The organism is Hymenobacter sp. IS2118 (assembly GCF_000715495.1).
In the GTDB taxonomy this organism is placed as follows: Bacteria; Bacteroidota; Bacteroidia; order Cytophagales; family Hymenobacteraceae; genus Hymenobacter.
In genome coordinates this window covers 1-115,343 of record NZ_JNLX01000148.1, presented here as the reverse complement: position 1 = coordinate 115,343, position 115,343 = coordinate 1, and the positions used below count along the sequence as shown (strand labels likewise).

The 115,343-nt window shown below is 61.6% G+C and carries 97 protein-coding genes and 2 pseudogenes (1 of these 99 running past the window's edge); 54 read left to right on the top strand and 45 right to left on the bottom strand.

From position 1 onward, the window contains the following. The 5 genes and pseudogenes from GM79_RS14750 to rimP all read right to left on the bottom strand — a co-directional run. On the bottom strand, nucleotides 1-514 hold part of the coding region annotated (locus GM79_RS14750) for an IS4 family transposase (RefSeq protein ID WP_035562703.1) (this coding region is incomplete at its 3' end). Its footprint begins 581 nt before the window's first position; 514 of 1,095 annotated nt are visible. Between the two features lie 143 nt (nucleotides 515-657). Next, nucleotides 658-3,516: a 7TM diverse intracellular signaling domain-containing protein gene (locus GM79_RS23200; protein ID WP_161787186.1), complete on the bottom strand. Its 2,859-nt coding sequence runs from the start codon at nucleotides 3,514-3,516 to the stop codon at nucleotides 658-660. A gap of 191 nt (nucleotides 3,517-3,707) precedes the next feature. Continuing rightward, nucleotides 3,708-6,782 carry a translation initiation factor IF-2 gene (gene infB / locus GM79_RS14740; protein WP_035565207.1) on the bottom strand — a complete coding sequence of 1,025 codons (3,075 nt, stop codon included), beginning with the start codon at nucleotides 6,780-6,782 and terminating at the stop codon, nucleotides 3,708-3,710. Nucleotides 6,783-7,141: 359 nt separating this feature from the next. Next, nucleotides 7,142-8,374: pseudogene (gene nusA / locus GM79_RS14735) on the bottom strand (transcription termination factor NusA); the annotation flags it as partial. A gap of 149 nt (nucleotides 8,375-8,523) precedes the next feature. Next, the gene (rimP, locus tag GM79_RS14730; RefSeq protein WP_235184076.1) at nucleotides 8,524-8,994 is read right to left on the bottom strand and encodes a ribosome maturation factor RimP; all 471 of its coding nucleotides are present in this window, start codon (nucleotides 8,992-8,994) and stop codon (nucleotides 8,524-8,526) included. 316 nt (nucleotides 8,995-9,310) lie between these two features. On the opposite strand from rimP, the gene GM79_RS14725 reads away from it, so the two are divergent. The 3 genes from GM79_RS14725 (at nucleotide 9,311) to GM79_RS14715 (ending at nucleotide 11,665) form a co-directional block, all read left to right on the top strand. Then, nucleotides 9,311-9,826 carry a DUF2911 domain-containing protein gene (locus GM79_RS14725; RefSeq protein WP_235184075.1) on the top strand — a complete coding sequence of 172 codons (516 nt, stop codon included), beginning with the start codon at nucleotides 9,311-9,313 and terminating at the stop codon, nucleotides 9,824-9,826. Between the two features lie 177 nt (nucleotides 9,827-10,003). After that, nucleotides 10,004-11,053 (top strand): selenide, water dikinase SelD, encoded by a 1,050-nt coding sequence (gene selD, locus GM79_RS14720; RefSeq protein ID WP_035565203.1) that lies wholly within the window; start codon nucleotides 10,004-10,006, stop codon nucleotides 11,051-11,053. 18 nt (nucleotides 11,054-11,071) lie between these two features. Then, nucleotides 11,072-11,665 carry a hypothetical protein gene (locus GM79_RS14715; protein WP_035565200.1) on the top strand — a complete coding sequence of 198 codons (594 nt, stop codon included), beginning with the start codon at nucleotides 11,072-11,074 and terminating at the stop codon, nucleotides 11,663-11,665. A gap of 8 nt (nucleotides 11,666-11,673) precedes the next feature. On the opposite strand, the gene GM79_RS14710 is transcribed toward GM79_RS14715, so the two are convergent. The 6 genes from GM79_RS14710 to GM79_RS14685 form a co-directional block, all read right to left on the bottom strand. Continuing rightward, the gene (locus tag GM79_RS14710; protein WP_035565198.1) at nucleotides 11,674-13,092 is read right to left on the bottom strand and encodes a hypothetical protein; all 1,419 of its coding nucleotides are present in this window, start codon (nucleotides 13,090-13,092) and stop codon (nucleotides 11,674-11,676) included. 92 nt (nucleotides 13,093-13,184) lie between these two features. After that, nucleotides 13,185-13,961, bottom strand: a complete 777-nt coding sequence (locus tag GM79_RS14705) for an outer membrane beta-barrel protein (RefSeq protein WP_035565196.1) — start codon at nucleotides 13,959-13,961, stop codon at nucleotides 13,185-13,187. Nucleotides 13,962-14,022: 61 nt separating this feature from the next. Further along, the gene (locus GM79_RS14700; protein ID WP_035565195.1) at nucleotides 14,023-14,757 is read right to left on the bottom strand and encodes a hypothetical protein; all 735 of its coding nucleotides are present in this window, start codon (nucleotides 14,755-14,757) and stop codon (nucleotides 14,023-14,025) included. A gap of 28 nt (nucleotides 14,758-14,785) precedes the next feature. Beyond that, the gene (locus tag GM79_RS14695; RefSeq protein WP_152560009.1) at nucleotides 14,786-15,721 is read right to left on the bottom strand and encodes a hypothetical protein; all 936 of its coding nucleotides are present in this window, start codon (nucleotides 15,719-15,721) and stop codon (nucleotides 14,786-14,788) included. Further along, nucleotides 15,718-16,470, bottom strand: a complete 753-nt coding sequence (locus GM79_RS14690) for a hypothetical protein (protein ID WP_035565189.1) — start codon at nucleotides 16,468-16,470, stop codon at nucleotides 15,718-15,720. The genes GM79_RS14695 and GM79_RS14690 overlap by 4 nt, the downstream gene beginning before the upstream one ends. After that, complete coding sequence (locus tag GM79_RS14685) at nucleotides 16,467-17,009, bottom strand: RNA polymerase sigma factor (protein WP_035565186.1); 543 nt, start codon at nucleotides 17,007-17,009, stop codon at nucleotides 16,467-16,469. The genes GM79_RS14690 and GM79_RS14685 overlap by 4 nt, the downstream gene beginning before the upstream one ends. Nucleotides 17,010-17,196: 187 nt before the next feature. Between GM79_RS14685 and GM79_RS14680 the strand changes: the two genes are divergently transcribed. From GM79_RS14680 to GM79_RS23190, 12 genes are all read left to right on the top strand, one after another. After that, entirely contained in the window at nucleotides 17,197-17,619 is a 423-nt protein-coding gene (locus tag GM79_RS14680) for a ribosome-binding factor A (protein WP_035565183.1), read from the top strand. A gap of 139 nt (nucleotides 17,620-17,758) precedes the next feature. Beyond that, complete coding sequence (locus tag GM79_RS14675) at nucleotides 17,759-18,568, top strand: class I SAM-dependent methyltransferase (protein WP_035565181.1); 810 nt, start codon at nucleotides 17,759-17,761, stop codon at nucleotides 18,566-18,568. Nucleotides 18,569-18,626: 58 nt separating this feature from the next. Continuing rightward, nucleotides 18,627-19,268: a hypothetical protein gene (locus tag GM79_RS14670; RefSeq protein ID WP_035565168.1), complete on the top strand. Its 642-nt coding sequence runs from the start codon at nucleotides 18,627-18,629 to the stop codon at nucleotides 19,266-19,268. Nucleotides 19,269-19,280: 12 nt separating this feature from the next. Beyond that, nucleotides 19,281-20,513: an ABC transporter permease gene (locus GM79_RS14665; RefSeq protein WP_035565165.1), complete on the top strand. Its 1,233-nt coding sequence runs from the start codon at nucleotides 19,281-19,283 to the stop codon at nucleotides 20,511-20,513. A 120-nt stretch (nucleotides 20,514-20,633) separates the two neighbouring features. Then, nucleotides 20,634-23,612, top strand: a complete 2,979-nt coding sequence (locus GM79_RS14660) for an SNF2-related protein (RefSeq protein WP_035565163.1) — start codon at nucleotides 20,634-20,636, stop codon at nucleotides 23,610-23,612. A gap of 210 nt (nucleotides 23,613-23,822) precedes the next feature. Beyond that, on the top strand, nucleotides 23,823-25,805 hold the full coding sequence (locus tag GM79_RS23195; protein ID WP_051718924.1) for an OmpA family protein: 1,983 nt from the start codon (nucleotides 23,823-23,825) through the stop codon (nucleotides 25,803-25,805). Between the two features lie 58 nt (nucleotides 25,806-25,863). After that, the gene (locus GM79_RS14650) at nucleotides 25,864-26,307 is read left to right on the top strand and encodes an SRPBCC family protein (RefSeq protein ID WP_035565161.1); all 444 of its coding nucleotides are present in this window, start codon (nucleotides 25,864-25,866) and stop codon (nucleotides 26,305-26,307) included. A gap of 243 nt (nucleotides 26,308-26,550) precedes the next feature. Then, a complete protein-coding gene (locus GM79_RS14645; RefSeq protein ID WP_152560010.1) occupies nucleotides 26,551-27,747 on the top strand; it encodes a class I SAM-dependent rRNA methyltransferase in 1,197 nt (398 codons plus the stop codon). Nucleotides 27,748-27,909: 162 nt separating this feature from the next. After that, on the top strand, nucleotides 27,910-28,830 hold the full coding sequence (gene ctlX / locus GM79_RS14640) for a citrulline utilization hydrolase CtlX (protein WP_035565158.1): 921 nt from the start codon (nucleotides 27,910-27,912) through the stop codon (nucleotides 28,828-28,830). 43 nt (nucleotides 28,831-28,873) lie between these two features. After that, nucleotides 28,874-30,376: a 1-hydroxycarotenoid 3,4-desaturase CrtD gene (crtD, locus tag GM79_RS14635; protein ID WP_235184074.1), complete on the top strand. Its 1,503-nt coding sequence runs from the start codon at nucleotides 28,874-28,876 to the stop codon at nucleotides 30,374-30,376. A 64-nt stretch (nucleotides 30,377-30,440) separates the two neighbouring features. Next, nucleotides 30,441-31,100: a carotenoid biosynthesis protein gene (locus GM79_RS14630; RefSeq protein WP_035565155.1), complete on the top strand. Its 660-nt coding sequence runs from the start codon at nucleotides 30,441-30,443 to the stop codon at nucleotides 31,098-31,100. 91 nt (nucleotides 31,101-31,191) lie between these two features. After that, the gene (locus GM79_RS23190; protein WP_152560008.1) at nucleotides 31,192-31,809 is read left to right on the top strand and encodes a hypothetical protein; all 618 of its coding nucleotides are present in this window, start codon (nucleotides 31,192-31,194) and stop codon (nucleotides 31,807-31,809) included. Nucleotides 31,810-31,936: 127 nt separating this feature from the next. Here the strand turns inward: GM79_RS23190 and GM79_RS14620 are convergent, their stop codons facing one another. The 3 genes from GM79_RS14620 to GM79_RS14610 all read right to left on the bottom strand — a co-directional run bounded on the left by GM79_RS14620 (nucleotide 31,937) and on the right by GM79_RS14610 (nucleotide 34,604). Continuing rightward, complete coding sequence (locus GM79_RS14620; protein ID WP_035565152.1) at nucleotides 31,937-32,206, bottom strand: hypothetical protein; 270 nt, start codon at nucleotides 32,204-32,206, stop codon at nucleotides 31,937-31,939. 409 nt (nucleotides 32,207-32,615) lie between these two features. Beyond that, nucleotides 32,616-34,085: a hypothetical protein gene (locus GM79_RS14615; RefSeq protein WP_035565151.1), complete on the bottom strand. Its 1,470-nt coding sequence runs from the start codon at nucleotides 34,083-34,085 to the stop codon at nucleotides 32,616-32,618. An 87-nt stretch (nucleotides 34,086-34,172) separates the two neighbouring features. Beyond that, nucleotides 34,173-34,604, bottom strand: a complete 432-nt coding sequence (locus GM79_RS14610) for a hypothetical protein (protein ID WP_035565150.1) — start codon at nucleotides 34,602-34,604, stop codon at nucleotides 34,173-34,175. A 129-nt stretch (nucleotides 34,605-34,733) separates the two neighbouring features. Between GM79_RS14610 and GM79_RS14605 the strand changes: the two are divergent. Continuing rightward, nucleotides 34,734-35,057: pseudogene (locus GM79_RS14605) on the top strand (aldehyde dehydrogenase family protein); the annotation flags it as partial. 129 nt (nucleotides 35,058-35,186) lie between these two features. Here GM79_RS14605 and GM79_RS14600 read toward each other — a convergent pair. The 4 genes from GM79_RS14600 to glyA all read right to left on the bottom strand — a co-directional run bounded on the left by GM79_RS14600 (nucleotide 35,187) and on the right by glyA (nucleotide 40,028). Then, entirely contained in the window at nucleotides 35,187-37,175 is a 1,989-nt protein-coding gene (locus GM79_RS14600) for a sensor histidine kinase (RefSeq protein WP_161787185.1), read from the bottom strand. 128 nt (nucleotides 37,176-37,303) lie between these two features. Then, nucleotides 37,304-37,732, bottom strand: a complete 429-nt coding sequence (rpiB, locus tag GM79_RS14595) for a ribose 5-phosphate isomerase B (RefSeq protein ID WP_035565141.1) — start codon at nucleotides 37,730-37,732, stop codon at nucleotides 37,304-37,306. Between the two features lie 50 nt (nucleotides 37,733-37,782). Next, nucleotides 37,783-38,628, bottom strand: coding sequence for a twin-arginine translocase subunit TatC (gene tatC, locus GM79_RS14590; protein ID WP_235184073.1), 846 nt, complete (start codon nucleotides 38,626-38,628; stop codon nucleotides 37,783-37,785). Between the two features lie 107 nt (nucleotides 38,629-38,735). Further along, a complete protein-coding gene (glyA, locus tag GM79_RS14585; RefSeq protein ID WP_035565136.1) occupies nucleotides 38,736-40,028 on the bottom strand; it encodes a serine hydroxymethyltransferase in 1,293 nt (430 codons plus the stop codon). A 150-nt stretch (nucleotides 40,029-40,178) separates the two neighbouring features. Here glyA and GM79_RS14580 point away from each other — a divergent pair, with 150 nt between their 5' ends. After that, complete coding sequence (locus GM79_RS14580) at nucleotides 40,179-40,667, top strand: hypothetical protein (RefSeq protein ID WP_035565134.1); 489 nt, start codon at nucleotides 40,179-40,181, stop codon at nucleotides 40,665-40,667. After that, the gene (locus GM79_RS14575) at nucleotides 40,664-41,473 is read left to right on the top strand and encodes a hypothetical protein (RefSeq protein WP_035565131.1); all 810 of its coding nucleotides are present in this window, start codon (nucleotides 40,664-40,666) and stop codon (nucleotides 41,471-41,473) included. Before GM79_RS14580 ends, GM79_RS14575 begins: the two co-directional genes overlap by 4 nt. Nucleotides 41,474-41,522: 49 nt before the next feature. Here the strand turns inward: GM79_RS14575 and GM79_RS14570 are convergent, their stop codons facing one another. The 3 genes from GM79_RS14570 to GM79_RS14560 all read right to left on the bottom strand — a co-directional run bounded on the left by GM79_RS14570 (nucleotide 41,523) and on the right by GM79_RS14560 (nucleotide 43,104). Beyond that, complete coding sequence (locus GM79_RS14570) at nucleotides 41,523-42,221, bottom strand: metallophosphoesterase family protein (RefSeq protein WP_035565225.1); 699 nt, start codon at nucleotides 42,219-42,221, stop codon at nucleotides 41,523-41,525. Nucleotides 42,222-42,311: 90 nt separating this feature from the next. Next, nucleotides 42,312-42,530: a hypothetical protein gene (locus GM79_RS14565; protein WP_035565129.1), complete on the bottom strand. Its 219-nt coding sequence runs from the start codon at nucleotides 42,528-42,530 to the stop codon at nucleotides 42,312-42,314. Between the two features lie 76 nt (nucleotides 42,531-42,606). Continuing rightward, on the bottom strand, nucleotides 42,607-43,104 hold the full coding sequence (locus GM79_RS14560; RefSeq protein ID WP_035565127.1) for a hypothetical protein: 498 nt from the start codon (nucleotides 43,102-43,104) through the stop codon (nucleotides 42,607-42,609). Nucleotides 43,105-43,197: 93 nt separating this feature from the next. Between GM79_RS14560 and GM79_RS14555 the strand changes: the two genes are divergently transcribed. The 6 genes from GM79_RS14555 to GM79_RS14530 all read left to right on the top strand — a co-directional run bounded on the left by GM79_RS14555 (nucleotide 43,198) and on the right by GM79_RS14530 (nucleotide 47,557). Beyond that, a complete protein-coding gene (locus GM79_RS14555) occupies nucleotides 43,198-43,500 on the top strand; it encodes a 4a-hydroxytetrahydrobiopterin dehydratase (RefSeq protein WP_262489458.1) in 303 nt (100 codons plus the stop codon). A gap of 21 nt (nucleotides 43,501-43,521) precedes the next feature. Next, nucleotides 43,522-44,292: a 16S rRNA (cytidine(1402)-2'-O)-methyltransferase gene (gene rsmI, locus GM79_RS14550; protein ID WP_035565122.1), complete on the top strand. Its 771-nt coding sequence runs from the start codon at nucleotides 43,522-43,524 to the stop codon at nucleotides 44,290-44,292. Continuing rightward, nucleotides 44,273-45,973, top strand: coding sequence for an apolipoprotein N-acyltransferase (lnt, locus tag GM79_RS14545; protein WP_035565119.1), 1,701 nt, complete (start codon nucleotides 44,273-44,275; stop codon nucleotides 45,971-45,973). The genes rsmI and lnt overlap by 20 nt, the downstream gene beginning before the upstream one ends. Before the next feature lie 53 nt (nucleotides 45,974-46,026). Next, entirely contained in the window at nucleotides 46,027-46,830 is an 804-nt protein-coding gene (locus GM79_RS14540; protein WP_035565117.1) for an inositol monophosphatase family protein, read from the top strand. 39 nt (nucleotides 46,831-46,869) lie between these two features. Then, the gene (locus GM79_RS25810; protein WP_035565115.1) at nucleotides 46,870-47,091 is read left to right on the top strand and encodes a hypothetical protein; all 222 of its coding nucleotides are present in this window, start codon (nucleotides 46,870-46,872) and stop codon (nucleotides 47,089-47,091) included. A 124-nt stretch (nucleotides 47,092-47,215) separates the two neighbouring features. After that, nucleotides 47,216-47,557 (top strand): hypothetical protein, encoded by a 342-nt coding sequence (locus tag GM79_RS14530; RefSeq protein WP_035565114.1) that lies wholly within the window; start codon nucleotides 47,216-47,218, stop codon nucleotides 47,555-47,557. Between the two features lie 224 nt (nucleotides 47,558-47,781). Here GM79_RS14530 and GM79_RS14525 read toward each other — a convergent pair whose 3' ends face one another. The 3 genes from GM79_RS14525 to radA all read right to left on the bottom strand — a co-directional run bounded on the left by GM79_RS14525 (nucleotide 47,782) and on the right by radA (nucleotide 52,415). Next, nucleotides 47,782-48,801: an SPASM domain-containing protein gene (locus GM79_RS14525; protein ID WP_035565113.1), complete on the bottom strand. Its 1,020-nt coding sequence runs from the start codon at nucleotides 48,799-48,801 to the stop codon at nucleotides 47,782-47,784. 119 nt (nucleotides 48,802-48,920) lie between these two features. Further along, nucleotides 48,921-50,777, bottom strand: coding sequence for a TlpA family protein disulfide reductase (locus GM79_RS14520; protein WP_035565111.1), 1,857 nt, complete (start codon nucleotides 50,775-50,777; stop codon nucleotides 48,921-48,923). A 240-nt stretch (nucleotides 50,778-51,017) separates the two neighbouring features. Beyond that, complete coding sequence (gene radA / locus GM79_RS14515; protein ID WP_035565109.1) at nucleotides 51,018-52,415, bottom strand: DNA repair protein RadA; 1,398 nt, start codon at nucleotides 52,413-52,415, stop codon at nucleotides 51,018-51,020. A gap of 272 nt (nucleotides 52,416-52,687) precedes the next feature. Here radA and GM79_RS14510 point away from each other — a divergent pair, with 272 nt between their 5' ends. Both GM79_RS14510 and GM79_RS14505 read left to right on the top strand, forming a co-directional pair. Continuing rightward, nucleotides 52,688-54,097, top strand: a complete 1,410-nt coding sequence (locus GM79_RS14510) for a sensor histidine kinase (RefSeq protein WP_035565107.1) — start codon at nucleotides 52,688-52,690, stop codon at nucleotides 54,095-54,097. Between the two features lie 146 nt (nucleotides 54,098-54,243). Beyond that, nucleotides 54,244-55,908 (top strand): FAD-dependent oxidoreductase, encoded by a 1,665-nt coding sequence (locus GM79_RS14505; RefSeq protein ID WP_035565106.1) that lies wholly within the window; start codon nucleotides 54,244-54,246, stop codon nucleotides 55,906-55,908. A gap of 100 nt (nucleotides 55,909-56,008) precedes the next feature. Here the strand turns inward: GM79_RS14505 and rfbA are convergent, their stop codons facing one another. From rfbA to GM79_RS14475, 6 genes are all read right to left on the bottom strand, one after another. Further along, on the bottom strand, nucleotides 56,009-56,887 hold the full coding sequence (gene rfbA, locus GM79_RS14500; RefSeq protein WP_035565104.1) for a glucose-1-phosphate thymidylyltransferase RfbA: 879 nt from the start codon (nucleotides 56,885-56,887) through the stop codon (nucleotides 56,009-56,011). A gap of 139 nt (nucleotides 56,888-57,026) precedes the next feature. Next, nucleotides 57,027-58,034 carry an SDR family oxidoreductase gene (locus GM79_RS14495; protein ID WP_035565102.1) on the bottom strand — a complete coding sequence of 336 codons (1,008 nt, stop codon included), beginning with the start codon at nucleotides 58,032-58,034 and terminating at the stop codon, nucleotides 57,027-57,029. 107 nt (nucleotides 58,035-58,141) lie between these two features. Continuing rightward, the gene (gene rfbB, locus GM79_RS14490) at nucleotides 58,142-59,194 is read right to left on the bottom strand and encodes a dTDP-glucose 4,6-dehydratase (protein WP_035565100.1); all 1,053 of its coding nucleotides are present in this window, start codon (nucleotides 59,192-59,194) and stop codon (nucleotides 58,142-58,144) included. An 85-nt stretch (nucleotides 59,195-59,279) separates the two neighbouring features. Then, nucleotides 59,280-60,293: a UDP-glucose 4-epimerase GalE gene (gene galE / locus GM79_RS14485; RefSeq protein ID WP_035565099.1), complete on the bottom strand. Its 1,014-nt coding sequence runs from the start codon at nucleotides 60,291-60,293 to the stop codon at nucleotides 59,280-59,282. Nucleotides 60,294-60,393: 100 nt separating this feature from the next. Beyond that, nucleotides 60,394-61,689: a nucleotide sugar dehydrogenase gene (locus GM79_RS14480; protein WP_035565097.1), complete on the bottom strand. Its 1,296-nt coding sequence runs from the start codon at nucleotides 61,687-61,689 to the stop codon at nucleotides 60,394-60,396. A 36-nt stretch (nucleotides 61,690-61,725) separates the two neighbouring features. Further along, entirely contained in the window at nucleotides 61,726-62,340 is a 615-nt protein-coding gene (locus GM79_RS14475; RefSeq protein ID WP_035565095.1) for an acyltransferase, read from the bottom strand. Between the two features lie 92 nt (nucleotides 62,341-62,432). On the opposite strand from GM79_RS14475, the gene GM79_RS23185 reads away from it, so the two are divergent. After that, nucleotides 62,433-62,624, top strand: coding sequence for a hypothetical protein (locus GM79_RS23185; RefSeq protein ID WP_051718921.1), 192 nt, complete (start codon nucleotides 62,433-62,435; stop codon nucleotides 62,622-62,624). A 16-nt stretch (nucleotides 62,625-62,640) separates the two neighbouring features. Continuing rightward, nucleotides 62,641-62,922 (top strand): Uma2 family endonuclease, encoded by a 282-nt coding sequence (locus tag GM79_RS23180; protein ID WP_051718920.1) that lies wholly within the window; start codon nucleotides 62,641-62,643, stop codon nucleotides 62,920-62,922. Between the two features lie 339 nt (nucleotides 62,923-63,261). Here GM79_RS23180 and GM79_RS14465 read toward each other — a convergent pair whose 3' ends face one another. The 4 genes from GM79_RS14465 to GM79_RS14450 form a co-directional block, all read right to left on the bottom strand. Continuing rightward, nucleotides 63,262-64,704 carry an aldehyde dehydrogenase gene (locus tag GM79_RS14465; RefSeq protein WP_035565093.1) on the bottom strand — a complete coding sequence of 481 codons (1,443 nt, stop codon included), beginning with the start codon at nucleotides 64,702-64,704 and terminating at the stop codon, nucleotides 63,262-63,264. Nucleotides 64,705-64,821: 117 nt separating this feature from the next. Then, nucleotides 64,822-65,790, bottom strand: coding sequence for a glycosyltransferase family 2 protein (locus GM79_RS14460; RefSeq protein WP_235184072.1), 969 nt, complete (start codon nucleotides 65,788-65,790; stop codon nucleotides 64,822-64,824). A 19-nt stretch (nucleotides 65,791-65,809) separates the two neighbouring features. Continuing rightward, nucleotides 65,810-66,568 carry a class I SAM-dependent methyltransferase gene (locus GM79_RS14455; RefSeq protein WP_051718919.1) on the bottom strand — a complete coding sequence of 253 codons (759 nt, stop codon included), beginning with the start codon at nucleotides 66,566-66,568 and terminating at the stop codon, nucleotides 65,810-65,812. A 106-nt stretch (nucleotides 66,569-66,674) separates the two neighbouring features. Continuing rightward, nucleotides 66,675-69,002: a hypothetical protein gene (locus GM79_RS14450; protein ID WP_152560007.1), complete on the bottom strand. Its 2,328-nt coding sequence runs from the start codon at nucleotides 69,000-69,002 to the stop codon at nucleotides 66,675-66,677. Nucleotides 69,003-69,262: 260 nt separating this feature from the next. Between GM79_RS14450 and GM79_RS14445 the strand changes: the two genes are divergently transcribed. The 3 genes from GM79_RS14445 to GM79_RS14435 all read left to right on the top strand — a co-directional run bounded on the left by GM79_RS14445 (nucleotide 69,263) and on the right by GM79_RS14435 (nucleotide 72,842). After that, complete coding sequence (locus GM79_RS14445; RefSeq protein ID WP_081867780.1) at nucleotides 69,263-70,621, top strand: family 16 glycosylhydrolase; 1,359 nt, start codon at nucleotides 69,263-69,265, stop codon at nucleotides 70,619-70,621. 215 nt (nucleotides 70,622-70,836) lie between these two features. Further along, nucleotides 70,837-71,409, top strand: a complete 573-nt coding sequence (locus GM79_RS14440; RefSeq protein ID WP_035565084.1) for a carbohydrate binding domain-containing protein — start codon at nucleotides 70,837-70,839, stop codon at nucleotides 71,407-71,409. Nucleotides 71,410-71,576: 167 nt separating this feature from the next. Next, entirely contained in the window at nucleotides 71,577-72,842 is a 1,266-nt protein-coding gene (locus GM79_RS14435) for a hypothetical protein (protein ID WP_152560006.1), read from the top strand. Between the two features lie 150 nt (nucleotides 72,843-72,992). Here GM79_RS14435 and GM79_RS14430 read toward each other — a convergent pair whose 3' ends face one another. Together GM79_RS14430 and GM79_RS14425 are read right to left on the bottom strand one after the other, a co-directional pair. After that, complete coding sequence (locus GM79_RS14430) at nucleotides 72,993-73,718, bottom strand: glycosyltransferase family 2 protein (protein ID WP_035565078.1); 726 nt, start codon at nucleotides 73,716-73,718, stop codon at nucleotides 72,993-72,995. A 78-nt stretch (nucleotides 73,719-73,796) separates the two neighbouring features. Next, a complete protein-coding gene (locus tag GM79_RS14425; protein ID WP_035565077.1) occupies nucleotides 73,797-74,594 on the bottom strand; it encodes an SDR family oxidoreductase in 798 nt (265 codons plus the stop codon). A 164-nt stretch (nucleotides 74,595-74,758) separates the two neighbouring features. Here GM79_RS14425 and GM79_RS14420 point away from each other — a divergent pair, with 164 nt between their 5' ends. From GM79_RS14420 to GM79_RS14390, 7 genes are all read left to right on the top strand, one after another. Beyond that, a complete protein-coding gene (locus GM79_RS14420; RefSeq protein WP_035565074.1) occupies nucleotides 74,759-75,277 on the top strand; it encodes a 3-hydroxyanthranilate 3,4-dioxygenase in 519 nt (172 codons plus the stop codon). A 106-nt stretch (nucleotides 75,278-75,383) separates the two neighbouring features. Continuing rightward, nucleotides 75,384-76,394, top strand: coding sequence for an amidohydrolase family protein (locus tag GM79_RS14415; RefSeq protein ID WP_035565071.1), 1,011 nt, complete (start codon nucleotides 75,384-75,386; stop codon nucleotides 76,392-76,394). Between the two features lie 66 nt (nucleotides 76,395-76,460). Next, nucleotides 76,461-77,006 (top strand): hypothetical protein, encoded by a 546-nt coding sequence (locus GM79_RS14410; RefSeq protein ID WP_035565069.1) that lies wholly within the window; start codon nucleotides 76,461-76,463, stop codon nucleotides 77,004-77,006. Nucleotides 77,007-77,051: 45 nt separating this feature from the next. Continuing rightward, on the top strand, nucleotides 77,052-78,347 hold the full coding sequence (locus GM79_RS14405; RefSeq protein ID WP_152560005.1) for a hypothetical protein: 1,296 nt from the start codon (nucleotides 77,052-77,054) through the stop codon (nucleotides 78,345-78,347). A 46-nt stretch (nucleotides 78,348-78,393) separates the two neighbouring features. Then, nucleotides 78,394-79,665 carry a kynureninase gene (gene kynU, locus GM79_RS14400; protein WP_035565064.1) on the top strand — a complete coding sequence of 424 codons (1,272 nt, stop codon included), beginning with the start codon at nucleotides 78,394-78,396 and terminating at the stop codon, nucleotides 79,663-79,665. A gap of 66 nt (nucleotides 79,666-79,731) precedes the next feature. Continuing rightward, nucleotides 79,732-80,421, top strand: a complete 690-nt coding sequence (locus GM79_RS14395; protein WP_035565061.1) for a hypothetical protein — start codon at nucleotides 79,732-79,734, stop codon at nucleotides 80,419-80,421. A gap of 41 nt (nucleotides 80,422-80,462) precedes the next feature. Next, complete coding sequence (locus tag GM79_RS14390; protein ID WP_035565058.1) at nucleotides 80,463-81,050, top strand: alpha-ketoglutarate-dependent dioxygenase AlkB family protein; 588 nt, start codon at nucleotides 80,463-80,465, stop codon at nucleotides 81,048-81,050. Nucleotides 81,051-81,280: 230 nt separating this feature from the next. Here GM79_RS14390 and GM79_RS14385 read toward each other — a convergent pair whose 3' ends face one another. Then, entirely contained in the window at nucleotides 81,281-84,025 is a 2,745-nt protein-coding gene (locus GM79_RS14385) for a TonB-dependent receptor (RefSeq protein ID WP_035565055.1), read from the bottom strand. Nucleotides 84,026-84,140: 115 nt separating this feature from the next. Continuing rightward, nucleotides 84,141-84,398 carry a hypothetical protein gene (locus GM79_RS14380; protein WP_035565053.1) on the bottom strand — a complete coding sequence of 86 codons (258 nt, stop codon included), beginning with the start codon at nucleotides 84,396-84,398 and terminating at the stop codon, nucleotides 84,141-84,143. 213 nt (nucleotides 84,399-84,611) lie between these two features. Between GM79_RS14380 and GM79_RS14375 the strand changes: the two genes are divergently transcribed. Beyond that, on the top strand, nucleotides 84,612-85,997 hold the full coding sequence (locus tag GM79_RS14375) for an FAD-dependent oxidoreductase (protein WP_035565051.1): 1,386 nt from the start codon (nucleotides 84,612-84,614) through the stop codon (nucleotides 85,995-85,997). A 74-nt stretch (nucleotides 85,998-86,071) separates the two neighbouring features. Here the strand turns inward: GM79_RS14375 and GM79_RS14370 are convergent, their stop codons facing one another. Beyond that, on the bottom strand, nucleotides 86,072-86,494 hold the full coding sequence (locus GM79_RS14370; protein ID WP_035565049.1) for a hypothetical protein: 423 nt from the start codon (nucleotides 86,492-86,494) through the stop codon (nucleotides 86,072-86,074). Between the two features lie 200 nt (nucleotides 86,495-86,694). Here GM79_RS14370 and GM79_RS14365 point away from each other — a divergent pair, with 200 nt between their 5' ends. From GM79_RS14365 to polA, 6 genes are all read left to right on the top strand, one after another. After that, a complete protein-coding gene (locus GM79_RS14365) occupies nucleotides 86,695-87,396 on the top strand; it encodes a LytR/AlgR family response regulator transcription factor (protein WP_051718918.1) in 702 nt (233 codons plus the stop codon). A 57-nt stretch (nucleotides 87,397-87,453) separates the two neighbouring features. Beyond that, nucleotides 87,454-88,206: a hypothetical protein gene (locus GM79_RS14360; RefSeq protein WP_035565047.1), complete on the top strand. Its 753-nt coding sequence runs from the start codon at nucleotides 87,454-87,456 to the stop codon at nucleotides 88,204-88,206. Between the two features lie 49 nt (nucleotides 88,207-88,255). Then, the gene (locus tag GM79_RS14355) at nucleotides 88,256-91,030 is read left to right on the top strand and encodes a TonB-dependent receptor (protein ID WP_035565045.1); all 2,775 of its coding nucleotides are present in this window, start codon (nucleotides 88,256-88,258) and stop codon (nucleotides 91,028-91,030) included. Further along, complete coding sequence (locus GM79_RS14350) at nucleotides 91,031-92,188, top strand: DUF4249 domain-containing protein (protein ID WP_035565042.1); 1,158 nt, start codon at nucleotides 91,031-91,033, stop codon at nucleotides 92,186-92,188. An 11-nt stretch (nucleotides 92,189-92,199) separates the two neighbouring features. Further along, entirely contained in the window at nucleotides 92,200-94,632 is a 2,433-nt protein-coding gene (locus GM79_RS14345) for a hypothetical protein (RefSeq protein WP_051718917.1), read from the top strand. 119 nt (nucleotides 94,633-94,751) lie between these two features. After that, nucleotides 94,752-97,634 (top strand): DNA polymerase I, encoded by a 2,883-nt coding sequence (gene polA, locus GM79_RS14340; RefSeq protein ID WP_035565040.1) that lies wholly within the window; start codon nucleotides 94,752-94,754, stop codon nucleotides 97,632-97,634. A 135-nt stretch (nucleotides 97,635-97,769) separates the two neighbouring features. On the opposite strand, the gene GM79_RS26265 is transcribed toward polA, so the two are convergent. Next, nucleotides 97,770-97,901, bottom strand: coding sequence for a hypothetical protein (locus tag GM79_RS26265; RefSeq protein ID WP_262489457.1), 132 nt, complete (start codon nucleotides 97,899-97,901; stop codon nucleotides 97,770-97,772). A gap of 150 nt (nucleotides 97,902-98,051) precedes the next feature. Here GM79_RS26265 and GM79_RS14335 point away from each other — a divergent pair, with 150 nt between their 5' ends. From GM79_RS14335 to GM79_RS14325, 3 genes are all read left to right on the top strand, one after another. Further along, entirely contained in the window at nucleotides 98,052-101,378 is a 3,327-nt protein-coding gene (locus GM79_RS14335; RefSeq protein ID WP_035565038.1) for a S41 family peptidase, read from the top strand. Between the two features lie 234 nt (nucleotides 101,379-101,612). After that, on the top strand, nucleotides 101,613-102,035 hold the full coding sequence (locus GM79_RS14330) for a membrane protein (RefSeq protein ID WP_035565037.1): 423 nt from the start codon (nucleotides 101,613-101,615) through the stop codon (nucleotides 102,033-102,035). A 13-nt stretch (nucleotides 102,036-102,048) separates the two neighbouring features. After that, nucleotides 102,049-102,528, top strand: coding sequence for a DinB family protein (locus GM79_RS14325; protein WP_035565034.1), 480 nt, complete (start codon nucleotides 102,049-102,051; stop codon nucleotides 102,526-102,528). A gap of 41 nt (nucleotides 102,529-102,569) precedes the next feature. Here the strand turns inward: GM79_RS14325 and GM79_RS14320 are convergent, their stop codons facing one another. Together GM79_RS14320 and GM79_RS14315 are read right to left on the bottom strand one after the other, a co-directional pair. Further along, a complete protein-coding gene (locus tag GM79_RS14320) occupies nucleotides 102,570-102,959 on the bottom strand; it encodes a hypothetical protein (protein ID WP_035565031.1) in 390 nt (129 codons plus the stop codon). Between the two features lie 148 nt (nucleotides 102,960-103,107). Next, nucleotides 103,108-103,395 (bottom strand): hypothetical protein, encoded by a 288-nt coding sequence (locus GM79_RS14315; RefSeq protein ID WP_152560004.1) that lies wholly within the window; start codon nucleotides 103,393-103,395, stop codon nucleotides 103,108-103,110. Between the two features lie 163 nt (nucleotides 103,396-103,558). On the opposite strand from GM79_RS14315, the gene GM79_RS14310 reads away from it, so the two are divergent. Next, the gene (locus GM79_RS14310) at nucleotides 103,559-105,163 is read left to right on the top strand and encodes a carboxylesterase family protein (protein ID WP_035565028.1); all 1,605 of its coding nucleotides are present in this window, start codon (nucleotides 103,559-103,561) and stop codon (nucleotides 105,161-105,163) included. Nucleotides 105,164-105,282: 119 nt separating this feature from the next. On the opposite strand, the gene GM79_RS14305 is transcribed toward GM79_RS14310, so the two are convergent. Next, nucleotides 105,283-107,409 (bottom strand): sigma-54-dependent Fis family transcriptional regulator, encoded by a 2,127-nt coding sequence (locus GM79_RS14305; protein WP_035565027.1) that lies wholly within the window; start codon nucleotides 107,407-107,409, stop codon nucleotides 105,283-105,285. A gap of 234 nt (nucleotides 107,410-107,643) precedes the next feature. Here GM79_RS14305 and GM79_RS14300 point away from each other — a divergent pair, with 234 nt between their 5' ends. The 4 genes from GM79_RS14300 to GM79_RS14285 all read left to right on the top strand — a co-directional run bounded on the left by GM79_RS14300 (nucleotide 107,644) and on the right by GM79_RS14285 (nucleotide 112,651). Continuing rightward, complete coding sequence (locus GM79_RS14300; RefSeq protein WP_152560003.1) at nucleotides 107,644-108,978, top strand: TolC family protein; 1,335 nt, start codon at nucleotides 107,644-107,646, stop codon at nucleotides 108,976-108,978. Nucleotides 108,979-109,198: 220 nt separating this feature from the next. Next, a complete protein-coding gene (locus GM79_RS14295; protein WP_051718915.1) occupies nucleotides 109,199-109,660 on the top strand; it encodes a universal stress protein in 462 nt (153 codons plus the stop codon). Nucleotides 109,661-109,723: 63 nt separating this feature from the next. Continuing rightward, the gene (locus GM79_RS14290; protein WP_051718914.1) at nucleotides 109,724-110,839 is read left to right on the top strand and encodes an HlyD family secretion protein; all 1,116 of its coding nucleotides are present in this window, start codon (nucleotides 109,724-109,726) and stop codon (nucleotides 110,837-110,839) included. Nucleotides 110,840-111,079: 240 nt separating this feature from the next. Next, on the top strand, nucleotides 111,080-112,651 hold the full coding sequence (locus GM79_RS14285; protein ID WP_035565025.1) for a DHA2 family efflux MFS transporter permease subunit: 1,572 nt from the start codon (nucleotides 111,080-111,082) through the stop codon (nucleotides 112,649-112,651). An 18-nt stretch (nucleotides 112,652-112,669) separates the two neighbouring features. Here the strand turns inward: GM79_RS14285 and GM79_RS14280 are convergent, their stop codons facing one another. Together GM79_RS14280 and GM79_RS14275 are read right to left on the bottom strand one after the other, a co-directional pair. Continuing rightward, the gene (locus GM79_RS14280; protein WP_161787184.1) at nucleotides 112,670-113,365 is read right to left on the bottom strand and encodes a DUF3575 domain-containing protein; all 696 of its coding nucleotides are present in this window, start codon (nucleotides 113,363-113,365) and stop codon (nucleotides 112,670-112,672) included. A gap of 141 nt (nucleotides 113,366-113,506) precedes the next feature. Next, nucleotides 113,507-114,523: a hypothetical protein gene (locus GM79_RS14275; protein WP_235184071.1), complete on the bottom strand. Its 1,017-nt coding sequence runs from the start codon at nucleotides 114,521-114,523 to the stop codon at nucleotides 113,507-113,509. A gap of 292 nt (nucleotides 114,524-114,815) precedes the next feature. Here GM79_RS14275 and GM79_RS14270 point away from each other — a divergent pair. After that, on the top strand, nucleotides 114,816-115,343 hold a 528-nt coding region (locus GM79_RS14270), incomplete at its 3' end, for a cytochrome-c peroxidase (protein WP_200875614.1).

Genomic DNA, 115,343 nt, shown 5'->3' with positions numbered 1-115,343 from the left:
TAAGCCAGACATGGCCCACAAACTCCCGGTCCCCCACCACCAGCCCGATGCGGTCGCGGCCCAGCACCTGTACGCAGATTTTGAGCAGGGCAATACGGTCGGCCGCACTGGAGTTCCCGCTGCGGTTGTCGAGCAGTTCCCAATAGAGCGGCAGTTGAAAGTCGCCTCGGCCTACGGTCACGAGCAGGATATTGACCTGGCAGCGGCCGAAGTCCCATTCGGTGCGGTCCAGGCACAGGCGCAGTTTGCCCGTGGCGGGCAGCAAGCGCAGCAGCAGGTGGGCCAGCACCAGATAATTCAGGTCCACCTGCCGAAAAAAGTCCTGAATGCGGGTTTCATTCGAAGCGATTTTCACCGCGTCATTCAGGTGCTGGGCTACCTCGCAAAATTGGACGTTGCGGCTTTTGAGCAGGGCGATAACAAACTGGCTGACAAACTTTTGCCGGGACAGATGGGGCACTAGCTGGACGCGACGCAAAAGCGTCGTAATTTTGGCAATGAGGCTTGGCTTCACGGGGCAGGACGGACAATGGTGTGTAGGAACCCCAAAGGTCGGACTGCCCCGTTTTTATGCCCTAAAGTTTAGTAGGGTAGAGTGTGATTTTTTATACGTCGCCTTTCTTCAGTGACACCCCGTATGCGCCCCCAAAAATTGCGCTAAGCGCCCTTCGTCGCGTAGGCCGAGGGCGCCTGCCCGAACTCCTCGCGGAAGCAGCGGGCGAAGTGAGAGAGGTTGCCGAAGCCGGTGGCGTAGGCCACGTCGGCTACGCTACCGGCGTGGCTGGCCAGCAGCTGGGCAGCCCGGCGCAGGCGCAGCGTGCGCACAAATTCGGCCGTCGACTGGTCGGTCAGCGCCTTCAGCTTGCGGTGCAGGTGCATGCGGCTCAGCGCCATTTCGGCGGCAAAATCCTCCACGCTGAATTCGGCCTCGGCCAGGTGGTTTTCCACCACCGCCAGCGCCCGGTTCAGGAACTGCTCGTCGGCCGAGGTAATGCTGATGTCGCGCGGCTGCAGGGTTACCTCGCGGCCGAAACGCTGCCGCAGCTGCTGCCGGCCCGCAATCAGGTTGCGCACCCGCGCCAGCAGCTCGGCCGGCCGGAAGGGCTTGGTGAGGTAGTCGTCGGCGCCGTGCTCGAAACCGCGCAGCCGGCTGGCCTCGTTGGTGAGGGCCGTGAGCACCACCACCGGAATGTGGCTGGTGCGCTCGTCGGTTTTCAGACGGCGGCACAGCTCCAGGCCATCCATGCCGGGCATCATCAGGTCGCTCAGCACCAGGTCGGGCAGGGCGGCCTGGGCGCGGGCCAGGCCCTGTTCGCCATCGGCGGCCAGCAGCAGGCGGTAGTTGGCCTGCAGGCATTGGCGCAGGTAGTCGCGCAGGTCGGCATTGTCGTCCACGATGAGCACCAGCGGGCGTGGGTCGGCTTCGGCCGGGCCATCGGCCACAGGCATTTCGTGGGCTTCGGCCACCAGCTCGTCGGTCATAGCGTCCAGCCAGCGGGCGGAAGCTTCGTCCGCTGCATCCAGCGCAGGACCGATATCATGGCCCGCTAAATGCGCCGTGCCCAACGCGAGGCTTACGACAAAAGTGCTGCCCTCGCCCACCGTGCTACGGGCCGTGGCCGTGCCGCCGTGCAGAGCCGCAAGCTCGCGCACCAGCGCCAGGCCCACGCCCGAGCCGCCGCGCTGCCGGGTGCGCCCCGCATCGGCCTGGTGGAAACGCTCGAACACCCGCAGCAGCTCCTCTGGGGCAATACCAATGCCGGTGTCGCGCACTGTTACCGTGGCGTAGCCGGCGACGTAGCGCACCGCCACCCCCACCCGGCCGCCAGGCGGGGTAAATTTCAGTGCATTGCTAAGTAGGTTATAGAGAATCTGTTCCAGCTTGTCGGCGTCGGCGTACAACGGGGCTTCTGTGGGCAGCGGCTCGGCGGTGCTTAAGTCCAACACCACATGCCGGTCCTGGGCCAGCGGCGCGAAGGCGTCCACGGTGGCGCGCACGGTGCGGGCCAGGTCGGTGGGCGCGGCCATCAGGGTCATGCTGCCGGCTTCGAGGCGGGCAATATCGAGCAGCTGGGTGATGAGGTGCAGCAGGCGGCGGGCGTTGCGGTGCATGGGAGCCACTTCGGGGCGCGGGGCCGGCTCAGTTAGCATCTGTTCCAGGGGGCTGATAATAAGCGTGAGGGGCGTGCGCAGCTCGTGACTGATATTAGTAAAAAAACGGGTTTTTACTTCATCCAGCTCCTGGAGGTGGTCGGTGGTAGCCAGGCTGGCTTGCAGCTCATCGTAGGCTTGGCGCAAGTCGTGGTTGGCTCGGCTTTGCACTTCCTCTTTCTCGCGGGCCACGGCCAGGGCTTCGGCCTGGGCCAGCGCCTTTTCGCGCCGGGCCAGGTTGATGCGGTCGGCCAGGCCCAGCGAAATCAGGATGACTTCCAGCGCCGAGGCGATGCGCACGCCATTCTCCGTCCAAAAACTGACCGGCACTACCCCCAGGCTGCGCAGAAAGTACAGCACGATGGCACTCATCAGCAGCACCCAGCCGGCCAGGTAGTAGCGGGCCGGCCGAAAGCCCGCCCGCAGCACCGCCACGCCCACCGTGAGCAGTACGGCCACGGTACTCAGCGGCAAAAAGTAGCTGAAGAAGCCGGCCAACCGGCCCAGGCCGTCTATCAGAATGAGTAGCACCAGCAGCGGGGCCAGCTCCATCACCACCCGCAAGGCCCCATCGAGCCGGGGCACCAGCCGGGCCGTTTCCAGAAAGGCCCGCGCCGTGAGAATGCTAAAAATGCAGGTGAGCGCCATCAACGTCACTTCAATCAGGTCGCGCAGCGGTGCTAGCGCGGGCAGCAGCGTATCGTAGCCCATCAGCACCAGCTGCAAAGCCCCGAAGCTGCCCACAAACAGCACGTAATAGAGGTAGCTGCGGTCGCGCACCGAGAAAAACAGCAGCAGGTTGTAGAACAGCAGCGCCAGCAGGGTAGCGAAATAGAACGCCGCCCCCACGTCGTTCAGCCGCACGCTTTGCCGCAGGTGGTCTTTTTCAATAATGCTGAACTGCATCAGCCCCGCGCGGGTATGCACGTACAGCGTAACGGGGCGGCCCGCCGGCAGCGGCAGCCGAATATTGTAGCGCCGGTCGGGCACCACATGCGTTCTGGCAAATAGGAAGGTGTCGCGCACCTGCTCCAAGGGCCGAACCTGGCCATCTTCGCCCACCAAAAAAGCGTCATAAGCCTGGTCCGACCGCAACAGCCAGCTGGTATTGGGTCCGGCCAGGTTACGCAGCTCGCAGCGGAGCCACACGTCCACGTTGCTGCCGGGCACGGTAGGCACATCTCGCGGGCTCGGCCGGAAGCGGTTGGCCCACTCCAGACGGCGCACCTGGGCCAGCGTCAGCTCTTTGTTGGCGTCGCCGCGCGGCACGGCCAGAATACTGCAATAACGGCCCAGCTGGTAGTTGCAGGCCGTATCGCGCAAAGCCAACGGGCCCGTTGCCACGGCCGGCAGTGACCACAACAAGCAGCAAATCAGAAGCCCTGACAGTAAAATATGCCGCATAAGCACAAGCAAAGCAGCGCCATTCTATGCGCCCGTAAATCTATTTAATACAAGTCTATATATTGAACAAGTTATAATTGTTTGGCAGAAACAAAAAAACCACCCCGACAGTCGGAGTGGTTTTCGTTGTTTGAGGCAGCAGCACCCTGTACTTACAGGGTACGCTTGATTTCTTTCTCCTCGAAGCCCTCAATGTTGTCGCCTTCCTGCAACTCGTTGAAGTTCTTGATGGAGATACCGCACTCGTAGCCTTGGCGAACTTCGTTCACGTCGTCTTTGAAGCGCTTGAGGTCCTGGATTTCGCCGGTGTGCAGCACAATACCGTTGCGCACCACCCGCACGCGGGTCTTGCGTTGGAACTGGCCTTCCGTCACCATACAGCCGGCAATAGAGCCCACTTTGGTGATGTTGAACACCATCCGGACTTCGGCGTTGGCCGTCACCACTTCCTGCACCGTTGGGGCCAGCATGCCTTCCATGGCATCCTTCACCTCGTTGATGGCATTGTAAATGATGCTATACAGGCGGATGTCAATCTGCTCGTGCTCGGCCAGCTTGCGGGCACTCTGCGAGGGCCGCACCTGGAAACCAATGATAATGGCGTCGGAAGCCGAGGCCAGCAGCACGTCGCTTTCCGAGATAGCGCCCACCCCTTTCGAGAGGATGTTCACCTTCACTTCCGGCGTACTCAGCTTCAGCAGCGAGTCGGAGAGTGCTTCCACCGAACCGTCCACGTCGCCTTTCACCAGAATATTGAGCTCCTTAAACGAACCGATAGCCAAACGGCGGCCGATTTCGTCCAGCGTAATGTGCTTCTTGGTCCGGATGGTCTGCTCGCGGGCCAGTTGCAGGCGCTGGGTGGCGGTTTCGCGGGCTTCGCGCTCCGTCTCCATCACCTGGATGCGGTCGCCGGCCTGGGGGGCCCCGGTCAGGCCGAGCACCTGCACCGGCGTAGCGGGCGGCGCGGTTTTCATTTTCTTGCCGCGGTGGTCGGTCATGGCCTTCACACGGCCAAAGTGCGGGCCAGCGAGGATGATGTCGCCCACGTTCAGCGTACCGGTTTGCACCAGCACGGTGGTTACGTAGCCACGGCCTTTGTCCAGCGAGGCTTCGATTACGGTACCAATGGCGCCGCGGTCGGGGTTGGCTTTCAGGTCGAGCAATTCGGCTTCCAGCAACACCTTTTCCAGCAACTCCTCAATACCAATGCCCGATTTGGCCGAAACCTCCTGGCTCTGGTACTTGCCACCCCATTCTTCCACCAGAATGTTAATCTGAGAAAGCTCCTCACGGATTTTCTCGGGATTGGCCGACTGCTTGTCAATCTTGTTGAGGGCGATGATAATCGGTACGCCCGCCGCTTGCGCGTGGTTGATGGCTTCCTTCGTCTGCGGCATCACCGAGTCGTCGGCAGCTACCACGATGATGGCGATGTCCGTCACCTTGGCACCACGGGCACGCATGGCCGTAAAGGCTTCGTGACCTGGCGTGTCAAGGAACGTAATGGGCTGGCCCGATTTGGTCCGCACCTCGTAGGCACCAATGTGCTGCGTGATGCCGCCGGCCTCGCCCTTGGCCACACTCGCGTCGCGGATGTAGTCAAGCAGCGACGTCTTACCATGGTCGACGTGGCCCATGATGGTCACAATCGGAGCGCGGTGCTTCAGGTCGGCTTCGTCGTCGCCGGCATCGATGCTGATTTCTTCCTCTTCTTTCGACAGGAATTCCACATCAAAGCCGAATTCGTCGGCAATCACGGTAATAGCTTCAGCATCGAGGCGCTGGTTGATGGACACGAACATGCCCATGCCCAAACACACCTTAATTACCTCGTTCACGTTCACGTCCATCAGCGAGGCCAGGTCGTGCGCCGAAATGAATTCGGTGAGCTTCAGCGTTTTGGCATCCAGCTCGTTCTGCGCGCGCAGGGCCTCGCGGTCCTCTGCCAGCATGCTGCGCTTGTCGCGACGGTACTTGGCGCGGTTGGCTTGGCCGGTGGCTTTGTTGCCGCCGAGCTTGGCCAGCGTGGCCTTAATCTGCTCCTGAATCTGCTTTTCAGCCTGCTCAGGGGTGAGGGCAGGCGCGTTAACCTTGGGAGCCGACTGACCAGGACGCTGACCAGGACCGCCGGGGCGCTGGCCGGGGCCACCACCGGGGCGGTTGCCCTGGTAGCCGCCACCCTGGCCGGGAGCACCCGCCGGGCGGTTGCCCTGGTAGCCAGGGCTGGGCGGCGAGGTAGTGCTGCCGGGAGGGCCAGGCAAGCGCGTGCGCTTCTTCTGGCCCGGACCACCAGCGGGCAACCCCCGCTTGCTCACATCCGACGAGGCAATGGGCCGAGGGCCGCGGCCACCCGGACCACGACGGTCGTTATTAATAGATGACAAATCGATTTTGCCGAGTACCGTGAGGCCCTTCAGCGTGTCCGACTTGGCTACAATGGTGCTGGTATCTTCGGGCGTACCACTATCGGCAGGCGCAGCAGCAACAGCAGGTGCGGCCGGAGCAGCAGCCTGCACAATCGGAGCGGGTGCGACCGGTGCAGGAGCAACTACTGGTGCAGCAGGCGCTGCTTCGGCTTTTGCCACTGGCGTAGCTGCCGGAGCGGCTGGCACAGGGGCCGGGGCCGGAGCAGCGGGCACTTCCGCTTTAGGAGCAGGCGCTGCTGCCACCGGAGCGGGGGCAGCTGAAGCCACCGGAGCAGGAGCTGGTACCGTGGCCGGCGTTTCCGCAGGCTTGGGCTTGGGTGCCACTACCCGACCGCGGCTGTCCAGCTCAATTTTGCCCATTACCTTAAGACCTGGAGCGGCTGGCGCAACGGGAGCTGGTGCGGGGGCAGGAGCTGGTGCAACGGCTACGGGAGCCGCCGGAGCTACTGGGGTTGGAGCGGGCGCGGGGGTTGGTGCCGCAGCCACAGGGGCAGCGGGCGCAGCCGGCTTGGGAGTAGGAGCAGCTGCCGGCACCGAACGCGGAGCCGGGGCAGCAGGCTTGGGAGCCGCGTCAAGGTCACTCTGGCGCTTGTCCTGAATGACCTTTTGAGCCTCCTGCCGGTCATGGGCATAGGCCGCGAATTCCTTCTCAAGCGAGGCCACTTGCTCACCAGTGAGCTTGGTGGTGGGCTTGTTCTCTACTTGTATACCTTTCTTGGCCAGGGCTTCAACCACCCTGTCCATTCCAATATTCAGGTCTTTGGCCGCCTGTTGTAGCCGTTTCGGGGTTGCTTCCGCCATTCTATCTGTTACTCGCGTACGATACGCTTCTAAGTGCAAAGGTATTACATTAAATCTTGCCAGCAGGGCGTAAACCGCGCCAACTGACACGATTTGTTACCTCTGCCGTACCGGCCGCGCGGCCGTCATTGGGCTGGCTCGGCGGGAGAGCTTGCGCCCGCATCCTCAGTAGTTGCTTTGGGTTCTTCGGTCATTTCAGCCTCCAAAGGGGTATGTTCGGGGGTAGTCTCGGCTTCGGAAGCATGCGTAACGGCTGCTTCTTCGTCCTTTTCGTCGGTTTTTGCCTCGGGGGCAGCATCTCCGGCAGCGCGCTTTTTAGCGGCATCCAGCGAGCTTTCGTCGAGGTCTTCGTCGTCGGCAAATTCCTGGCGAATAACGCGGTACACGTCGTCCACCATTTCTTCTTCCAGCTCCGTGCGACGCACAATGTCATCTTTCTTCACGGCCAGTACGGCACGGCCGGTGTCCAAACCGATTTTCTTCAGCTCGGCCAGTACCCAGGGCTCGATTTCGTCCTGGAACTCGTCCAAGGAAATATCCTCCTCATAGTCAATAGCTTCGCGGAATACGTCGATTTCCATGCCCACCAACCGGCTCGCCAGCTTAATGTTGGCACCGCCGCGGCCAATGGCCAGGCTCACCTGGTCGGGCTTCATGAACACCGAAACCCGGCCGCTCTCCTGGTTTATCTTCATAGAACCCACTTTGGCCGGCGATAGTGCCCGCGCAATATAGAGTTCTAAGTTATCGGTGTAGTTGATGATGTCGATGTTCTCATTCTCCAGCTCGCGCACCACCGGATGGATGCGGCTGCCCTTCATGCCCACGCAGGCGCCCACGGGGTCGATGCGCTCGTCGTAGCTTTCTACGGCCACTTTGGCGCGCTCGCCGGGCTCGCGCACCACGTTTTTGATGACGATGAGGCCGTCGTAAATCTCGGGCACTTCCAGTTCGAACAAGCGCTCTAGGAAGGCCGGGGCAGCGCGGGAAAGAATGATTTTCGGCGTGCCGTTAATCACCTCTACGCGGTGCACGACGGCGCGCACGGTGTCGCCCTTGCGGAACCGGTCCTTGGGGATTTGCTCGCCCTTGGGCATCACCAGTTCGTTGTCGTCCTTGTCCATGATAAGGGCCTCGCGGCTCCACACCTGGTAGACTTCCCCGGTCACGATTTCGCCGACCTGGTCTTTGTATTTCTGGTAAAGGTTATCGCGCTCCAGGTCCTTCACGCGCTGAATCAGCGTTTGGCGGGCCATGAGCACGGCGCGGCGGCCGAAATCCTCCAGCTTCACGCCTTCGGCTACGGACTCACCCACTTCGAAATCGGGCTCGATTTTCTGCGCGTCGGTGAGGGTGATTTTGTCGTGGTCCCAGATGTCCTCCGAGTTATCGTCCACGATTTCGCGGTTGCGCCAGATTTCCAGGTCGCCGTTATCGGGGTTGATGATAACGTCGAAATTTTCGTCCTGGTCGTACTTTTTGCGAATCATCGTGCGAAACACGTCGTCCAGGATGCTCATCATCGTGGGCCGGTCAATGTTTTTGCTCCGGGCAAATTCGCCGAAGGATTCGATTAGTTCGTGGCTATTCATAAATCGCTGATTGACGCTGATTAGGCTGATTTCGCTGATTTCTTGTTGTTTTTACCTTTTCAAAAACCCTTAATTTCTACTGTATTTTGCCCACTTTGCTTATTCAGAACAAAATCAATGAAATCAGCAGAATTAACGCAAATCAGCGATTATTTAAAGGAGATAACCACCTTGGCTTCCTGGATATCCGCGAAGGGATAGAAGGCGGCGGGCAGGGTGGTTTTCTTGGTTTTTTGTTTGATGACTTCCTCAATTTCCACGCCTTCTGCGGTGGCGGCGGTGAGGACGCCGGTTTTCTCGGTGCCGTCGGCCAGTTTCAGGGCCAGGGAACGGCCGATGTGCCGGGTGTACTGGCGCGGGTCGGTGAGGGGCTGGTCGGCGCCGGGGCTGGTGACTTCCAAAGAATAGGCAGAATCCTCGCCGTAGTGCTCGTCGATGCGACGGGCCAGGCGGCGGCTGATGGTGGCGCAGGCCTGAATGGCCAGGCCATTGGGGCCGTCGAGGGTGACGGTCACCTTCGGCAGCACCGAATCGGAAAGGGTGAGGCCCACGAGGAACAGCTCCTCTTCGCCGATGGCGTCCTGGAGCATTTCCAGCAGTAGGGTACGGTCGAAATGCATGGCTATGGAAAAAAGCGGGCAAAAAAAGAGGGGACTGCGCGTCCCCTCTTTGCTAAAGCGAATACCAACTTCGGGTGCAAAGATACGACAAGGGGCGGCGGAATGCAATACGAGCCCGTGGGTGGGCGAAGCACGCCCCGTTCGCCCTGGCCGTTCAGCTTGGGAACAGGGCTACGGCGCAACTCCTGCTACAAATTATTGACTTTGAAACCACAAGCCCTTCAGCGGGGTTTCACGGCGCGGGCAGCAAAGGCGGTTCGCTATTCACTTTCGACAAACCACAAGTCAAATGCAAACCCTTCAACTACTTCGCCACGTGGCGTTCGGACTGGCCACGGTGCTGACCACCAGCACTGCTTATGCGCAAACGGAGGCCCCAAAGGCTAAGCCAAGCCCGGCAGCCACCGCCAGCGGCAAAATCGGCAGCGCCGACGTGACGGTGAACTACAGCAGCCCGGCGGTGAAAGGCCGCACCATTTTTGGCGGTTTGGAGCCCTACGACAAAGTATGGCGCGCCGGGGCCAACGAGGCCACCACGGTGGAATTCAGCAAGCCCGTAATAGTGGAAGGCAAGGCCCTGCCCGCCGGCAAGTACAGTTTCTTCGTGATTCCGACTGCTGCAAAGCAGTGGACAGTTATTTTCAACAAAGAGCCGAACCAGTGGGGCGCCTACAAGTACGACCAGAAGCTGGACGCCCTGCGCGTAATGGTAACGCCCCGCAAACCCGCGGCCATGGCCGAGCGGCTGGTGTATGAAGTGACACCCAAGGGCTTGGTGTTGCGCTGGGAAAACGTGGAAGTACCCGTGATGGTGACCAGCAAGGCGTCGTAGGTACGGCTCTTGTCCTTCTGACTGGGAGAGGAATCCACACCGCGGCACTTTTGCCCGGTTGGGGTTCCTCTCTTTGCATTTTGGGCGAACTCAGGTAGCCAATCCGGCGACTCCAAAACTCTTTGCGGACTTTTGTAGTCTGCAACCGGCGGCCTAGCGCCTTCTTTTCTCTTCGATATGACACCCACCACCGAATACAAACTCACCCAATACAGCCACGGCGCGGGTTGCGGCTGCAAAATTGCCCCGGCCGTGCTCGACCAGATGCTGCACACCACCATTGCGCAGCCTCAATACCCCAACCTGCTGGTGGGCAACGCTAGCCGCGACGATGCGGCCGTGTACGACATTGGCGGGGGCCAGGCGGTGATTTCAACCACCGACTTTTTCATGCCCATCGTGGACGATGCCTACGACTTTGGGCGCATCGCCTCAGCCAATGCCATTTCGGATGTGTATGCGATGGGTGGGCGGCCGCTGCTGGCCATTGCCGTGCTGGGCTGGCCCGTGGACAAGCTGCCGCCCGAAGTAGCCGCCCGCGTGCTGGAAGGCGCCCGCAGCATCTGCGCCGAGGCTGGCATTCCGCTGGCCGGCGGCCACAGCATCGATTCGCCGGAACCCATTTTCGGCCTGGCCGTGACGGGCATGGTGAACATCGTGGACCTGAAGCAGAACGACACAGCCACGGCCGGCTCGGAGCTGTTCCTGACCAAGCCGCTGGGCGTGGGTATTCTGACTACGGCTCAGAAAAAAGGCATTTTGCGGGAAGAAGACGCGGCCATTGCCCCGGCCCAGATGATGCAGCTCAACAAGATTGGGGCGGAGCTGAGCAAGCTGGACGCGGTGACGGCCCTGACCGACGTGACGGGTTTTGGCCTGTTGGGACACCTTTCCGAAGTGTGCGAAGGCAGCGGCCTGACGGCAGAAATCGAGTTTTCGAAGGTGCCCCGCATCGCGGCGGCTGATGACTACCTGAAGCAGGGCAGCGTGCCCGGCGGCACCGGCCGCAACTGGGCCAGCTACGGCCACAAGGTGGGCCCCATCAGCGACGAACAGCGGGCCTGGCTCTGCGACCCGCAGACTTCCGGCGGCTTGCTGGTGTGCGTGGCGCCCGAGGGCCGCGCGGCGGTGCTGGAGGTGTTTGACAAGCACGGGCTGGCGCTGGGAAGCTTTGGCCACCTGCGGGCCCGCACCGAAGGCGAAGCCTGGGTGCAGGTAGGCGCATAGCCTGGACGCTGTAAGTTGATGAAATTCGCTTTTCTGAAGCCGCTGCTGGAAATAGCGGTGGTGCTGCTGGTGGTATTGGGCGCGTTGCGATGGGTGACGGGGCTGTTTTCGAAACGCACCGCCGTCTATCAGCTCACGGTGGCCCGGCAGGTGCGCTTGCTGTTTTGGCCGCTGCTGGCCTTCGGGGCGGGGCTGAGCGTGCTACCGGCCGTGTTGCTGGGCGGCCCTCAAACCACGATGTATGAATGGCTGCTGGCCGGCGGCTTCTTCCTGTTTACGCTGGTGCTGAGCGGGCCGGCGCTGCTGCTGTTTCTGCGCTACTGGACGCTGAACCATGCCACGGCACTGATTTTCAACGCCGAAGAAAATCTATTTGAGGTGTATGAGGCCGGCCAACGCGTGGCCTTCGAGCGCCGCGACTTAGCCCAGGTAGAACGGGTGACGTGCAGTGCGCGCCGCACCTTCTGGGCCCGCTACGATTACCTGCGCCTGCATCTGGCCGACGGGCGCAGCGTAGTGCTCACCTCGCTACTGGCTGATTTGGACCCGGTGACCGTTTTCTTGCGCAACCTGCCCACAAACCAGCACACCAAAACGTGGTGCTGGGTGTGAAATCCGCGCTATTTCTCCTCCTGCCGGCGGTAGAGGCCAGGCGTGCCTGTGGGTTGATAGGACGCGAATATGCCGGGCAGCAGCCGCTGGAGGCGCGGCACAATGGCCACTTGGTCGAGCAGGTAAGCCGGGGGCGTGGGGCCCATGCGCTGGCTTATCCGCACCACGGCCGCGTATTCATCCAAATGGCCGAAATCGACCTGGGAAAGGGCCCAGTCCAGGTAGGGCGTGGCGGGGCGGTTATGGAAATAGGCACGGTCGTCCTGGCCCAGGATGAGTAGGGTCTGATTGCGCAGGGCAGCGTAGCGCGGGTCGGGCTGCAGGCCGAAGCGACTTTCGGCGGGCATGCGTAGCAGGGCTTCGAGGCGAGGCACGTGGGCCCGGTAGCGCAGCACCACCGCCGCGTTCAGAATCAGCAGCAGCCCCAGCTCCAGCACCCAGGCGTGCTGGTAGCGCTGCCACAAAAACAGGCTGAAATACGCCAGCGGCGGCAGCGTGAGCACCAGTACGCCCGGCGCCGCGCCTTGCTCTACGGCGGCCGTGGCGCTGGCCACGGCCAGCCATACCAGCATCATTTGCCGGAATTTTACCTGAAAAACCAACCCCAGCGACGTGCCCAAAGACCGTAGCAGGCCCAGTAGCAGCACCAGGCCAGGCACTACCAACAGCCGCAGCTGCAAGCCCGCCGGCAGGCCGCTGGCAATCAAGTCGGTAAGGCCCGGCTGCAAATGAAACTGCATGAAGCCCGACAGGGCTCCGGTATAGAAGAAAAAAGTGGCCAGCAGCGCATAGGGAAAGAAAAACCCGCATAGCAGCAGCAGGGAACTGCGAAAGGAATTGGCCGCGAAGATGACCACGGCAAACAGCCCGACTAGCACAAACAAGCTCAGCGGCAGGTAGCACAGCGCGCCCACGCCAATCAACGACCCGGCCCGAAACAGGCGGCGGTTGTCGTAATCTTCGCGGGCCGTGGGCAGCAAGGCACTCAGGGCAAACACGATGAAGGTGTGCCCCAGCAGCAGCGGCGACAAAGTATCCAGGTCGGTACTGATGCTGCCCACCAGCAGGTACGTGAGCGCGGCCACGTAGCCACGCTCAGGATGCACATCGTAGCGGTTAAAAACCAGATTCAAGCGCAGGGCCTGCACCCCCAGCAACGTCAACGCAAACACCCGATAGAGCCATACCGGGCGTGCCACTACGGCGTCGAGGATGGCGAAGGTGGCGGCGGCCATAGGCGCGGTGCCATCAAAAAGGTCGCGGTAGGGCAGCGCGCCGCCGTGCAGCCGCTCGCCCACCAGCAGCGCCCGCAGCTCGGCGGCCGTCACGGGCAGGCCCAACCAGAGCAGCGGCAGCCGCAGGGCCAGCATCAGCAGCACCAGGGCCAGAAGCTGCGCGAGAAAAGAGCTTTTGAAAAAGCGAAGCAAGACGGGAGGGATTAGGAATGCAAAGTTGCATGACAAAGCCGCTGTTCCGCCCGCCCGCGTGCTTGTCCCTTTTCCCGCCGCTTACCGGAGCGTTAGCCGCGGCGGCTGTCGAAGAGCAGAAAGCCGAGGTTGAAAATCACCTGGCTGGTGCTCTGCCGATAGCCGTAGCGCTGGTTGTCCAGCGAAAAGGCTTTGGTGTAAGGCGTGAGGCTGTGCTCGAACCGGGCGTTCAGGTCGAGACGCCAGAGCTTGACGCCGATGCCGGCCTGGGCGGCCAGCTGCACCCGCTCCACGCTGGCATCCAGGCTAGCGGCCAGCTCTCCGGAGCGCGTGTCGGGACTGCTATAGCGCTCGCGCAGATTGAAGAGCACCACGGGCCCGGCCAGCAGGTAGGCATTTTGCCCGAAGCGCCAGCCAGCCAGCGGGGCCACATCCAGACGCCGCATCCAGTGGCTGTAAGTAGATACGTTGTCGTCGAACTGAGAGTCGGGAAACTGACGAAAGCCGACGGTAATGGACGAACCCAGCCCGGACGCATACGCCAGTTCGGGCTGCACGAAAAAGCGCCCGGCGCCCACTCCTACCCGCGCGTAAGCACTGAACCGGTTACCCGTGTCATCCAACCGCGAGCCGTCGGTATTGGTACGCAGCGTGAACTCGGCCGCGCTGATGCGGGCTTGGCGCACCCAGGTTTGGTTCACGGTGAAACTGGCGGCTACGCCCACGGCCTCCAGGCGCTGGGCCACGGCGCCGCCACCGCCAAACAGTGCCAGCACGAGTACAAGGGCGGCGGTTTGGCCCGCGAAAAAACAGCCACGCCCCAGCCGGGCCGGCCGCTGCGATGCATTATTGGAGAAAAATTTTGACATGGATTGAGAATGAAAATCAGGTTATGAATCAATTTATACTGTGGGGTTCAAGCCAATTCATTCAGCGCCCCAGCGCCAGCCCGATGCGCAAGAGCACCACGATGTGCACTACTGTGAAGCGCGGGCTTTCCAGGTTGGGCACCCGGTTGGTCAGCTGCAAGGGTACCCCCACGTTGGCGTCAACGAAGCCGTAACGGCCCAGCCGGCGCTGCAAGCCGTAGAGCACGGCCGCGTTGAGGCGCATGGCGGGCCCGCCCTGGGCGTAGCTGAAATAGGGCGTTTCCTGGGTGCGCCGGCCCCAGCCGCTGCCCAGGGCCAGCGAGAAGTAATTGGCCGAAAAGTCCCGTTGGCTTTTGCCCTTGCGCAGGCGGCGGCCAATGTTGTAGTAGTAGCGGCCGGCCAGCTGCGAACGCACCGCCAAGCCGCTGCCAAGCAAGCCCGTAGCCGGCGCCCGAAACCGGATAAACTCCGGGCTCACCTCCCCCATCACCGTCCAGGCCGGCCCCAGCTTGCGCTCGTAAATGGCGTGGATGCCCACGCGCCGATAGTCGGGGTCGCGCTTGCCGGCAGCGGCGGTGATGAAGTTGAAATCGTTGAGGCCCAGCTTCCACAGGCTGTTTTCTTCTACCCGCAGCCGCAGACTGTTTTTTGAGGTGACTGAATCAGCCACCACTTCTTCGCCGTAGCTCACCCGCGACGAGTCGGGCAGGGTCTGACCCACCGCCGGGGTCAGGCCCGCTAAACTCAGCAGCCCGGCAACCGCAAAAACCGATAGTCTTTTTATAATCAGCAACATATACGAATGCCAAAGCAGGTAGTGAAAACTATGGCTGCGCCAAAAGCGGCAGGGCCTGCAGCGTGAGGGGCGCAAACGTGGTGTAGGCGCGAATGAGGGGCAGGCGCGGCCGATTGGTCACGCTCAGGACTTTGCGGCCCAGGGTTTGGGTTTGGGCGGCGCTCAGCGCGGCGGGCAGCACCAGCGCCCCGTGCGTATTGCCCAGGTTGTAGTTGTAGCGGTCGAGCCGCGCCACGCCAATCGTGATTTCGCTGCGCTCGGCTTCGATGTATAGGCTTTTCAACTCCTCGCTCGGCTCAATGCGCACGCTGCCGTAGGTGTTGCGAATGGTGTAGGTGCCACCCGCCTGGGTGAGCTGAATGGCCGATTTGTCGGCCTCGCACGAGAACGTGAGGTTGGTGTCGTGCCCGGTCAGGTCGGCGTATTTGGCCTTCACCACCAGCGTTCCGCGCAGCTGGCTCAGCACAATTGGGCCAAACTCCTGGGTGAGCACCTGCGGGCCGCTAAGCCCCGTTAAGGTACTGTGGCCGTAGGCGTTGTGCAGCTCCACGGCCACGCCCGCCGGCACCCACAGCGTGTATTCGGCCCGCAGGTCGCTACGCAGCGCCGGCGCGCCGGCAGCCAGCGTGAAGTAGTTGGCCACGTCTATGGTGCGGCCACGCGCGGCAAATCGGTAGTGGGCCGCCGACAGCTCCTGTTCTGCCACCGCCCGCTCGGGGTGCTTGGCAATGAGGCGCATCACGAGGCGCACGGTGGGCTGGTCCCAGCCCTGCACCCGCACGGTGGCGGTTTCGGCACGAATCCGCACCTGCCCGTTGGCCGGGCACGCCAGCTGCTGCTCGATGATGCGCGTGACCACCTGCACGGTGCGCTGGGCGTGCGCGGCCGGCACCAGCCCCAGCACCAAAGCCAGCGCCGGCCAGCAGCCGACCAATCGGCACAGAAATAAATTATTGAACATCATGATATTAACAGACGAATAAGTTCGCGGGTGACGGTGGCTTTGCGGGCGGTTACCCGCACCTGATGCCGGACGATTTCGGGACGGTTGCCGTAGCGTTGGGTATCACGCAGCAGCCCGGCCTCTTCGGTTTCCAGCTCGTCGAGCTGGTCGCGCAAGAGCTGGAACTCGCTCGACTGGCACACCGCCGGCAGCGTCGAACACTTGCCGTCGATGAAGGCCCGACCTTCGGCTTCGAGCGGGTCGGGAGCGGGAAAGGCCGGGCCAGGTACCGGTTCCGCCAGTATTTCCTGGCTGTAGGCCACCGTGTCGCGGAGGCCACCGGGCACCGGGGCCGGACGCTGCCACCACACCAGGCCCACCAGCAGCAGCAGGCTGGCGGCTAGTGCCAGCAGGCGGCGCGAAGCCGGCCACAAAGTCCGCACCTTAGCGCGTTTTTCAGCCCGGTGTACAGTTTTTAGGGGAATCAAAAAAGAAGAATCGACCGTCAGATTTTTAATTTTTAATTCTTCATTTTTAATTCTATCCATGGTGGCCGGCGCATCGAGGCGCGCGGCAATGGCGTTCCACAGGGCGTCGTCGGGAGCGTGGGCGGGCAGGGCGGGCCAGGCCGGCTGAATGCCATTTTCAGCATCCAACTGATTCATAATAAGCGGCCACAATTCGAAATCAGGCTCGTGATTGGGGAGGGCGGCCAGGGCCCGGCACAGGTTTGGCCGGCCGGATTCGGGGAGTTCGGGCAGGTTGCTCATGCGTAGAGGTATTGAAGCTTGATTTTGAGTTGCTGCTTGGCAAAGTGCAGCTGCGATTTGCTGGTGCCTTCCGAAATACCGAGCAGCTCGGCCACTTCGCGGTGGGCGTAGCCTTCCACCTCCACCAGGCAAAACACGCTGCGGTAGCCGGCTGGCAGCTCGCCAATGGCTTTATCGAGCGCCTCACCCGTGAGGCCATCGTGCCAGGCCACCTGGGGCTCGGCATGGCGCAGGGGGTCATATACTTCCATCTGGTTTTCGCGGCGCAGCTGCCGCAGGGCCTGCCGCACCACGATGGTGCGAATCCAGGCGCCGAGCGTGGACTCGCGCCGGAACGCGGCCAGCTGCCGAAACACTTGCACGAAGGCTTCCTGCAAGGCATCATGCGCCAGGTCCCGGTCGCGCAGAATTCGGAAGGCACTGGAATACATGGCGGTTTTGTAGCGTTGGTAAAGCTGGTACTGAGCCGCGCGCTCCTGGGCCAGGCAGCCAGCCAGCAGCAGGTCGTCGGAAGCCGTGGCGGAGGGTAGGTCGGGCACTATCTATCTGGATTTGCCGCAAAGTGGCGGCCGGGGCGCGAAAGGTTGGTTGGGCGGGGAAATATTTTTTTCAGGGAATTAGCGGCGGGCTTGGGCGGCAAAATTTGCCGCCCCGAGTTTCGGCTGGCAACCCGCGCAACTACCCAGTCGGCAGCATATCCCACCAATCGTACCTTTGCTCCTTATTATGGAAAGCAAACGACAACAAAAAATGGCCAGCCTGCTGCAACAGGAGCTGGCCCAGGTGCTACAGCGCGACTTACCGCACCTTTTCGGCGGCGGTATGGCCCCAAGCATCAGCCTGGTGAAGGTGACGCCCGACCTAGGCCAGGCCCGCGTATACCTAAGCCTGCTGCTGGGCAACGACGCCAACGAGCGGCTCGAAATCGTGCGCGACAACGCCAAGGCCATCCGCCAGGCGCTGGCCAAGCGCATCCGCCAAACGGCCCGCGTGGTGCCCGAGCTCATCTTCTTTCACGATGACAGCGCCGCCTACGCCGCCCACATGGACCAGATACTAGGCACGCTCGACATTCCGGCCGCCCCCCAGGACGAGCCCAGCGCCGACGAGGAAAAACCCGCCCGCCCGCGCCTGTTTAACAATGAGTAACTGAGTGAGAGACTGACTGAGTGAAGAGCGGCGGGGTAAATGAATGACGTTTAAATACCACTCCTCATTTTCACTCCGCCGCTCTTCTCAAGTCATTCCGTCGCTCTTCACTCAGTCACTCCCTCACTCAGTTACTCTTTTGTACTACGACCCGATTAAGAAGACGCTCGGCCAGGTTTTTAACCGTACGCCGTGGCTGCGCCGCCTGTTTTACCACCTGCTCGATTTGCTGTTGCTGCGCACCTGGCACGTGCATCGGGAGCTGCGTCGCTGGGCCAAAGGCCGCACCCAGGAGCCGCTGAATATCCTCGACGCGGGCTCCGGCTACGGGCAGTACACCTACTGGCTGAGTGGGCTGAGCGCCAAGTGGAACATTCTGGCCGTGGACGTGAAGGACGACCAAGTGGCCGATTCCAACCGGTTTTTCCGGCAAATCGGCCGGCGCAACGTGCAGTTTGCGGTGCAGGACCTGGTGCTTTATCAGGAGCCCAATTCCTTCGATTTGGCCTTGTCGGTTGATGTGATGGAGCACATTCTGGAAGATGTGGAGGTATTCCGCAACATCCACGCTTCGCTGAAGGACGGCGGCATGCTGCTCATTTCCACGCCCAGCGACCAAGGCGGTTCCGACGTGCACGACGACGGCGAAACCAGCTTCATCGAAGAGCACGTGCGCGACGGCTACAACATCCGCGAAATCCAGCAGAAGCTTAGCACGGCCGGTTTCGAGCGCATCGAGGCCCGCTACGCCTACGGCGAGCCCGGCCAGATTTCGTGGCGCCTGAGCATGAAGTATCCGATTCTGATGCTCGGCAAGTCGCGCCTGTTTTTCCTGGTGCTGCCGTTCTACTACCTGCTCACGTTTCCGTTCTGCCTGCTGCTGAACTGGCTCGACGCCCGCACCGTACACGACTCGGGCACCGGCCTCATTGTGAAGGCTTGGAAGTAGAAATGGCTTTTCCGGGCCCGGCAGCGTACCTTGCCCAACCAAGCATCCCTTTTGCCCTGTGGCTGAAAACTCCGACATTATTCGCCTCACCGAGCTGCTCATCGGCCGGCAAGACCAGCAGCAGCAGCAGCTTGAGCTGCTGGCGGCCCGGCTCGACCGCACCGATGAAGTGCTGGTCCATCAGGTGCGGCAAACCGATTTATTGGTCGCCCAAGCGGCCAAAACCGACGAGTTGCTGGCCCGGCAACAGCAGCAAACCGAGCTGCTGACCAATCGGCTCGACCGCACCGATGAAGTGCTAGCCCGGCAGCAACAGCAAACCGAATTGCTAGTGGCCCAAGCCGCCAAAACCGACGCCGTAGTGGAAGTTTTTGGCCAGGTGCAGCAGAAACTGATTAATCAGTTGGAATTAATCTACGCCGAGCAGCAGCGCTTCAATCAAAAACAAGAAGGCGTCAATCAAATACAAGGAGGATACAATGAGCGCCAAGAGAAATTCAATGAGCGCCAAGAGAAATTCAATGAGCGTCAGGATAAATCCAACGAGCGCCAGGACCAGTTCAATATCATCTTTCTGGATGAGTTGCGGGGCGTTAAAAAAGAGTTGAAACATCTGGTTGACGTGGTGATAACGCGCCACGAGGAACGGCTCAAACGCCTGGAAGATTTCATGGACGGCTTTCTGCGGAAGGCTGGTTAACTGCTGCTGTTTTTGAACGTTCCTCTCCTCATTGCCCGGCGCTATTTCCGTTCCAAGAACAAGCGCAACATCATCACCATCATCTCCAACATTTCGATGATTGGGGTGGCGGTGGGCACGGCTGCGCTCATTATCGTGCTCTCGGTGTTCAACGGGCTGGAAGACCTGGTGCGCACGCTCTACGGCAAATCGGACCCGAATCTGGTTATTTCCGCTACCAAAGGCAAAGCTTTTGACGTGGACCGCACCTTTCTGATGAAGCTGGAACGGACGCCTGGCGTGGCCCTGGTCACCGAGGTGATTGAGGACAACGCCCTGCTGCAATACCACGACCGCCAAATGGTGGTGAAACTGCGCGGCCTGAGCGACAACTACTTCGGTCAGAGCCAGATTGACGCCAATATTAAAGAAGGCGACCACCGCCTGCGCCGCGACAGCCTGGAGGTGGCCCTCATTGGCGCCGGGGTGCAGCACGAGCTCAGCATCACGCTCAACAACCGCCTCTCGCCCATGCGCCTGCTGTATCCGCGCAACACGCCGGGCAAAAAAACGCTCAGCATGAACCCTGAGAGTGCTTTTAATGAGCAAAATCTGATTGCTGGGGGCGTTTTTCTCATCGAGCAGCATGTCGACGACAGCTACATTTTCGTGCCCATCAGCTTTGCCCAGCGCCTGCTGGGCTACACCACGCGCCGCACGGCGCTGTACGTGAAAGTGGGCGCCAGCTTCGAAATCGAACAGGTAAAAACGCAGCTGCGCGAGCAATTGGGGGCGGGCTTCAAGGTGCAGGATTCGGACGAGCAGCACGTCAGCCTGTTCAAGGCCATTAAGGTGGAAAAGCTGTTCGTATTCATCACCTTCACCCTCATTCTGCTCATTGCCTCGCTCAATATTTTCTTCTCCCTGTCGATGCTGGTCATCGACAAGCAAAAAGACATTTCGGTGCTGCTGGCCATGGGCGCCAACCAAAAAATGGTGCGTAACACCTTTTTACTGGTGGGCGCCATCGTGGCGTTTGTGGGAGCCGCGGTGGGGCTGGTGGTGGGCGTGTCGCTGTGCTGGCTCCAACAATACTTTGGCTTTGTGAGCATGGGCATGGCCACCAGTGTGGTGGATGCTTACCCGGTAAAAATGCAGCTCTCAGACCTGATTTTTACCTGCGCTTCTATCATCATTATCACCTTGGCTGTCAGCATTCGCCCGGCATTGAATGCGAGCAAGCTGGACCTGCGCGAAAATCTGTAATTCCGCCAGGCATTCCCTGGTGCCCGGTGCCGGAAAAATCAGACCCGTCTTGTGGCTGCAAAGCGCCACCGTGCCCGTTTCCACTTTCGGCCCTACCTTGCGCTTTACGCGTGTCCGGCCATGAAAGTATCAACCTCAGAACCGTTTCAGATTGTTTACTCGCTCTTCGAGCACGAGTTCCTCGGCCATTTGTTCGCGGCCTACGTGGTGCAGCTGGGTCCCAGGGGCCAGCTGACGCTGCTGCACCAGACGGTTTCGGGCAAAAACGCGCACGAGTTCGCGGAGGGCCTCGACCAGACCGACTTTGAGCTGGTGGAGCTCTGCGACCAGATGCAGCAGGAGGCGGTGGTCAAGGAATTCTGGCCCCGCAAGATTGCCACGGCCGAATTCTTCCTGAAAACCTACAACGCCGAAAAAGGCGATAAGCCGCTCCAGGAAGTTATTGCCCGGCACGTGCAGACGCGCATGGCCGCGCTGCTGGCCCGGCTGGCGGGCAAGCGCGTGTTCATCATGGGCCGCGACGGCGAGCCGACGTGGAAAGAAATTGGCCTGGCGCCGGCCAAGGCGTCCATCCTCTTCCACTTCCGGCGCAACGAGGAAGGCACTCACTACTTCCCCACCATTCAGTACCAGAATCAGCGCCTCGACTTTCAGTACAAGGATGCGCTGCTGGTGTGTTTGCAGCCGGCCTGGCTGCTGCTGGGCGACTTGCTTTATTCTTTCCGCACTGAGGTGGACGGGCGAAAGCTGTTGCCGTTTCTGAAGAAAAAATTTATTGTGGTGCCCCGCAACGTGGAAGAAAGCTACTTCCAGAAGTTCGTGGCGCCGCTCATGGAATCGTTTGAGGTGCACGCCCGTGGGTTCGATATTCGGTCGGAGCGCTACGTGGCGCGGCCGCGGCTCACCTTCAGCGATGCCCTGCCGGCGGCGCCTGCGCCCGAAGCGCCCGTGCGCCCGCCCGGCCCACCGCGCCGGGGCCGCATTCCGCTGCCCAAGCCCGTGGCTTTAGTGCTCGCAGGCAGCGACGCCGGGCAGATTCACTTTGAGCTAAGTTTCCGCTACGGCCCGCACCTCATGCCGCTGGGCACCGACAAACCGGTGAGCGTACGGCTGGAAAAAACGGCCGACAGCTACGTGTTTCACCGCCTGCTGCGCAACCCCGAACAGGAGCAGGCCACCGTAGCCGAGCTGCGGGAACGCCTGCTGACGGTAGAAAACGGCCAGGCCATTTTGCCCAAAAGCGAAGCCTTCAAGTGGCTGCACGACCACACCACGGCCCTGGCCGAGCTGGGCTACACCGTGGAAGCGGCCGCAACGGCTACCAAGAGCTACTTCATCGGCCCCACCAGCGTGCACGTGGGCATTCAGGAAGCCGGCGACTGGTTTGACGTGCGCGGCACGGTGCGCTTTGGCGACATTGAGGTGCCGTTTATCCGGCTGCGCGGGCACATTCTGCAACGGCGGCGCGAGTTTAAGCTGCCCAACGGCCAGATTGCCATCATTCCCGAAGAGTGGTTTACGGACTACCTGGAGTTGTTTGCCTTCGGCGAAGAGACGGAGGACGGCCTCAACCTGCGCCGCCACCACCTGGCGTTAGTGGCCGATTTGCAGAGCAACGAGCTGGCCACCGTGCGCATGGGCCGCAAGCTGGCCAAGCTGCGCGACTTTGCCGAGGTAGAAGACCAGCCGCTGCCCGCCGGCTTTCTGGGCGAGCTGCGGCCCTACCAAAAAGCGGGCTACAACTGGCTGCGTTTCGTGCAGGACTACCATTTCGGGGGCTGCCTGGCCGACGACATGGGCCTGGGCAAAACCGTTATGACGCTGACCATGCTGCTCCAGCGCCGCGAAAGCGGCGAGGCAAAAGGCGCGGCCTCGCTGTTGGTTTTGCCTACTTCACTGGTTTTCAATTGGCTGAATGAGGCGCAGAAATTCACTCCCGACCTGCGCCTCCTGGCCTACACGGGCACCTACCGCGACAAAAACCCCGACCAGTTTGCCGATTACGACGTGGTGCTGACCAGCTACGGCATCGTGCGCCTGGACACCGAGCTGCTGGCCAGCTACAAGTTCGATTACGTGATTCTGGACGAGTCGCAGGCCATCAAAAACCCGTCTTCCACTACCTCGCAGGCCGTGCGGCAGCTGCACTCCAAGCACCGCCTTATTCTCACGGGCACGCCCGTGGAAAACAGCACCATGGACCTGTGGTCGCAGATGTCGTTTATTAATCCCGGCCTGCTGGGCACGCAGGCTTTTTTCCGCAAGGAATTCCTCAAGCCCATTGAAAAGCACCAGGACGAAGGCCGCACGCGGCGCCTGCACGCTCTCATTAAACCCTTTATTCTACGGCGACACAAAGCCCAGGTAGCCAAAGAATTGCCCGCCAAAACCGAGCAGCTCAGCTACTGCACCATGACGGAGGAGCAGGCCCACGCCTACGAGGAGACCAAGAGCTTTTACCGCAACAAAATCCTGCGCAACCTCGACGAGAATGGCCCGGCCAGCACCCAGTTTCTGCTGCTCCAGGGCCTGACCCGGCTGCGCCAGATTGCCAACCACCCGCGCCTGGCCGACGAAACCTACGCCCACGATTCGGGCAAGCTGCGTGAGATATTGCGCATGATTCGCAACGTGGTGGCAGAAGGCCACAAGGTGCTGGTTTTTAGCCAGTTCGTGCAACATTTATCCTTGGTGCGCGCGGGCCTCGACGAGCGCCAGATGCCGTATGCCTACCTCGACGGGGCCACCCGCGACCGACCCGCCGAGGTGGCCCGCTTCCAGAACAACGAGGACCTGAAGGTTTTTCTCATCAGCCTGAAGGCCGGTGGCGTGGGCCTCAACCTCACCGCGGCCGACTACGTTTTCATCCTCGACCCGTGGTGGAACCCGGCCGTGGAAGCGCAGGCCGTGGACCGGGCCCATCGCATTGGGCAGCAGCGGCCGGTGTTCACCTACAAGTTCATCACCCAGGGCACGGTGGAGGAGAAAATTCTGGCCTTGCAGCGCCGCAAGCTGGCCTTGGTGAGCGAGCTGATTGCCACCGACGAAGCCGTTATCAAGCACCTTACCAGGGCCGACATTGAAGAATTGCTGGGCTAGGTGAGTAATGCGTCATCAGCTTTTGCTACTGGCTGTTAGCCTTTTTTGAAATTCATCAACTCTTTTTTTGCCTGTCCACCAACTATTCGGGCGCCTTTTCCCGTTTGAACGGACGTGTTCTTTTATTATTTACCTGCTAGCCGGTTGCTTCATCCAAACTCAGTTGCTGTTTCACCCAAACCGTTGTTGCGAACGTCTGGGCGGCTGCTAATGAAGGTTTTTCTGGCGCTGGCGTTTCTGGTTTGCGTTTTCCCGGCCGTCCTGCGTGCCCAACCGGAGCAGGCCGCCCCGGTGGTCTACGCTGATGCCTCGGGACGCTACCAACTCACTCATCCCCGTAGCTGGCAGCTGCGCAAACGGGTAGGCGGGGCCGAAGCCACGTTCTATGCCGGGCCAGCAACCCCAGCTGCGCCCGCCATCGTCACGCTGACTTCACAAATGCTGTCGGCGCAGCTCAAAGACCTGAAGCTTACCGCTTATGGTGGGCTGGATTCTATCTGGCTTAGCATTCAACGGATGCCAAGGGCGCAGGTGCTACGCCTGGAGCAGCAGGATTTTGGCACCCACGAAGAGGTGCGCTACGAGTACAGCTACCTGTCCGCGCCCACGGCTTCGGCCCGAACTCACGTACTGGGGCGGCGCATCTGGCGCGGTGGCTATCAGTTTCAGCTGGAGTACCGCGGCGAAGTGGCGCAGGACAGTGCCCTTTTTGCCGAGGGTCGGGAACTGGTCGGTTCGTTTTCGTTTACCGAAAAATCGTGGTCCAGCCGCCGCTACACCGCGCAGATGTGCGACGATAAACTGTACGGCATCGCGGCCATCCGCTACCACAACGACAACTGGGAAGACGACTGCCGCACTATTCACGAGTTTGCCCGCAGCGACCTAACCGAGGCGCCGGTGGTGCACCGGCAGGTGCTGCCCTTCCAGTCGTACGCGCTGGCCAAGGGCTTCGACAACTGCCTCTATTCCGTCACCAAAGCCCCCACCGACGCCCCGGAGCTGGTGTACCGCTACGACCCGGCCACCCGCAAGGGCGGCTATACCACTTGGCGGCTGCCGCCCCAGGGCCCCGATAACGTCTGGATTTCGGCGGCAACCGACGATAAGGGCGACTTATTCTTCATGACTTCCGATGCCAACCGGCTGATAAAAGTGAGCCCCGCCACGGGGCTGGTCACGCCCGTTTGGTACGTCGACCCCATGAAAAAAGCGCCTTTCTACCCGGACATTGCTTTTTCGGGTGCCGGCACGCACGGCAACTTCTGTCTGGACGACGCCAATACGATGTACCTGGTTTACAGTACCAATGGCTCCCTGCTTAAAGTTGATTTGAAAACCCAACGGCCCATTCCTACGGTGATGCCGCTCGAAGGCCTGCCAACAAAAGGCGGCTACAGCGACCTGCTGATGCAAAACGACCGCGCGGGCCGCCGCCGCCTCTACCTGGCCGGTCCCAAATCGGTGTACGAAGTAGACCTGGCCCGGAAGCGCGCTACCTTCGTGCGCAAAGGCACCTACACGGATTTGGCCGGCTGCAACCTCTTCCGCATCATCCCGCGGCCCGCCCCGGCACCCCCACCACCGGCCACCGCCGTGTGGCGCGGCCGGGTACTCAACGCCGCCACCTACCAGCCGCTGCCGCAGGCGCAGCTGCGCCTGGGCCTTAGCGGGTTTGGCAAAGTAGTGCGCCTGAGCCCGGATGGCACTTTTTCGTACACCGCCAAACCGGGAACGGGACATAGCTACCGCGCCCAGCTCACGGGCTACATCGCGGCCGACAGCACCTGGACGGCCGCCCCCGGCGCAATGGTACGGGACATTCTGCTTCAGCCGCTGGCCATTGGCGCCACCGTTCCGCTCGATAACGTACAGTTTGAGCAGGGCCGGGCTGTATTGCTGCCCACATCTTTTTCGGCGTTGGATAAGCTGGTGGGCCTGCTAACCGAAAACCCCCGCATGACCATTGAGTTGCGCGGCCACACCGACAACGTGGGGCCGCCGGACAAGAATGTGGCCCTCAGCGAGCAGCGCGTAGGCACGGTGAAGGAGTACCTGGCGGGCCACGGCATTGGCGAAACCCGCATCAGCGGCGTCGGTTTGGGAGGCGCTGAGCCCGCCGCCAGCAACGCCCAGGAGTACACCCGCAAGCTCAACCGCCGGGTCGAATTTCGCATTACCGGCCTGCAGTAGCCCGCCCCGGACCGGCGCACCGAACAAAGCCCGGCTGCGGCCGTTGTGCTGAATACTTATGCACGTCACCCTTCGTACCGCCGTAGCCCAGCCGCCCGCTCAGGTAATGGCCGGCTTCACCCGTGAGCTTTTTGTGGCCCTGGCGCCGCCGTTCCCCCGGCTGCGGGTGTTGCGTTTTGATGGCTGCCGCACCGACGACCGGGTCGAGATTGAGCTGGATACGCTGGTGAAGCGCCTGCCTTGGACCTCGCTCATCACCGACCACGGCACCTTGCCCGATGGCACCCACTTCTTCGTGGACGAAGGCAAAACCCTGCCCCCGCCCCTGCGTTTCTGGCGCCACCGCCACCTGCTGGAGCCCGGCCCGAACGGCACCTGCGTGATAGTGGACGCTCTGGAGTACCGCACAGCCTCGCCCCTGCTCGACGCCCTGCTGTATCCGGCCATGTGGGCCCAGTTTGCCTGGCGCAAGCCCATTTACCGGCGCTGGTTTAGGGTGTAGTTATCAGCTGTTGATGCTGATAATTCATCAGGACTTACGCACGGTAGCTGAACGAGTGTTTCCCGCAGAGATTCGCAGAGTGGAACGTTAGACCTCTGCTAACCTCTGCGGTTTTACCTCTGCGACCTCTGCGGGAAAGGCGGTTACCGAAAAGCACTGCACAAGTCCTGTTCATACTAATAACCGACCACTAACAACCCGCAACAGTATCGCACAGCGGACGCCGTACCTTTGTGGCCTATGCTGAACCCCGCCACCATCGTCCTCAAAAACGGAAAAGACCACTCCCTGCGCCGCCGCCACCCGTGGGTATTCTCGGGCGCCATTGCCCGCGTGAAGGGCGACACCCACGAGGGCGACCCCGTGCGCGTGGAAGCCATCGACGGCGAACTGCTAGGCGTGGGCCACTTTTCGGGCGGTGGCTCCATTGCCGTGCGCATGCTGGATTTTGGCGAAAACAGCGCCTTGCCTTCGCCGGATTTTTGGGAGAAAAAACTGAGAAACGCCTACCAGCTGCGCCAGCGCCTGGGCCTCACCGGCACGGCCGACACCAACGTGTTTCGGCTGGTGCACGCGGAGGGCGACGGCCTGCCGGGCCTGATTATCGACGTGTACGGCGACGTGGCCGTGGTGCAGGCCCACAGCGTGGGCATGTACCGGGCCCGCCCCGAAATTGCCGCCGCCCTGCAAGTGGTATTCGGTGAGAAGCTGCGGGCCATCTACGACAAGAGCGCCGAAACTGTACCCGGCAATGCCGTGCCCGACGCTAAAAATGGCTACCTCCTGGGCGAAAGCACCGGCACGGAACACCTGGTGATGGAAAACGGCCATCAGTTTGCCGTGGATTGGGAGACGGGCCAGAAAACCGGCTTCTTCATTGACCAGCGCGACAACCGCGCCCTGCTGGCCCGCTACTCGCCCGGCCGCAAGGTGCTTAACACCTTCTGCTACACGGGCGGCTTCTCGGTGTATGCCCTGGAGGCCGGCGCCGAATTGGTGCACTCCGTGGATTCGAGCAAGAAAGCCATTGCCCTCACCGAGCGCAACGCCGAGCTCTCGCACCACGCCGACCGCCACGCCGCCTACCCCGACGACGTGCTGGGCTTCCTCAAAAACCACTCGGCACAGTACGACTTGCTGGTGCTCGACCCGCCCGCTTTTGCCAAGCACATGGGCGCCCGCCACGCCGCCCTCATGGGCTACAAGCGCCTGAACATGGCCGGTATTGCCCACCTGGCACCCGGCGGGCTGCTGTTCACCTTCTCGTGCTCGCAAGTGGTGAGCCCCGAGCTGTTTGAAGGCGCCGTGCTGGCCGCCGCCATTGAGGCGGGCCGTCCGGCGCGCATTTTGCACCGCCTCACCCAGCCGGCCGACCACCCGGTGAGCCTGTTCCACCCCGAAGGCGCTTACCTGAAAGGGCTGGTGCTGGCGGTGGAGTAGTGCATAAGCGGCTTTTAGCAAGCGAAAAAACATCCAGAACGTCATGCTGAGCTTGTCGAAGCATCTCTACCGCAATAGTAAAATTGATTACTTATTCAGTAGAGATGCTTCGACAAGCTCAGCATGACCGTTTTACGAATCCCTGAACAACTTCTCTCGTTTATGCCTCTTGCCAACACGGTGCTGATGGTGCGCCCCGCCAGCTTTGGTTTCAACGCTGAAACCGCGGCGTCAAACCATTACCAGCAACATTTGGCCGCGGCCGACCTTACCGCGCAGGTGCTGGCCGAATTTGATGCGGCGGTGGCAACTTTGCGCGGCCGGGGCGTGCGGGTCCAGGTTTTCGACGATGAGCCGGTGCCGGCCAAGCCCGACGCGGTGTTTCCTAACAATTGGTTTTCGACCCATGCCGACGGCCGGCTGCTGCTCTACCCGATGTGTGCGCCCAACCGCCGCGCCGAGCGCCAACCCGACCTTATAGCGGCGCTGGCGCGTGAATTTGAGGTGCGCGAAGTTGTTGATTTATCGGGAAATGAGCTGGAAAATCGGTTTCTGGAAGGCACGGGCAGCATCATTTTCGACCACGAGCACCGGGTGGCCTACGCAGGCCTGTCGCCGCGCACCGACGCAGATTTGTTTGAGCAGGTGGCGCAGCAATTGGGCTACCGGCCGGTAGCTTTTCGGGCCACCGACGCACGGGGGCAGGAAATTTACCACACCAACGTGATGATGTGCGTGGGGCCGGGCGTGGCTGTGGTATGCCTCGACAGCATTGCCGATGCCGCCGAACGGGCCGCCGTGGTGGCGTCGCTCACCGCCACCGGCCACGAAATAGTGGACATCTCGCAGGAGCAGGTGGGCCAGTTTGCGGGCAATATGCTGGCCCTGGCGCCTGCTACTGGCGGGCAGCCCCTGCTGGTGCTGTCGCAGCAGGCCCACGATGCTCTCACCCCAAATCAGCGCCAGACGCTGGAGCGCCACGCCGCGCTGGTGCCGCTGGCCATCCCTACTATTGAGACGGTGGGTGGCGGCAGCGCCCGCTGCATGCTGGCGGAGGTATTCCTGCCAACTAAACCCGCTTGAACGGGGTTGTCAACCGACTACCGCTTCATTCCCTCGTTTGCCCGTGTTTCGTAAAAAGGAAAAAACAACGTCTTTGCGCCAGCCCGTGGCCGTTATCGGGGCGGGTATTGCCGGGCTGGCTACGGCCGTGCGACTGGCCGTTACCGGGCGGCCCGTCACAGTATTTGAGGCCAGCGGCACGTTCGGGGGCAAGATGCACCAGTTCAGTTTGCCGGGCGAATACCGGTTCGATGCGGGGCCGTCGCTGTTTACGCTGCCGCAGCTGGTGGACGATATTTTCCGGCTGGCGGGCCGCGAACCCAGTGACTACTTCCGCTACGAGCGGCTGGACCCCATCACCAACTACTTTTTTGCCGATGGCACCCGGCTCACGGCCTGGTCCGATGGCCAGAAATTTGCCGCTGAGGTGGAGGAAAAGCTGGGGACGCCCGCAGCGGCGGTCACGCAGTTTCTGGGCCGCAGCCATAAGGCCTATGATGCCACCGCGGGCACGTTTCTACATAAGTCGCTGCACAAAGCCAGCACCTACCTCAGCCCCGAAACGCTGAAAGCGGTGGCCGCGCTGCCCAGCCTGGGCCTGCTGGGCACCATGCACCAACGCCACGCTCAGGCCTTCACCGACCCGCGCCTCGTGCAGCTCTTCGACCGCTACGCCACCTACAACGGCTCGGACCCGTACCAGGCGCCGGCCACGTTGAGCATGATTCCGCACCTGGAGCACGGCATTGGCGCGTTTTACCCGGAGGGCGGCATTTATGCCATTGCCAGCAGCTTGGCGCGCCTGGCTGAGGAGTTCGGGGTGAAGTTCCGGTACAACGAGCCGGTGGAGGAAATAGTAGTTGCCGAAGGCCGCGTGACCGGCGTGCGCACAGCGCAGGACGTGTACGATTTTGGCCAAGTAGTGAGCAACATGGACGTGGTGCCCACCTACCGCCGCCTGCTGCCGCGCGAGCCCGCACCTGAGCGCACGCTCAGCCAGCCGCGGTCGTCCTCGGCGCTGATTTTTTACTGGGGTATCGCCCGCGAGTTTCCGGAGCTGGACCTGCACAACATCTTTTTCTCGGCGGACTACCAGCGCGAGTTCCAGGCCATTTTTCAAGACAAGACCGTGGCCGACGACGTGACGGTGTACGTGAACATCACCTCCAAAAAGACGCCCGCCGACGCCCCCGCCGGCCACGAAAACTGGTTTGTAATGGTGAACGTGCCCCACGACCAGGGCCAGGACTGGGACGCCCTCACCGCCAAAACCCGGGCCGTGGTGCTGCGCAAGCTCAGCCAAGCCCTGGGCACTGACCTGGCGCCGCTCATTGCCGCCGAAAAGGTGTGGACGCCGCCCGGCATTGCTGCCGACACCTCCTCGTTTGGCGGGGCGCTCTACGGCAGCTCGTCCAACAACGCGCTGGCGGCGTTCCTGCGGCACCCCAATTTTTCGGGGCGGCTCGAAGGGCTGTACTTTTGCGGCGGCTCGGTGCACCCCGGTGGCGGCATTCCGCTCTGCCTGCTGTCAGCCAAAATCGTTTCTTCGCTTATTAATGAGGCCTGAGCATGGGCAATAAAAAGCGGCTGCTGGGCTGCTTGCTGCTGTTTTTTGCTCCTCATTCCTTCTTATGGTTGATTATACCGAGCCGTTACCGGCCGCCAATACCCGCCGGCTGCGCGTGGCCCAAGGGCTGATATTGCTGTTTCACATCACCGGGTTTGTGGGATTGGCCTTCACCGATAATCCGGAGTTTTACCTGCGCTTCACGCCGCTCACGCTGCTGCTCACGGCGGGGCTGCTGTTTGCGTTGCAGAAGGACCGGGGCTTTAGCTTCTGGGGTTTTGGCCTCTCGGTGGCCCTGCTGGGCTTTGCGGCCGAAGTGATTGGGGTCCGAACGGGCTGGTTTTTCGGGCATTACTACTACGGCGCTACCATGGGCTACAAAGTGCTGGAAGTTCCCCTGGCCATTGGTCTCAACTGGCTGGTGCTGACGTGCGTATGCGGCACGCTGGCGCGCTACCTGCCACTATCCGAGCTGCCGCGCACGCTGGTGGCCGCGCTGCTCATGGTGGGCCTCGACGCATGCATTGAGCCCGTGGCCAGCACCTACGACTTCTGGTACTGGACGGCCGACGTTATTCCGTTCCAGAACTTCCGGGACTGGTTTATTCTGTCCTGTTTAATGCAAATGCTATTCAATCGAGCTAGTTTCAGCAAAAAAAATCCCCTGGCTCCACTTGTGTACCTGACCCAATTGCTGTTTTTTTTCTTCCTGGGCACGCTGTAGCAGGTGCTTACCGGGTAGTTTCGCAGCTTTATCCCTTGGGCCGAACTTCCGGGGTTGTTGCTCCGTTAGGCCAAAAAATTCCTTTGCGCCTATGCCCCTCGCTACCCCTGTTGCTGTTATTTCATTAGAGCCAGCCCTGCCCGTGTTTTATACGCACGGGCTGCGCACGGCACCCGATGCGCTGCTGGCGCAAGCCCTGGGCCTTACCGTGGCGGCCCTGAACCAACAGTACCCCGACCGGGCAAACCTGGTGCACGGAACCATACAGGCCGATATGGAGCGCCAGAAGCGGGAGCACATCGCGCTGTACGCGCAATACTCCACGGCCGTAGAGCGGCTTTATGGCCTGCTGCAGCTGGGGCTGCGCGATTTGACGACCATTCCCGGAAATTTTTATGCCGACCTGCAAACCGATTTTCCCAACAGTTGGGAAGCGGTTCTCGACCACCTTACCACGTATTCGTCGCCGCAGCTTCAACAGCTGCTCAACGATGGAATTCGCAACCGACTCTTCCGCTCCGACATCAACATCAACCTGGTAACCAAAATACTGATTGAGCAGCTCAACATGATGCTCAACCCGCAGGTATTTCCATCGGAGCGCTACAACATGGGAGAGGTATTCCGCAGCATTTTCCTGTACTATATCCGCGGCATTTGCACTGACGATGGCGCCCGCATCGCGGCCGAGCATTTTTCCCGTTTGTAATTGTTGCCAGATGTCAGACAGTCGCCAAGCTCGCCTTGTCTAAATTTATATCAAAAAGCCCTCCCGGCGTGCGTTTCCTGATGGGGAAGCACACGCCGGGAGGGCTTTTTACAAGACCGGTATTAGCTTACGAGACTTGGAGGCCCCCAAAGGCCTGCGGCTCCCGCGCCACGTGGTCTACGATGCGGCCAATGGCTTGGCCCAGAGTAGCATCGCCAGCCACGTAGTCCTGCAGGTGATGGAAAACGGCGCGGTCGAGCGGATTGGTTTTGGTGGCCAAAAAGGCAACGGCGCAATCGGCCACGTACTCACGACGGGCCCAGGCCGCGCGCTGTTCGGGGCCGAGGCCGGAAGGTTGAGGCGAGAAATAAGGAGAAGGCACAGCGGAGGAATTCAAGCGTTGAAGAACAGTTGGAAGAGCGGAGCGTGGTTTGAGGGGCCATTGGTTAGTTGGCCAAAACACTGCAAACCTTGGGTTTACACCGGCTAGAAGCGCTTGCCCAACAATTGGCAGCACGGCCTCCCAGCCACTAGCGCAACCGCTGGTTGGCCATTGCGAAAACCGCGCCAGAAAGCGCATCAAGCGGTGAGCAATAAGCTACAGGCCGCAAGCTTTCCTTCTGATTATCAATTGCGTGCCAGCCATTCAATGTGCTCCTACTTTTGCACCACTGCTTAAGGGCGACAAAACCGGGCGCGGGCGCTTAAAAAAGGCACCATTATCTGACGACGCAATAGCGCCAAGCACTTTGGCAAAACGCCGCGCTACCACCCTGCCTAACGCTTTTCGGCATTCGCAACATCCGCTATGGCAGCAGCAGCGGCGCTTTCATATTCAGGTGGCCTTGTTTTTCAAGTTGCTTGGCGGCGGCGGCTACTTGGGCGGGGTCATGGGTATTTACCAGAATGAGGGGGCCGGTTGGGCCGTTGATGCTGAGCAGGAAGCTGCGCTCGGGCCGGAGGCGCTGGCGGCGCAGGGCGGGCAGGTGCTGGCGCAGGTAGCGCAACGTGGCTTTGTGCTCGCGCGTAACCAGAATAACCGGTAGCACCTCGCCGCTCAGGGCGCGGCCCAGGGCTTTTTCCGAATTCAGAATGGGCGACGATGAATACGTGAACGTGCTTCTAAACCGGTCGCGGAACGGCCGCACGGTGGCCTGAAAGTCCTCGGCATCGGTCCAGTAGAGCACATTACGGAAGAGGTTGCCGTAGTCGGTGGCGGCCTGCGGAAATGTTTGGTCGAAGAGGCCAATGGCCTGGCTCACGAAAAGGCTATCGATAGACTGGCCGCGCTCCACGTAGCCCGTCATCAGCGGGTAAATGGCCCTGGCGTAGCGGTTGATGTAGTCGTCGTGGTACCACTCGCCGGTTTCAGGTTGGCCAGTTTGCCGGGCGTAAATCCACTCGCCGGCTACCGTGGCCAGGGCTTCTTCCATCAGGTTGTAGGCCGAGCGGGCATTGGGCGAGGCGTGGCGCAGGTACCAGCCTTCGAGCTGCTGCTGCAAGCCCCGACGCTGCTGTACCGACAAAGTATGGCTCATTTCATGAAAAACCACGGCCGTGCCGTCCACAAAGGCACGCGAAACGGGGTGGCAGTCGAGCAACACCAGGTTGCCGGTGGCGGTGGCGTGGTTGGTAAAAATCTTCCCATCCTTGCTCTGCTTCCCATCGAGCTGCGGGTTGAGCAATACGCGGTAGGGCAGCTCATCGGGCCAGACACTGCCGTAGAAAGTGCGCAGCTGCCCGAATTTTTGCATCAGCTGACTGTTGGCCAAGAACTTGGCGTAGTCCGTACGCAGCCGGTCCAGCTCGGCGGCGTGGGGCTGCCAGGCCAGCGTGTCGAAGGCGGGCGTGAAATAGCGGTACACGCTATCGAGGCTCAGCAGCACCTCGTTGGGTAGCAGGCCCACGGTGCGGCGCTGCAGGTCGGCCAGGCTCTGGGCGTCGGCGCTGGCGGCCAGATAGGCGGGCTCGGTGGAGCCCGCGCCGCCCATCCGGCCGGCGGGGTAGCCGTCGCGGTCAAAATTGGCTTCGTAGTCCAGGCCCTGGTAACGACGCAGCCAGCGCTTGGCCTCGGGCGTATTGAAGCGGCTGGCCTCGAAGGCCCGGCGGCTACCCCGGTAGCTGCCGCTACCACCGGCCAGGGTTTGCACGAACCGCACCAGGCTGTGCGTGCGGTTCACTTCGACGGTGACGGCCGGGCCGGCGCTGGCCGGCGACGCCTGAGCCCAAAGTGACGGGCTCGTTAGCAGGAAAATACTGAACAGCAGTTGTTTCATACCGCTAAAAGTAGCGGCGAAAGACCGTTTCCAAACCGGGACAGGGCTTTTTGTGTCGAGCGGGCCGCCGGCAATCAAGAATAACGGCTACCGCGCCAGCAGCCAGCCCAGCAGCCCGGCCCGCGCCGTCCAGGCCAGCGTCCGAAACCAGTTGGTGCGGATGAGGCCATCAATGGCAATGTAGTCGTAGCCAGCCGCCAGGCGGTTGTGAAACGGCACGGAAATGAAGAACGTGACGGCCCACACCAGCACCACCAGGCCCAGGCTCCACCAGCCGGCGCCGGCGGGCAAGGCCCCACGCCCAGCCAAGGCCAGCCAGACGGCCAGGACCAGCTCGGCCACCATGGGCGCCAGCACTACGTAGCTCATGCGCCGGGTGTGGGCGGCATGGAAAGCCTCCCACGCCGCCTTGGGCACCTGCCCAAAGCTGGGGTAATGCACCACCTGCACCGTCCAGATGAGGCCAGTGAGGTAGGCGGCGGCGGCGAAATTCAAGAGTAGCAGAAGGCGTAGCGACATCGAGGAGAAAATAATTATGGCTCCAACATACGGCTTCTTTGCTTCAGTTGCTGGCGCGCGTCTCCGACGCGTTGCCCGCTGGTTTCGCGTCTGTGACGCGCAGGGCCAACGAGACCAGACGGGGGCCAACGCATTGCGGCGGTGGAGAAATTCACGCGCCTCATCGTGGCTCGGAAACCGGAAATCGTGCTGCTGCTGCTGTGGGAAATCGGCAAGTCGGCGGCCGATTCGGAGAAGAAATTCGACCGCACCGTGGCCTACATTCACAACACGATTGATGCCCTCAAAAACCTGGACCGCGACTCGTCGCGCTTCACTATTGAGGAAGGCATTATTGGCCAGATTTGGCGCTCGCCGTTAGGCGTGGTGCTCTGCATGGACCCATTCAACTACCCGCTGAACGAGAAGTTCTGCGTGCTGATTCCGGCTCTCGTTATGGGCAACACTGTAATAACATTGTGGAGAGCCAGGAAAGCAGCTTCCTGAGCACGCGCTTCATTCTGTAGCCGCGGTATCGCAGTATTGAAAAGGCCACTCCGTATTGCCGGAGCGGCCTTTTTACTGGTCGCTGAATCGTTTTTTTTAGGCCAACGGGCTTTCTACGGATTCGGCCACGGGAGCCTCTCGCGCTTTTTCCAGGGCAGCGGGCAGGCTGACGGTGACGTTGGTGCCCGCGCCCGGCCGGCTTTGGATAACCAGCGTGCCCCCGTGCCGGTGCACGAAAGCCCGGCACAGCGCCAGGCCCAGGCCCAACCCAGTGGCCTGGGGCGAGGCAATGGGGGCAGGCAGCGCGGGACCACTCATGAGCGCGGCTACTGCGGCGGCGCTCATACCGGGTCCTGTGTCGGTGCAGCTTAGCAGTACCATCTGGGGGTTGTCGGGGTCGGGAGCGGCCTCCAGGTGCACGCGCCCTTCGGCTGGCATAAACTTCAGCGCGTTGCCCACCAGGTTGCGCAGAATGGTGCGGGCCATGTTGCGGTCGGCCAGCAGGCACAGCCCGGCGGGGGCCGACGCCGTGAGGTGCTGCCAGCTGGCGGCCGCCGTGGTCTGGTACAGCCCCTGGCACTCGCTAAAAAGCTCGGCAACCTGTAAGGGTACGGGCCGGCAATCCAGCTCCCCGGTTTGGCTCACGGCCCAGTTCAGTACGTTGTCGAGCAGGTGGTTGAGGCTATCGGCAGCCTGGCGTACCAGTGCCGGTAAACGCGCCAAGCCGGCTTGGTTGTTTTGGGCAATGTAGGAATCGATAAGGCTAGTGACGCCTGCAAAGGCCGTGACGGGACCACGCAGGTCGTGGGCCACTATGGCGTACAGCTTGTCCTTAAATTCGGCCACGCTGCGCAGCTCAGCCGACGCCTGTTCCAACGCCTGGTGGTTGGCCGCCAGCGCGGCGCGGCTGCGACGCAAATTGCGGTACAGATATACCGAAACAAGCAGACCAACAGTCAGAATAGCTACCACGCCTACCAGGAGCCGGTTGCGCCAGGCCTGCTCCCGCTGCTCTTCGGTCAGCTGGCGCAAGCGGAGCGCCCGCTCCTGTGCTTCGTAGTTAACCTGCGCTGAGGCCAGGGCTTGCATGGTCTGCCGGCTGTTCAGCGTATCGTTCAGAGCCACATAGCGTTGGTTCCACTCGTAGGCCTGCTGGTAGCGCGCTTGGTCGGCCGCTTCGGCGGCTAAAATGGCGTAGGCATCGAGAGCCCGCTCCAGGTAGTCGCTTTGCCGAGCCAGCCGCAGGGCTTCGCGGGTGGCCGCGTCGGTGCGCTCCGGCTGGCCCGTCTCGATGTAGTACATCGCAAACATTATCAGCTGATTGACCTGGCTGCGCACGGCATTTTGCCGGCTGCTGATGGCCAGCGCCTGGGTAAGCAGCCGCTTGGTCCGGCCCAGATTGCCCACCTGGAGCTGGTAAGTGGCCAGGCTGGAGAGGTAGTTGGACTGGGCCGTGGAGTCGCCATCGCGCCGGGCCAGCGCCAGGGCAAGCGAATCGAAATGCATGGCCTGCCGGTACTGCTGACGGAAGAAAAACAGGCTGCCCACATTGCCCAGCAGCCGCATGCGGGTCCGGGACCGTACGCCCGGCTGCGACATTAGCTCCAGGCCCTGGCGGTAGTGCTGCCAGGCCGTAACCGAATCCCGCCGCTCGTGGTAGATGCCGCCCTGAGCCGTATGGGCCCGCGTGAGGGCGTCGGCATTCTGCAGGCGGTGGGCCAGCATTTGGGCTTCCGTGAGTAGCGTAAGGGCTTCCGGGCCATTGGACAGGTTGGCGTAGCAGCTAGCCAGGCGGAGCAGGCTGTGCAAAAGCACCGGGGCTTGTTGGTTGGGAGGCAGCGTGCGGGCCAGCGACACGGCCGCCTCACCGTAGGGCAGGGCCTGTGCGGGCCGGGCGCTGTACAACGCGGTGCACATGGCGGTCAGGAGCCGGACGCGTGTGGTGTCGGGGAGCGGCGTAGCCAGCTGTTGGCGCAAAGCCACGGTATCGCCGGAAGTTGGGGGCGCGGCCATTGCCTGCCCCACTGCCGCCAGCAGCAACACCAGGGCCATGAGCCCCTTACTGAAGAAAACGAGTCTACTCACGGATAGCGGCATTGTGCTAGCCAAAGATAGTCGTTATGCCGTCTATTTCCCGCTTTAGTACTATTTCAAGTAAAAGAGTCCAGTCCGCACCGTTTGCGCATTTTCAACACACTCAAACACCCTGTATATCAGCAACTTATTTTCGATACGCGGTTTTGGTGTCTTCCGCCTTCAAAATCCGTTTTGAGAAAGGTTAAGGCAATTTCCTGGGCTTGCGCCTCGCTCACGTAACGGGCCGGCACGCACAGCACGTTGGCGTCGTTGTGCTGCCGGGCCAGGCTGGCCAGCTCGGGCAGCCATGCAATGGCCGCCCGCACGCCGGCGTGCTTGTTGGCCGTGATGCAAACCCCATTGGCGGAGCCGCAGAGCAGAATCCCCTTGGTGAATTCCCCCGCTTCTACGGCGGCCGACAAGGGGTGGGCTACGTCCGGGTAATCCATCGACTCGGCCGAAAAAGTGCCAAAGTCCTTTACTTCGTAGCCTTGGCCACTCAACCAGGTACGCAGCATTTCCTTATGCGAAAAACCGGCGTGGTCGGAACCGAGAGCAATTTTCATGGGATGACAGATAAAGGTGGAGGGCCGGCGAGTCCTGGTAAACTCCGGGGTTATTTGGCGTTGCTGAGCTCGCTGTTCAGGCGGTCTACGGCGCTGCGGCGCACAGAACGGGCAATGCTGATGCTTAGCTCATAAAGCAGCAGGATGGGAATGGTCACAATAATCTGCGACGAAATATCGGGCGGGGTAATAATGGCCGCGAGAACCAGAATAACCACAATAGCGTGCTTGCGGTACATCTGCATGATTTCGGGCGTGATGAGCCCGGCTTTGGCCAGGAAAAACACCACCATCGGCAGCTCAAATACAAAGGCGCAGGAGAGCGTCATGGTCGTGAGCGTGGAGATGTAGCTCTGCATATCAATCTGGTTCTCGATGGTGGCATCCACCGTGTACGAGGCCAGGAAGTTGATGCTCAGCGGCGCGGCCACGTAATAACCGAACAACAGCCCCAGAATAAATAGGATGGACACGAAGAACACGGCCCCCTGCGAGTTCTTCCGCTCGTGCGGGTACAGGCCGGGTTTCACGAAGCGCCATATTTCCCAGAACAGGTACGGAAACGCCAGCACGATGCCCACCACAAACGAAGTGCTGATGTGCATGGACAGCTGCCCGCTCATTTCGCGGTTCTGAATCACGAAGTTGACGCTGTTCTCGCAGGGCTCGGTCGACCCAAACCACTTGCCCAGCTTGCAGAACATCTCGTAGGTCCAGAAGTCGTTGCGCGAAGGGCCCAGAATCAAATCGTGGAATAGAAAGTCTTTAGCAAAAAAGGCCCCGGTGGCAAATACCACCACCGAAATAGCCGCCCGGATAACGTGCCAGCGCAGCGCTTCCAGGTGGTCGATGAAGGACATTTCGTGCTGGTCGCCCGATGAAGATTGTGGTTGCACAGAAAGGAATTAGTGAATGAGTGAATGAGCAAATGGGCGAATGGGTGAATGGGCAAATGGGCCAGAGGACCATTCACCCATTCACCCATTCAGCTATTCACCCATTGTTAAGCGAAAAGCGGGTAGTCCTGCAGCCAGTTGTTCACTTGCTGCCGCACCTGCCCAATGCGGGTGTCGTTGTCGTGGTGGGTCAGGGTTTCGTCAATCAGCTCCACGATGCGGCCCATGTCGGCTTCGTCCAGCCCGCGGGTAGTTACGGCCGCCGAGCCAATGCGGATGCCGCTGGTCACGAACGGCGACTTATCGTCGAAGGGCACCATGTTCTTGTTGATGGTGATATCGGCCCGCACCAGCGTGTTTTCGGCCAGCTTGCCGCTGACACCCTTCGAGCGCAGGTCAATCAGCATCAAATGGTTGTCGGTGCCGCCAGAAATAATATCGTAGCCCAGGCCCACAAAAGCCGAAGCCAATGCCTGCGCATTGCGCGCGACTTGCTGGGTGTAGGTTTTAAAATCGGCGTGCAGCGCCTCGCCAAACGCCACGGCCTTGGCGGCGATGACGTGCTCCAGCGGCCCGCCCTGGGTGCCGGGAAAAACAGCACCGTCGAGCACGGCCGACATCTGGCGGATTTCGCCTTTCGGAGTTTTCAGGCCGAATGGGTTTTCAAAGTCCTGGCCCAGCATGATGAGGCCGCCGCGGGGGCCGCGCAGGGTTTTGTGGGTGGTGGTGGTCACAATGTGGCAGTGCTCGAACGGCGAATTCAGCAAACCCGTGGCGATGAGGGCCGACGGGTGCGAAATATCGGCCAGCAGCAGGGCGCCCACTTCGTCGGCAGCTTCGCGCAGGGCGGCGTAGTTCCAGTCGCGGGAGTAGGCCGAGGCCCCGCAGATTATCATTTTGGGGCGCTCACGGCGGGCCGTTTCCTTCACCTTTTCCCAATCGATGAGGCCGGTTTCGCGCTCCACGCCATAAAAGCTGGGCACGAAGTACTTGCCCGAAAAGTTCACCGGCGAGCCGTGCGTGAGGTGGCCGCCGTGGCTCAGGTCGAACCCCAGGATTTTGTCGCCGGGCTTGAGGCAGGCCAGGAACACGGCCGCGTTGGCCTGGGCGCCGGAGTGGGGCTGCACGTTAGCCCAGGCCACGCCAAACAGCTCCTTCACGCGGTCGATGGCCAATTGCTCCACCTGGTCCACGATTTCGCAGCCGCCGTAATAGCGCTTGCCGGGCAGGCCCTCGGCATACTTGTTGGTGAGCACGGAACCCTGAGCGGCCATCACCTGCTCCGAAACATAGTTTTCGGAAGCAATGAGTTCGAGGCCGTGGGTTTGGCGGGTTTTCTCCTGCGCGATGAGGTCGAAAACGGCGGTATCGAGGAGGCGGGCGGGGGCGGCTGTTTGCATAAGTCCAAAGGTAACAGGCGAGGCGGGTTAGTAGATTTGAAAAATACGAGTTTAGCCCCGGTAAAATGCGCCACATTATCCGTCGCCTCATTCCCGCGTCCTCTCCTAACTGTTTCGGTTGTTACTTGCCAGCGTCTTTGCTTTTCCACCATGTCCGCGCCCCTCGCCGAAACCCTCACCCAGCTACGCGTCGGCAATCAGAAGTTTCTGATTGACTTTTACCAAAGCAGCCGACTTCTATTTGCTCGCTGGGCCCAACGCCAGTACCAGCTGGCCGCGCCACAGGCCCACAGGCTACTGCAAGACACGCTGCTGGATTTTTACGACCAAGTGGCCGACGGTCGCCTCACCCTGCTGCCCGCCGACCTGCGGGCCCACGTCTACGGCATGGCCCGGCAGCGGCTGGCCGCGCACGTGCCCGCGCACCAGCCCCTGCCCGCCGCCGAGGCCAGCCGCCGCCAGCGACTGCTGGCTCAGTTCAACCAGCTCGGCACCGATTGCCAGCAAGTGCTGACTTACTTTTACTTCCGGGCTTACAACTTCGAGAAGATGGGTGGCAAAATGGGTTTTCCCAACGCCACTGTGGCCCGCCGCCAAAAAGGAATCTGTCTGCGCAAACTTTACGAGCTGTTGAAATGAGTCCCCTGACTCCCTCTACCGACCTGCGGCCCTACTTCGACGAGCTGGAACGCTTTGCCGACGGCCAGATGTCGCTGGCCGAGCAGGAAGCTTTCGAGCTGCGACTGGAAGCCGAAGAGCCCCTGGCCGACGCCTACGCCGCCTACGAGCAGCTAACCGCCGACCTGCGCTGGGCAGCAGGGCACGACACCCTGCGCCTGCGCCTGCAAGCCCTCGACGAACGCATGAACGAGCGCGGCCAGGCGCTGGCCAAAACCAAGCTCCTGGAAAAAGTCCGGCAACGGCGCTGGATGATTTTAGGCAGTTTGGGCGTGTTTTTACTACTAGGTGCGGTCGTAGCGGCCTGGTACTTCAGCCGCCCCAACACCGCCGTCATCGCCCACGATTGGGAAGACTACTACCAACCCGACCCCGGCCCGACCGTGACGCCTAACCTGCTGCGCAAGCGGCCGTTTCTCAGCAAAACCCTCAAAGAATATCAGGCGGGCCATTATTCAACGGCTTTGCACTCGCTCGACCGCGTCCCCGTGAGAGTAGGGTCCGACACGGTGCGCTACGTGCACGGCCTTATTCTGCTGCGCCAGAACCAAGGCGACGCCGCCCAGGTGTACCTGCGCCTGGTGGGTGCCCGCGACAGCACCACCGAACTGGCCCACCGCGCCCGCTACCACCTGGGCATGGCCCACTGGCAGGCCAAGGAAACGCGCGAAGCCCTGGTGCAGCTACGCATCGTAGCCGCCGATTCTTTAAGTCCCTACCGCGCGCTGGCCCGGCACATCGTGGCGTCCGGCGCCCTCAAAGAATAGGAGATTTGAAGTGGCTAACAGCGGTTGCGAACTAAAATCGCGCCCGCCCCTAGCGCTTGCCGATGGCGTAGCCCGGCTCCCGGTTGGCCACCGTGGTCAGCTCCCAGGTGTCGAGGTTGAGGGCCGTGAGGTGGGCCAGCTCGGAATTGTGGCGGTATACGCAGCCGGTATCGAGGCCGAGGGCGCCGGGGTGGGTGGCAGCCCTGGCGCACACCTGCGCCGTGGGCGTGGGCACATGGCCGTGTAGCAGGCGCCGCCCGTCCAGCCGCGAGGCGTCGAAAACAAACTTCTTGGTATTGAGCATGGCGTGATGGTCGCGGCGCATTTCGGCGGCGGGCAGCGCGAAATCATAGCCGGCGTGCACGAGCACGAAATCGGGCAGCTCAATCTCATAAGGCAGCGCCGCCAGCCACTCCAGGTAGCGCGCCGGAATGTCGGACAGGCGGGCCACGCCGAAGCTGCGCAGCGTGGGCAGCCGGCCGCGGGGCCCCAGCCAGTCCCAGCGCCAGCGATGGCGGGCGGCGTCGAGCAGGGCCTGGTCGTGGTTGCCGCGCAGGCAGTGCACCTGGTAGCCGCTGGCTTGCAGATGCATCAGGTAGTCGAGCACGCCACGACTATCAGGGCCCTTGTTCACGTAGTCGCCCAGCAGGTACAGCACGTCGGCAGTAGTCAGGCGCAGCGCCTCTTCCACGAGGTAGCGGAAGGTGTGCAGGCAGCCGTGCAGGTCGGTAGTGGCGAAGCGGCGCACGGTGAAAACTATTGGGGTCGAAAAAAACAAAATCACGCTGAGCAATGCTGAGCGTGATTTTGTTTTCAAATCTAAAGCGCAAACGGTGAGCTAGTGCCCGCCGCCGTAGGCCGGCTTGTCGATTTCGGGCTTGTCGAGGTTGCGGTTCGGGTCGAGGATGCCCGCATCGAGGGCGGCCTGCTCGAGGCGCTCCTGGGTTTCGGCGTCGCGCGCGTTCACGGTCAAATCGCCGGTGCCCTTGGGCAGGCCCTCGCCGGTGGGAGCACCTTTATTTTCGCTGGATTGCTGGTTGCTGTTATCAGACGACATAGTGGAGAAGTGAAAATGTGGAAAGAAAGGATTGATTTTGTGCTGCGGTAGCCGGGGAGGGTAGGCCCAGTGCTTGCTATTGGTCGATGGCCGTATCGGTGGCGTCGGGGTCGTTCAGCTCGGCATTGGTATCGGTGCCGGTGATGGGTGGCAGGGGGCGGGGCTCCATCTGGCCCATGCCCACGCGGGAATTCGGGTTGCGCATTTCATCGAGGCCGGGGCGGCGGTCGTGCGCATCAAGCTCATCTACCGGGCCCACGGGGCGCAGGGCGGCCTCGTCTTCGTCGTCGGGACCATCCTGGTTGGGACCATTGGGGCGGCCTTCGTCTGAGGTACGCATGTTGTCTTTGGGGTGGCCCACCTGGTCGGCGTCGGAATTCACGCTCACGGCCGTAATTCCGTCCTCGCTATCAGTGCCAAAGCCCTGCTTGCCGTCGCGGTTGCCAAAGCCCCCGCGGGCAGCTTCATTCTTGGGCGGGTCGGCGTTGGGAATGTGATGGCCGGCCTCCATTTCTTCATTAGTGGTGTCATCGTTGATGACACGAACGGGGCGATTATTGGGGTCGATGGCCATTGCTTTTGTGTATGAGGGTATGGGGGGTGTGAGGGCGGGAGGGACTAAGCGAGCACGGCCCTTAAAAGGTGTACTTTAGTTCCTGCCTTTGGGTTGTGCCTTTTCCTACCCTCCCACCCCCATACCCTAAAAAACCCTCCTATGTGGACCGAAACCGATAATAGCCTGCGCCGCCACTTCCGCTTCGCGGATTTCAAAACCGCTTTCGCCTTTCTCACCGAAGTGGCCGCCGAGGCCGAGCGGCTCGACCATCACCCGTGGTTCAGCAACGAATACAATACGGTTGAATTTCGCCTCCGCAGCCACGACGCCGGCAATGCCGTGACCAAGCGCGACCACCAGCTCGCCGCCGCCATCGATGCCGTGGCAGCACGGCACGCCCCGGAATCCGCGTAGCGCAGTCCCTACCTTTGCGCCATGCCCAATACGGTCCTTTACCTCGTGCCCACGCCCATCGGCAATCTGGAAGACATTACCCTGCGGGCCATCCGCATACTGGGCGAAGTGGGCACGGTGCTCTGCGAAGACACCCGCACGAGCGGCCGCCTCATGCAGCACTTGGGCATCAAAAAGCCGCTCCTCTCCTACCACCTGCACAACGAGCACCAGCAGGTGCCCCGTCTGCTGGAACGCCTGGCCAAGGGCGAAACAATGGCGCTGATTTCAGACGCCGGCACGCCCGGAATTTCCGACCCTGGTTTTTTGCTGGTGCGCGAGTGCCTGGCGCAGGGCCTGGGTGTGGAGTGCCTGCCGGGACCCACGGCGTTTGTGCCGGCGCTGCTCAAGTCCGGTTTTGGGGCCGAGCGGTTCACGTTTGAAGGATTTTTGCCAGTGAAAAAAGGCCGGCAAACGCGCCTGAAAGAGCTGGCTTCGGAAACCCGGACCATGATTTTTTACGAGTCGCCGCACCGCATCGTGAAAACGCTGGGGCAGCTGGCCGAGGTGCTGGGCCCGGACCGGCCCGCGTCCGTGAGCCGCGAATTGACTAAGCTATTTGAAGAAACTGTAACCGGGACGCTGGCCAGCCTGGAGGCTGATTTTGCCGCCCGTCCCACTATCAAAGGAGAAATTGTCGTTGTCGTCGAAGGAAACCTTACCCCGCCCCCTCGCGAGCCCCGCCCCGGCCGCGCAGACCGCTACCGCCGCGACGACGACGATGTCGATGTCGATGTCGAGAACGAAGACTAGCCGGCCGTGGCCGGCCTTGCTGGCCGTGCTGGGCGCCCTGCTGCTGTGGGGTGGCTGGGCGCCGTGGCCCACGGCCTGGCTGGTGCCGCTGCTATTCATCGGCTGGGTGCCCTACCTGCTGCTGGAGCGCCAGCTCACGCTGCAGGGCGCCCGCAAACGGCGCGTATTTGCCCACACTTACCTGTTTTTGGTGCTTTGGAACGCTCTCACTACGTGGTGGGTAAGTTACGCCGAGCTTACGGCCGGCATTGCCGCTGTGGTGCTCAACGCCCTGCTCATGTGCCTGCCGCTCATGGCCTTCCGCCAAACCAAAAAGCGGCTGGGCAACCGCATCGGCTACCTCTCGCTGCCGGTGTTCTGGATTGCCTTTGAGCAGCTGCACCTTACCTGGGACCTCACCTGGCCCTGGCTCACGCTCGGCAACGGCTTTGCCGCCGCGCCGCAGTGGGTGCAGTGGTACGAGTACACCGGTTTTCTGGGCGGCTCGGTGTGGGTGTGGGCGGTGAACCTGTTGTTTTTCGCGATTCTAATTAAAAACTATGAATTAAAAATTAAAAATAACTTCCCAGCAATTGCTGCTGACTCAAGGCGCGGCATCACATCTGCGGGGTCATTTTCAATCTTTAATTTTCAATTTTTAATTCCCTGCCTGGCGGTGCTACTGCCCATCGCGCTATCGTACCTCATTGGCGCTACGTACCAGGAAAAAGGCCCCACGGCCGAAGTCGTGGTGGTGCAGCCCAACCTCGACCCGTACGCGGAGAAGTTCGAAGGCGGGGCCAAATTCGTGCCCTACGACGAGCAGCTCACCCGCCTGCTGGACCTGACCGAGCAAAAGCTTACGCCCCAAACGCGCCTCGTGCTCTGGCCCGAAACCGCGCTTGAGGAGTCGTACTGGCAGAATAATATTGACAGCAACTACAAGATTCTCCGCATTCGGGAGTGGCTGCGGCGGCATCCCGGCGTGGCCCTGCTCACGGGCATCACCACCATCGATTCTTACCCCAGCAAGGAGGCGGCCAGCGAAACCGCCCGCTACCGCGACGACCTGGGCTACTACGACATCTTCAATACCGGTGCTTATTTCGCCACGGCGGCCGCGCCCATTGCCTTCTACCACAAGTCGCGGCTCGTGCCCGGCGTGGAAAAAATTCCGCCGCTCCTGGCCTCCATTGTCTCCCACATCGACCTTGGCGGCACGGTGGGCAGCGTGGGCAGCCAGCCCGAACGCACCGTGTACCCCGCCCACCCCTCGGCCCCGGCCCTGCGCCTGGCGCCCATCATCTGCTACGAATCCATTTACGGGGACTTTGTGAGTAAATACGCCCAAAACGGCGCCACGCTGCTCGGCGTCATCACCAACGATGCGTGGTGGCACGACTCGCCCGGCTACCGGCAGCTATTCAGCTACGGGGTGCTGCGCTGCATCGAAACCCGCCGCGACCTCGCCCGCTCGGCCAACACGGGTTTCACCGGCTTCATCAACCAAAAAGGCGAAGTCACGCAGCGCGAGCCGGCCTGGGTGCCCACTGCCAGCCGCAGCACCGTGCACCTGAACGATGAGCTGACGTTCTACGTCCGCTTCGGCGAACTGATTGGCCGGGGCACGCAGCTTCTGGCCGTGCTGCTTTTGCTGATTGCGGTGGTGCAGGGCTGGCGCAACAAGCAGCTCGCGCGCTAAAAATCAGGCTCCTATGCTTCATTGAGGCTGGGCGTTTTCGTTAATTTCAACTTATGCTCCCCGATTTCGCTCAACTTTCCCTGGCCTTGGCGGCCCTGTGCCGCACCGCGGCCGAGTTCATTCGCCAGGAAGCCACGACCTTTGACCGCGCCAAAGTGGAGCACAAGGGCCTGCACGATTTGGTGAGCTACGTGGACCAGGAAACTGAGCGCCGCCTCGTGGCCGGCCTGCGGGCGCTGCTACCCGAAGCCGGCTTCATCACCGAAGAAGGTACCGCCGGCCCTGATACCCACAGCGAGGAATTTACCTGGATAATTGACCCACTCGACGGCACCACCAACTTCGTGCACGGCCTGCCGGTGTACGCCATCAGCGTGGCGCTGCTGCACCGTAAGGAGCTGGTGGTGGGCGTGGTGCACGAAGTGAACCGTGACGAAAGCTTCCGGGCCGTACGCGGCGGCGGTGCGTTTTGCAACGAGCAGCCCATCCGCGTCACCGACGTTTTAACCCTCGGCGGCGGCCTTGTGGCCACTGGTTTTCCCTACAAGGATTTTGATAGAATGAGCAGCTACCTGCCTCTGTTGGCCGCCTTCATGCAGCGCACCCACGGCGTGCGGAGGCTGGGCTCGGCCGCCGTCGATTTGGCCTACGTGGCCGCCGGGCGCTTCGAGGGCTTTTTTGAGTACAACCTGAATTCGTACGACGTGGCAGCCGGTATTTTGCTCGTGCGCGAGGCGGGTGGGCAGGTCACGCAGTTTTTGGCGGCGGGCGACCCACTTTTTGGGCGGGAAGTACTGGCCAGCAACGGCCATATTCACGCCCAGATGCAGCAGACCATCGGCGAGTTCTGGGCCTAGCGTCGTAAACCATTCCTTTCTCATCGCAGTTTACCCGGTATGCTCCTGCTGGCCCTCACTTCCGTCGAAATTCAGTATGCCCTCATTGCTGCCCTGTTTGTGGCGGCAACTTTCTACGTGGGCCGGATTTTCTGGCGGGCCTTCTTCAGCAAAACTGCGGCCGGCTGCGCCAAAGGCTGCGGCGGTGCCTGCGGCAGCCTCGATGTGGACGCGCTGCAACGCACCATCGAAGCGCGTGCCACGGCGCGAAACGGCCAATAACGCAGCCGACGAATTTTCTGGTTGTTTAATGACCCGCCCCCGCCCTGGCTGCGTATAGCCGACGCGGGGGCGGGCTACTTTTGTCCGTTCCGCTTCGCTTTACTACTCCTAAATACCCACCGCCATGCAGGACAAAGAAGAAGAACGTTCCCTTGTGAACGTCGAAAACAAGCTCAAAAAGGACGGCTTCACCCAGGATTTCAACGTAGTGGACGGGCGTCTGCAAACCATCGGGCAAGATTCCGAAAAGAGCTACGCGGCCAGCGAAGTCACCATCGTGGACTTCTACCGCTTCGAAGGCGAAAGCAACCCCGACGACATGTCCATCCTCTACGCCCTGGAGGCCAACGACGGCATCCGCGGCACTATTTCGTCGGCCTACGGCACTTACGCGGACACCGACACGCTTGAATTTCTCAACGAAGTAGAAAGCCTTGGCAAGAATCTGGATAAAAAACACAAGTAAGTATCTCCAGCTTTTCGGCATCCGTTACGATAGCGGGGTGAATGGTAATTCATTCACCCCGCTATCGTAACGGATGTTTTTTTTATGCGCTGGCCTAGCCGTTTTGTCACGGAACAACCAACAAGCTGCCACTTTCAAAAACCTCAACCAATCAACTGAACCCAATTAGCTGAAAGTAAGCTGCAAAGCTGTCAGCTAATGGCCAAAAGCTATTAGTTCAATCCTCAGCCCCACACCTTCGTGCCTTCGGAGCAGTTGCGGCACATCTCAATCTGGTCGCGGCCCTTGAGCAAGCTGCCGCGAAACTGCTGGTATTTGGGGCCGCGCCAGAGTTGGCGGAAGGTTTCGGTTTTGAGGTCGCCCTGCCGGTACTCGGCGTCTTTGTCGAAGCAGCACGGCACCACGAGGCCGTCCCAGGTGATGACGCAGGAATGCCACATTTTCCAGCAGTGGTCCACGAGCTTGTTTTTCAGGCTCCAGGTACCGTTCAGGTTGTTTTGGTAGCGCGAGTAGTAGTCGATGGTGGGAATGAGCGGTGAGCCGTGCTGATGGTCGTAAATCTGCGCGGTTTTAAACCACACGTCGTCCACGCCCAGCGCCTCGGCCAGCTGCCGGGCGTCATCAATCTGGTGCTCGTTGGGCCGCACCACCAGAAACTGAAAGATGATGCGCGGCGTGCTCGATTTCAACTCCTTGCGCCACTTCACCACGTTGCGGGTGCCGGCCAGCACCTTCTCCAGCTTGCCGCCCACGCGGTATTGCTGGTACACCTCCTGCGTGGTGCCGTCGAGGGAGATGATGAGGCGGTCGAGGCCGCTTTCCACGGTGCGCCGGGCATTTTCGTCGTTCAGGTAGTGGGCGTTGGTGCTGGTGGCCGTGTAAATGCCTTTGTCGGCCGCGTACTTCACTAGCTCCAGAAACTGCGGGTGCAGGTAGGGCTCGCCCTGAAAATAAAAAATCAGGTACCAGAGCCGGCTGGCCACTTCGTCTATCGTTCGTTTAAACAAATCGGCTGGCAGCATGCCCGTGGGCCGCGTGAACGAACGCAGCCCGCTGGGGCACTCCGGGCAGCGCAGGTTGCAGCTAGTGGTGGGCTCGAAGCTCAGGGCCATGGGCAGTCCGGCCATCCGGGCCCGGCCCGTTATTTTGCTCAAAATATAGGAGCCCACCACCTGCACCGCGTTCCAGGCACGCAACGGCGTGGCTTTCGACAAAACATTCAGACTATCGGTGAGCACGGACATGGGAAGGGGATAAAGCAGTAGCGCGAACTTCGTAATTCGCGTCTCCGCGCCAACGGACGGAGCCCGGATGGCGCAGGGACGCGAACTACAAAGTTCGCGCTACTTAGGTTGCGTGCGGCCTACTTCTTAGTATCCGTAAATTCGATGGCGCTGGTGTAGGTGCTGGCCTTACCAAACGACTGGTTGATTTCGTCGATGGCGGCGCGGCTGCTCAGGCGCTTGGGCTTGGTGTTGAGGAAGGTTCCATCTTCGCCCACCAGCATGTAAGTGGGCACATCCTGCAACGCATACGCACTGGCTAGCGGCGAGCGCAGCCCACCGCCGGGCACGCGCACCTGCACGCCGGGCAGCTTTTTCACGGTCACGAGCTGGCGCCAGGCTTGCTCGTTCTCATCAAGGGCGATGTTGATGAAGGTAATATTCTTACCCTCAAACTTGCGTATCAGCTCCTGGGCGTAGGCCAGGTCGCGCAGGCACAAGCCGTTGGTGGTTTTCCAGAAGTTGAGGTAGACCAGCTTGCCCACATAGTCATGCAGGTTCACCGTATCGCCGGAAGCGGTGGCTAACTTGAAATCGGGAGCGGGAGCGCCAATGGCGAAATCCTTATGCCGGTTGAAATCACTCTCCAGCGTGGAGTAGTACATGTTTTTGGGGTCGTAGGTGCGGAAGTCGGCCAGCATGGCTGCCGACTGCCGTACATGCCCGAACCGGAAGGACTCCTGCAGAATCCGGCCCAGAATAATGGGCCGCGTGGGGCCGGCGAGCTTCTTGCTGGCCAGCGCATAGGAGGCCGGATAAAAATCCGGGTCGGAACGCTGGCGCTTGTCCTGGGCCACGGTGAAGTGCACGTAGTTCAGCAAAAACTCGTGGTAAAGCTCGCTCTGCGCCGCATTGGGCTCATTTAGCAAGCCGGGCTCACGCAAGAAGTTGTAGTAGCTGGGGTCCATTTTCAGGCGGCTTTCGGTGTTTACCACCTGTTCCCGCAGGTCTTGAAACGTCAGCCGGTCGTTGGCGTAGGCATACACCACTTCGGCATGGGCGTAGTTATAGAAATCCTGCGTGAAGGACTGCTTGGCCGAATGGTCCTCCAGAAATTCGAGTTGGTGCTTGCGGCGGTACTCCAAAAAGGAAAGGAAAGGAGCCTCGTAGAGCTGAATGTTATCGGGCAGCACCTGAAAGCCATCATTCTCCACGAATTGAGCATCGGCTTCTACCAGGTAATTGTTGGCATTGGCCGCTTGCTGGCGGTGCTTTTGTTCATCAGTCAAGTTCGCACGATTGCGAAATTTGGTAGCCAGGCCCGTGGACACATCGTTGGGCTTGAAACGCAGCGTGCCCGCCATGTCATCGCCCTTGAAGCGCACGTCCATATCCGTACCCGCGTCCAGATAAAGGGGTGCTACATCATCGCCATACACCAAATCTGCTTTGGTGGACCCGCGCACGGGTATCACCAGCTTGAAATCCCCTTTTTCGCCCAGCGCCACCCGAATAACCCTTTCGGTAGGGTCGAGGGGGTTTTCCCGCAGCGAGACGCCCACCGAATCTGTAGTGGAGCCGCTCACCCGGCCGGAAAGCGTAGCCGTGCCCGTAATCGGGGCCATGAAGGGCTTCATTGGCGCGGCTTTGGCAGGAGCGGGAGCGGGCTTTGCGGCCGCAACTTTGGCCGGCGCGGGTTCGGCTACCACAGCCGTCTGTTCGACCGAAACGGGCACTGGCTCAGCCTTGGGGGCTTTTTCGGCAACGGGAGCCGACGCTTTTCGGCGCCTTTCCGCACTGATATCTGCCGCCGATTTGCGCTTAGCGGTTTTAGTGGCAGGCTGGTCTGCTGAAGTACTCTTGCGCGTGGGAGTGGTGGCGGCCGTTTTGCCGGTCCCGGCCGGGACGGGTTTGGTCTGGCCATGGGCAAGCACCGGAACCACCAGCAGCACTGTGCCCAGCAAGCGGCGTACGGAAATGGTGAAGGCAGATATCATATCACAAAAAACTAGCAGAAGACGAATGGTGTGGACCATCAATTACTGACAAACCCGAACTTACCGACAAAGCTACCTAAACAATTCGCGGTAAAACCCTATCAGCCATCCGAAGATACGGCCTTTCGATTTATAAAATACAAATCAGTCCTTTTTCATTTTTTAAGCCGTCACGCTCAGACCAACGGCCGGCCTCCCCCAGCCTGGCCGCCAGCAACGCATTATCAGCCTGCTTCTGGCTCAGCCAAATAAGCCGTCCAGAACTTCATCGAGCCGGCTCACGGCCCGCACTTTTAGCCCAAAACGCGCCAGGTCCAACCCTTTACCATTAAATTGGGAGACGTACATCTCCCTGAAGCCCAGCTTTTCGGCCTCCGCAAGGCGCTGGTCCAGGCGCGAAACGGCGCGGATTTCGCCGCTCAGCCCGACTTCGGCGGCCAGGCAAACATCGCCGGGAATGGGCACATCGTTGAGAGAGGAAACCACGGCCGCGCACACGGCCATATCCAGGGCCGGGTCGTCGAGGCGCAGGCCCCCGGCAATATTCAAAAACACGTCATGCTGGCCCAGGCGCAGGCCGGCGCGCTTTTCGAGCACGGCCAACAGCATTTGCAGGCGCTTGGCATCGAAGCCGGTGCTGCTGCGCTGCGGCGTACCGTAGGACGTGGGCGACACCAAGGCCTGCACTTCCACCAGCAGCGGGCGGTTGCCTTCCAGCGTGGCCCCAATGGCCATGCCGCTCAGGCTTTCGCCGCGCTGCGAGAGCAGAATTTCGCTGGGGTTGCTCACCTGGCGCAGGCCGTCGCCCTGCATCTCGTAAATACCCAGCTCGGAGGTGCTGCCAAAGCGGTTTTTGGTGGTGCGCAGGATGCGGTAACTCATGTGCCGGTCGCCCTCAAATTGCAGCACAGTATCCACCATGTGCTCCAGAATTTTGGGGCCGGCAATGCTGCCGTCCTTTGTGATGTGGCCGATGAGCAATACCGGCGTGCTGGTTTCCTTGGCAAATTTCAGGAATTCGGCAGTGCATTCGCGCACCTGGCTCACGCTACCCGCGCCGCTTTCCACCAGCGTGGAGTGCATGGTTTGGATGGAATCGATGACGAGGAGGTTGGGCTGCACCTGGTCGATTTGCCGGAAAATATTCTGGGTATTGGTTTCCGTCAGAATGTAGCAGCCGGGGTGCTGGCCGTCGGCCAGGCGTTCGGCGCGCATTTTTATCTGGGCCTCGCTTTCCTCGCCGCTCACGTACAGCACTTTCATCTGGCGCAGGCTCAGGGCAATCTGGAGCATCAGCGTGCTTTTGCCGATGCCCGGCTCACCACCGATAAGCACGATGGAGCCCGGCACCAAGCCGCCACCGAGCACGCGGTTCAGCTCGCCGTCGGGAGTTAGAATCCGGGGTTCGTCTTCGGCCAGAATATCGTTGAGCGCAACGGATTTAGTGGCTTTTTTGGTGTTGCCGCCGGGCACAGTGCTGGCGGGTTTCCACTGGCCGGTGGTGGTGGCCACGGTTTCCTTCTGAATAACTTCCTCCACGTAGGTATTCCACTCGCCGCACACCGGGCAGCGGCCCAGCCATTTGGCCGACTGCGCGCCGCAGGATTGGCAGAAAAAAACAGTTCTGGCTTTGGCCATAAAAGACGTATTTGAATAAGTTGAGGCAATTATTACAAGGCCGTGGCGGCAAAAAAAGTTGCCCCCAAAACCTCATCAGCTGGTTTTCAGGCCGCTTAGTTGACGGCGGCCCAGGCGAATGAGCAGCCACCGGTGATGGCACGTGGCCCGCCCGAAATCGGTGCTTTGCTAAAGCATTTTCTCCGTTGGACCGTTATTTATTGGACCACAAGGTACGGCTCCGCGCTACCCGCTGCGGTTTTACTTTCCAGCCCTCGCCAAGTTCTCCTGTCATGCCCGAAATTACAGCATTGCCCCCTGCCGACCTCGCCGCCATCACTGCCTTTACCGACCTGCCCGCGGCCGTGCTCAACTGGTTGCTCGCCCATGGGGAGCGGCGGGTATTTGCCGATGGCGAACCCATTTTCCAGCCCGGCGACCCGGCTGAATTTCTTACGGCGGTACTCCAGGGCAGTATCCAGTTTTATGCGCTGCAAAACGGCAGCCGGGAGCCCCGTTTCCGGGTCGAGCAAGGCCAGGTGAGTGGCGTGCTGCCGTATTCGCGGCTGCGCGTTATTGGCGGGCTGGGCGTGAGCGTGGGCCAAACCGTGCTTTACCTGCTGCACCGCGACCATTTTCCGGCCCTCGAACAAGCCAGCCCGGAGTTGATACAGCGACTGGTGGCGCTGATGAGCGACCGCGCCCGCGACGAGGCCCGCGGCCAGGAACGCGACGACAAGCTGCGGGCCCTGGGCAAGCTCTCGGCCGGCCTCGCCCACGAGCTCAACAACCCCGCCGCCGCTATTGCCCGCGCCGCCCAGGCCCTGGCCCAGCGCGCCGCCACCCAGCCGCAACTCCTGCGCGAACTGATTGAGCAGTGCCCCGACCCCAACGCACTGTGCGCCTTCACGGCCCTGGCGGTGCCGCTGGCCAAACATGCGATGCCGTTGCCGCATCTTTCACCTCTGCAACAGTCGGCGCGGGAAGATGAGCTGGCCGACTGGCTGGCCGACCAAGGCGTGGCCGACAGCTACCGTCTGGCGCCGGGCTTGCTCGAAACCGGGCTCACCGCCGAGCTGCTGGCCACGGCTGCCGCGGCACTGCCCGTGACGGCCCGGCCCGCGGCTTTTGCTTGGCTTGAAAGCCAGCAAAGCACCCTGCAGCTTATCCGCGACGTGCAGGAGGCCGGCAGCCGCATCAGCAAGCTGGTGGCCGACGTGAAAACCTATTCCCACATGGACCGCGCCGGCGGGTTCGAGCTGCTGGACGTGACGGCCGGACTCGACAGCACGCTCAATATGCTGGGGTTTGCGCTACGCCAAAAGCAGGTGCACCTCACCCGCGACTACGCGCCCGGCCTGCCCCAGGTGCAGGGCCAGGTAAGCAGCCTAAACCAGGTGTGGACCAATCTCATCGACAACGCCATTGCAGCCCTGCCGGCCCAGGGCGGTACGCTCACGCTTCGGGCCCGCCAGGAAGGCGACTTTGTGCGGATATTCTTGATTGACAACGGCACCGGCATTCCGCCGGAAGTGCTGCCGCACATCTTTGAGCCGTTTTATACCACCAAGCAGGCCGGGGCGGGCTCTGGCCTGGGGTTAGATATTGCCCAGCGCATCATCCGTCAGCACGACGGGCGGCTGGAAGTCAGCTCCCGACCTGGCCACACCGAGTTTTGCGCGTGGCTGCCCGTGGCTTCTTAGTTATTTGTCGGTTGTTAATTACTGTCCGTAAGTTACTGGTTGTCAGTTATTAGACACCCTACTTGCTCAAAACCAATAACTGACAACCAGCAACTGACAACCAGTAACTGACAACTAACAATTAGCAACCAGCAACTAACAACCATATGTCTGCAAAAAAGCCTTTCATTCTCGTCGTCGACGACGACCCGCAGGTGCTGGCCGCCATTACCCGCGACCTACGCCAGGAATTCAGTCAGGACTACCGCATTTTGCGTGTGGGTTCCGGACCAGAGGCGCTGACGACCCTACAGGAGTTGCGGGCGAAAGATGAGCCGCTGGCCCTCATCGTGGCCGACCAGCGCATGCCCGATTTGGAAGGTGTGGAGCTGCTCAGTGCGTCGCGTGCGCTGTTTCCGGATGCGAAGCGCGTGCTGCTCACGGCCTATGCCGACACCGAAGCCGCCATTCGGGCCATCAATTCGGCCCGGCTCGACCACTACCTGATGAAGCCCTGGGACCCGCCCGAACAGCTGCTTTTCCCGACGCTGCACGACCTGCTGAATGCCTGGCAAGCCGCCTATAAACCCAAATACGACGGCATTCGGCTCATTGGCTTCCAATGGTCGCCGCTCTCGCACGAGCTCAAGGATTTCCTCAGCGGCTACCTGGTGGGCTATCAGTGGCTGGATTTCGAAACCCAGCCCGAAGCCCGTGAGCTGGTGCAGGCGGCTGGGTTTGAGCCCACAGATTTACCGCTCGTCATTTGTGCCGATGGCACTGCGCTGACCAAACCCACCAAGGCCGCGCTGGCGCAGCAGTTGGGCATCAATACCAAAGCCTCGCAGGAAATGTACGATGTGGTGGTGGTGGGCGCCGGCCCCAGCGGGCTGGCTGCGGCGGTGTATGGGGCCAGCGAGGGCTTGAAAACGCTCATTATCGAGCGGCAGACGCCCGGCGGCCAGGCCGGCACCAGCTCCCGCATCGAAAACTACCTGGGGTTTCCCACCGGCCTGAGCGGGGCCGAGCTGGCGCACCGGGCCTGGGCCCAAGCCGTGCGCCTCGGGGCCGAATTCCTGGCCCCGCAGGAGGTGAGCCAGCTGTGCGTGCAGGATGGCTACAAGGTGCTGACCCTGAGCGACGGCAGCGAAATCAGGACGAAAGCCGTAGTGCTGACCACCGGCGTCAGCTACCGCACCCTCGACGTGCCGGGTATGGACCGCCTCAGCGGGGCCGGCGTGTACTACGGCGCGGCCCGCACCGAGGCCCGCAGCTGCGACGCCCAGGACGTGTACATTGTGGGCGGCGGCAATTCGGCCGGGCAGGCGGCCATGTATCTGGCCACGTATGCCCGTCGGGTGTTCATCGTCATCCGCGGGGCCGATTTGGCCGCCAGCATGTCGGCCTACCTCATCGAACAGATTCGCAGCACGCCCAATATTGAGCTGCTGTCCTTCTCGCAGATAAAAGAAGTGTGTGGCCAAGACCATCTCGAAGCCGTGATGGTTGACAGTAACGGCACGGTGGAACAACGCCCGGCCCGCGCGCTGTTCGTTTTCATTGGCGCAAAGCCCAGCACCGAATGGGTCGACGACCAAGTTCTATGCGACAGTAAAGGCTTCCTGCTCACCGGTCGTGACCTGCTGGCTGACTCCCGCTTCGCGCCCATCTGGAAAAAGCAGCGCGAGCCATTCCTCCTCGAAACCTGCATTCCAGGCATTTTCGCCGCCGGCGACAGCCGGGCCGGGGCCATGGCCCGCGTGGCCTCGGCCGTGGGCGAAGGCAGCATGGCCATTAAATTCGTGCACCAGTACCTGGACGAGGGTTTTTAGAGGTTTTTAGGGTAAGAGGGTGTGGGGGTAGGAGGGTAAGAGTTTGCTATTGTGTGCAACTCCTACCCTCCTACCCCCACACCCTCCTACCCTAAAAACCCTATCCTTCCAGCATCAGCTGGTCGGGCAGGTTCATCAGGTAGTCGCCGTAGCCGCTTTTGCGTAGCGGCGCGGCAATGGCACGGAGCTGGTCGGCGTCGATGAAGCCCTGGCGGTAGGCGGCTTCTTCGATGGAGCCCACTTTCAGGCCCTGGCGCTGCTCGATGACTTTTACGAACTCGCCGGCCTGCATCAGGCTTTCGAAGGTGCCGGTGTCGAGCCAGGCGGTGCCGCGGCCGAGGATGCCGACTTTGAGCGTGCCGCGGCGCAGGTATTCGCGGTTCACGTCCGTGATTTCGTACTCGCCGCGGGGGCTCATTTCGAGGTTTTTGGCGATTTCCACCACGTCGTTGTCGTAGAAATAGAGGCCGGGCACGGCGTAGTTGCTCTTGGGCTTCTCCGGCTTTTCCTCAATGCTGAGGGCTTTTTTGTCGGCATCGAACTCCACCACGCCGTAGCGCTCGGGGTCGTGTACGTGGTAGGCGAACACCACGCCGCCCTGCGGGTCGTTGTTGGATTTGAGCAGCTCTTCGAGGCCGGCGCCGTAGAAAATGTTATCGCCGAGCACCAGGGCTACTTTATCGGTTCCGATGAAATCGGCGCCCAGCACAAAGGCTTGCGCGAGGCCGTTGGGCACTTCCTGCACCACGTACTGGAAGTCGCAACCCAGGTTTTTGCCGTCACCAAGCAGCCTCTTAAATTGCTCCTGGTCGTGGGGTGTGGTGATAATCAGCACTTCCCGAATGCCCGCCGACAGCAGAATCGACAGCGGATAATAAATCATCGGCTTATCGTACACGGGCATCAACTGCTTCGATACGGCCAGCGTGAGCGGGTGCAACCGGGTGCCGGAGCCGCCGGCGAGAATAATTCCTTTCATGGGTAAACGGTCATGTTGAGCAAAGCGAAACGTCTTATCAGGTTCGCGGTGCGGAAATGATTACTTCTGACGAGAGCAGCCCAGAGAAGATGCCTCCTTAACTGACGCCGACCTCCGGTTCGTCAGCATGACAACTGAATTAATTACGCTCCCGAATAAATTCCTGGTTGGCCTTGAACCAGGCCAGCGTTTGGCGCAGGCCCTCACGGATGCGCACCTGGGGCGCGTAGCCCAACAGGCGGCCCGCCTTGGAAATGTCGGCCAGCGAATCGCGGATGTCTCCGGCCCGGTCGGGGCCAAATTTTGGGGCCAGGTCCGAGCCGGCTTCTTCGCGCAGGATGTCGTACATCTCTACCAGCGAGGTGCGGTCGCCCACGGCAATGTTGTACACCTGGCCCAGTGCGTCAGGATTTTGCACCAGCGCGGCGCGGATATTGGCTTCTACGCAGTTCTCCACGAAGGTGAAGTCGCGGGTCTGGCCGCCATCGCCGTTGAGCGTGGGCGCTTCGTTCTGCAAAATGGCGTCGATGAACAGCGGAATCACGGCCGCGTAGGCCCCGCCGGGGTCCTGGCGCGGGCCGAAGATATTGAAGTAGCGCAGGCCAATGATTTCCATGCCGTAGGTGCGGGCAAACACGTCGGCATACAGCTCGTTGGCATATTTAGTAACGGCGTAGGGCGAGAGCGGCTTGCCAATCCGGTCTTCCACTTTGGGCAGGCCGGGGTGGTCGCCGTAGGTCGAGGACGAGGCCGCGTACACAAAGCGCTTTACGCCGGCATCTTTGGCGGCGGTCAGCATCTGCACGAAGCCGCCCACGTTCACGTCGTTGGTCAGCACCGGGTCGTTGATGGAGCGGGGCACCGAACCGAGGGCGGCTTCGTGCAGCACCACGTCCACGCCGGCGCAGGCAGCAGCGCACACGGCCGCGTCGCGGATGTCGCCGTCCATTATTTCCAGGCGGGCATCGCCGGCAAAAAGCGACAGATTTTTGCGAAAGCCGTTGGAGTAATTGTCCAGCGTACGCACCTTTTTCACGCCGAATTTCAGCAGGTACTCCACAATGTTGGAACCGATGAAACCCGCGCCACCGGTCACAAGAAAAGTCAGGTTATCGAGCGGCTGCTCGTGAAAAGGGTTTTCGTACACTTGGTTTTGAATTAGTAATTAGTAATTAGTAGTTAAGAATTGTCCTTTTTGCTACCGCAGAGGAAACGCCTGATTGCTAATTACTAATTCTCAATTATTTAATTACTTTAAACTCCGTATTGCCGGGTGTTGTAGTCCTGGTAGGTGCCGCTGGTTACGTTGTTCAGCCATTCCTCGTTTTCGAGGTACCAATCCACGGTTTGGGCCAGGCCCTGCTCGAAGGTCACGCTGGGTTTCCAGCCCAGCTCGTTCATGATTTTGCTGCTGTCGATGGCGTAGCGCATGTCGTGGCCGGCGCGGTCGGTCACAAACTTGATGAGCTTGCGCGAAGTGCCCGGCGCCTGGCCGGTTTTCTCGTCTACCACGTCGCAGAGCAGTTGAATCAGCTTGAGGTTCTGCCACTCGTTGACACCGCCGATGTTGTAGGTTTCGCCAGCCGTGCCTTTATGGAACACCGCGTCGATGGCCGTGGCGTGGTCTTTCACAAATAGCCAGTCGCGCACGTTTTCGCCCTTGCCGTACACGGGCACGGGCTGGCCGGTGCGCAACCGATGAATAGCCAGCGGAATCAGCTTTTCGGGGAAGTGGTTGGGGCCGTAGTTGTTCGAGCAGTTGCTGAGCTTGATGGGCAGCCCGTAGGTGTGGTGCCAGGCGCGTACGAAGTGGTCGGAGCTGGCCTTGGAGGCCGAGTACGGCGAGCGGGGGTCGTAGGAAGTTTCCTCGGTAAACAGCTCGGGGCCAAAGTCCAGCGAGCCGTACACCTCGTCGGTGCTCACGTGGTAGAACACGTGGCCGTCGTAGCCACTGGGCTGCCACAGGTTGCGGGCCGCGTGCAGCAAATTCACCGTGCCGATGACGTTGGTTTTCACAAAAGCCATCGGGTCGGTAATGCTGCGGTCGACGTGCGACTCGGCCGCGAGGTGAATCACGGCGTCGGGCTCTTCGTGGGCAAAGAGTTGGTCCACAAACGCCTGGTCCGAAATGTCGCCTTTGATGAAGCGGTAGTTGTCTGCGGCTTCCACGTCGCGCAGGTTTTCGAGGTTACCGGCGTAAGTCAGCGCGTCGAGGTTGATAATCTGATAGTTCGGATACTTGTTGACGAACAGTCGAACAACGTGGGAGCCAATGAAGCCGGCGCCGCCAGTGATGAGAATTTTCATAATTTGTGCGGTAAGCTTTAGCTTGCCATTTCATCGTTAAACACTATATATCAAGCAATTATGGCACGGCAAGCTGAAGCTTACCTCACAGTGTCTGCTGCCACTTCCAGGCGCTGGCCAGGGAATCAACCAATGATGTCTCGGTTTTGAAGCCTAGCACCTGCTCCGCTTTAGTGGCGTCGGCGTAGATGGCCGGCACATCGCCGGGCCGGCGCGGACCGATGCTGTAATTCAGTTTCTGGCCACTGGCCTGCTCGAAAGCCTGAACCACTTCGAGCACCGTATTGCCGTGGCCCGTGCCCACGTTGAAGGTTTCGACGGGCTCACTCGCTTTGCGGTCCAGCAGACGCTGCACGGCTACCACATGCGCCTTGGCCAGGTCCACCACGTGGATGTAGTCGCGCACGTTGGTGCCGTCCGGCGTGTCGTAATCGTTGCCGTAAATCGTCAGCTTCTCGCGCATACCAGCCGCCGTTTGGGTGATGAACGGCACCAGGTTGTTGGGCACGCCCAAGGGCAGCTCGCCAATCTTGGCCGATGCGTGCGCTCCAATGGGATTGAAGTAGCGCAGCAAAATGGTGTGCAGGGTGTTGTCCGGCGCAGCCGAAACATCGCGGATAAGGTCTTCGCACATCTGCTTGGTGCGGCCGTAGGGAGACGAGGCCGGCTTAGTGGGCGTGGCTTCCGTCACGGGCAGGGCATCGGGAATGCCATATACGGTGCAGGAAGAGGAGAAAACTAGGTTTTCAACGCCAAATTCCTTCATCACGGCCAGCAGCGTGAGCAGCGAGCCCACGTTGTTCTGGAAATATGCCAGCGGCTTCTGCACCGATTCGCCCACGGCCTTGAATGCCGCAAAGTGAATGACGCCCGCAATGTCGGGCTCGGCTGCGAACACGCTCCGCAAAGCCGCTTCATCGGCACAGTCGATGCGGTACAGGGGCACCGCAACACCCAAAATAGCCTCAATCCCCGCCAGCGCCGATTCTTCCGAATTACTGAAATCATCAATAATAACGGGCTGGTAGCCGGCCTGATGCAGTTCTACCACGGCGTGCGAGCCGATGTAGCCGGCCCCGCCGGTAACGAGAATTTTCATAGGTTTAGCCATTAGCTGAAAGCTATTAGCTGCTAGCTTTTCTAACTGCTACTCCGGGCAGGAGCTAACAGCTAATAGCTTTCAGCTAACCGCTGAATAATTACAGGCTCCAATACATTAGCTCCTTCATCTTACCGCGGTACAAGCCTTTGATATCGACCAGCACGGCATTGTCGGAAGTGATGGACTGGAAATAGGCTTCGTCTTTGGCAGCGTAGGGCAAGTGGCTCACGGCTACGATAACGGCGTCGTAATCGGTCCGCACGTCGTCGGTGGCGGTGAGGCGGAAGCCGTATTCGTGGTGCAGCTCATCGGAATCCGCGTGCGGGTCGATGATGTCGACATTCACCGAGAAGTTTTTCAGCTCTTGAATAACGTCCGCGACCTTGGAATTGCGGATGTCCTCCACGTTTTCCTTGAAGGTGGCGCCCATCACCAGCACGCGGCTTTTGGCCACGTCCTTGCCTTTCTTAATCATCATCTGCACCGTTTTGCGCGCGATGTAGGCGCCCATATTGTCGTTGGTGGTGCGGCCGCTCAGAATCACCTTGGCATCGTAGCCCAGCTCTTTCGCCTTGTAGGTCAGGTAGTACGGGTCGACGCCGATGCAGTGCCCGCCCACCAGGCCGGGCGAGAATTTCAGGAAATTCCACTTCGTACCGGCCGCTTCCAGCACCTCGTAGGTGTTGATGTTCATGCGGTCGAAAATCATCGACAGCTCGTTCATCAGCGCGATGTTCACGTCGCGCTGGGTGTTTTCGATGATTTTGGCGGCTTCGGCCACCCGGATGCTACTGGCGCGGTGCACGCCGGCATCCACCACCAGCTCGTAGACTTTGGCAATGGTATCGAGGGCTTCCTCGTCGTTGCCCGACACCACTTTCACGATGCGGCGCAACGTGTGTTCCTTGTCGCCGGGGTTGATACGTTCGGGCGAGTAGCCCACCTTAAAATCGGTCGGGAATTTCAGGCCCGACAGGCGCTCAATCACAGGAATGCAGTCTTCCTCGGTACAGCCGGGGTACACGGTGCTCTCGAACACCACATAATCACCCTTCTCCAGCACCTTGCCCACCGAGCCCGATGCGCCCAGCAGCGGCTTAAGGTCGGGCTGGGCGTGCTCGTCGATGGGCGTGGGCACGGCCACGATGTAGAACTGGGCCTGTCGCAGCACGTCCAGCGAATCGGTGAAGGTGATGTCGCAGCCTTCAAAATCCTTCTTTTCCAGCTCCCCGCTGGGGTCGATGCCGTCCTTCATCTGGGCCACGCGGCCGGCGTTGATGTCGAAGCCAATTACCTTGAGCTGCTTCGCGAATTCCAGGGCAATGGGCAAGCCCACGTAGCCGAGGCCGATAACGGCCAGGGTGGCCTCTTTGCGCAATAGTTTTTCGTACACGGGAGCAGTATATTAGTGTTAGTTACTGTTTTTCAATTATTTGCCAGAAGCTACTGCCACCGGCCGCACCGCTTGGCCGTCGGCACTTAAGCTGTACGTTTCCCCGCTCTCGGGGCAGGTTGCGCGGCGGTTGGTATCGAAGCTCAGGCGGTGGCCATAGGCACTCATCCAGCCCTGCGGCCGGGCGGGCGTGCCGTATACGAGGGCATAGGCCGGAACGTCGTGCGTGACCACGCTGCCCGCGCCCACAAAGGCGTAGCGGCCCAGGCGCACCCCGCAGACAATGGTGGCATTGGCGCCCACGGTTACGCCCCGCTCCAGGTAGGTGGTCAGGTATTGTTCGGCGCCTTTGCGCGGTACGGCGCTACGCGGATTTTTCACGTTGGTGAACACCACTGACGGCCCCAGAAACACATCGTCTTCGCACACCACGCCGCCGTAGAGGCTCACGTTATTCTGCACTTTCACGTTGCGGCCCAGCGTCACGCCATCGGCCACGAAAATATTCTGGCCCAGGTTGCATTCCTCGCCAATATCAGCGCCGGCACAGATGTGGCAAAAGTGCCAGATACGACTGCCGGAACCTATCTGACAGCCCTCGTCGAGGATGGCGGTGGGATGGGCGTAATAATCGGCAGTAGAATGAGGCATTCGGGGCACGTGGGTGATTCAGCCTGCAAAGGTAAGGCGAAGGCCGGAGTTAGCTTCGTACTTTTAGGTAATTCCTTTAACCAGACCTTACTATGAGTCCGCCCGCGCTACAAACCGATGCTCCTGCCCACGTTTCGCCCGACGACTACCTGCGGCTGGAGTGCGCAGCCGGGGAAAAGCACGAATACTATTTCGGCGAAATCCGGGCGATGGCCGGGGCCAGCTACGCGCACAACCGCATTTGTATGAATATGGGGGAGCGAACTGAATACGCAGCTGCGTGATAAAAGCTGCGCTGTAGTGGGCAGCGAACAGCGCCTGCAGATTCTAAACGGCAGCGCCTACGTGTACCCCGACCTAACCGTGGTTTGTGGCCTGCCCTGCTTCAACGAAACCCGCCGCCCCGAAACGGTGCTGAACCCCACCCTGCTGGTGGAAGTACTGTCCGAATCGATGGCTGACAAGGACCGTAGCGAGAAATTCACGCTCTACCGCCAAGTTCCCGGCCTGCAGCAATACCTGATGCTGGATTCGCAAACCCCGCTGGCAGAACTGTACACCCGCCAGCCCAACGGCTACTAGACTTGTTCCTATAATACAGAAAAGTGTAAAATCGACGGTCATGCTGAGCGTAGCCGAAGCATCTCTACCGCTTCGTTGAGTCGACTGAATTAGTTGCGCGGTAGAGATGCTTCGGCTACGCTCAGCATGACCACTTTTTTTCATTTATGCTTATTCGGGAACAAGTCTACTGGCTGTTCATGGAAACCCACGACCCAGCCGCCGTGCTCGACCTAAGCAGCGTGGGCTGCCAGGTGCCGTTGGCGGAAATATACAGGACCACAGATTTAACGGATTTTAGCGGATGAAACGGAACCCCAAAAAGTCCGTTTCATCCGCTAAAATCCGTTAAATCTGTGGTCACAGCTTCACGCATACGTTCTGGGTTTCGGTGAAGAAACGCAGTGCTTCCAGGCCGCCTTCGCGGCCGACGCCGGAGTTTTTCATGCCGCCGAAGGGCGTGCGCAGGTCGCGGTGCAGCCAGGTATTCACCCACACGATGCCGCTGTGCAGGGACTGGGCCACGCAGTGCGCCCGGTTCAGGTCACGGGTCCAGATGGTGGCCGACAGGCCGTAATCCGTGCTGTTAGCCATTCGCAGGGCTTCCGCGTCGGTATCGAAAGGCGTGAGGGTGACGACGGGGCCGAATATTTCTTCCTGGTTAGTGCGGCAGTCGAAGGGCAGGTTTTCGAACACGGTGGGCTCCAGGAAGTAGCCCTCGGCGCAGCGGCCGGGCACGGTGGCCCGGTGGCCGCCGGCCAGTAGCCTGCCGCCTTCTTCGTGCGCCAGTTCGATGTAGGCCAGCACTTTGTGCAAGTGTGCCTCGCTCACCAGGGCGCCTTGTTTGGTGTCGGCTTCGAGTGGGTCGCCGATTTTTTGCTGCTTCAGCTGCTGGAGAAACTCCGCTTTGAAGGCCTCATAAATCGGGCGCTCGATGAAGATACGGGAGCCACAGAGGCAAATCTGGCCCTGGTTGGCAAAGCTGCTGCGGATGCTGGTAGCTACGGCGGCGGCCAGGTCGCAATCGGCGAAAATGATATTTGGGTTTTTGCCGCCCAGCTCCAGGCTGAGCTTTTTGAACATCGGCGCGGCCGTGCGGGCCAGGTGCCGCCCGGTGGCCGTGCCCCCCGTGAAGCTGATGGCCTTGATGCCCGGATGCTCCACCAGCGCCTGCCCACAGCTCGGCCCGTTGCCGTGCACGATGTTGAGCACGCCCGCCGGCAGCCCGGCTTCGATGCACAGCTCACTGAGTAAAAAAGCGGTAGCCGGCGTGATTTCTGAGGGTTTGGCTACCACGCAGCAGCCCACGGCCAGGGCCGGCGCAATTTTCCAGGTGAACAAGTAGAGTGGCAGATTCCAGGGCGAGATGCAGCCCACCACGCCCACGGGGTGGCGCACGGTGTAATTCAGGGCCACGCCTTCCTGCAAGTGCGCCTCGCTGGCAAAGTGCTCGATGGCAGTGCCGAAGAAGTGAAAATTGGAGGCGGCGCGGGGAATATCCATGGCCCGCGCCAGGCTCAGCGGCTTGCCATTGTCCTGGCTTTCGGCCTGGGCCAGGCGGTCGAGGTTGGCGTCGATGAGGTCGGCTATTTTCACCAGCAGGCGGCCCCGGTCCGCGGCGGGCAACTTGCGCCAGGCGGGCAAAGCCGCTTCGGCCGCGTGTACTGCGGCGGCCACGTCGGTCGCGTCAGAATCCGGAATCTGGCCGTAGACCTGGCCGGTGGCGGGCTCGATATTGTCGAGGTAGCGGCCGGACTGGGGCGGCACGAGCTGGCCGTTGATGTAATTCTGGATGCGGAGCATAGGGGAAAGCTAAGGTGCTGCGAAGACCCCAAAAGTAGGTTTTCAGCAACAAAGGCCCGATGTGAAAGGGCGCCCGCCAGGCGTACCCGCACCCCACACGCTGACTACCCCGTTGGCTCAGCGGCTTTCGGGTAGTGCAGCGGGAATGTTGGTATCCGAAATCAAATAGAGTGGCCGCTGGCGCACGTTGGCAGATAGGCGGGCCAAGTACTCGCCAATAATGCCCACGGAAATGAGCTGCACCCCACCCAGGAACAGGATGCTCACCATGAGCGACGGCCAGCCGGGTTCGTAGTCGTGGGTCACGAACCGGGAATAGAGCGTGTACAGGCCCACCAGAAACGCCAGGCCCGACACGATGAACCCGCCCAACGTGGCCACTTTCAGGGGCACATCGGAAAAAGCGGTGATGCCGTCCAGCGCCAGCCGAATCATTTTGCGGTACGTGTAACCCGTTTCGCCGCCGGCCCGCTCGGCCCGGTCATACTCGATAAACGTCTGGCGGTAGCCAATCCAGGAAATCTGGCCCCGGATAAACTTATTCTGTTCGGGCATCAGGCGCAGCCCTTCCACCACCTTGTGCGAGATGATGCGAAAATCACCGGTATCCACGGGAATAGAAATACGCGTGATGCTGGCCAGCAACAGGTAAAACACCTTGGCTGTCAGCTTTTTGGCGGCGCTATCGCCCTGGCGCGAACGCCGTTTGGCGTACACTACCTCGTAGCCCTCGCGCATCTTTTGGTACAGCACCGGGATGAGCTCGGGCGGGTCCTGCAGGTCGGCATCAATGATGACCACGGCTTGGCCCGCCGCCCGGTCCAGACCCGCCGTCACGGCAATCTGGTGGCCAAAGTTGCGGCTGAAATCGATGTAGCGCACCCGCTCGTCGCGGGCGGCCAGGTTCAGCAGCAGCGGCAACGATTGGTCGCGCGAGCCGTCGTTGATGAAAATAAGCTCGAAGCTGCCGGGCAGGGCCATGGGCTCCAGCACGCTCAGCAAGCGGCGGTACAGCTCCCCGATGTTGGCTTCCTCGTTGTAGATGGGAATGATGACGGACAGTTCCACGCGGGTTGGGTTAGGCAAGGGCGAAAGAAGCGGGGAATCAGGCAGGTTTTTGGGCCAGCGCAAATACGCTCACTCCCAGCGGAAGGTCGACGTGGCGCAGCAGCCGGTTTTCGACCTTCACCCACTGCAGGAGCAGGCGGTTGGCCGGGCCGGCAAAATGGTGCAGGTCGCCCGTGGCACCGGGCTTGCTTTCGGTGGCCGGCGGGCCAGCCAGCAGGCGCCGCCCCACGCGCAGCACCGCCGTGGGCAAGAATAGGCCCGCATTCCAGAACGAGCGGCGCTTCACGCGCAAGCCGGCGCCCTCCAGCGCCGCCACCAGGCCACGGCGGGAGTAGCGCCGGAAGTGGTGGTTCACTACATCGTGCTCGCTCCAGAGGTACTTGTGCGCGGGCACAAACACGAGCAGCTGCCCGCCCGGCTTCAGCACGCGCACCCACTCGCGCAGGGCCTGGGCCTCGTCCTCAATGTGTTCCAGCACATCGGAGGCAATGACTACATCGAACCGCGCCGGGGCAAATTCCAGGGCCGCCCCGTCCATCACCGACACGTTGGGCACGCCGCGGGCGGTGGCCAGCGCAATGGCCGGCTCACTCACGTCGATGCCGGTGAGGTCGGTGTAGCCGGCGGCGCGCAGGCGCTGCAGCAGCGGCCCGCCCGAGCAACCGATTTCCAGCAGCGCGGCCGTGGCGGGCAGCTTTAGGCCCGCAATCAGGTCATACACCGCATCGCGCCGGCTGGCAAACCACCAGTGTTCTTCTTCGAGCTGATGGTATTTGGCTTCGTAGGTCAGGTCCATGCGTCAAAAGTAGGCAATGGAACTTGCTGGCGGGCCAGCAAAATGCCTCATGCTTCCGCACCTGGGCCGGGCTGGTGGCCCCACAACCGGGCGCTGGCCGGCCCGGCTAGCGCGTCACCGACGGGTAGAGCGGGTAGGTATTTTTGCTGAGGCTGCGGGGTTGGCCCGGCCGGGAATAATGGTACACATCGGTGTCGAGTGGCCGGATGAGCAGGTCGTCGGCCAGCAGGTCGCGGCTTTCATACTGCACCTCCAGCCGCGAAACCCCCGCCCGCATCCGGATGGGCAGCACTACCCGGAGCCAGTCGCCATCAATCTCCGTCGAGGCCGTGGCGCCAATGGCCTGCTGGTCTACTACCTCGGTGCCCACGTACTGGCGGGCCAGCATGCTGCCCACGCTATAGGCCGTTTTGCCATTTATCCACACCGAAATCTCGTATTGCCCGGTATCGCTCGGCATCGGCACGGGCCCATCGTAAAGCACTGAGTACTTAGCCAATGGCTCGTGGAAGGCGCCGGGGGCCAGGTGACCGAGGCGGCTGGTTCCGTTGTCGAAGGTGCGCAGCAGCACGCCTTTGGTGGTGGTGCAACGCAGGCCGTCGGGCCGCACGGGCAACTGGGGCAGCAGGGCGGCGGCCCGCGCCTGCTCGGCGGCTTGCGTAGTGGCGGCCAGGGCAGCCACCGGCAGCTCATACAATGCACCGTCGGCACCGGCATAGAGCCGCTTCGCCAATGTGAGAATGCGCAGCTCGGGCGGCGAGAGGTAGCCGTTGCCCACTACCACGAGCAGGGGCTTAGCCGAGGGCAGGCCGGCCAGCAGCGGCTTGGGCAGCAGCGGGCCGCTCAGCAGCTGAATGTGGCGTAGCGACGCCCCGGCCGACGCCCGGGTGGTGTGGTTGGCCAGTAGCGGCAGCCCCGTCACAAAAGCCGCGTTGTAGCTCTGATGAAATGACTCTTCCGAGCCGTTCAGGCTCAGCTTATCGGTACCGAGGCTGAAGTAGGGCAGCGACAGAATGGCCTGGTAATCGGCAGGCGTGCGGCCCGCCCACGACAGCTGCTGGGTGAGGCTTTCCTCTTCGCTGAACAAGCTCGATGCCCCCGTCAGCTCCCGTATCATGCTGGCCCGAAAATCGACGTTGATGCCCGCCTCGACGGCCCAGCCCAGCAGCACCAGCGGCAGCCACGCCAGCTGCCAGCGCGCTGCCCCGCGCGCCGCCTGCCGCTGCCACAGCGCGTAGAGGCAATAAGCCGTGTAGCAGCCGGCCACGTAGTAAAACGGCCACGCAAACCGTCCCAACGCCCGAAACTGCTTGACCGGCCCGGAGTGGTCGGTGAGCCAGGCAAAAGACTCCCACTTCAGCGGAATGGCAAACGAGAGCAGCAGCAGCAGCGTGGCCGCCCACAGGCCCGTGAGCAAATGCACCGGCACCGCGTTCCAACGCGCCACAAAAGCCGCCCGCTGCCCGCGCCAAAGCAGCCCCATCGCCACGGCCACGGCCGAGGCTAGTAGGGTGAATGTAGTGGCCAGACCCACGTAAGACCAGCCTTCGCCTTCGGGCATTTCGGGCGAAAAAACACTCCGCCACATCGGCTGCAACGGCGCCAGCACCGGCAGAAAAACGCTCGTCAGGCTGGCTTTGTAAATCAGCAGACCGTAGGGATTATCGGGGCGGTCGGTGACTGAGTCCGTTAGCCAGAGCCACCCCTGCATCACCACCAGCGGCACCACGGCCGTGAGCGTCATGCGCCAGGGCAAGGGGCTAAGCCGCCGCTTCCAGACCAGAAACAGCGCCACATGGCCCAGCAAAAACAGGCTGCCCAGGGCCACGTAGTAGGGCACAACGAACCCCATCAGGGTGAGGCTGACGGCGAAAACCGTGTACCAGCGCGCCCGATACGGCGCCTCCTGCATCCGCACCACGCAGTACCACATCCACGGAAAAAACACCACGTAGCTCAGGGCCAGGTGGGCGCTGAAGCGAAGCACCTGCGGCGAGAGAAACGCAATGAGCAGGGCCGTGATACCGGCGTACCAGACCGGCAGCCGGGAGCGGCGCAGCAGCAGAAACAGTGGCCCCGGCGCCAGAGCCAACCCCAACAGCGCCAGCAAGTTGGTGATGCCCACCGTGTACTGCGCCACCGGCAGGCCCGCCAGCTCCAGCACCCGCATGGTGCCGGCCAGCAGCGGCTGCATGTTGGTGTAGTTGATGTGGTCACCCTCGGGATAGTTCATGCCCCCAAAGTGCATCAAGCTGCCAAAGCGGGCGAAGTAGCTGGTGGTGAAATACGCCTGCACGCCGTCGCCCTTCCCAAAATAATAGTCGTTCGGGTCCAGCAGCACAAACCAGAAAAATGCGGCCACCAACACCACCCCGGCCAGTAGTACCAAAAGCAACCCCGACCGGGAAGAAACCTGCGAACTGTTCTCTTTCATAAACACAAGTACTGAACTGTCAGCTTTCTCATTTACTGCTGTTACGCCGCCCAGGCGCCAACCTCGGTGATTAACTGTGGCCGGCTACTTAAACGTGAGTAACCAGACCACTCAGCGGCCTGGACGCGGAATGCATAAGCCCGGCTTTTCGGCAAAGCTACGGGCACGCCCGGCACTGCGCGGCCGGCCCAAACACGGGCGGGCGCCGTTCTTTGGGGTAAAAATCACACATTCGTCACGTTTCCGTGCCGGGACAGGCCATGATGAGAGGATTTCGGGGGCTGGTTTTTCTTTGGGGCCTTTGCACGGCGGCCGTGGGGCACGGGCAGGACTTAGCCGACACGCTCCGCCACGCCGATTGGCGCCTGTACTGGCACAGCGAGTTCGACCGGGCCGGCGACAGCAGCGTGGTCGCCGACAACTGGCAATTTGCCTATCCGTGGGGGCGCAACCTGGGCGGCTACGAAGGCCAGTACTATCGCGGGCAGCAGGTTAGCGTTGACACGACGGGCGTGCTGCACCTGCGGGCCCAACGCCTGGACACGCCGCGCACCTACCACACAGGTAGGGGGCCGGGCCGCCGGCTGGCCTACGAGTCCGGCATGCTGTTTAGCCGGCCCGGCCCGGATTCCACGGCCCTGCCGGCTTGTGGCGAACGGTCGGGCTTCACCTACGGGCTGTTTGAAATTCGCTGCCGGATGCCCGGCACCCCCAATTCCTTTCCGGCCTTCTGGCTCTACGGCGCACCCGACGAGGTGGATATTTTTGAAGCCGGCGGGGCGGATTTGCTATCGAACAACGTCATTCATGCGCCCCACGAGTTCTGGCGCCCCGGCCCCGCTGAGGCTTCCCAAAGCTTTTTTTACTGGGTGGGGGCGGGCCGCCTCACCGACGACTTTCACACGCTGGCCCTGAGCTGGCAGCCGCAGGAGCTGGTGTATTATTTCGATGGCATTGCCATCCGGCGCGAAACCCGCCTGCTCCCGCTGGGCTGCTCGCTGGAGCTGATTGCCAACCTGGCGATGTTTAACTGGGCCAGCGCCCCGGCTGCTTCTTTCGACATCGACTACATCCGGGTGTACAAGGCGCGCCAGGCCCCGCTGCTGGCACCATTCAGGCCCGTGGCCCCGGCGGCCGGCGAGTACCTGGGCCCGCGCAGCCCCGACGGCGTGCGCAACGCCACCCGCCCCGACATGAGTTGGCGCGTGCATGCCCTGCCGCACGAACGGCCCCGGCTGCTACTGCACACCAACCGCAACCCGCCCGATTTCAACACGCTGCCGCTGCCTGCGCAGGGGCGCTGGCTGGCGCCGCTGGTGGCCTTCAACCAGGCCGATTCGCCCCGGCATTGGGTGGCCTCGCCCGATAGTGCCCGCTCGGACCTGAGCTGGACGCTACTCGACGTGTGCGGGCAGCCCGTGCGCAGCGGGCAGCAACCACCGGCGGCCGGCTGGGAGCTGGCCTGGCCCGACCTGGCGCCCGGCGCCTACCGCCTGCGCCTGCGCATCGGCAACCGGCAGCTTATTCAGGCGGTGTACCAGCTGGGCCGACCGGCCATTACCCAACTCACCGCTGACTGGCTGGCGCCGCCTGTTGTTTCCACGCCCGACCAGGAATAGCCAGCTCCCGGCCACCCGATTAAGTAACTGCGTGGCCGCAGTTATTTACTTGTGGCGCTTACCGCCTTGGCCCGGCGCATGGCCGCGAGCACTCGGGCATTCCTGGCGGGCTGTGCCGGGAATGCGGAAATGGGCCTTTCAAGCGGGTGGTTGTTAATGAGAAATGCCTTAATTTTGGCTTTATCGCGCTTCTTACTTCTTCTCGATTTTAGTAAATGACCCTTTCCTTACTGGCTTTGGCCAACCGCCAATTTATCCGCTTGGTGGCGGGCAGCTTCCTGCTGGCAGGAGCCACCGCGTGTTCTTCGTCTACCAAAGAAGAGGCGGTACCGGCCAACCTGGTGACGCGCAACGACTTTGAGGCCGTGGAAGGCTGGGGCGTGGTTTCGCCGTCGCTGACGAAGGCCAAAGCGCGGTCTGGCCGGTATGCCATTAAGGTTGATGGCGAAACGGAATTCAGCATTGGCTACCAGAACACCCTGCTGCAAGTTTCGAACTCCAAACTCAAGAAGCTGCACGTGCGGGGCTGGGCCCTGCTGACCGGCCCGCAGGCCAAGGCCGTGCTTGTGGTGCAGGTTACGGACCCGGCCAAGGGGGGCGAGCAAGTGTACTGGGAAGCGCTGGACATCCGCGGGGAAGTGAAAACGCTGAATCACTGGACGCAGGTAGACAAGGATTTTGTACTGCCCGCCACCATTGGCCCAAACCAGGAGCTGAAAATTTACATGTGGCGCACGGGCCCCGACGATGCCACTTACCTCGACGACCTGGAAATCACCAAAGGGTAAACGCCTTTTCATCGAGGCCATGAGGTCCTTTTCTTATTACCCCGCCGTGGTATTTCCCGGCCTCGCATTGCGCCTGCTGTGCGTGGGCCGGGGGCGCGGCGGCTTTGTCTCTGGTTGGTATGGCGGCTCACAATAGCACGGCGGCGGCAGGTCTGTTTTCATGGGCCGTGCTTGGATTAGTTGTCCTGGAGGCGCTCCAGTTCACTTTTCTATCCAATAAGCTTGGGCCCTACGCCAGCCCGGTGGTGCTCTACCTCACGGCCGTAGCGCTGTGCTTCGCGGCCTACCAGGCCTTGCGGCACCGACCGTGGCCGGTGCTGCAGCCGGTGGCGGTGCGCAGCCGGTGGTGGTGGCCGGCCGCGCTGGCGCTGGGCGTGGGCCTGCTGCTGTGCGTGCCCCTGCTGGCGGCTCGCATCAGCGGAACCCATCCGCAGGACTATTCGGATATTATCCCGGCCCTCACCGTGTATTGCCAGCGGCTGCTGGCGGGCGAAGTGGTGCACCGGCCGTTGACTGAAGACCTGGGCTATTTTCTGGAGCCGGGCTACCTGCCCGGCACCTGGCTGCCTTTTGTGGTGCCCGAATATTTCCGGTTTGACTACCGGTGGATGAGCAGCTTCGTGCTGCTGCTGGGGCTGCTGGGCTACCTGGTGGTGGTGGTGCGGCTGCGGCGCGCGGCGCTGGTCACGCTGGGGCTCAGCGCCTTGCCACTGCTGTTTACCTACGCCGTGCTTCTCAGGAGGGCGGATATTTTTTCCCTTACGGTGGAGCCGCTGGTGGTGGGGTACTACCTGCTGCTGGTGGCTGGCGTGCTGCTGCCCTCGCGGCCGCTGTTCGTTGGCGCGCTGCTGCTGTGCCTGCTTTCGCGCTATTCGGTGGTGTTTTGGGTGCCGCTGTACCTGGGGTTGCTCTACGTGAATGAATCGCGGCGCGGGGCCTGGACGGTGGCCGGGCTGGCGGCGGCGGGCGTGGTGGCGTTCTACATCGTGCCAGTGCTTTCGCACGACTGGGGCCTGTTCATGCGCGTCCAAAAAGTGTACACAACCACAACCTTGGGCGAGTGGAACCACCTGAACGACAACGGACTGCCCATGCACCTTTATAACGGCATTGGCCTCACCAACTTTTTCTATGAGTTTGCACCGGGCGATATGCTGGCCCGGTTGGGACTGGCCAAAGTGGTGCACCTGGCGGCATCGCTGGCCGTTGTTGGTGGCGCGGCGCTGGTGTATTGGCGGCAGCGGCTGCCCCGCACCCACCACCGCCTCTATGCCGTGATTGCGCTGAAGCTCTACCTCACCACTTTCTACGCTTTTTTACAAGTACCCTACGCCTATCTGGCCGTGGTGGGCTTTTTCACCTCGTTCTACCTGGTGGTGCTGGTCGTGGGCCCCGGAGCCGGAAGTCCTACATCAAAAGCCGTTGTCGGGTAGCCCGCGCCAGCCTGTAGGCTTATTGGTACGTGCCCGTGGACTTATCACCTAAATTACTGGCTGCTGATTAGTCTTGTTATTAATGTACCGCTACTCCTTCACCTGTTTGGTGAGAAAGCACGACAAGGCTACCTCCTGAAAACGGCGGAATCAGTGCCCGAGCAGGCCGTATTTTCCGATGCAGTACAGGGCGCGCACGCCGTCGCGCCAGCCAATTTTCTTGCCCTCGGCATACGTGCGGCCGTAGTAGCTGATGCCCACTTCGTAGATGCGCACGTCCTTCACCCGCGCTACTTTGGCCGTTACTTCGGGCTCGAAGCCGAAACGCTTTTCCTCCAGGCGCAGGCCCTGAATGATGTCGCGCCGGAACAGCTTATAGCACGTTTCCATGTCGGTCAGGTTCAGGTCCGTCACCATATTGGAGAGGAAGGTGAGCACGTTGTTGCCGATGCTGTGCCAGAAGAACAGGATGCGGTGCGGATTGCCGCCCATGAACCGGGACCCGAAAACCACGTCGGCAAAGCCTTTCAATATCGGCTTTATCAGCAGGTTGTACTCTTCCGGGTCGTATTCCAGGTCGGCATCCTGAATGATGACGTAGTCGCCGGTGGCCTCGCGGATGCCCGTGTGCAGGGCGGCGCCCTTGCCCTGGTTCACGGCGTGCTCCAGCAGGCGCAGGCGCATTTCGGGGTAGCGCGCAGCATACGCCCGAATGGCATCGCCGGACCCGTCGGAAGAACAGTCGTTGACCAGGATAATCTCCTTGCCGATGTTGTTCACCAGTTTCAGCTCGCGCAGCAAATCCAGAATCTGGTGGATGGTGCGGGCTTCGTTATAAACCGGGACAACGATGGAAAGCGTATCGAATTTTACCAAAATCGGGAAGGGCTTGCGTGCTGCAAAAGTAACAGGACTTTAACCGGCTGCGCTAGTGCTTCTGAAACGGGTGCCTCCTTACAAGCTGCCGGTGCGGCCGCCGTCCACGGGCACGCTCGTGCCGGTGATGTAGCCAGCCGCCGGCGAGGCCAGGAAGGCCACGGCCGCCGCTACCTCCTCAGCTAGCCCGAAGCGCCGGGCCGGAATCAGCTTGAGCATGTCGGCTTCGATGGCGTCGGCCGACTGGCCGGTTTGGGCGGTTTTCTTGTCGATGAGCGAGGTGTGGCGCTGGGTGAGCGTGGCGCCGGGCAGCACGTTGTTTACCGTGATGCCGTGCGGAGCCAGCTCGTTGGCCAGGGTTTTGGCCCAGCTGGCTACGGCCCCGCGCGTGGTGTTGCTCACGCCCAGGCCGGGCAGCGGCACCTTCACCGACGTGCTCACAATGTTGATAATGCGCCCGAAACCGGCGGCCTGCATGGCCGGCACCGTGGCCTGGGCCAGCAGGTGGTTGGCCACGAGGTGTTGCTCAAAGGCGGCCCTGAAATCGGCGGGCGTGGCCGCGAGCAAAGGGCCGCCGGGAGGGCCGCCGGTGTTGTTCACCAGAATGTGGAAGCCGGTGCCGGGGGCCGCCAGGTACGCGCGCACGGTAGCCGCCAACGCTTCGGGCGCCGTGAAATCGGCCACCAGAAAATCGTGCTGCTGGCCGGCTGGAGTGGGCAGCTCCTTGGCAACTTCCCGCAGCCGGGCGGCGTCGCGGGCCAGCAGCGTCACGGTGGCGCCTTGGGCGGCCAAGGCTTCGGCTACGGCGCGGCCAATGCCTTGGGTGGAGCCACCCACGAGGGCGCGACGGGCGGAAAGGGGCAGGTTCGGGGTCATAAGACGAGAGTAAAAGGGCAGGAATCGCGGGAGCGCTGGTTCGGGCGCCTACGGGCAGCCGTTGGGCAAAGCTACCCAACCGGCGCGGGCCACCGGGCGGCGGGGCGCGGGTACGGTTCGGGGCCCGGCCGTAACTTAGCATTCGCAACCAACCCTTCCCGCCCATGATAACCCGCCCGTTTAACTTCCAGAAGTGGATTGATGAGCACCGCCATTTGCTGAAGCCGCCCGTGGGCAACCAGCAGGTGTTCAAAGACAACAAGGACTTTATTGTGATGGTAGTAGGCGGCCCCAATGCCCGCAAAGACTACCACGTAGATGCCGGCGAGGAGCTGTTCTGGCAAATCGAGGGCACGATGACGGTCAAAATCATCGAAGACGGCCAGCCGGTGGACATCACCATCGGGCCCGGCGAGATGTTTCTGCTGCCGCCCCATGTGCCCCACTCGCCGCGCCGCCCGGCCGGCACCGTGGGCCTGGTGCTGGAGCGCTACCGCAGCACCGACGAAGTGGACGGCTTCCAGTGGTACTGCGAAAACTGCGGCAACAAGCTGCACGAGGAGTTCGCCCTCATCACCGACATCGTGGCCCAGCTCCCGCCCATCATGGATGCCTTTTGGGCCAACGACGACCTGCGTACCTGCAACAACTGCGGCACCTACATGGAAGCACCTTCTAAATAGCTGTTAGCCAATTGCTGTTAGCTGTTAGCTACCCTTCAATCACCGGCCACTGGCCACCGGCCACTGGCTAACAGCTAACAGCTAACAGCTAACAGCTAAAAAATCCATGCTTTCCATCGATATCCACACCCACATTCTGCCCGAGCGCTGGCCCGATTTAGCGGACCGCTACGGGTACGGGGGCTTCATTCGGCTGGACCACCACAAGCCCTGCTGCGCCCGCATGATGCAGGACGACAAGTTCTTCCGGGAGGTGCAGGATAATTGCTGGGACCCGGCCGTGCGCCTGCGCGAGTACGACCAGTTTGGGGTGCAGGTGCAGGTCATCAGCACCGTGCCGGTGATGTTCAGCTACTGGGCCAAACCCGCCGACTGCCTCGACCTGAGCCAGCTGCTCAACGACCACATTGCCGACGTGGTACGCCGTTATCCCAGCCGCTACGTGGGCCTGGGCACGCTGCCCATGCAAGCGCCCAAGCTGGCCATTCGGGAGCTGGAGCGCTGCATGAAAATCGGGCTGGCCGGCGTGCAAATCGGCTCGCACGTCAACGACTGGAACCTTGACCAGCCGGAGCTTTTCGAAGTATTTGCCGCCGCCGAGGAGCTGGGCGCTTGCGTGTTCGTGCATCCCTGGGACATGATGGCCCAGCAGAAAATGCCCAAATACTGGCTGCCCTGGCTGGTGGGCATGCCCGCCGAAAGCACCCTGGCCCTGTGCTCGCTCATCTTCGGGGGCGTGCTGGAGCGGCTGCCCCGGCTGCGCGTGGCGGTGGCGCACGGCGGGGGCTCGTTTGCCAGCACCATTGGGCGCATTGAGCACGGCTGGCAGGTGCGGCCCGACCTCTGCGCCGTGGACAACCCGCACAACCCGCGCAACTACCTGGGCAAGTTTTGGGTCGATTCGCTGGTGCACGACCCGCTGATGCTGGACCTGCTGGTGAAGACACTGGGGCCCGACAAAATCACCCTCGGCTCCGACTACCCGTTCCCGCTCGGCGAGCTGGCGCCGGGGCAGCTCATCGAGTCCATGCCGTTTCCGACCGATATGAAAGCCCGGATGCTGGGCCAGAACGCCCTGGACTGGCTGGGCGTGCCCGGTCATCGCTTTTTGAGCTAGCCGACCCGCAGCAATCAGAACTACTACCCTAACTTCGTTCATCCACAACTGCTCCGCGTCTACCTTTTGGCTGCTTTCGATTCTGTTTTTTGGCGGGTGCTGGGTGCCTGGGGCGGGCTGAGCTTGCTGGCGGGCTGTGGTGCGGCCCCAGAAGAGCGCTGCGTGCTGCTCAGCTCCGATTTTGAGCAGTTTGAGGGCTGGGTGAGCCCGCTGCCCTCGTTTCTCACCACTGAGAGGGCCCACTCCGGGCGCTACTCCTACTACGTGGGCGATGGCGCCGAATTTGTGGCGCCCTACCGCACCACCCTGGAGGGCTGCGCTTTCATGCCGTCCCGCCTCCGGCTGCAGGCCTGGACCTACCTCACCAGCGGCCTCATCCGGTCCACCAAGCTGGTGGTGGAAATCCGCTGCCACGGCCGGCGGCCCGACATCTGGCGCGGGCTGGAAGTGTCGCAAGTGGTGCGCCGCTATCAGAAATGGGAGCACCTCACCAAAACCATTCACCTGCCCGCCGACCTTGCGCCCACCGACGAGGTGCTGGTGTACGTGTGGTGTCCCGAACGCGGAGCCGCCAAATATTTCGACGACATCACGCTGGAAGGCTGGCGCTAACGCCGCTGCCGCGTGGCCTTTCGCTTTAAAACTGCCTTAAATCCCGTGCCTCCCCTCCCTGCTCCTGCCTCCTTTGCGAAGCGCTACCCCATTCCGGTGGTGGTGGCCGGGCACCTGGTGCTGCTCGCCGCGTTGGGCTCGGTGCTGTACTGCTTTGGCATCATCCGCTATTTGCCCACCAACGAGAACATTGCCCGCTGGGACGTGTACTGGTACAATCTCATTCGGGAGCAAGGCTACTCCTACTCCGCCACGAGCATGAGCTCGACGGCTTTTTTCCCGCTGTTCCCTTACCTGTGGCGGCTCACCGGGCTCAACGCCTTCCACATGGGCCTGCTCAATTTCAGCCTGTTCATTGCCGCTTTTACCTGGCTGGCCCAGCAGCTGCGGCTGCCCGGCCGCTGGGCCCTGCTGCTGCTTTCCACACCGCCGCTGCTCTTTATGGTGATTCCGTACACGGAAGCGCTGTTTTTTGTGTTTGCAACCCTTGCACTCCTGGGCCTGCACCGGGGCCGCCTTAGCTGGTGGATGCTGGGCCTGCTGGGCTGCGGGCTCACCCGCTCGGCCAGCACCATGTTTACCCCGGCGGTGCTGTTTACCACGCTGCTTTGGGCGGCCCAGCCGGGCCAGGTGCGCCGGGCGCTGCAGTGGGGCGGAGCCGGCCTGCTCGCCATTACCTCATCGGTCGGCACCGTTGCGTTCATTCAGTGGTACCAGGTGGGCGAACCATTTGCGTTTGTGGCAACCCACAAGTTCTGGGGCCAGAAGCTGCAATGGCCGCAGTTCCCGTTTGCCTCGCCCTCGGGCATCAATATGCTCTGGCTCGATGCCCTGGCGCTCTGGGTGGGGTGCGCCGCTATTGCCACGTGCCTGTGGCTGGCCGGCCGGTGGCTGCAACAGCGGCAGCGCCCTCTGCCGGCCCTGCCCCCAGTGGTTACGTTTGCCCTGGGCTACTGCGTGAGCATTGCCTTGTTTATTCTGCTGTATCAGGGGGGCAGTGTCTGGAATTTCAGCCGTTACCTGTTGGCCACGCCCTTTTTTGTGGTGCTGGTGTGGTACCTGGGCACGCTCCCGGCCTGGCCGTGGCCCAGGTATCTGTATTTGCTGCTGGCCACGCTGGGCCTGTGGCAGGTTTTTGGCGCCTATACCCTGGAGTTCGATAATTTCGGCCGCGGGCAGGCGCTGTGGTATTTCGCTTTGCTGACCGGGTATCTCTTTGCTTACCTGACGCTGCGGCAGCTGCGCTGGCAGCGCGAGGTAATTATGGTGCTTTACGTCTTCAACCTGGTTATTCAGCTGCATCTGCTCGAATGCTTTCTGCAGGATTACGTGGTGCAGTGAGGCCTGCCCGGCCCGCACGCCCGTGAGCCGGCTATCTTTACAACCCATGACAACCACTCTTTCCGCGGCCCAACTGGATGCGGCCGACCCGCTGGCCGCCTTCCGCCAGGAGTTTCACCTGCCGGCCGGCCCCGATGGGCAGCCCTGCGCCTACCTCTGCGGCAACTCGCTGGGCCTGCAGCCCAAAGCCGCCCGCGCCGCCGTGGAGCAGGAGTTTGATGCCTGGGAACGGCTGGGCGTGGAGGGCCATTTCCACGGCACTTCGCCGTGGATGCACTACCACGAAACCCTCGCCGCCGGCGCGGCCCGCCTGGTAGGCGCCCGCCCGCTCGAAGTGGTGGTGATGAATAACCTCACGGTGAACCTGCACCTGCTGCTCGTCTCGTTTTATCGCCCCACGGCCACGCGCTACAAGATTTTGATGGAAGGCGGCGCCTTTCCGTCCGACCAGTACGCCATCGAAAGCCAGGCCCGCCTGCACGGCCTCGACCCCGCCGAGGTGATTGTGGAGCTGCTGCCCCGGCCCGGCGAGCACACCCTGCGCACGGCCGACATCGAAGCCACGATTCGGGAGCTGGGCGACTCGCTGGCCACGGTGCTCATCGGGGGCGTGAACTACTACACCGGGCAAGCGTTCGACATGGCCGCCATCACGCGGGCGGGCCACGCGGTGGGCGCCCTGGTGGGTTTCGACCTGGCCCACGCGGCCGGCAACCTGGAAATGCACCTGCACGACTGGGACGTAGATTTTGCCTGCTGGTGCTCTTATAAATACCTCAACTCGGGGCCGGGCGGCACGTCGGGCATCTTTGTGCACGAGCGGTTTGCCCACCGCCCCGATTTGGTGCGCCTGGCCGGCTGGTGGGGCCACGACCCCGCCGACCGATTCCAGATGAGAAAAGGCTTCCGGCCCATGCCCGGCGCAGCCGGCTGGCAGCTCTCGAATGCCCAGATTTTCCCCATGGCCATTCACCGCGCCAGCCTCGACATGGTGGACCGGGCCGGCGGGCTGGCGGCGCTGCGGCGCAAAAGCGAGCAGCTCACCGGCTACCTCGAAACCCTGATTCGCGGCCTGAACCTGCCCATCAGCCAGCTGGAAATCATCACGCCTGCCGACCCGGCGCAGCGCGGCTGCCAGCTCTCGGTGCTGGTGCACCAGCGCGGCCGCGAGCTGTTCGACTACCTGGCCAGTCAGGGCATCATCGCCGACTGGCGCGAGCCCAACGTCATCCGCCTGGCCCCCGTACCGCTCTACAACTCGTTTGAGGACGTGCACCGCGTGGGAGTTGCGCTGCAATTCTTTTTCAATGAACAATGAGCAATTATCGTGTGGTTGCTCACTGCTAATTACTCATTGTTCATTGCTCATTATTAATTGATTCCGATGGAAGATTACGCCGCCAAGATGCTGCTCAAGACCGACGCAGACCTGCGCGAGTACGTGACCGGCCATGCCCAGTACCGCGAGGACGCCGTGCTGGCCGCCCTCGACGAGCTGCGGCGCCGTGGCCAGCCCGCGGCCGAAGAAGCCGCCCTACGCCCCGGCCTGGAAATTGCTGCTACGAAGCTACACGCCCTCCAAGCCGCGGCCGAAGCGGAACGGGAAGCCGCCACCGCTACCGCCGCTGACGAGGCCGCAGTCCCAACCGGGCCGGCGCTGTATTCGCCCATCACCATCATCCTGTTTTCGATTCCCTTCACCTTTCTGGCGGGAGGCGTGCTCCTGGGCCTGAACCTGTGGCGCCTCGACCGCAAGCGGGCTTTGGTGGGCCTGGTCGCTTTCATCGTTGCCTATGTGGTGCTTGGGGGGCTGTTTTTGATGTATTGGGCGCTGCCCCGCTATGGCCTGAGCTCGTGGTACGGCCCGTTATTCAACTTGCCAGCCGTGCTGGCTTACGTGCTGTGGTTTTGGCCGCGCACCATCGGCACCACCAACTACCGCAGCCGGAGCTGGTTTCCCGCGCTACTGGTGTGCTTCGCGCTGCTCTTCGGCCTCCAGAAGCTCAACGGCTACCTCATCCAAAAACAGCCCAAAGAGGTCCGTGAGCAGCTGGAGAAAATGATGCCCAAATAAAGGCTTCTATCTGTTCCGTCACAAACGGCATAATATTTCGCATGGCCTTTTCGACGCTGCCGCTGCCGCAGGCCGACCTGCTTTTTGACCCGGCTTTCCTGCCCTTGACCGAAGCCGATGCCCTGCTGGCCCAGCTCATCCGCGAAGTGGCCTGGGAGCAGCGCAGCATCCGCATGTTTGGGAAGGAGCTGCCGCAGCCCCGCCTCACCGCCTGGTACGGCGACCCGGATGCTCACTACAGCTATTCCGGCCTGGCGTGGGAGCCACAGCCCTGGACGCCCGTGCTGCTCCAGCTCCGCCAGCGCATCGAAGCCGCCACCGGCGCGGCCTTCAATAGCGTGCTGCTGAACTACTACCGCAACGGCCGCGACAGCATGGGCTGGCACGCCGACGACGAGCCGGAACTAGGCCCGGTACCCGCCATTGCCTCCCTCAGCCTGGGGGCCACGCGCCGCTTTCGGCTGCGGCCCCGCGCCGGGCTGGCCGCCGCACCTTACGGGCTGGATTTGCCCACGGGCAGCCTGCTCCTGATGCGCGGCCCCACCCAGCAGCACTGGCAGCACGCCTTGCCCAAAACCGCCCGCCCAATGGGCCCGCGCCTCAACCTCACCTTTCGGCAGGTAGTTTAGCTGCTGGTTTTTAGTTATTTATTTCTGGTTATCAATTCACTATGCCACAAAGTGACACAAGAAATAACCGTGTTTTACTTGGTCGTCATGCTGAGCCTGTCGAAGCATGACGGGCTTTTGCTACGGTTACTTTTAAAATTAACTGCCAACAACCAACGAGACCGTTGCTAAAAGAAAAACCCCCGACCTGAATACAGGTCGGGGGTTTTTCTTTTAGCAACGGGGTGTCCTTACTTGATGTCGAACAGCAGTCCGAAGTAGGCGATGCGGCCGATGCTGGGGGCGCCGTACACCTGCAGGTTCTGGGCGTCGAGCAGGTTGGTGCCGCCCACTTGGAGCGTGGTGTGCAGGCTGGGCAGCGTGTAGCCCACCTGCGCGTCGAGGGTTTGCGCCACGGGCACGGTGCCGGTCGCGAAGGTCGACTCGTACACGAAGGCATCCACCCAGCGGTAGTTCAGGTTGTAGCTCAGCTTGCGCTCCAGCAGCAGGCCATCGGCGCCCAAATTGAACTTATGGGTTGGCGTGTTGAAGAACGACTGGGTGCCGGCCTTGAAGTTGTCAGTCGTAAGCTCGTTGTAGCTGTAGTTGCCGTTCAGGATGAGGGCGGGCGAAAACGAGTAGCTCAACGTAAAGGCCGCGCCCTGGCTTTTTACTTCCTGGTCCACGTTGGCCGCCACCTGAATCACACGTACCGAGCTGCCGGCAGTGTTGGTGGTAGCCAGCTGAGCCGGAGCGGGGCGGGTACCGTCCACGTTGCCCACAAAGTTTTGGGTGGCAATGAAGTTGTTGAAGTTGTTCCGGAAAAGGTCAACATCCACGTACAGCTTTTTGGCCAGCTGGGCGCGGTAACCGATTTCGAAGCTGTTCACTTCTTCCAGCGTGAGCTTGTCGGCGCGGTACAGGTTGGCCGCATCGGCGGGCGAGGCACCGCGCAACACGTTCACGGAGTAGCCTTCGAAGCCGCTACGAACGTTGCCCAGCAGAATGGCCCGGCCCACGTCGAGCTTGATGTATTGGTCGTTCTGAGTAGGGGCCCGAAAGGCGCGGCTGTAGCTGGCGCGGAAGTTATGCTGCTTGTCGGCGCCCACCGAGTACACGGCCGAGGCGCGGGGCGAGAAGGCCGTACCAAAGTTCTTGAAGCGGTCGACCCGGCCGGCAGCGGCCAGTTTCAGGTGGTCATCGAGCAGGGTTTTGCTGGCCTGGGCATACGCGCCGTACTCGTAGTTGGGAATGCGGTCGCCGTCCCGGGTGTCTTCAAACAAGCTGCCATCCGAACCCAGCAAAAACTGGCGGTAGGCCGCGCCCACGGTCAGGTCGGCAAAGCTATTGCGGTAGGTGTACTGCCCGCTGCCGTCGTTGAGAATGGAGCGCAGCACCAGACGGGCGCCCTGGCCGGGCGTTGGGTCGTGGATAATCTGATTCCGGGCGGCCGCAAACTCAGGCGTGCCGGGCTGCAATAAGGTAGGTCTTGCGGCAGCAACGGCCGCATTAATGGCCGCATCAGCGGGCAGGCCACCGCTCAGGGAACCAGCCAGCGTACCGAGGTAAGTTCCCACGTAGCGTTGAGCGTAGGTAGTTGAACTGCTGGGGATAACCTGGTTTTGCAAGAAGCCGCCCAAAAACCCAAGGTTATAAGACCCATCGGTCTGGGGGTCGCGGCCACCGGAATAGTCGCGGGTGGTAAAGGCTCTTATAAACCAGTTACTGCCTTCCAATTGCACGCGTCCCTGGTGGGCTCCGCTGTTGATGAAGCGGTAACGGCTGGCGCTTTGGTAGGTGGTAGTGGCGTTGGTGTATTTGTAATCGACCGTCGCCTTGATGCTATTGGTGAGCAGTACGGCCAGACTCGGCGCCACTTTATAGGAGTGCGTTTTGTCGTCGCTACCAATCAATTGGGCTTCGGTGAAGCCCGGCAGAAAGAGCGTTTTGCCCACCAAAGCCGCTGGCGTTGCAATTGGGCTGCCATTACGGTCCAGGTAAGGAGTCCGGGTAGCGGGGTTAATCAAGGTGGTGCCCAGCGTAATGGCGCCTACGTCGCCGTAGCGGCTCACGGCATCGTAGCCGGCCGGCGAGCCCACGGCGTTGTTGTTCGGCTCGATAAGACTGGACGTGGCGCTTTGGTTGTCGGCGATAAAATCATCGGCCCGAATGGCCCCACCAACAATTTTGAACGCCACCCGCTCGCCGATTTTCTGGGCGTAGCGCAGCTGGCCGTCGAGCAGGCTGCGGGTGCCACCGCGCAGGCGCACCGTCAGGCCCTGGTCGATGAAGGGGTCTTTGGAGTTGGTAAGCAGCACGCCGTTGAAGGCGTTGGCGCCGTAGAGCGCCGAGGCCGGGCCGTGCACAATTTCCACGCTGGCCACGTCCAGGATGGGCGTGCCGAGCAGGTTGCCAAAGTTGCTGGTCAGGCTGGGAATGGACGTATCCATGTAGTCGGCCAGCTGAATCACGCGCTCCGAGCGCGAGGAATTGAAGCCCCGCGTGCTGAAGCTGGTGGACAGCATGCTGGAGCTACTGATGTCGATGCCCTTAAACCGGCCCAGGCCTGCCACCAGGTCGGGCGTGGTGATTTGCTCTACCTGGCGCTGGTTCAGCTTCTCAACCGTCACCGGCACCTGGCCGATACTCTCTTCCACGCGGGAAGCCGCTACCACCACCTGGTCGAGCACAGCACTGGGCCGCAGCGTCACGATGATGGCGTTATCCGGCGCGCTGAGGGGCAGCTCCTGGGTTTCGTAGCCGATAAAAGAAACCGAAAGCACCAACGGTCCTTTCGAGAAATCGGCTTTCAGCTGAAACTGGCCTTCCTCGTTGGTGCTGCCGCCGGTGTAGGTGCCCTTCACCACCACCGTGGCCCCGGGCAGCGACGTCCCGACTTCCGTCTGAACAGTTCCACTGATGGCCTGAGCGCCCTGCGCCCAACTCCCTAGCGGAAGCAGCAGGCATAAAATAAAAACAAAGTAAGGTTGACGCATATGGTGGAAGCTGAAAAATGAGGCTGCAAATCTACTGCTTTTTTCTCAAATCACTGCGTTATTTAAATTCATAACAGCATTCTTTGCGGTGATTATTTTTCTGATTTATAGCTAATTAATACATAATATCAGGGTGGCCCAGTAGTTGGGGGTCGCCTTCCTCCCCAACCACAAAGTCCCCAACCCGCAATACCGTCGCCGCCGGCTTCAATAGAACCATTACGGGAATGGCCCGCCGCCAGGCGGCGGCACTTGGCCCGGCACTGTAGCCCGTTAGCAGGGGCCGCGCCATCAATAGGGCCTGGCGGCTGGTAGCCCGGCAGCGCCACCGCAGGTAACTGATGCGCTGATATCGAATTCGAAAATGCTTCACAATAGAAAGTGGTTTTGTTCTAATACCCCAAAGGTCTGGCTATCAATTTGGGCGCTGGCCAGATTCCGGCAAACCCCGGCTGATGCCCGGCAAACACGCGCCTGCACCCGACGAAGCAACCCGCCAAAACTGGCGCTGGCTCAACCACCCGCACGATGGCCGTACTGGGTGCCCGGCACGTAGTAGCTTCGTTGCCTCACCATGCACTGTCCTATGTCCGCACCTACTCCATCGTTGCCCGCTGCCGAATCCCTCACCGTGATGGGAGCCGGCCTGGTCGGTTCTTTGCTCTCCTTGTATCTGGCCCGGCGCGGGCATTCCGTGCAAGTGTTCGAGCGCCGCGCCGACCCGCGCCGGGAAGGCTTCCAGGAAGGCCGCTCCATCAACCTGGCGCTGTCGGACCGCGGCTGGCGGGCCCTGGAAGGCGTGGGCGTGGCCGACGACATCCGCGAAGTAGGCATTGCCATGAGCGGCCGGGTGATGCACGATGCCCAGGGCAACCTCACCCGCCAGCCCTACGGGCAGGAAGGCCAGGCCATCTACTCCGTCAACCGCGGCCACCTCAACCGCCGCCTGCTCGACCTGGCCGATGCCAACCCCGCCGTGACGCTGCGCTTCGACCAGCAGTGCCGGCGCATCGACCTCAAAAAGCAGGAGCTGCAGTTGCTCGACAACGCCACCCAGCAGGAGCATACCGAGCCCTACACGCGCCTTTTCGGCACCGATGGGGCGTTTTCGGCCGTGCGCGGGGCGTTGCAGAGAACGGACCGCTACGACTACTCGCAGGACTACCTTGACTACGGCTACAAGGAGCTCACCATTGAGGCCGGCCCCGACGGCGCGTGGCAGCTCGAGAAAAATGCCCTGCACATCTGGCCCCGCGGCCAGTACCTGATGATTGCGCTGCCCAACCTGGACGGCTCGTTCAACTGCACGCTGTTTTTCCCCTATGAGGGCGCCGAGAGCTTTGCCGCGCTGCAAACGCCGGCCGACGTCACTGCCTTTTTCACCCGCGTTTTCCCCGATGCCGTGCCGCTGATGCCGGAGCTTACGCAGGAGTTTTTTGAGAACCCCACTGGCTCGCTGGTCACCATTCGCTGCTACCCCTGGAAGTACGACGACGACGTGCTGCTGCTCGGCGATGCCTCGCACGCCATGGTACCGTTTTACGGGCAGGGCATGAATGCTGGCTTCGAGGACTGCCGCGTGCTCAATGACTTGCTCGACCAGCACGGCGACGCCGCCTGGCCCGCTATTTTCAGCGAGTTTCAGACCCAGCGCAAGCCCAACGCCGACGCCATGGCCGACCTGGCCCTCTACAACTTCACCGAGATGCGCGACCGGGTGGCGGACCCACGTTTTCTGCTGCAAAAGAAGATAGAAGCCAAAATCTCGCAGCAGTTTCCCGGCCGCTGGACGCCGCTCTACTCCCAGGTTACGTTTTCGCACACGCCCTACGCCGAGGCCTGGGCCGCCGGCCAGCGCCAGGATGCCATCATGGCCCGGCTTATGCCCGGCATTCAAACCGAAGCCGATTTTGACCTGCCCGCCGTGCAGGAACTGGTTGCGCAGGAGATGCGGCAGAAGGACCTGGAATAAGTGCGGCACCTTAAATGCAACGCGGGGCGGGAGCCGGAAGCCATTTGCTTTCCGGCTCCCGCCCCGCGTTGCATTTAGCGGTTAAGGCTATCGGGAGGCGATGTCCAGGGCATCGAGGGGCATGAGGGTGCCGACCAGCTGCGCGCGAATGGCGATGTAATTCTCCAGCTGGCTGGGAGCCAGCGTCCGGCCCAATGCCAGCAGGTATTGCCGCCGCGCCAGGGCCGCGTCGGCGGGCGTGGCGGCCAGCGCCAGGGCTTCGCACCCGACCGGGTGCAGGCTTCTACGGCGTGCCCCTGCGCGCTGCTGAGCACCAGCATATCGGTGAGGTAGCCGCTGATGCGTTGGGCTTCGCGAACCTGCACCGCAAAGCCGGGAGTGGCTTTTTCGCCACGGACTTCGGTCGCGGCTTCCGAGATGGGCCGGGGGCGGGGCCGCGCCTGCAGCGTGGAAGTACCCAAAACCATGGCCAGCAAGAGGAAAGCTTTCGTAATCATCGCGGAAAAGCTGAAGGAGTTGGAGAAACCTAGTCCTCTACGTGAGGTGGTTGACTGCTCAAAACTAGAGATTTCGGTTGAGCGAGCCGTTTGAGGACCGGCCGCGGGGCGTAATTGCCCGGCGAGTGGTTACTTTATGGCGGCGAATGGTTGCTTTTGCCACTTGCCCACGCTGTTGCCCGCCTCTTCTTCCTTTTGCTATGTTGACCTGCGCCATCATCGACGACGACGAAATCAATCGTCTGACGCTCGAACACTACATCGAACTTTCGCCGAATCTGAAGCTGGAAGCATCCCTGGCCGACGGTATTGCCGGGCTGGCTTTCTTTCGGGAAGGCAAGCAGGTGGACGTGCTTTTTCTCGACATTGAGATGCCCCACCTCAGCGGTCTGGAGCTGCTGCGCGTGCTCACGGACCCGCCCGAAGTCATTATCACCACCTCCCGGCAGGATTTCGCCGTCGATGCCTTTGAGCTGCGCGTGACGGACTACCTGGTGAAGCCCTTCGACTTTGCCCGTTTCACGCAGGCTGTTGAGCGGGTGCAGTCGCGGCAGCCCCCCGCCCCGGCCGCCGAGAGTCCCGTGAACACGGACCTGTTCGTGAAGGTGAACAGCCGCATGGTGCGCATCAATTTCGATGATGTGCTGTACGTGGAGGCCTTGTCGGACTACGTTAACATCGTGACTGCCAAGCACAAATACATTGTGTACACTACCCTGAAGGCGCTGGAAACCCGCCTTCGCACGTTCCCGAATTTCATTCGGGTACACCGCAGCTACTTGCTCAATACCCAGCACATCGAATCCATCGAGGACAACACGGCTAACCTGCGGGACGGCCACTTCGTGCCCATTGGCAAATCGTATCAGGAGGCTTTTTACAAAAGCCTGCAACGGATTTAACCGGGCCGGCGTCCTTCCCGCCGCAGCTTCGTCGCCTTTTCTACCGCCTTTGCACCCATGAAAACATACCGCATTACGGGCGGGCTGGGCTTGTGCCTGTTTGCCCTCAGCCTGCCCGTTTGGGGCCAGCAGTCCCCGGACGATGCCCGCTTGCTAGCGGCCGTGACGGCGGCTCAGCAGCAGTACACTGCGGCTTTCGTGGGCCCGCCACAGCTCTACAACGGCCCCGAATACGTGGACTACGCCAAGCGGTACCACGCCCAGATTGGCCATCAGTTTTTCTCCGTACCCGAGAAACAACCGGGCAGCATCGACTACAACAATCACGTGTTCAGCAATCTGCGTCTAAATTATGATGTGGTGCTAGACCAGGTGGTGTTGCAGCACCCTACCAGCCCGCTCACCCTGCGGCTCATCAACGAGCAGTTGCGGGGCTTCACCATCAACGACCGCCGGTTTCTGCGCCTGGTGGCCGATAGCGCTTCGAAAGCCGTCATTCGCACGGGCTATTACGAAGTGTTGGCAGACGGCGAGATGCAGCTGCTGGCCAAGCGGGCCAAGCGCCAGCAGGAGCAAATTATCGACCGCAAAGTCGACGTCGAGTTTTTGAACATCGACAAATTATTCATCAAAAAAGCGGGCGTTTATTATCCCGTCGGCTCCAAGGCCTCGGTGGTGCGGCTGCTCGCCGACCGCAGCAAGGAAATACAGCAGTACCTACAGGCCCACAAGCTAAATTTCAGCAAGAAACAGCGCGAAGCAGCCGCCGTGGAGCTGGTGCGCTACTACAACGGCCTGCTTGCTGCGTAGCGCGGGCGGTAGTAAATCCGATTCCTTTCCATCCTTTTTTCTGCGGTTAATGAAGCCTGTCTACCCCGTGCTACTCCTGCTGTTTTTTGTGCTGACGTGCTTTTCCGGTGCCGCGCAGCAGACTGAAAAAACAGTGAGCGGCACCTTTGACAAACTGCCTTTTGAGCAATTTGCCCGCCAGCTGGAAGCCCAGACGAGCCTGCGGTTCTACTTTGAGTCCGGCGCCGTCGACAGCCTGTTTGTGACGCTGCGGGTGCAAAACCAGCCGGTGCGTACCGTACTGGAGCAGGCCCTGCAAAACACACCATTTCGGTTTGCCATCGACGATGAGAACCGCGTTTTTATCACTTCCGGGGTTTCGATTAGCCCGCGGCTGCCGACCGAGTTTTACCAGCCGCAAAGCACCAGTGCCGTGGCCGGACGCGTGGCGGAGGAGGAGCCGCTGCCGACGGAAAACACCGGCCGCTCGCGCTACGTGAGCGCCGCCGAATACCAGGTATATGAGATTGGCGGGCCGGGGAGCGGCGGGGGCCGGGCCACGCTGGCCGGCCACGTGCGCGACCTAAAATCAGGCGAGCCCGCCATTGGGGCGTCCATCTACACGGAATCGCCGAACGTGGGCACGACTACCGACCAATTTGGGTCGTACTCCCTTACGCTGCCCGTGGGCCGCTACGACCTGAAAGTGCGGGGCCTGGGCCTGAAAAACACCAAGCGCCAGGTGGTGCTACGCAGCGACGGCAAGCTGGACATCGACGTGGAGGAGGACATTATCCCGCTGAAGGAAGTGATAATTGAGGCCGAAAAGGACAAGAACGTGTCGGGCATGCAGATGGGCCTGGAGAAGCTGGATATCAAGACCATGCGGCAGGTACCCACGGCTTTTGGCGAAACCGATATTCTGCGGGTAGTGCTGACGCTGCCGGGTGTGAAGTCGGTGGGCGAAGGCAGCACGGGCCTGAACGTGCGCGGCGGCAGCACCGACCAGAACCTGATTCTGTTCAACGACGCCACTATCTACAATCCGTCGCACTTATTCGGCTTCTTTTCGGCCTTCAACCCCGACGTGTTGCAGTCGGTGGAGCTCTACAAGAGCGCCATTCCGGCCAAGTACGGCGGCCGGCTGTCGTCGGTGCTGGATATTACTACCCGGGAAGGCAATAAAAAGAAGTTTTCGGGCTCGGGCGGCATCGGCCCGCTCACCAGCCGCCTCACGCTGGAAGGCCCGCTGGTGAAGGACAAAAGCGCGTTTATCGTGAGCGGCCGGGCCAGCTACTCCGACTGGATTCTGCGCCAGCTGAAGGACAACAACTTCAGCCAAAGCGCGGCCTCGTTCTACGACCTGACGGCCTACATCAGCCACGAGTTCAACGACAAAAACGCGCTTTACGCCACCGCCTATCAGAGCACCGACCGGTTCCGGCTGGCCGGCGACACCACCTACCGCTACCAGAACCAGACCGCCAGCCTGAAATGGCGCCACACCTTCAACAACAAGTTTTACGGGGTGCTCACGGGCGCCTACAGCCACTACGACTACGGCATCAAGAGCGACATGAACGAGGCCACGGCGTCGGACCTGACCTACCGCATCAATCAGAACAGCCTGCGGGCCGACTTCAACTACTACCCCAATTCGCAGCATACCATTGAGTTCGGAGGCAGCTCGCTGCTGTATAACATAGCGCCGGGCAGCTTCCTGCCCCGGGGCGAGGCCTCGCTGATTGTGCCCGTGGTGCTGGCCCGTGAGCAGGCCCTGGAAAGCGCCCTTTACGCCTCGGACCGCTACGACATTACGCCGCGCCTGTCGCTGGCGGTGGGCCTACGCTACTCGTTTTTTCAGGCGCTGGGGCCGCGCGACGTGTACCGCTACGCGCCGGGCGAGGCGCGCACCCTGGCCACCCTCACCGACACCGTGCGCTACGCCGCGGGCAAGGTCATTGCCAACTACCACGGCCCCGAATACCGGATGTCGGCGCGCTATTCTTTATCGGATAACTCGTCGGTGAAGGCGTCTTACAACCGCACGCGCCAGTACATTCACCAGCTTTCGAATACGGCCTCCGTGTCGCCGGCCGATGTGTGGAAGCTGAGCGACACCAACATCCGGCCGCAGGTGGGCGACCAGTATTCGGTAGGCTACTACCGCAACTTCAAGAATAACACCATTGAGGCGTCGGTGGAAACCTATTACAAGTCGCTACGGGACTTCGTGGACTATAAGAGCGGCGCCACGCTGGTCCTCAACCCGCACATCGAAACCGACATTGTGAACGCCGAGGGTAAAGCCTACGGCGTGGAGGTGTTCGTGAAAAAGCTCACCGGCAAGCTCAACGGCTGGATAAGCTACACCTACTCGCGCTCGCTGGTGCGGGTGAACGCCGGCACGCCGGCCGACATGATAAATGGCGGCAGCTACTACCCCAGCAATTTCGACAAGCCCCACGACATGACGCTGGTGGGCAACTACCGCTTCAGCCGCCGCTTCAGCACGTCCATGAACTTCACCTACAGCACCGGCCGGCCCATTACCCTGCCCCTGGCCGAGTACTACGTGGCCAACTCGAAGCGCCTGTTCTACTCGGACCGCAACGCCTACCGCGTGCCCGACTACCTGCGCCTGGACCTGGCCGTGAACATCGAAGGCAGCCACAAAGTGAAAAAGCTGGCCCACAGCTCCTGGACGGTGGGCGTGTACAACCTCACCGGCCGCCGCAACCCCTACTCCATCTACTTTAAGTCGGTGAATGGCCAAATAAAGGGCTACAAGCTCTCCGTCTTTGGCCAGCCCATCCCGACGGTTACCTATAATTTCAAGTTCTAAATGACCCTTTCCACGCTCTCTATCCGGCTGGCCTGGCTGTGGTGCCTGGCCATGGCCCTGCCAGGCTGCATCGACCCCTACGAGCCCGAAGCCATCAGCTCCCCACCCAGCTACCTGGTGGTGGACGGCTTCATCAACACCAACGGGCCTACCACCATCAAGCTCTCGCGCACCTACGCCATCGGCAGCGGCACGGCCAAGCGGCCCCCAGCCGAGGGCAATGCCACCGTTACCATCGAAAGCGAGGCCGGCCCGATTACCCGCTTGCAGGAGGGCCCCGTGGGCACCTACACGTCGCCGTACCTGACCCTGACGCCGGGCCGCACCTACCGCCTCGTGGTAGAAACGCAGATGGGCCAGTATGCGTCGGAGTACGTGGCGGCCAAAACCACGCCCCGCATCGACAGCCTGCCCTGGCAAGTCCAAAGCACGGGGGTGGGCATTTTCATCAATAGCCACGACGACGCCGGCGCCACGCAGTACTACCGGTGGGCGTTTGAGGAAACCTGGGAAATTATTCCGCCGTTTCAGCCCGTGCTGGAGTACAAAGACGGTTCTCTTCAGCGAATAAGTGTGCGCTACCCTACTATTTGCTGGGGCAACGACCTGTCTTCGGCCATTCAAATCAGCAAAACAACGGCCCTGAGCAAGGACGTGGTGGCTAATTTTCCGATTCGCTTCCTGCCCATTCTTTCGCCCCTGCTCAACGAGCGCTACAGCATTCTGGTAAAGCAGTACGCCCTCTCCAAGGCCGAGTACGAATACTGGGAGTTGCTGCGCAAAAACACCGAAAGCATCGGCTCGCTCTTCGACCCGCAACCCTCCCAGCTCACGGGCAATGTGCGCTCCCTCACCAACCCGGGCGACCTGGTGCTGGGCTTCGTGGGCGTGCAGTCCGAGACGTCCCAGCGGATATTCATCAGCCGGGCCGAGCTGCCCGCGAACTGGACCAATGGCACTGGCTACGAAAGCTGTATCCCCCCCGATACGGTAGACACCGAATTCACCAGCCTTGCGCAAGCTTTTGGCGGCGGCCGACTCCTCCCCATAAACCAAGTGCCTTCAGGAAAGAAAGGCGCCGCGCGATTTTCAGCTTCCACACTGGGCTGCATCGACTGCCGCACCCGCGGCACGGACGTGAAACCTTCCTTCTGGTAACTGCTCTGCCCGTGAACGATATAAACACCAAAGTAACGATGGCCGGCTGGCTGCTACGGCGTCTGCTGCCACTTCTGGCGCTGGGGGCCGCGGCCAGTGGCACGGCCCAGGGCCAAACTGATTCCGTGGGGCGGGCCGTGGCGCGCCAGTTGGCCCGCTACGAGCAGCGTGGCCCGCAGGAAAAGCTATTTCTGCACCTCGACCGGCCGGTGTACCTGGCCGGCGAGCTCATGTGGTTTAAGGTATATGCCGTGGACGGCGGCCAGAACAAACCATTAGCCTTGAGCAGCGTGGCCTACGTAGAAGTGCTGAACCAGGCCAACCAGCCCGTGCTGCAAGGCAAAGTAGCCCTGGCCAACGCCGTGGGCCGGGGCTCGTTTTCGCTGCCGGGCGCACTGGCCTCGGGCCACTACACGGTGCGGGCCTACACCAGCTGGATGCAGAACTTCGGCCCCGAAACCTACTTCCACACCTCGGTGACGGTGGTGAACACCTTCGCCGCGTCGGCCGCGGCCGTGCGCAAGGACTCAGCGGCGCACGACGCGCAGTTTTTCCCCGAGGGCGGCCACCTGGTGAAAGGCCTGCGCAGCACGGTCGCGTTCAAAGTCACGGATCGCAACGGGCGCGGGATGGCGGCGCGGGGCAGGGTGCTCAACGGCCGGGGCCAGGAGGTGGCCGCGTTTCAAACGCTGCGCCTGGGCATGGGCCGGTTCAGCTTCACGCCGGCTTCGGAGCAGGAAACATACACCGCTGTGCTCACACTGGCCACCAAGCAGGTGCTGACCCGCCGGCTGCCCCGCGTGCAGGAGCAGGGCTATGTGCTGCACCTCGAAGCCAGCAGCCCCACCCAGCTCACGCTCACGGTGAATGCCACGCGCACACAGCCGGAGACTGTTTTTGTATTGGGCCACGCCCGGAAAAAAGTGGCGGTAGCCAACTCCATTCAACTGGTGAATGGACAGGCCGTGCTGGTGGTCAATAAAAGCCAGCTGCCGGAGGGAGTCACTCACTTCACGCTCTTCGACGCCGGACAAAAGCCGCTGTGCGAGCGGTTGTATTTCCGGCCGCCCACGAGCACGCTGGCCCTCACGGCCCGCGCCGATAAAGCCCACTACGCGCCGCGCGAGCAGGTACACATAGAGGCCGCCCTGGCCGCACCCACGCCCCGGCTGGCCGCCAGCCTGTCGATGGCCGTGTACCGGCTGGATTCGCTCAACGCCACGCCGGCCCTCGCCATTGACCGCTACCTGGGGCTGACCTCCGACCTGAAAGGCAACGTGGAAAACCCCGACTACTACTTCATGGCCACCGGCCCGGAAGCCGAGGCGGCCACCGACAACCTGATGCTGACCCAGGGCTGGAGCCGTTTTCGCTGGGAAGACGTGCTGCGGCCGGCCTTCAAACCCTTCGAGCACCTGCCCGAACCCAACGGCCCGCTTATTCGGGGCCGGATTTCGCAGGCCGGCACCAACCTGCCGCAGCCGAATATCATGACCTACCTATCGTCGCCGAGCCGCATTATTCAGCTGAATAATTCTCAGAGCAATGCCCAGGGCCAGGTGCAGTTCGAGATGAACGACTTCGTGGGGCCACAGGAAATTGTGGTTCAGACCGACCCGCAGCAGGACAGCACCTGCCGAATCACCATCACCGACCCGTTTTCGGCCCAATACGCGAGCAGGCGGCTGCCGGGGTTCGGCATCAATACCCGCTTCGAAACCGATTATGCCAAACGCCACCTTCAGAACCAGGTGCAGAACGTGTATGCCGGCAAGTACCGCAACCACTACCGACGCCTGCCCGCCGACAGTCTGGCCTTCTACGGCAAGCCCGACCAGACGTATCTGCTCGACAAGTACACCCGCTTTAAGGTGCTGGAAGAAGTGCTGCGCGAGTATGTGCCCGGTGTGGTGGTGCGCATTCGCAAGGACGGCTTCCATTTCCTCGTGGCCGACAATGTGAACCAGACGCTACAGGACCGGAACCCCATGGTGCTACTGGATGGCGTGCCGGTGTTCGATATCAATAAGATTATGGCCATGCCGCCGATAAAAATCCAGAAGCTGGACGTCATCACCAGCCGGTACTTTCAGGGGCTGGCCGTGTACGATGGCATTGTGAGCTTCACCACCTACAAAGGCGACCTGGAAGGCTTTCAGCTCGACCCGCGGGTGTTGGTGCAGCGCTACGAGGGCGTGCAGCAGCAGCGCGAATTTTACGCGCCGCGCTACGACACGCCCCAGGCCGCCCAGAGCCGCCTGCCCGACCTGCGCAACCTATTGTACTGGAACCCGGATATTCAACTGACTGGAGCCGTCCCGCGGCAGCTGGACTTCTTTACCGGCGACCAGGCCGGCCGCTACCTCGTGGTGCTGCAAGGGCTGGCGACCAACGGGTTGGCGGGCAGCACCAGTTTTGTGCTGGAGGTGAAGCCGGCGTTGTAGTTTCCTAACGCGGCATGTGGATGGTCCTGATGACGCTTTCTGCCGTTGTCAGGACCTTTTTTTGTACTGTCGGTTTTGAGTTTAGCCGTGCGGTGAGTGGGTTTCGTACCTTCGCCCCTATGTCCGACACCACCGCCGCTCCCGCCAAAAAGCTCTTCCTGCTCGACGCCTTTGCCCTGATTTACCGCTCGCACTTCGCGTTCAGCAAAAACCCGCGCATCAACTCCAAGGGCATGAACACCGGGGCCGTGCTGGGCTTCACCAACACGCTGGTGGAGGTGCTGCAGAAGGAGAAGCCTACGCACATCGGCGTGTGCTTCGATGGGCCGAAAAAGACCTTCCGGCACGAGCAGTTCCCGGAGTACAAAGCGCAGCGGCAGGCCATGCCCGAGGACATCGGCATCGCCCTGCCCTACATCAAGAAAATCATCGCAGGCTTCCACATTCCCATTCTGATGATGGACGGCTTCGAGGCCGACGACGTGATTGGGACGCTGGCGCAGAAGGCGGAAAAGGAAGGCTTCGAGGTGTTTATGATGACGCCCGACAAGGACTACTGCCAGCTGGTGACGGAGAACATCAAAATCTACCGCCCCGCTTTTATGGGCAACGCGGCCGAGATTCTGGACGTGGCCCACGTGCTGGCCCGCTTCGAGATTGAGCGCGTGGAGCAGGTGATTGACATTCTGGGCCTTCAGGGCGACGCCTCGGACAACATTCCCGGCATTCCCGGCATCGGCGAGAAAACGGCCAAAACGCTTATTCAGAAGTACGGCTCGGTGGAAAACCTGCTGGCCAATACCGACCAGCTCAAGGGCAAGCAGCAGGAAAACGTGCGCAACTTTGCCGAGCAGGGCCTGATGAGCAAGGAGCTGGCCACCATCCATGTGAACGTGCCGCTGGATTTTGAAGCCGACAAGCTGGTGCTGGACGCGCCCGACGAAGCCACCCTGCGCGAGCTGTTTGAGGAGCTGGAGTTCCGGCAGCTGGCGGCCCGCGTGCTGAGCGGCGGCGGCCCCCAGCGCACCCCGGCTGGCGTGGCCGCGCCCGGCAGCAAGCCCGTGCGCCGGCCCAAGTTGGTGGGCGGCGACCAAGCTTCGCTCTTCGGCGACGGGGCCGTGGCCAGCGGCGCCGAGGAAGGCGAAACGGGCCACCACGGCGCGCCCGCCGGCCCGCGCAAGCGCCTGGAAGACGTGCCCTACCAGTACCATATGATGGACACGCCGGCGCTGCGCCAGTCGCTGCTGGGCTTCCTGCTGCAGCAGGCCGAAGTGAGCTTCGACACCGAAACCACGGGCCTGGACATTATGACGGCGCGGCTGGTGGGGCTCAGCTTCTGCTGGCTGCCGGGCGAGGCCTACTATGTGCCCGTGCCCACCGAAGACCCGGCTGCCGTGCAGGCCATTGTGGAGGAGTTCGGCCCGTTTTTCGAGGCCGCGCACATCCTCAAAATCGGCCAGAACATCAAGTACGACCTCACCATTCTGCGGCACTACGGCGTGGAGGTGAGCGGGCAGCTTTTTGATACGATGCTGGCCCACTACCTCATCGAGCCCGACATGCGCCACAACATGGACGTGCTGGCCGAAACCTATCTGCACTACTCGCCGGTGTCCATCACCGAGCTCATCGGCCCCAAAGGCAAGAAGCAGAAAACCATGGCCGACATTCCGCCGGCCGAGGTGAAGGACTACGCCTGCGAAGACGCCGACGTGACCCTGCAGCTCAAGCACGTGTTTGAGCCCATGCTGCAGGAGCTGGGCTTGCTGGGCTTGCTCAATGACGTGGAAAACCCGCTGGTGCCCGTGCTCAGCAGCATTGAGTACGAGGGCGTGCGGATTGATTCCGAGGCCATGACCGAGTACTCGGCCGAGCTGCAGGGCTACATCACGGAGCTGGAAACGCAGATTTTCCGCGAGGCCGGGCAGGAGTTCAACATCGGCTCGCCGAAGCAGCTGGGCGAGGTGCTGTTCGATAAGATGGACATCGGCAAGGGCAAAATCAAGAAAACCAAAACCGGCCAGTACGCCACCGGCGAGGAAATCCTGAGCCAGCTCGCCACCGACAACCCCATTGCCGCCCTCATCCTGGAGTACCGCCAGCTCACCAAGCTGCGCAGCACCTACGTGGAGGCCCTGCCCCAGCTGGTGAGCGTGACCGACGGCCGCGTGCACACCAGCTTCAACCAGGCCGTGACCGCCACCGGCCGCCTGAGCAGCACCAACCCCAACCTGCAGAACATCCCCATCCGCACGGAAAAGGGCCGCGAAATCCGCAAGGCTTTCGTGCCGCGCGACGACCAGCACGTGCTGCTGGCCGCCGACTACTCGCAGGTGGAGCTGCGCATCATGGCCGACTTCTCGGGCGACGCCACCATGATTGAAGCCTTCCGCCTGGGCCAAGACATCCACAACAGCACCGCCAGCAAGGTCTTCAAAGTGCCGCTCGACCAAGTGGACGCCGAGATGCGCCGCAAGGCCAAAACCGTCAATTTTGGCATTATCTACGGCATTTCGGCCTTCGGGCTGGCCCAGCGCATCGGTATCAGCCGCAAGGAAGCCACGGAGATTATCGACACCTATTTCCAGGAATTTCCGAGCGTGAAGCAGTTCATGGACGAGAGCATCAACCGGGCCCGCGAGCAGGAATACGCCGAGACGCTGCTCAAGCGCCGCCGCTACCTGCGCGACATCAACTCGCGCAACGCCACGCTGCGCGGCTACACCGAGCGCAACGCCATCAACGCCCCCATCCAGGGCACGGCCGCCGACATCATCAAAATGGCCATGATTAACATCTACCACTGGCTGCGCGAGGAGAAGCTCCAGACCCGCATGATTCTGCAGGTGCACGACGAACTCGTCTTCGACGCCGTGCAGGAGGAAGTGGCCCACATCACCCCCAAAATCAAGGAACTGATGACCACGGCGCTGCTGCTGCCCCGCGGCGTGCCCCTGGAAGTGGAAGTGGGCACCGGCAAGAACTGGCTGCAGGCGCACTAACTGATGGACTGCAAGCACAGAACGTCATGCTGAGCATGACGGCCTTTTGGCTGCGGTTACTCTTGCTTCTCCCCTTAAAAACCAAAAGAGCCCGAAACGTCAAACGTTCCGGGCTCTTTTTCTTGATTAAGCAGCCTACTTCTTCTGGGTCACCTTGGTCTTGCCCGAAACCTTGTCTTTCACTTCGGTTTCGTTTTTTTTCTCGTCACGCTTGGTAGCGGGGTCGGTATGCTTCGGGGTATTGGGAGTGTTGGTGGAATTAGACATGACTGGGAATGTGATTGATGGAAAGATGCTGTGTTCTACGGCTGATTTGGCAGAACAGCTAACTCAGAAGCGCGAAGAGTCCAACTAATTTGGTGAATGGTGCCACGTTGGCGGTGGCCCGTCGGGCATCAGCCTGTAACTTGGCCCCCCATGAAACAGCTTGTACTCCTGGCCGCTGCGGCCCTGCTCGGCAGCCCTCACGCCCACGCCCAGGCGCCTGCCGAAACCCTGCTGCTGCGCGAGCCGGCCCTGAGCCGCGACCGACTGGCCTTCAGCTACGCCGGCGACATTTGGGTGGCGAACCGCGACGGCTCCAACCCCCAGCGCCTCACCGTGGGGCCGGGCGTGGAAACCAGCCCGCACTTCTCGCCCGACGGTCAGTTCATTGCCTACACCGGCGACTACGACCGCAACGCCGACGTGTACGTGGTGCCCGTGAGCGGCGGGCAGCCGCGCCGCCTCACCTGGCACCCCTCGGCCGAAACCGTGCGCGACTGGACGCCCGACGGGCAGCGCATCCTGTTCAGCAGCTCGCAGGAGGCCTACGCGCGTGGCCTTCAGCTATTCACGGTGGCCGTGGGCGGCGGCCTGCCCACGCGCCTGCCCATGATTATGGGCGAGAAGGGCAGCTACTCGTCCGATGGTCAGACCTTGGCCCACACGCACATCACCAACGCCACCAACACCTGGAAGCACTACCGCGGCGGCCAGACCGGCCCCATCTGGCTCACCAACCTACAAACGCTGGCCACCGAGGAGATTCCGCACGAAAACGCCACCGACACCAGCCCGCGCTGGCTGGGTGGCAAGGTGTATTTCCTCAGCGACCGGGCCCGCACCAACAACGTGTTTGTGTACGACCCGGCCACCAAGAAAGTGGAGCAGCTGACCCGCCACGCCGACTACGATGTGAAGGCCCTGAACGGCTACGGCTCCGAGCTGGTGTACGAGCAAGCCGGGCGCCTGCATGTGCTGAACCCGGCCACTAGCAAAGCCAACGCTCTGGCTATCAGCATCAGCCCCGAAGTACTGGCCCTGCGCCCGCAGTACCGCCCGGTGAGCGGCATGGTGCGCACGGCGGCCATTTCGCCCACTGGCATGCGCGCCGTGGTGGAGGCCCGGGGCGACATTTTCACGGTACCAGCCAAAAAGGGTGAAAGCCGCAACCTGACCCACTCCGACACCTCGCACGAGCGCTACCCGGCGTGGTCGCCCGACGGCACGCGCATTGCCTACGTGTCCGATGCCGGGGGCGAGTACCAGCTGCGGGTGCAGGACCAGCGCGGCACCACGCCCCCCGAAACGTATTCGCTGGGGCCGGCCTCGTTCTACTTCTACCCGCTGTGGTCACCCGACAGCCGGAAAATTGCCTACACCGACAAGAAGCTCAACCTCTGGTACCTGGACCTGGCCTCGAAGAAAACCACCCTAGTTGCCACCGACACCTACGGCCCGCTGCTGGGTGAGCCCGCCCTGGCTCCGGCCTGGTCGCCCGACGGGCAGTGGCTGGCCTACTCGCAGCAGATGCCCAACCACCTGCGCACGGTGTACGTGTACCACCTGCCCAGCGGGCGCCGCGCCGCCGTGAGCGACGGCCGCAGCGACGCCACCGCGCCCGCCTTCAGCCGCGACGGCAAGTACCTGTTCTTCGCCGCCAGCACCGACGTGGGCCTGCGCACCACCTGGCTCGACATGACGTCGTATGACCGCCAGAGCAAGAGCACGCTCTATGTGGCCGTGCTCAACCGGAAGGACGCCTCGCCCTTCGCCCCGCAGAGCGACGAGGAAAAGGACGCCGCAACCAAGCCCGACTCGGTGGTAATCGGCAAGGCGGTGGGCAACCGCGCCGCGCCCAAAGTGGCCCTCAAGGACCTCAAGCCGAAGAAGCCCGACGCCGTGAAGGTGGTGATTGACACGGCCGGGCTGGGCCAGCGCATTCTGGTGGTGCCCGGCTCAGCCGCAGGCGAGCTAAGCAGCGTGCGGGCGGCCGATGGCGACAAGCTGTTTTACCTGGAAGCCGTGCCCGCCGCCGCGCCGGCCGGCCCCACGGCCACGCCGGCCCAGCCCACCCAGCGCCTGCACCGCTTCGACATGAAGGAGCGCAAGGACGAGGTATTCATGGCCGAGTTGAACGACTACGCCCTGAGTGCCGACGGCAAAAAGGTGCTCTACATGGCCCCCAACAACGCCTACGGCATTGTGGAAGCTGCCGGCAAGCCCACCGCCACGGATGGCAAGCTCGCCCTCACGGGCCTTGACGCCTACATCGACCCGCGCCACGAGTGGGCCCAGATGTTTGATGAAGTGTGGCGCCTAGAGCGCGACTACTTCTACGACGCCGATATGCACGGCCTGGACTGGGCCGCGACCAAGAAGAAGTACGCCACCTTCCTGCCCCACGTGGCGCACCGCGCCGACCTCAACTACCTGTTTGCCGAAATGATGGGCGAGATGGTGGTGGGCCACAATTACGTGAGCGGCGGCGACATGCCCGCCCTCACGGCCGGTCCAGTGGGCCTGCTCGGGGCCGACTACGAGGTGGCCAATGACCACTACCGCTTCCGGCGGGTGTTCAACGGCGAGAGCTTCAACCCCGGCCTGCGGGCGCCCCTCACCGGCCCCGGCGTGGGCGTGGCGGCCGGCGACTACCTGCTTGCCGTGAACAACCGCCCCCTGCGCGGCACCGACAACGTGTACAGCTTTTTCGAGAACACCGTGGGCAAGCAAATAACCCTCTTGGTGAACGACAAGCCCACCACCAAAGGCGCCCGCGAGGTGACGGTGGTGCCCGTGGCCAGCGAAGCCACCCTGCGCCGCATTGCCTGGGTAGAAGATAACCGCCGCAAGGTGGACGCCCTCACCGGTGGCCGCGTGGCCTACGTGTACCTGCCCAACACCGGCGCCGAAGGCTACGAATTCTTCAACCGCTACTACTTCAGTCAGCTGGACAAGGAGGCCATCATTATCGACGAGCGGTTTAATGGCGGCGGCTTCGTGGCCGATTACATCATCGACCTGCTCAACCGGCCGCTGCTCAGCTACTGGGCCCCGCGCGAGGGCAAGGCCTTTACCTCGCCGGGCGCGTCCATCTACGGGCCCAAGGTGATGCTGGTGAACGAGTACGCCGGCTCGGGCGGCGACGCGCTGCCGGCCTTTTTCCGGCGGCGCGGGCTGGGCACCGTGGTGGGCAAGCGCACCTGGGGCGGCCTGGTGGGCATTTCGGGCTACCCGCCGCTACTCGACGGCGGCTCCGTCACCTCGCCCAGCTTCGCCATCTACAGCCCCGACGGCAAGTGGGAAATCGAAAACGAAGGCGTAGCCCCCGACATCGAAGTGGACATTCTGCCCAACGCCACCCAGAACGGCGCCGACCCCCAGCTGGCCAAAGCCGTGGAAGTCATCATGGCCGACCTGAAAAAGCAGTCGTTCAAACCCCTGCCCATTCCCACGCAGCGCCCCTTGCGCGGCCGGGAGTAGCGGGGCAGTTGCGCCCGCGACAGCAACAGCAACAGCAAAAGTGGAAACACCGGTCATGCTGAGCGCAGCCGAAGCATCTCTACCACAGCAAGTAAACAGATTGCTTGTGCGGTAGAGATGCTTCGGCTGCGCTCAGCATGACCGGTATTTTTGTTGGACTTATGAATTTTACGTGATACACTCCCGCCATCTATCTCCCGTATAGCCTGCTTCAACAACCTCCCCTAGGAAACCATGCCGCAACACTCCCACACAACTACCCTGCAAAACGTAACCTGTGGCCTGCTGGGCACCTTTATGGTGGTGGCCGGCACGGGGCACCTCACCTTTGCGCGACAGGATTTCCAGGCGCAGGTGCCCGACTTCATACCCTTGAATAAAGACGCCGTGGTGCTGGCTTCGGGCGTGGTGGAAATTGGACTGGGCTTGGCGCTGCTGCTGCTCAAGGGCAAGAACCGAGGGCGCATGGGCCTTGGGCTGGCGGCGTTCTACGCGGCAGTGTTTCCGGGCAATATTCACCAATACACGCACCACCTTTCCGCTTTCGGGCTCAATACCGATGCCAAACGGCTGGCCCGGCTGTTTTTCCAGCCCGTGCTGATGGGGGCGGCCCTGTACGGCACCGGGGCATTGCAAACGTTGAAGAAGCGGAAATAGCGCCTGGCACTCGATGGACAGAACCAATCAAAAAGCCCTGCTGGCGGAGCTAACCAGCTTGCTTACCAAGGGCAACGCCCACGCCACCTTCGAAGAAGCCATAGACGGCCTCACGCCCAAAACCTGGAACCAGCGCGTGCCCGATGTGCCCTACACCATCTGGCAGCTGGTCGAACACCTGCGCATTGCGCAGTGGGACATTGTAGAGTTTTCCATCGATGCCGAACACGAATCGCCGGAATTTCCGGAGGGATACTGGCCAGCCCCCAACGCCACCGCCGATGAAGAGCAGTGGCAGGCGGCCCTGGACCACATTCGGCAGCAGCGGCAGCGGTTTCTGCACCTGCTGCACGCGCCGGGCACCGACCTGCTGGCCCCCATTCCACACGGCACCGGCCAAACCATTCTGCGCGAAGCCCTGCTCATTGCCGACCACAACGCCTACCACATCGGCGAAATCGTGCTGCTGCGGCGCCTGCTGAAGGACTGGTAGCAGGTTGCGGTCAGGCTGGTGCTTTGGGGTTGGCGCCGTCCCTAGAGAAGTTTCTCGCAAAGCAGCACGTAGCCATTGGTGACACTTACGCGGTTGGTGTCGGTCCCGGCCCCGCCCTGCGTGGGGTTGAAGCTGACTACCCGGTACCCGCTACGGACCACAAAGTTGATGATGGAAGCGGACGAAGCGGGCAAGGGAATCTTGGCAAATTTCTGGTTCAATTCCTTCTGGCTCAAGCCACCGATTGTTTCCCCATCGGTATCAAATGCAGCCCCTAGAAATGGGGTTCCCAATAAGTTTCCCCACCAATTGATGGTTACGAGCACCATTTTAGGGGCTGGCGCAATGGGAGCTGGCGCCGTTTGCCCGGCAGCCGCGCTTCCCCAAAACAGGCGGCAGGCAACCAATGAGGCAATCACAATAAGTTTCATGGCAGAGTTCTTAAGTTATTGAAATCACGAACCACTAGTTACGAAAAGTGGCCCATTTCTGCCCGAAAGGTTAAGCAGAATCAGGCCGCTTTTTTTGACTGACAGCCGCTTCTCGCGTTAACGCTCACCCAAATAGTCCGTCATCGAGTCATCCGCAAGCGGATTTCAATGAGAGGGCGACAACCTGCAAAGCAGAAAATGCCAAAGCCGGGCGCTTAAGCAGCCCCAGCAACCGGCCGAAGAAGCTTAAGCGCCCGGCGGCTTTCGGAGGATAACTCCAAAAGAGCAGTAGGGGCACTTTCCTAGGCGCAATGATGCGGACCTGCACGACTGCCGACCACTCAATAGTCCCACAGTTTTTCGCCTTTGCCAAAGCACAGCCGCCGTCATATGCGGCGGCGCAGCCACTGGTCAATAACGAAAAAAAGTTAGTCATGCATAACATTTTTTCTTTGATATGCGGATATATCCTTTGAAATTGCCGGCCTGTTAGGGGACTTTTATTGCGACATTTTTAATGAGCTGGCCGCTTATTGAATTTTTTCTCAAAATAAGCAACCCTGAACGACCATTCTTTCATTCCAATCCAAATCCCACCCATGACCAAAACCCTACTGTTTTGCGGCCTCGCGCTGGCTGCCGCCACCTCTGTTCAGGCGCAGGCCCTGCCCGACCGCTACCGCAGCAACATCACCAGCAGCGTGACCACGACGACCGGCGTGGCCTTCAGCACCAACATTCCGCAGGTGAGCACCAGCAACGTGCTCGGTTTTAAGCTCGCCAATGAGCAGACCTACGGGAACGTGCGCGCGACCCTGCGCATGGACATCTACCAGCCCCAGGGCGATACGCTTTCCAAGCGGCCGGTCATCATTTTTTGCTTTGGTGGGGGCTTTGTGAACGGCAGCCGCACCGACGCCGACATGGTGGCCCTGGCCCGCTCCTTTGCCCAGCGCGGCTTCGTGACGGCCAGCATCGACTACCGCCTGGGCATGAACCTGACGGACCCCGAAAAGGCCAAGCGCGCCGTGTACCGCGCCCTGCAGGACGGCCGCTCGGCAGTGCGCTTCTTCCGCAACAACGCCCGCACCTACCGCGTCGACCCCAACCAGGTGTTCATCTCGGGCCACAGCGCCGGCGCCTTCATCGCCTGCAACAACGCCTACGTGGACCGCGAAGCCGAGCGGCCCGCCGCTACTTACGCCGTGAACGGTCTGGCTGACCTGGGCGCACTCGATGCCATCGGCGACAACCGCACCAACGCCCAGGGCCAGGCCGTGAGTGGCAAGGCCAACGCCGTACTCAGCTTCGCCGGGGCCGTGGTCGACCCCAACCACATCGAAGGACCCAACGACGTGCCCGTGGCCTTGTTCCACAGCATCAACGACCCCGTGGTGCTCTACAACACTGGCAAGCCGTTCGCGTTTCTCGACATCGTGCCCGGCTTCAACCTGCCCGTGGTCTACGGCAGCAACCCCATCAACACCCGCGCCAACGCCGTGAATGCGCCGCACCTGTTCTACTCCTACTCGCTCCGCGGGCACGACGTCCACTACAGTCGGCTCACCTTTCCGAAGTTCATCTATTCCGACATTGCGCCCCGCGGCAGCGACTTTTTCTACAACTACCGCCTCAAGCCTGCCACGGCCACCATTAGCGGGCCGGCCACGGTGTGCAGCGGCGCCCTCACCAAAACCTACAGCGTGGGCAGCAGCTTCGGCTACTGCGACTGGCAGGCCACCGGCGGCACCATCGTGGCCCGCAACGCGGCCACCAACAGCGTGACCGTGGCCTGGAGTGGCTCCACTACCACCCGTCGCCTCACGGCCACGCCCTACAGCCGCCAGCTGGCCAAGGGCCTGCCCGTGAGCCTGACCGTGAGCCTGGGCAGCTGCCCAACCCTGAGCCGACTGGCTGATAACTCGCTGGCCGAGGCCACCAAGACCCCGGCAACCCGTGCCTTCGGGGCCTACCCCAACCCCACCACCGGCCAGCTGCACCTGCAGCTGGATAGTGAGCTGGAAGGCGCCGTTTCCATTCGCCTGCTCGATAAATTCGGGGCCGTGCGTGCCCGCGCCGAGCTAACCGACGCCGCCGCCACGTCCGAACAGTCGCTCGACCTCTCTGCGTTACCCGCCGGCGTGTACTACGTGCAGGTGACCACCGCCCAGCAAGTGCTGACGCGGCGCGTCGTAAAAGAATAGCACGGCTTCAGCCAGCCGTAAATAGAATAAGGTAGTCTGCTGCCTACAGATTATTTAGTGCTTACAACAAGGCCGATGCTCACCGCATCGGCCTTGTTTGTTTTTCGGCTCCTCCAACATCACCCATCTACGCCCACCGTACGCCGGATACCCAGTTTTTTCATGCGGGCTTCCAGGGTTTTAGGGTTGATGTCGAGCAACAGGGCCGCGCCTTGCGGGCCGCTCACGCGGCCGCCCGTGCGCTCCAGCGCCGCCAGAATGTGGGCCCGTTCCTGCTCCTTTAGCGTTTTGATGGGCCCGGCATCGGCTGGGGCGCTCTTGTGCGGGGCCAGCGGGGAGGCGGCGAAGCCCGCGAACTCCAGAAATTGGCCCTGGCTCACAATAATGGACTGTTCGAGCACGTGCTCCAGCTCCCGGATGTTGCCGGGCCAGGTGTAGGCTTGCAGCGCGGCCAGGTCGGCGGGGCGCACCTGGCGGGCGGGCTTGCCCAGGCGCTTGCTCAGGCGCTGCACGAAGTGGCGCAGCAGCGGTTCCACATCTTCGCGGCGTTCGCGCAGAGGCGCCAGCGCAATGGGAAATACGTTGAGGCGGTAGTACAAATCGGCCCGGAAGCGGCCGGCAGCCACTTCGTCAGCCAGCACGCGGTTGGTAGCCGCAATCACGCGAGCGGTTGAGTGCAGCACTTTGGTACCGCCCACGCGCTCAAATTCCCGCTCTTGCAGCACGCGCAGCAGCTTGGCCTGCAGGTCGAGGGGCAGCTCACCAATTTCATCGAGGAAAATACTGCCGCCGTCGGCTAGCTCAAACTTGCCGATGCGGCGCTCCACGGCGCCCGTAAACGCTCCTTTTTCGTGCCCAAACAGCTCGCTTTCGATGAGCTGGGCAGGCAGAGCGGCGCAGTTGAGCTTGATGAGGGCGCGGGCGTGCCGGGGCGAGGCGTTGTGCAGCTCGCGGGCCACCAGCTCCTTGCCGGTGCCGGTTTCGCCCGAAATCAGTACCGTGGTGTCGGTGGCGGCCACCTGCCGGATGCGCAGCAGCGTTTGCTGCAGGGCCGGCCCGTTGCCCACGAAGGCACCCGAATCGGCCCCGAAGCGGGCGGAGGCGTTGATTTCGTCCACCAGATAAGTGCGCTCCTGCTCTACCTGCGATTTTAGCGCCTCAATCTGTTCGAAGGCGAAGAGGTTTTCCAGGGCCAGCGCAATCTGGGGCACCAGGGCCAGCACGGTGGCCAGGTCTTCGGGGCGGAAGTTGGTGGCGTTGGGCGAGGCGAGGATGAGCATGGCCGCGCCGTCGGGCCGCTGCCAGACGGGCGCGATGAGCAGCGCCCGCGTGCCGTGGTCTTCGTACACGCGGCGCATGAGTGGGTAACGGCGGGCCAGGTCCAGAAAATCGTCGCCGGCGTAAACGGCGGGCACTTGCAGCAAATCGTTCATTTGCTGGTACATGGCGGCGGTATCGAGCTGGTTGAGGCCCTGCTGGCGCTGGGGGTCGAGGGCCAGCAGGGGCGCATCAGGGCCTGCGTCCAGCCGCGAAAACTCGGCGAAGCCCTCGAAACCTTCTTGCCGGCCCGCCCGCTGCACCCGAATACCGAAATATCCAAATGGTACCACCTGGTTCAGGCCCTCGGCTACGGCCCGGAACAGAGGCTCGCGCTGCTTGATGCTGAGCAGGGCGTTGGTGATGTTGAGCTGCAGGGTGCGCTCCTGCTCGCGGCGGGCCATTTCCTCAAACGCCAGGGTGTTGGCCACGGCTACCGCGATGAGCGAGCCAATTCGTTCCAGCAGCTTCTGGTCGGCGGGGGTGAGGGGCGGCGTGCGGCGGGCGGCCAGCGTTAGGAAGCCCGTGAGGCGCCCCCCGATGCGCAGCGGCACGGCTGTGAGGTGCGTCAAGCCCAGTTGCTCGAACTTGTTGTAGAGTGGATAATCGGGGTAGTGGGCCAGGTACTCGCGGGCGGTGAACTGCTGCACCCGTGGGTTGGCCACCAGTTGTTCGAGGGGCGTGCCTGCTATGGGCATGAACTGGTCCAGACCGTCCGGCACAGGCGGCGCTTCTTCGGCCCCAAAATAGTCGCGCAAAAACAGCCGCTTGCGCTCCAGCGCCTCATCAAAGACGTTGATACCAATGAGGTCGAAGGGAAAAATAAGCCGCAGCTTGGTCGTCACTATTTTAAACAGCGAGTCCTTGTCGCGCACCGTGGCAATGGCTTCGTTGAGGTGCGAAAGCAGATTCTCGTCCTGTTCGGTCATGGGAGGCGGCACAACAGGCTGAATGTTTTTTCCTGAAATAGCAGGAGCAAATTTACAGCAATTCCTGCCATTTCAGGAATTCGTATTAGCGCTTCGACTCTACCCAAGAAACACTTAAGACATTAACTCACTTACCTAAATACAGTTAATTACATTACCTAAGCCTCTTAATCTGATTTTAATCCCTGGCACAGCTTTCGGTAAGGCAGTGGTGACTTACACTTGAAAATTGCCATGTCTTTCCGCTTTTCGCCCGTTGCCGTTGGGGCCGTTGCCGCCATTTTGCTGGGCAGCGGCACTACGCACGCTCAAGCCCTGTCCGGCGTCGATGTTCTGAGTGATTCCCTGACCTTGGACGGGACGCTGCGTTCGGTGCTCGATGCTAATCCGGCCGTGACTTCACTCGATGAAATTGCCAACGCCGCCAGCGGCCGCCTGGCCCAGAGCCGTACCGGCTTGTTCCCTCAGATTACCGGCACGGCTACTTATACGCGCATCGACCCGGTGGTGAAAATTCCGCTGGGCGCTGAGCCATTTCAGATAGCGCCGAACAACAACTACGACGCCCACATCACGGCGCAGTACCTGCTGCTGGACTTTGGCAAGAGCGACGCCACCGTGAAGCTGGCCGAGTCGCAGGTGCAAACCGCGCGCGACAACGTGAGTGTGACCAAGCGCGACCTGGCCTTCAACGCCGCGCAGGTGTACTACAACATCCTGTTTATGCGCGAAAGCATTCGGGTGCAGGACGCCCAGATTGCCTCGCTGCAGGCCCACCGCGACGAAATGCAGAAGCGCGTGGAAGGCGGCGTGAGCACGCGCTTCGACGTGACGACCACCGACGTACGCATTACGCAGGCCCAAAACACCCGCATTGATTTGCAGAACCAACTTCGCAACCAGCAGGTGCAGCTGGCGCGGCTGCTACACAAGCCCACCCCGGCCGACGTGCCCGTGAAGGGCCGGCTCACCTTCGAGCCACAGGCCGTGGACGTGAACGCCGAAATGGCCAAAGCTCTGGAAAACCGGCCCGAAATCAAGCTGGCCCGCGACGCCGAAACCACTGCCACGCTTCAGCAGCGCCTTGTGGAGCGCAGCAATATGCCCAGCCTGGGCGTGGGCGCGCAGGTGGGCGCCAAAAATGGCTACCTGCCCAACCTCACGCAAATTCGCCCCAACACGGTGGGCGTGGTGCAGCTCTCGGTGCCGATTTACGACGGCAACAAGAATAAAAACCAGCGGGTAGAAGCCCTGGCCAACGCCCGCAGCGCCGTGGCCCGCACCCAGGACACGCAGGAGCAAATCCGGGCCGACGTGCGCCAGGCGGCCAACAACCTGGAGTTCAGCCAGGCCCGCTACGCCAACGCCGAGCAGCAGATTATGCAGGCCACCGATGCCCTCACCCGCGCCCAGGGCCGCTACCGCTACGGCGTGGGCCAGAACCTGGACGTGCTTGACGCCGAAACCCAGCTGGCCCAGGCCCGCCTGGCCCGCGCCCAGGCCATCTACAACTACACCCTGGGCCAGTTTCAACTCAAGCGCGCCACCGGCGAGGTCATTTGGAAGTAGGTTTTTAGGGTAGGTTTTTAGGGTAAGAGGGTGTGGGGGTAGGAAGGTAGGAGTTGGTTTTGCGGTTCGAACTATCACAAGGCACTAAACTCTCCAGACACCATCACCCAAAAAACTCCTACCCTCCACCCCCACACCCTTTTACCCAAAAAATCCACCACCAAAAAAACTCCTACCCTCCTACCCCCCCACCCTCCTACCCTAAAAATTTCCCCTAGAAATGACCATCCTTTGTCCGCTTGATTTCTCGGCCGCGTCGGCGGAGGTGGTGACGGTGGCGGCGGCGCTGGCCGTGGCTACCGGCGCCGAGCTGCGGCTGCTGCACGTGTGCGAGCCTCAGGAGGCGCCGGACAATCCCCGGCCGGGCGAGGCAGCACCGAGCGACCGGGTGGCTTGCGCGGAGCGGCTGAACGGCCTGCGCACGGTAGCGGAGCAGGCGGGTGCCGGGCGCGTTCAAATCGGCATTGTGCGGGGCGAGGCCGCGGCCGAGATAGTAGCCGAGGCCAGCCGCCAACAAGCCGACCTCATTGTTATCGGGGCGCACGGCTGCACGGGCATCACCCGTTTCCTAATGGGCACCACCGCCGAAATCGTGCTGCGCACCGCTGCCTGCGCCACCCTGCTGGTGCGGCCCCCCCTGCAACCCGAAACTGACGCAATCCCGAGAACAAAGGCTGCCTGACCAGCTCCTCTCTCGCTGCTGACTTCCCTTATTATTTAAAAAACGCCCCTGTACCTTACCAAGATGGCCCAGCCTGAAAATTCTCCCGCCCTACCCCACGCTCCCGCCCCCTACCCCCACGCGGCCTCGCCGGAGGCCGGCACCCCGATGGAGGAGCCCAAGCGGCGCAGCCCGCTCCTGTTCATCATTTTGGCGGTGGTGCTGCTGGCCGGCGGCTACTACGGCTGGACGCGCTACCAGTTTGCCGTGGCCCACGAAAGCACCGACGACGCCCAGGTGGAAGGCGACGTGTATCCCGTGCTGCCCCGCGTGGGCGGCCCAGTGCTTGAAGTGAAAGTGGAGGACAACCAGCCCGTGAAAAAAGGCGACGTGCTGGCCACCCTCGACCCGGCCGACTACCAGCAGCGCGTGAATGCCACCGAAGCCGCCCTAGCCGCCGCCCTGGCCCAGGTAACGGCCGCCCGCGCCGCTGTGGGCACGGCCCAGGCCGGCGTGCGCACAGCGCAGTCCACCATCGGCGTGAGCGAAGCCAACCAGGACAAGCTCCGCAAAGACCTCAAGCGCAGCACGTTCCTACGCGAGCAGGATATTATTCCGCAGAGTGAGTATGATGCCGTGCAGGCCAACCTGCGCGCCACCAACGCCCAGCGCGCCACCGCCACCGACCAGGTGAGCGTGGCCCGCCAGCAGGTGGTGGCGGCCGAGCAGCAGGTAGCCGTGGCCCAGGCCGTGGTGAAGCAGCGCCAGGCCGACCTCGACAATGCCAAGCTTCAGCTGAGCTACACCACGCTGGTGGCGCCCACCAACGGCTTCGTGAGCCGCAAAAACGTGCAGCCCGGCCAGGTAGTGGCGCCCGGCCAGCAGCTCATGGGCCTGGTGGGCAGCGAGCGGGTGTGGGTGGTAGCCAACTTCAAAGAGACGCAGCTGGAAGACATGAAAGTGGGCCAGCCCGTGAAGCTGGAAGTGGACGCCTACCCCAACGAAGAATTCCAGGGCCACATCGAGTCGCTCTCGGCCGCTACCGGCGCCCGCTTCGCCCTGCTGCCGCCCGACAATGCCAGCGGCAACTTCGTGAAAGTAACCCAGCGCATCCCCGTCAAAATTGCCCTCGACAAAACCGACCCGCAGCACCCCCTGCGCGCTGGCATGAGCGTGAACGCCATCGTGGCGGTAAAATAGGGTTTGGGGTAGGATTTATTGGGGTGAGTTGACACGTTTTGGCTGGCCAGCCGTGCACCCCACCCCCTAGCCCCCTCCCCTCCGGGAGAGGGGGGACTATCACTAGACCTAAAATATTAGTAAACAAAGACTAAAATTAGTCCCCCCTCTCCCGGAGGGGAGGGGGCTAGGGGGTGGGGTGCACGCGTGGCCAGCCAAAACGTGTCAACTCGCCATTTCACCATCTCACCATTTCACCTCATGGAAACCGGATTTACCAAGTGGATTATCGTCGTGACGGTGGTGCTCTGCTGCTTGCTGGAGCTCATCGACACCAGCATTGTGAACGTGGCCCTGACCCAGATGATGGGCAACCTCTCGGCCACCCAGCAGGAAGTAACCTGGGTAATTGCCTCCTACGGCATCGCCAACGTAATTGTGATTCCGATGACCGGCTTTTTGGCCGAGCAGTTTGGGCGGCGCAACTACTACTTCGTGTCGGTGCTGGTTTTCACCATCGCCTCCATTGCATGCGGGCAAAGCACCAACATCTGGGAGCTGGTGGCCTTTCGCTTCATTCAGGGCATTGGGGGCGGCGCGCTCATGGCCACATCGCAGGCCATTCTTATTGATACGTTTCCGCCCCGGCAGCTGGCGCTGGGCCAAGCCTTGTTCGGCATGGGCATCATCATCGGGCCCACTATCGGGCCCTCGCTGGGCGGCTACATCGTGGACAGCAACCTAGGTTGGCCCTGGATTTTTTACGTGAACGTGCCCGTGGGCATTCTGGCGGCCATTTTTACCATGCTCTTCATTCGCGACCCGGAGCGCATCAAAAACGCCGTACCGCGGCCCTTACGCGACATTGACTGGGCGGGCATCGGCTTGCTGGTGCTGGGCGTGGGCTCGTTGCAGCTGGTACTGGAGCAGGGCGAAAGCGAGGACTGGTTCGATAGCGCCTACATCAACACGTTTGTTTTCTTTTCCGTGGTCGGCATCATCGGCTTCATTTGGCGCGAGCTTACGGCCCGGCAGCCCATCGTGGACCTGCGCGTGCTGGGCAAGAGCCGCAACCTGGCAGTGGGCGCGTTTTTGTCCTTCATTCTGGGCTTCGGGCTGTTCTCATCGGTGTTCGTGTTCCCCATATTCACGCAGCGGATTCTGGGCTTCACGGCCGCCCAAACGGGCCTCATTCTGCTGCCCGGTGCCCTGGCTTCGGGCTTCATGATGCCCGTGATTGGCAAGTCCCTGCAAGCCGGCGTGCCCCAGAAATACATGATTCCGGTGGGCTTCACGCTCTTCTTCGTGTTCACCTTCTGGATGTCCACGCGCATCTCGCCCACGGCGGGCGAAAGCGACTTCTTCTGGCCTCTGATGGTGCGCGGGCTGGCGCTGGGCCTGATATTCCTGCCCATCACCACCATGTCGTTGGCCGGCTTGCAGGGCAAAGACGCCGGCCAGGCCGCCGGCCTCACCGGCATGATTCGCCAGCTCGGCGGCTCGTTCGGCGTGGCCATCGTGGGTACGTATCTGGAGCGCAGCCTCATGCAAAACCGCAACGCCCAGTCGGTGCACCTCTCCCTCTACGACCCCGAAACCGTGCAGCGCGTGCGGGCTTTCACCCAGAATTTCATGGCCAAAGGCTTCTCCTTCGAGCAAGCCCAGCAGCAAGCCTACGCCGCCCTCAACGGCATTCTGATGAAGCAGGTATCCATCATCACCTACGCGCAGGTGTTCTCGGCGCTCGGCCTCTTCTTCATCGCCTGCCTGCCGCTGGTATTCCTCATCAAACGTGCGAAAGTCACCGGCAAAATCAGCCTCGACGCCCATTAACCTGAAGGCGGCGTACCGTTAAAAAGCCCAACCCAGATTGAAACCCGAGGAGATTTTCAGCGCCGAGCCGTTGGGCATATTTTCGAGGAAGGCGCCGTTCTCGTCGTAGCTTTTGGTTTGAATATCGCGGTAGCCCAGGCCCGTAAATGCCTCGGCCGCCAAGTGCCGCCACACTATTCGCTGGTAGCCGAAGAGCAGGTTGTAGTTACGGTTGGTCGTTTTCAGGATGCGCGTCACGTCAAAATCCTTGAGCGAGATGTTGTACTCGGCCTGCGCATAGGAAAAATGCGGGGCCAAGTACAAGCCCTGCAGCCCGCGCCGCTGTTGGCTCAGGTAGTAGCGGTACTGGAACTGGTAGCGGTGGCCGGTGGTGCGGATGCGCGTTTCGGTCCAGACGATGGCCGGGTGCCCAGCCGCCGTAAACGCCGTGCTGATGGCCGAGCTAAGCGCCACGCTGCCCAGGAAGCTAAACGGGTAATTGGTACCCAGGTAGGAGTAACTGCCCATCAAGCTGCCGCGCTCGCCAATGGCCCGCTCGTAGCCCAGGCGCGACTCCACCGTGAACGGCAGCTGCCCGTGAACGAACGCCAGTGGTGCAATCTTGATGATGTTTTTCGGCGCCTCAGTCGGAGCTGACGACGTGGCTCCCTGCCCCACGGCCCCAAGCGCAGCCAGGCAGAAAACAGCGGCGCAACAGACGGTTTTTGTAATCATTGAAATCATAAGTGCAATAGAATAAGGGGATAAAGATACAATAGCAGCAAGGTTGCCTCGCGGCTGCTTTCGGCTGCGCATCCAAGCAATAAAAAAGGCCGTTGGGGATTCCAACGGCCTTTATATTCAACGTATTAGCACTTATTGGTACTGAATATATAGCGGCGACGGCTTGAGGGCAATTACTTCCTCGGGCGTCATGATGTGGTGGGGCTTGGGGCGGGCGTCGTACTCGTAGAACAGCTTGAAGCCGGTGTACTGCACGGGCTCGTTCACGATGTAGTGCTGGTAGGAGTCCTTTTTGAGGGTGGGGTCGCCGTGGCCGTCCATGTGCATCACAATCTGCACGCGGGGGTCTAGCTTGATGTTTTTGTAGTTAGACACCATTTTGCGCGTGAAGCGGTGCACGGTGAGTACCTTGGGCGGCAGCTTGTTTTCGCTCACGATGCGAGCCAGGAAGCTCACCGTGAAGTTGATGTCCTTGGCATCGAGGGTACCGATTTTCTGGTTGGGGCGCACGCCGGGCATGGTAGAGAGCGAGAACTCCGGGTCGATGCCCAGGTGCACGATGGGGTCTTTGAGGTAGGGCTCCAGCTTGGGCAGCTCGGCCGCGAGGGTGCTGTGGCCGGGCTGCACGTCCAGGAATATGATGCAGTTGTGCTCCTTGGCCCAGCTGATAACCTCTTCGATGGTGGCTTTGGAGTTCATCAGGCGCCACTTGCCGTCTTTGCCGGCCGTGCCCTGGGCCGTGATGGTGACGTTGTGCAGGGCAGCCTGCACGCCCCGGCTGGGGTCGGCGGGGCGCCACTCGGCCAGCACTTTCTCAAACTTGCGGAACATCTGCTCCTTGGGCTCGCGGCCCAATATGCCCATGCCCTTCGAGCGGATGTTGCCATAGAAGGCCACAATGCGCTTGCCCGGCAGAATGGCGCCCGGCAGCTGCCCGCTTTTCTTCATAATGGAATCGGCCAGCAGCGAGTCGCGGCGCATGACAATGGCCTGGAGCTGCGCCGAGTCGAGCACCACGGGCTTGGCGGCGGCTTCGGCGGCGGCACCGGTGGGCGTTTCACCCTCAGCGGGGCGGGTTTGGCAGGCGGGGAAAGCGAGCGTGGTGCCCAGGGCAGCCAACGCAAGGACGTGGGTTATTTTAAAATGCACGAGGGGAAAGGGTTGAGCGGTTCGGTGTAAAGGTACGGGCCGGAATGCCAGCGCGGAAGCCCGGCCCGTTGGTCGCTGCGGGTGCGCCAACCCACCGGCGCCAGGCCCAGGAAACAGTAGCCGGCCCCAGCCAGCGAACAGCTCAGCCCCAGAAAATTGACGCACGTCGGGTAGCAGCATCTTTCTACGGTCTAAATACCTTGTTTCATCGAATACGCTGCCACATGCCGCGTTCAGACCCCAACTTTTATGCTCTGTTTCGGATTTCAACTCCCCGGCCGAGTCTGAACCCATGCGTCTGATTATTTGTGCGTTACTAGTCCTTATTGTTGTCCTGACTGGAGCTACTGCTCCGGCCCACCGCCCCGTGGCCATTACCGAGCAGCAGCAGCTTGGCAAACTCCTGTTTTTTGAGCCCGGCCTTTCCGTGAACGGCAAGCGCAGCTGTTCCTCCTGCCACCGCCCCGAAAAGGCTTTTACCGACCATCGGGGCACTTCGCGGGCACTTCGCTTTGCCAGCAACCTCACCCGCAACTCGCCCACGTTGCTTAACGCGGCCGACCAAACCAGCTTTTTCCACGATGGCCGTGCCGCCAACCTCGCCGCCGTGGTGGAGAGCGTGCTCACCAGCCCCGACGAGATGGGCAGCAGCTACGCCCTGGCCACCGAGCGCCTGCAAGGCAGCGCCGAATACCGGCGGCTATTTCGGCGGGCGTTTGGCGCGCCCGCCGGGCCGGCCACCATCAACGCCGCGCTGGCCGCCTACCTGAGCAGCCTCACGGCCACGGCCAGCCCCTACGACCAAGCCCTGGCCGGCGGG

Bases quoted from the DNA above. Each gene is read 5' to 3' on its own strand.
- GM79_RS14510 (WP_035565107.1), top strand. From the start codon at position 52,688: ATGCCCGAAATTACAGCATTGCCCCCTGCCGACCTCGCCGCCATCACT.
- GM79_RS14540 (WP_035565117.1), top strand. From the start codon at position 46,027: ATGCTCCCCGATTTCGCTCAACTTTCCCTGGCCTTGGCGGCCCTGTGC.
- GM79_RS14355 (WP_035565045.1), top strand. From the start codon at position 88,256: ATGAAGCCTGTCTACCCCGTGCTACTCCTGCTGTTTTTTGTGCTGACG.
- lnt (WP_035565119.1), top strand. From the start codon at position 44,273: ATGTCGAGAACGAAGACTAGCCGGCCGTGGCCGGCCTTGCTGGCCGTG.
- GM79_RS14415 (WP_035565071.1), top strand. From the start codon at position 75,384: ATGCTTTCCATCGATATCCACACCCACATTCTGCCCGAGCGCTGGCCC.
- GM79_RS14385 (WP_035565055.1), bottom strand. From the start codon at position 84,025: ATGCGTCAACCTTACTTTGTTTTTATTTTATGCCTGCTGCTTCCGCTA.
- rpiB (WP_035565141.1), bottom strand. From the start codon at position 37,732: ATGAAAATTGCTCTCGGTTCCGACCACGCCGGTTTTTCGCATAAGGAA.
- GM79_RS14310 (WP_035565028.1), top strand. From the start codon at position 103,559: ATGACCAAAACCCTACTGTTTTGCGGCCTCGCGCTGGCTGCCGCCACC.
- GM79_RS14520 (WP_035565111.1), bottom strand. From the start codon at position 50,777: ATGATATCTGCCTTCACCATTTCCGTACGCCGCTTGCTGGGCACAGTG.
- GM79_RS14300 (WP_152560003.1), top strand. From the start codon at position 107,644: ATGTCTTTCCGCTTTTCGCCCGTTGCCGTTGGGGCCGTTGCCGCCATT.
- GM79_RS14290 (WP_051718914.1), top strand. From the start codon at position 109,724: ATGGCCCAGCCTGAAAATTCTCCCGCCCTACCCCACGCTCCCGCCCCC.
- GM79_RS14350 (WP_035565042.1), top strand. From the start codon at position 91,031: ATGACCCTTTCCACGCTCTCTATCCGGCTGGCCTGGCTGTGGTGCCTG.
- GM79_RS14455 (WP_051718919.1), bottom strand. From the start codon at position 66,568: ATGGACCTGACCTACGAAGCCAAATACCATCAGCTCGAAGAAGAACAC.
- GM79_RS14365 (WP_051718918.1), top strand. From the start codon at position 86,695: ATGTTGACCTGCGCCATCATCGACGACGACGAAATCAATCGTCTGACG.
- GM79_RS23195 (WP_051718924.1), top strand. From the start codon at position 23,823: ATGAAGGTTTTTCTGGCGCTGGCGTTTCTGGTTTGCGTTTTCCCGGCC.
- rimP (WP_235184076.1), bottom strand. From the start codon at position 8,994: ATGCATTTCGACCGTACCCTACTGCTGGAAATGCTCCAGGACGCCATC.
- GM79_RS14530 (WP_035565114.1), top strand. From the start codon at position 47,216: ATGCAGGACAAAGAAGAAGAACGTTCCCTTGTGAACGTCGAAAACAAG.
- GM79_RS14285 (WP_035565025.1), top strand. From the start codon at position 111,080: ATGGAAACCGGATTTACCAAGTGGATTATCGTCGTGACGGTGGTGCTC.
- GM79_RS14690 (WP_035565189.1), bottom strand. From the start codon at position 16,470: ATGAGCAACCTGCCCGAACTCCCCGAATCCGGCCGGCCAAACCTGTGC.
- GM79_RS14660 (WP_035565163.1), top strand. From the start codon at position 20,634: ATGAAAGTATCAACCTCAGAACCGTTTCAGATTGTTTACTCGCTCTTC.
- GM79_RS14330 (WP_035565037.1), top strand. From the start codon at position 101,613: ATGCCGCAACACTCCCACACAACTACCCTGCAAAACGTAACCTGTGGC.
- GM79_RS14680 (WP_035565183.1), top strand. From the start codon at position 17,197: ATGGAAAGCAAACGACAACAAAAAATGGCCAGCCTGCTGCAACAGGAG.
- GM79_RS14695 (WP_152560009.1), bottom strand. From the start codon at position 15,721: ATGATGTTCAATAATTTATTTCTGTGCCGATTGGTCGGCTGCTGGCCG.
- GM79_RS14700 (WP_035565195.1), bottom strand. From the start codon at position 14,757: ATGTTGCTGATTATAAAAAGACTATCGGTTTTTGCGGTTGCCGGGCTG.
- GM79_RS14705 (WP_035565196.1), bottom strand. From the start codon at position 13,961: ATGTCAAAATTTTTCTCCAATAATGCATCGCAGCGGCCGGCCCGGCTG.
- GM79_RS14390 (WP_035565058.1), top strand. From the start codon at position 80,463: ATGGCCTTTTCGACGCTGCCGCTGCCGCAGGCCGACCTGCTTTTTGAC.
- GM79_RS14420 (WP_035565074.1), top strand. From the start codon at position 74,759: ATGATAACCCGCCCGTTTAACTTCCAGAAGTGGATTGATGAGCACCGC.
- GM79_RS14360 (WP_035565047.1), top strand. From the start codon at position 87,454: ATGAAAACATACCGCATTACGGGCGGGCTGGGCTTGTGCCTGTTTGCC.
- GM79_RS14320 (WP_035565031.1), bottom strand. From the start codon at position 102,959: ATGAAACTTATTGTGATTGCCTCATTGGTTGCCTGCCGCCTGTTTTGG.
- GM79_RS14280 (WP_161787184.1), bottom strand. From the start codon at position 113,365: ATGATTACAAAAACCGTCTGTTGCGCCGCTGTTTTCTGCCTGGCTGCG.
- infB (WP_035565207.1), bottom strand. From the start codon at position 6,782: ATGGCGGAAGCAACCCCGAAACGGCTACAACAGGCGGCCAAAGACCTG.
- GM79_RS14445 (WP_081867780.1), top strand. From the start codon at position 69,263: ATGATGAGAGGATTTCGGGGGCTGGTTTTTCTTTGGGGCCTTTGCACG.
- GM79_RS23190 (WP_152560008.1), top strand. From the start codon at position 31,192: ATGCCCCTCGCTACCCCTGTTGCTGTTATTTCATTAGAGCCAGCCCTG.
- GM79_RS14650 (WP_035565161.1), top strand. From the start codon at position 25,864: ATGCACGTCACCCTTCGTACCGCCGTAGCCCAGCCGCCCGCTCAGGTA.
- rfbA (WP_035565104.1), bottom strand. From the start codon at position 56,887: ATGAAAGGAATTATTCTCGCCGGCGGCTCCGGCACCCGGTTGCACCCG.
- GM79_RS14580 (WP_035565134.1), top strand. From the start codon at position 40,179: ATGTCCGCGCCCCTCGCCGAAACCCTCACCCAGCTACGCGTCGGCAAT.
- GM79_RS14560 (WP_035565127.1), bottom strand. From the start codon at position 43,104: ATGGCCATCGACCCCAATAATCGCCCCGTTCGTGTCATCAACGATGAC.
- selD (WP_035565203.1), top strand. From the start codon at position 10,004: ATGACACCCACCACCGAATACAAACTCACCCAATACAGCCACGGCGCG.
- GM79_RS14370 (WP_035565049.1), bottom strand. From the start codon at position 86,494: ATGATTACGAAAGCTTTCCTCTTGCTGGCCATGGTTTTGGGTACTTCC.
- GM79_RS14475 (WP_035565095.1), bottom strand. From the start codon at position 62,340: ATGCCTCATTCTACTGCCGATTATTACGCCCATCCCACCGCCATCCTC.
- GM79_RS14610 (WP_035565150.1), bottom strand. From the start codon at position 34,604: ATGTCGCTACGCCTTCTGCTACTCTTGAATTTCGCCGCCGCCGCCTAC.
- rsmI (WP_035565122.1), top strand. From the start codon at position 43,522: ATGCCCAATACGGTCCTTTACCTCGTGCCCACGCCCATCGGCAATCTG.
- GM79_RS23185 (WP_051718921.1), top strand. From the start codon at position 62,433: ATGAGTCCGCCCGCGCTACAAACCGATGCTCCTGCCCACGTTTCGCCC.
- GM79_RS14305 (WP_035565027.1), bottom strand. From the start codon at position 107,409: ATGACCGAACAGGACGAGAATCTGCTTTCGCACCTCAACGAAGCCATT.
- GM79_RS14335 (WP_035565038.1), top strand. From the start codon at position 98,052: ATGAAACAGCTTGTACTCCTGGCCGCTGCGGCCCTGCTCGGCAGCCCT.
- GM79_RS14505 (WP_035565106.1), top strand. From the start codon at position 54,244: ATGTCTGCAAAAAAGCCTTTCATTCTCGTCGTCGACGACGACCCGCAG.
- GM79_RS14715 (WP_035565200.1), top strand. From the start codon at position 11,072: ATGAAATTCGCTTTTCTGAAGCCGCTGCTGGAAATAGCGGTGGTGCTG.
- polA (WP_035565040.1), top strand. From the start codon at position 94,752: ATGTCCGACACCACCGCCGCTCCCGCCAAAAAGCTCTTCCTGCTCGAC.
- GM79_RS14575 (WP_035565131.1), top strand. From the start codon at position 40,664: ATGAGTCCCCTGACTCCCTCTACCGACCTGCGGCCCTACTTCGACGAG.
- GM79_RS14525 (WP_035565113.1), bottom strand. From the start codon at position 48,801: ATGTCCGTGCTCACCGATAGTCTGAATGTTTTGTCGAAAGCCACGCCG.
- GM79_RS14295 (WP_051718915.1), top strand. From the start codon at position 109,199: ATGACCATCCTTTGTCCGCTTGATTTCTCGGCCGCGTCGGCGGAGGTG.
- kynU (WP_035565064.1), top strand. From the start codon at position 78,394: ATGACAACCACTCTTTCCGCGGCCCAACTGGATGCGGCCGACCCGCTG.
- GM79_RS14395 (WP_035565061.1), top strand. From the start codon at position 79,732: ATGGAAGATTACGCCGCCAAGATGCTGCTCAAGACCGACGCAGACCTG.
- GM79_RS14465 (WP_035565093.1), bottom strand. From the start codon at position 64,704: ATGCTCCGCATCCAGAATTACATCAACGGCCAGCTCGTGCCGCCCCAG.
- GM79_RS26265 (WP_262489457.1), bottom strand. From the start codon at position 97,901: ATGTCTAATTCCACCAACACTCCCAATACCCCGAAGCATACCGACCCC.
- GM79_RS14325 (WP_035565034.1), top strand. From the start codon at position 102,049: ATGGACAGAACCAATCAAAAAGCCCTGCTGGCGGAGCTAACCAGCTTG.
- ctlX (WP_035565158.1), top strand. From the start codon at position 27,910: ATGCCTCTTGCCAACACGGTGCTGATGGTGCGCCCCGCCAGCTTTGGT.
- GM79_RS14630 (WP_035565155.1), top strand. From the start codon at position 30,441: ATGGTTGATTATACCGAGCCGTTACCGGCCGCCAATACCCGCCGGCTG.
- galE (WP_035565099.1), bottom strand. From the start codon at position 60,293: ATGAAAATTCTCGTTACCGGCGGGGCCGGCTACATCGGCTCGCACGCC.
- GM79_RS14375 (WP_035565051.1), top strand. From the start codon at position 84,612: ATGTCCGCACCTACTCCATCGTTGCCCGCTGCCGAATCCCTCACCGTG.
- radA (WP_035565109.1), bottom strand. From the start codon at position 52,415: ATGGCCAAAGCCAGAACTGTTTTTTTCTGCCAATCCTGCGGCGCGCAG.
- GM79_RS14315 (WP_152560004.1), bottom strand. From the start codon at position 103,395: ATGACTAACTTTTTTTCGTTATTGACCAGTGGCTGCGCCGCCGCATAT.
- GM79_RS14450 (WP_152560007.1), bottom strand. From the start codon at position 69,002: ATGAAAGAGAACAGTTCGCAGGTTTCTTCCCGGTCGGGGTTGCTTTTG.
- rfbB (WP_035565100.1), bottom strand. From the start codon at position 59,194: ATGAAAATTCTCATCACTGGCGGCGCCGGCTTCATTGGCTCCCACGTT.
- glyA (WP_035565136.1), bottom strand. From the start codon at position 40,028: ATGCAAACAGCCGCCCCCGCCCGCCTCCTCGATACCGCCGTTTTCGAC.
- GM79_RS14425 (WP_035565077.1), bottom strand. From the start codon at position 74,594: ATGACCCCGAACCTGCCCCTTTCCGCCCGTCGCGCCCTCGTGGGTGGC.
- GM79_RS25810 (WP_035565115.1), top strand. From the start codon at position 46,870: ATGCTCCTGCTGGCCCTCACTTCCGTCGAAATTCAGTATGCCCTCATT.
- GM79_RS14565 (WP_035565129.1), bottom strand. From the start codon at position 42,530: ATGTCGTCTGATAACAGCAACCAGCAATCCAGCGAAAATAAAGGTGCT.
- GM79_RS14615 (WP_035565151.1), bottom strand. From the start codon at position 34,085: ATGAAACAACTGCTGTTCAGTATTTTCCTGCTAACGAGCCCGTCACTT.
- GM79_RS14440 (WP_035565084.1), top strand. From the start codon at position 70,837: ATGACCCTTTCCTTACTGGCTTTGGCCAACCGCCAATTTATCCGCTTG.